Source organism: Enterobacter sp. BIDMC 26 (assembly GCF_000534435.1).
Classification (GTDB): domain Bacteria; phylum Pseudomonadota; class Gammaproteobacteria; order Enterobacterales; family Enterobacteriaceae; genus Enterobacter; species Enterobacter ludwigii.
In genome coordinates, this window is record NZ_KI973182.1 from 1485007 (window position 1) to 1599656 (window position 114650).

114 protein-coding genes (2 of these 114 only partly in view) are annotated in these 114650 nt (G+C 54.8%); 43 read left to right on the forward strand and 71 right to left on the reverse strand.

Annotated elements, in window-relative coordinates:
• Window positions 1-558 carry the final stretch of an MFS transporter gene (locus L462_RS16270; RefSeq protein WP_032678170.1) on the forward strand. 852 nt of this gene lie to the left of the window's left edge, so the window shows 558 of its 1410 coding nt (coding positions 853-1410); its start codon lies beyond the left edge, outside the window; it ends in the stop codon at window positions 556-558.
• Between the two features lie 35 nt (window positions 559-593).
• On the opposite strand, the gene L462_RS16265 is transcribed toward L462_RS16270, so the two are convergent.
• From L462_RS16265 to L462_RS16255, 3 genes are read right to left on the reverse strand one after another with little or no spacing between them, the layout of a single operon-like run.
• A complete protein-coding gene (locus L462_RS16265) occupies window positions 594-1589 on the reverse strand; it encodes a DUF2891 domain-containing protein (protein WP_032678172.1) in 996 nt (331 codons plus the stop codon).
• A gap of 26 nt (window positions 1590-1615) precedes the next feature.
• Window positions 1616-2602, reverse strand: coding sequence for a DUF979 domain-containing protein (locus tag L462_RS16260; protein WP_014170090.1), 987 nt, complete (start codon window positions 2600-2602; stop codon window positions 1616-1618).
• Window positions 2599-3321: a DUF969 domain-containing protein gene (locus L462_RS16255; RefSeq protein ID WP_014170091.1), complete on the reverse strand. Its 723-nt coding sequence runs from the start codon at window positions 3319-3321 to the stop codon at window positions 2599-2601. The genes L462_RS16260 and L462_RS16255 overlap by 4 nt, the downstream gene beginning before the upstream one ends.
• A gap of 245 nt (window positions 3322-3566) precedes the next feature.
• On the opposite strand from L462_RS16255, the gene L462_RS16250 reads away from it, so the two are divergent.
• Window positions 3567-4115 (forward strand): winged helix DNA-binding protein, encoded by a 549-nt coding sequence (locus L462_RS16250; RefSeq protein WP_014170092.1) that lies wholly within the window; start codon window positions 3567-3569, stop codon window positions 4113-4115.
• Here L462_RS16250 and glgX read toward each other — a convergent pair whose 3' ends face one another.
• Genes glgX through treZ form a run of 3 tightly spaced genes read right to left on the reverse strand, consistent with a single transcriptional unit; the run spans window position 4116 to window position 10460 of the window.
• Complete coding sequence (gene glgX, locus L462_RS16245; RefSeq protein ID WP_032678173.1) at window positions 4116-6191, reverse strand: glycogen debranching protein GlgX; 2076 nt, start codon at window positions 6189-6191, stop codon at window positions 4116-4118. It abuts the gene before it with no gap.
• Between the two features lie 16 nt (window positions 6192-6207).
• Window positions 6208-8676 carry a malto-oligosyltrehalose synthase gene (gene treY / locus L462_RS16240; protein ID WP_032678174.1) on the reverse strand — a complete coding sequence of 823 codons (2469 nt, stop codon included), beginning with the start codon at window positions 8674-8676 and terminating at the stop codon, window positions 6208-6210.
• Window positions 8673-10460, reverse strand: a complete 1788-nt coding sequence (gene treZ / locus L462_RS16235) for a malto-oligosyltrehalose trehalohydrolase (RefSeq protein ID WP_032678175.1) — start codon at window positions 10458-10460, stop codon at window positions 8673-8675. Before treZ ends, treY begins: the two co-directional genes overlap by 4 nt.
• 132 nt (window positions 10461-10592) lie before the next feature.
• On the opposite strand from treZ, the gene L462_RS16230 reads away from it, so the two are divergent.
• From L462_RS16230 to L462_RS16215, 4 genes are all read left to right on the forward strand, one after another.
• A complete protein-coding gene (locus L462_RS16230) occupies window positions 10593-11120 on the forward strand; it encodes a GNAT family N-acetyltransferase (protein WP_020884118.1) in 528 nt (175 codons plus the stop codon).
• Between the two features lie 178 nt (window positions 11121-11298).
• A complete protein-coding gene (locus L462_RS16225) occupies window positions 11299-12042 on the forward strand; it encodes a 5'-nucleotidase, lipoprotein e(P4) family (RefSeq protein ID WP_020884117.1) in 744 nt (247 codons plus the stop codon).
• Window positions 12043-12184: 142 nt separating this feature from the next.
• A complete protein-coding gene (locus L462_RS16220; RefSeq protein WP_014170098.1) occupies window positions 12185-13171 on the forward strand; it encodes an MBL fold metallo-hydrolase in 987 nt (328 codons plus the stop codon).
• A gap of 13 nt (window positions 13172-13184) precedes the next feature.
• Window positions 13185-14096, forward strand: coding sequence for a LysR family transcriptional regulator (locus L462_RS16215; protein WP_032678176.1), 912 nt, complete (start codon window positions 13185-13187; stop codon window positions 14094-14096).
• Here the strand turns inward: L462_RS16215 and L462_RS16210 are convergent.
• Window positions 14087-14971, reverse strand: coding sequence for a LysR substrate-binding domain-containing protein (locus L462_RS16210; RefSeq protein ID WP_032678177.1), 885 nt, complete (start codon window positions 14969-14971; stop codon window positions 14087-14089). The genes L462_RS16215 and L462_RS16210 overlap by 10 nt on opposite strands.
• 115 nt (window positions 14972-15086) lie before the next feature.
• Here L462_RS16210 and L462_RS16205 point away from each other — a divergent pair, with 115 nt between their 5' ends.
• From L462_RS16205 to L462_RS16195, 3 genes are all read left to right on the forward strand, one after another.
• Window positions 15087-16577, forward strand: a complete 1491-nt coding sequence (locus L462_RS16205) for a UbiD family decarboxylase (protein ID WP_020884113.1) — start codon at window positions 15087-15089, stop codon at window positions 16575-16577.
• A 153-nt stretch (window positions 16578-16730) separates the two neighbouring features.
• Window positions 16731-17018 carry a VF530 family protein gene (locus tag L462_RS16200; RefSeq protein ID WP_014170105.1) on the forward strand — a complete coding sequence of 96 codons (288 nt, stop codon included), beginning with the start codon at window positions 16731-16733 and terminating at the stop codon, window positions 17016-17018.
• 7 nt (window positions 17019-17025) lie between these two features.
• Complete coding sequence (locus L462_RS16195; RefSeq protein WP_032678178.1) at window positions 17026-18318, forward strand: glycoside hydrolase family 10-like protein; 1293 nt, start codon at window positions 17026-17028, stop codon at window positions 18316-18318.
• Window positions 18319-18363: 45 nt separating this feature from the next.
• Here the strand turns inward: L462_RS16195 and dsbG are convergent, their stop codons facing one another.
• The 9 genes from dsbG to L462_RS16150 all read right to left on the reverse strand — a co-directional run bounded on the left by dsbG (window position 18364) and on the right by L462_RS16150 (window position 26194).
• Window positions 18364-19122, reverse strand: coding sequence for a thiol:disulfide interchange protein DsbG (gene dsbG, locus L462_RS16190; RefSeq protein ID WP_032678179.1), 759 nt, complete (start codon window positions 19120-19122; stop codon window positions 18364-18366).
• Between the two features lie 42 nt (window positions 19123-19164).
• Entirely contained in the window at window positions 19165-19776 is a 612-nt protein-coding gene (locus L462_RS16185) for a DsbA family protein (RefSeq protein ID WP_032678180.1), read from the reverse strand.
• Between the two features lie 7 nt (window positions 19777-19783).
• Window positions 19784-21817: a protein-disulfide reductase DsbD family protein gene (locus L462_RS16180; RefSeq protein ID WP_032678181.1), complete on the reverse strand. Its 2034-nt coding sequence runs from the start codon at window positions 21815-21817 to the stop codon at window positions 19784-19786.
• A gap of 47 nt (window positions 21818-21864) precedes the next feature.
• Window positions 21865-22236 carry a hypothetical protein gene (locus L462_RS16175; protein ID WP_020884108.1) on the reverse strand — a complete coding sequence of 124 codons (372 nt, stop codon included), beginning with the start codon at window positions 22234-22236 and terminating at the stop codon, window positions 21865-21867.
• 87 nt (window positions 22237-22323) lie between these two features.
• Window positions 22324-22881, reverse strand: a complete 558-nt coding sequence (locus L462_RS16170; protein ID WP_172425432.1) for an RNA polymerase sigma factor — start codon at window positions 22879-22881, stop codon at window positions 22324-22326.
• Window positions 22882-22886: 5 nt separating this feature from the next.
• Window positions 22887-23306 (reverse strand): hypothetical protein, encoded by a 420-nt coding sequence (locus L462_RS16165; RefSeq protein ID WP_014170113.1) that lies wholly within the window; start codon window positions 23304-23306, stop codon window positions 22887-22889.
• 479 nt (window positions 23307-23785) lie between these two features.
• The gene (locus L462_RS0123420) at window positions 23786-24214 is read right to left on the reverse strand and encodes a WapI family immunity protein (RefSeq protein WP_080964462.1); all 429 of its coding nucleotides are present in this window, start codon (window positions 24212-24214) and stop codon (window positions 23786-23788) included.
• A 418-nt stretch (window positions 24215-24632) separates the two neighbouring features.
• Window positions 24633-25358 (reverse strand): hypothetical protein, encoded by a 726-nt coding sequence (locus L462_RS16155; protein ID WP_032678184.1) that lies wholly within the window; start codon window positions 25356-25358, stop codon window positions 24633-24635.
• The gene (locus L462_RS16150; protein ID WP_032678185.1) at window positions 25355-26194 is read right to left on the reverse strand and encodes a hypothetical protein; all 840 of its coding nucleotides are present in this window, start codon (window positions 26192-26194) and stop codon (window positions 25355-25357) included. The genes L462_RS16155 and L462_RS16150 overlap by 4 nt, the downstream gene beginning before the upstream one ends.
• A 339-nt stretch (window positions 26195-26533) precedes the next feature.
• Here L462_RS16150 and L462_RS16145 point away from each other — a divergent pair, with 339 nt between their 5' ends.
• Entirely contained in the window at window positions 26534-26929 is a 396-nt protein-coding gene (locus L462_RS16145; protein WP_255358177.1) for a hypothetical protein, read from the forward strand.
• A 42-nt stretch (window positions 26930-26971) separates the two neighbouring features.
• Here the strand turns inward: L462_RS16145 and L462_RS24250 are convergent, their stop codons facing one another.
• From L462_RS24250 to L462_RS16095, 14 genes are all read right to left on the reverse strand, one after another.
• Entirely contained in the window at window positions 26972-27193 is a 222-nt protein-coding gene (locus L462_RS24250) for a DNA-binding transcriptional regulator (protein ID WP_032665565.1), read from the reverse strand.
• 76 nt (window positions 27194-27269) lie between these two features.
• On the reverse strand, window positions 27270-28439 hold the full coding sequence (locus L462_RS16140) for a phage late control D family protein (protein ID WP_032678186.1): 1170 nt from the start codon (window positions 28437-28439) through the stop codon (window positions 27270-27272).
• On the reverse strand, window positions 28436-28900 hold the full coding sequence (locus tag L462_RS16135) for a phage tail protein (protein ID WP_023333118.1): 465 nt from the start codon (window positions 28898-28900) through the stop codon (window positions 28436-28438). Before L462_RS16135 ends, L462_RS16140 begins: the two co-directional genes overlap by 4 nt.
• A 12-nt stretch (window positions 28901-28912) precedes the next feature.
• Complete coding sequence (locus L462_RS16130; RefSeq protein ID WP_032678187.1) at window positions 28913-31360, reverse strand: phage tail tape measure protein; 2448 nt, start codon at window positions 31358-31360, stop codon at window positions 28913-28915.
• Window positions 31350-31508: a GpE family phage tail protein gene (locus L462_RS0123425; RefSeq protein WP_240326290.1), complete on the reverse strand. Its 159-nt coding sequence runs from the start codon at window positions 31506-31508 to the stop codon at window positions 31350-31352. The genes L462_RS16130 and L462_RS0123425 overlap by 11 nt, the downstream gene beginning before the upstream one ends.
• Window positions 31505-31813 carry a phage tail assembly protein gene (locus L462_RS16125; protein ID WP_032678188.1) on the reverse strand — a complete coding sequence of 103 codons (309 nt, stop codon included), beginning with the start codon at window positions 31811-31813 and terminating at the stop codon, window positions 31505-31507. The genes L462_RS0123425 and L462_RS16125 overlap by 4 nt, the downstream gene beginning before the upstream one ends.
• 60 nt (window positions 31814-31873) lie before the next feature.
• The gene (locus tag L462_RS16120) at window positions 31874-32392 is read right to left on the reverse strand and encodes a phage major tail tube protein (RefSeq protein WP_032678189.1); all 519 of its coding nucleotides are present in this window, start codon (window positions 32390-32392) and stop codon (window positions 31874-31876) included.
• A gap of 12 nt (window positions 32393-32404) precedes the next feature.
• Window positions 32405-33598: a phage tail sheath protein gene (locus L462_RS16115; RefSeq protein WP_032678190.1), complete on the reverse strand. Its 1194-nt coding sequence runs from the start codon at window positions 33596-33598 to the stop codon at window positions 32405-32407.
• Between the two features lie 141 nt (window positions 33599-33739).
• Window positions 33740-34357, reverse strand: coding sequence for a tail fiber assembly protein (locus L462_RS0123430; RefSeq protein ID WP_050595738.1), 618 nt, complete (start codon window positions 34355-34357; stop codon window positions 33740-33742).
• Window positions 34357-36222, reverse strand: a complete 1866-nt coding sequence (locus L462_RS0123435; RefSeq protein WP_255358178.1) for a tail fiber protein — start codon at window positions 36220-36222, stop codon at window positions 34357-34359. Before L462_RS0123435 ends, L462_RS0123430 begins: the two co-directional genes overlap by 1 nt.
• A 7-nt stretch (window positions 36223-36229) precedes the next feature.
• The gene (locus tag L462_RS16110; RefSeq protein ID WP_032678191.1) at window positions 36230-36763 is read right to left on the reverse strand and encodes a phage tail protein I; all 534 of its coding nucleotides are present in this window, start codon (window positions 36761-36763) and stop codon (window positions 36230-36232) included.
• The gene (locus L462_RS16105) at window positions 36756-37664 is read right to left on the reverse strand and encodes a baseplate assembly protein (RefSeq protein ID WP_032678192.1); all 909 of its coding nucleotides are present in this window, start codon (window positions 37662-37664) and stop codon (window positions 36756-36758) included. Before L462_RS16105 ends, L462_RS16110 begins: the two co-directional genes overlap by 8 nt.
• 5 nt (window positions 37665-37669) lie before the next feature.
• A complete protein-coding gene (locus L462_RS16100; RefSeq protein ID WP_032678193.1) occupies window positions 37670-38020 on the reverse strand; it encodes a GPW/gp25 family protein in 351 nt (116 codons plus the stop codon).
• Window positions 38017-38658 carry a phage baseplate assembly protein V gene (locus tag L462_RS16095; RefSeq protein ID WP_032678194.1) on the reverse strand — a complete coding sequence of 214 codons (642 nt, stop codon included), beginning with the start codon at window positions 38656-38658 and terminating at the stop codon, window positions 38017-38019. The genes L462_RS16100 and L462_RS16095 overlap by 4 nt, the downstream gene beginning before the upstream one ends.
• 215 nt (window positions 38659-38873) lie before the next feature.
• Here L462_RS16095 and L462_RS16090 point away from each other — a divergent pair, with 215 nt between their 5' ends.
• Window positions 38874-40070, forward strand: coding sequence for a hypothetical protein (locus L462_RS16090; protein ID WP_032678195.1), 1197 nt, complete (start codon window positions 38874-38876; stop codon window positions 40068-40070).
• A 63-nt stretch (window positions 40071-40133) separates the two neighbouring features.
• On the opposite strand, the gene L462_RS16085 is transcribed toward L462_RS16090, so the two are convergent.
• The 11 genes from L462_RS16085 to L462_RS16035 form a co-directional block, all read right to left on the reverse strand.
• Entirely contained in the window at window positions 40134-40580 is a 447-nt protein-coding gene (locus tag L462_RS16085) for a phage virion morphogenesis protein (protein ID WP_032678196.1), read from the reverse strand.
• Window positions 40573-41040, reverse strand: a complete 468-nt coding sequence (locus L462_RS16080; protein WP_032678197.1) for a phage tail protein — start codon at window positions 41038-41040, stop codon at window positions 40573-40575. Before L462_RS16080 ends, L462_RS16085 begins: the two co-directional genes overlap by 8 nt.
• Window positions 41003-41248, reverse strand: a complete 246-nt coding sequence (lysC, locus tag L462_RS25380) for an Rz1-like lysis system protein LysC (protein WP_255358180.1) — start codon at window positions 41246-41248, stop codon at window positions 41003-41005. The genes L462_RS16080 and lysC overlap by 38 nt, the downstream gene beginning before the upstream one ends.
• Complete coding sequence (gene lysB / locus L462_RS25475; protein ID WP_032678199.1) at window positions 41136-41561, reverse strand: Rz-like lysis system protein LysB; 426 nt, start codon at window positions 41559-41561, stop codon at window positions 41136-41138. Before lysB ends, lysC begins: the two co-directional genes overlap by 113 nt.
• Window positions 41558-42067, reverse strand: a complete 510-nt coding sequence (locus L462_RS16065) for a lysozyme (protein ID WP_032678200.1) — start codon at window positions 42065-42067, stop codon at window positions 41558-41560. The genes lysB and L462_RS16065 overlap by 4 nt, the downstream gene beginning before the upstream one ends.
• The gene (locus L462_RS16060; RefSeq protein ID WP_001354073.1) at window positions 42051-42272 is read right to left on the reverse strand and encodes a hypothetical protein; all 222 of its coding nucleotides are present in this window, start codon (window positions 42270-42272) and stop codon (window positions 42051-42053) included. The genes L462_RS16065 and L462_RS16060 overlap by 17 nt, the downstream gene beginning before the upstream one ends.
• Window positions 42263-42466, reverse strand: coding sequence for a tail protein X (locus tag L462_RS16055; RefSeq protein ID WP_032678201.1), 204 nt, complete (start codon window positions 42464-42466; stop codon window positions 42263-42265). Before L462_RS16055 ends, L462_RS16060 begins: the two co-directional genes overlap by 10 nt.
• Entirely contained in the window at window positions 42466-42972 is a 507-nt protein-coding gene (locus tag L462_RS16050; RefSeq protein ID WP_032678202.1) for a head completion/stabilization protein, read from the reverse strand. Before L462_RS16050 ends, L462_RS16055 begins: the two co-directional genes overlap by 1 nt.
• 99 nt (window positions 42973-43071) lie before the next feature.
• On the reverse strand, window positions 43072-43827 hold the full coding sequence (locus tag L462_RS16045) for a phage terminase small subunit (RefSeq protein WP_032678203.1): 756 nt from the start codon (window positions 43825-43827) through the stop codon (window positions 43072-43074).
• Between the two features lie 3 nt (window positions 43828-43830).
• Window positions 43831-44925 (reverse strand): phage major capsid protein, P2 family, encoded by a 1095-nt coding sequence (locus L462_RS16040; protein WP_032678204.1) that lies wholly within the window; start codon window positions 44923-44925, stop codon window positions 43831-43833.
• Window positions 44926-44980: 55 nt separating this feature from the next.
• Window positions 44981-45835, reverse strand: coding sequence for a GPO family capsid scaffolding protein (locus tag L462_RS16035; protein ID WP_032678205.1), 855 nt, complete (start codon window positions 45833-45835; stop codon window positions 44981-44983).
• A 166-nt stretch (window positions 45836-46001) separates the two neighbouring features.
• Here L462_RS16035 and L462_RS16030 point away from each other — a divergent pair, with 166 nt between their 5' ends.
• On the forward strand, window positions 46002-47771 hold the full coding sequence (locus tag L462_RS16030; protein ID WP_032678206.1) for a terminase ATPase subunit family protein: 1770 nt from the start codon (window positions 46002-46004) through the stop codon (window positions 47769-47771).
• 1 nt (window position 47772) lies between these two features.
• A complete protein-coding gene (locus L462_RS16025; protein ID WP_032678207.1) occupies window positions 47773-48798 on the forward strand; it encodes a phage portal protein in 1026 nt (341 codons plus the stop codon).
• A gap of 335 nt (window positions 48799-49133) precedes the next feature.
• On the opposite strand, the gene L462_RS16020 is transcribed toward L462_RS16025, so the two are convergent.
• The 6 genes from L462_RS16020 to L462_RS15995 all read right to left on the reverse strand — a co-directional run bounded on the left by L462_RS16020 (window position 49134) and on the right by L462_RS15995 (window position 54321).
• Entirely contained in the window at window positions 49134-50444 is a 1311-nt protein-coding gene (locus tag L462_RS16020; protein ID WP_032678208.1) for a HEPN domain-containing protein, read from the reverse strand.
• Window positions 50445-50520: 76 nt separating this feature from the next.
• A complete protein-coding gene (locus tag L462_RS16015) occupies window positions 50521-52806 on the reverse strand; it encodes a replication endonuclease (RefSeq protein ID WP_032678209.1) in 2286 nt (761 codons plus the stop codon).
• Window position 52807: 1 nt separating this feature from the next.
• Window positions 52808-53071: a DUF5405 family protein gene (locus L462_RS16010; RefSeq protein WP_014884151.1), complete on the reverse strand. Its 264-nt coding sequence runs from the start codon at window positions 53069-53071 to the stop codon at window positions 52808-52810.
• A gap of 22 nt (window positions 53072-53093) precedes the next feature.
• Window positions 53094-53312, reverse strand: coding sequence for a DUF2732 family protein (locus L462_RS16005; RefSeq protein WP_050595739.1), 219 nt, complete (start codon window positions 53310-53312; stop codon window positions 53094-53096).
• Between the two features lie 66 nt (window positions 53313-53378).
• Window positions 53379-53879, reverse strand: a complete 501-nt coding sequence (locus L462_RS16000; protein WP_032678210.1) for a hypothetical protein — start codon at window positions 53877-53879, stop codon at window positions 53379-53381.
• A gap of 166 nt (window positions 53880-54045) precedes the next feature.
• Complete coding sequence (locus tag L462_RS15995) at window positions 54046-54321, reverse strand: regulatory phage cox family protein (protein WP_014884154.1); 276 nt, start codon at window positions 54319-54321, stop codon at window positions 54046-54048.
• 120 nt (window positions 54322-54441) lie between these two features.
• Here L462_RS15995 and L462_RS15990 point away from each other — a divergent pair, with 120 nt between their 5' ends.
• Window positions 54442-54741, forward strand: a complete 300-nt coding sequence (locus L462_RS15990; protein ID WP_032667448.1) for a helix-turn-helix domain-containing protein — start codon at window positions 54442-54444, stop codon at window positions 54739-54741.
• A gap of 96 nt (window positions 54742-54837) precedes the next feature.
• Window positions 54838-55848: a phage integrase gene (locus L462_RS15985; RefSeq protein WP_032678211.1), complete on the forward strand. Its 1011-nt coding sequence runs from the start codon at window positions 54838-54840 to the stop codon at window positions 55846-55848.
• A gap of 112 nt (window positions 55849-55960) precedes the next feature.
• Here L462_RS15985 and L462_RS15980 read toward each other — a convergent pair whose 3' ends face one another.
• From L462_RS15980 to L462_RS15945, 8 genes are all read right to left on the reverse strand, one after another.
• Entirely contained in the window at window positions 55961-57511 is a 1551-nt protein-coding gene (locus tag L462_RS15980; protein WP_032678212.1) for a methyl-accepting chemotaxis protein, read from the reverse strand.
• Window positions 57512-57608: 97 nt separating this feature from the next.
• Window positions 57609-58625, reverse strand: coding sequence for a LacI family DNA-binding transcriptional regulator (locus L462_RS15975; protein ID WP_014170151.1), 1017 nt, complete (start codon window positions 58623-58625; stop codon window positions 57609-57611).
• Window positions 58626-58653: 28 nt separating this feature from the next.
• A complete protein-coding gene (locus tag L462_RS15970) occupies window positions 58654-60060 on the reverse strand; it encodes a sucrose-6-phosphate hydrolase (protein WP_032678213.1) in 1407 nt (468 codons plus the stop codon).
• The gene (locus tag L462_RS15965) at window positions 60060-61430 is read right to left on the reverse strand and encodes a sucrose-specific PTS transporter subunit IIBC (RefSeq protein ID WP_032678214.1); all 1371 of its coding nucleotides are present in this window, start codon (window positions 61428-61430) and stop codon (window positions 60060-60062) included. The genes L462_RS15970 and L462_RS15965 overlap by 1 nt, the downstream gene beginning before the upstream one ends.
• Window positions 61431-61497: 67 nt before the next feature.
• Window positions 61498-63015 (reverse strand): carbohydrate porin, encoded by a 1518-nt coding sequence (locus L462_RS15960; RefSeq protein ID WP_014170154.1) that lies wholly within the window; start codon window positions 63013-63015, stop codon window positions 61498-61500.
• 173 nt (window positions 63016-63188) lie between these two features.
• Window positions 63189-64094, reverse strand: a complete 906-nt coding sequence (locus tag L462_RS15955; protein WP_032678215.1) for an aminoimidazole riboside kinase — start codon at window positions 64092-64094, stop codon at window positions 63189-63191.
• A gap of 89 nt (window positions 64095-64183) precedes the next feature.
• The gene (locus L462_RS15950) at window positions 64184-65395 is read right to left on the reverse strand and encodes a diguanylate phosphodiesterase (protein ID WP_025204149.1); all 1212 of its coding nucleotides are present in this window, start codon (window positions 65393-65395) and stop codon (window positions 64184-64186) included.
• Window positions 65396-65488: 93 nt separating this feature from the next.
• Window positions 65489-66970: an alpha/beta hydrolase gene (locus tag L462_RS15945; RefSeq protein WP_032678216.1), complete on the reverse strand. Its 1482-nt coding sequence runs from the start codon at window positions 66968-66970 to the stop codon at window positions 65489-65491.
• Between the two features lie 266 nt (window positions 66971-67236).
• Here L462_RS15945 and L462_RS15940 point away from each other — a divergent pair, with 266 nt between their 5' ends.
• From L462_RS15940 to L462_RS15910, 7 genes are read left to right on the forward strand one after another with little or no spacing between them, the layout of a single operon-like run.
• Window positions 67237-68091 carry a MurR/RpiR family transcriptional regulator gene (locus L462_RS15940; RefSeq protein WP_025204147.1) on the forward strand — a complete coding sequence of 285 codons (855 nt, stop codon included), beginning with the start codon at window positions 67237-67239 and terminating at the stop codon, window positions 68089-68091.
• A gap of 12 nt (window positions 68092-68103) precedes the next feature.
• A complete protein-coding gene (ddpX, locus tag L462_RS15935) occupies window positions 68104-68679 on the forward strand; it encodes a D-alanyl-D-alanine dipeptidase (protein WP_014170160.1) in 576 nt (191 codons plus the stop codon).
• 15 nt (window positions 68680-68694) lie between these two features.
• Entirely contained in the window at window positions 68695-70227 is a 1533-nt protein-coding gene (locus L462_RS15930; protein ID WP_032678217.1) for an ABC transporter substrate-binding protein, read from the forward strand.
• Window positions 70228-70250: 23 nt separating this feature from the next.
• Window positions 70251-71273, forward strand: a complete 1023-nt coding sequence (locus L462_RS15925; RefSeq protein WP_032678218.1) for an ABC transporter permease — start codon at window positions 70251-70253, stop codon at window positions 71271-71273.
• Window positions 71270-72166 (forward strand): D,D-dipeptide ABC transporter permease, encoded by an 897-nt coding sequence (ddpC, locus tag L462_RS15920; RefSeq protein ID WP_032678219.1) that lies wholly within the window; start codon window positions 71270-71272, stop codon window positions 72164-72166. Before L462_RS15925 ends, ddpC begins: the two co-directional genes overlap by 4 nt.
• On the forward strand, window positions 72163-73149 hold the full coding sequence (locus L462_RS15915; RefSeq protein WP_032678220.1) for an ABC transporter ATP-binding protein: 987 nt from the start codon (window positions 72163-72165) through the stop codon (window positions 73147-73149). The genes ddpC and L462_RS15915 overlap by 4 nt, the downstream gene beginning before the upstream one ends.
• Complete coding sequence (locus tag L462_RS15910) at window positions 73142-74074, forward strand: ABC transporter ATP-binding protein (protein WP_025204144.1); 933 nt, start codon at window positions 73142-73144, stop codon at window positions 74072-74074. The genes L462_RS15915 and L462_RS15910 overlap by 8 nt, the downstream gene beginning before the upstream one ends.
• A gap of 26 nt (window positions 74075-74100) precedes the next feature.
• Here the strand turns inward: L462_RS15910 and L462_RS15905 are convergent, their stop codons facing one another.
• Window positions 74101-74850 carry an SDR family NAD(P)-dependent oxidoreductase gene (locus L462_RS15905; RefSeq protein WP_020884087.1) on the reverse strand — a complete coding sequence of 250 codons (750 nt, stop codon included), beginning with the start codon at window positions 74848-74850 and terminating at the stop codon, window positions 74101-74103.
• A gap of 153 nt (window positions 74851-75003) precedes the next feature.
• Here L462_RS15905 and L462_RS15900 point away from each other — a divergent pair, with 153 nt between their 5' ends.
• Entirely contained in the window at window positions 75004-75909 is a 906-nt protein-coding gene (locus L462_RS15900; protein WP_032678221.1) for a LysR family transcriptional regulator, read from the forward strand.
• 23 nt (window positions 75910-75932) lie between these two features.
• Here the strand turns inward: L462_RS15900 and L462_RS15895 are convergent, their stop codons facing one another.
• Window positions 75933-76361 (reverse strand): OsmC family protein, encoded by a 429-nt coding sequence (locus L462_RS15895; RefSeq protein WP_014170171.1) that lies wholly within the window; start codon window positions 76359-76361, stop codon window positions 75933-75935.
• A gap of 127 nt (window positions 76362-76488) precedes the next feature.
• Here L462_RS15895 and L462_RS15890 point away from each other — a divergent pair, with 127 nt between their 5' ends.
• Complete coding sequence (locus tag L462_RS15890; protein ID WP_032678222.1) at window positions 76489-77448, forward strand: hypothetical protein; 960 nt, start codon at window positions 76489-76491, stop codon at window positions 77446-77448.
• Window positions 77449-77471: 23 nt separating this feature from the next.
• Here L462_RS15890 and L462_RS15885 read toward each other — a convergent pair whose 3' ends face one another.
• Entirely contained in the window at window positions 77472-78347 is an 876-nt protein-coding gene (locus L462_RS15885; protein ID WP_020884082.1) for a LysR family transcriptional regulator, read from the reverse strand.
• A gap of 111 nt (window positions 78348-78458) precedes the next feature.
• On the opposite strand from L462_RS15885, the gene L462_RS15880 reads away from it, so the two are divergent.
• The 6 genes from L462_RS15880 (at window position 78459) to adhP (ending at window position 85112) form a co-directional block, all read left to right on the forward strand.
• Window positions 78459-79310, forward strand: a complete 852-nt coding sequence (locus tag L462_RS15880; protein WP_025204138.1) for a Vmh family MBL fold metallo-hydrolase — start codon at window positions 78459-78461, stop codon at window positions 79308-79310.
• A 231-nt stretch (window positions 79311-79541) separates the two neighbouring features.
• Window positions 79542-79757: a biofilm-dependent modulation protein gene (bdm, locus tag L462_RS15875; RefSeq protein ID WP_020884080.1), complete on the forward strand. Its 216-nt coding sequence runs from the start codon at window positions 79542-79544 to the stop codon at window positions 79755-79757.
• 95 nt (window positions 79758-79852) lie between these two features.
• A complete protein-coding gene (gene sra / locus L462_RS15870; protein ID WP_013096533.1) occupies window positions 79853-79990 on the forward strand; it encodes a stationary-phase-induced ribosome-associated protein in 138 nt (45 codons plus the stop codon).
• 176 nt (window positions 79991-80166) lie between these two features.
• Window positions 80167-81864, forward strand: a complete 1698-nt coding sequence (locus L462_RS15865) for an NAD-dependent malic enzyme (protein ID WP_020884079.1) — start codon at window positions 80167-80169, stop codon at window positions 81862-81864.
• Between the two features lie 323 nt (window positions 81865-82187).
• Window positions 82188-83897 carry an ABC-F family ATP-binding cassette domain-containing protein gene (locus L462_RS15860; RefSeq protein ID WP_032678223.1) on the forward strand — a complete coding sequence of 570 codons (1710 nt, stop codon included), beginning with the start codon at window positions 82188-82190 and terminating at the stop codon, window positions 83895-83897.
• A gap of 204 nt (window positions 83898-84101) precedes the next feature.
• Window positions 84102-85112 carry an alcohol dehydrogenase AdhP gene (adhP, locus tag L462_RS15855; protein ID WP_020884077.1) on the forward strand — a complete coding sequence of 337 codons (1011 nt, stop codon included), beginning with the start codon at window positions 84102-84104 and terminating at the stop codon, window positions 85110-85112.
• Window positions 85113-85155: 43 nt separating this feature from the next.
• Here the strand turns inward: adhP and L462_RS15850 are convergent, their stop codons facing one another.
• A complete protein-coding gene (locus L462_RS15850) occupies window positions 85156-85662 on the reverse strand; it encodes an RrF2 family transcriptional regulator (RefSeq protein WP_014170178.1) in 507 nt (168 codons plus the stop codon).
• A gap of 199 nt (window positions 85663-85861) precedes the next feature.
• Here L462_RS15850 and L462_RS15845 point away from each other — a divergent pair, with 199 nt between their 5' ends.
• The gene (locus L462_RS15845; protein ID WP_032678224.1) at window positions 85862-87064 is read left to right on the forward strand and encodes an NAD(P)/FAD-dependent oxidoreductase; all 1203 of its coding nucleotides are present in this window, start codon (window positions 85862-85864) and stop codon (window positions 87062-87064) included.
• A gap of 30 nt (window positions 87065-87094) precedes the next feature.
• Here the strand turns inward: L462_RS15845 and araJ are convergent, their stop codons facing one another.
• Window positions 87095-88273: an MFS transporter AraJ gene (araJ, locus tag L462_RS15840; protein ID WP_032678225.1), complete on the reverse strand. Its 1179-nt coding sequence runs from the start codon at window positions 88271-88273 to the stop codon at window positions 87095-87097.
• Window positions 88274-88439: 166 nt separating this feature from the next.
• Here araJ and ppk2 point away from each other — a divergent pair, with 166 nt between their 5' ends.
• Window positions 88440-89258, forward strand: a complete 819-nt coding sequence (gene ppk2 / locus L462_RS15835) for a polyphosphate kinase 2 (RefSeq protein ID WP_032678226.1) — start codon at window positions 88440-88442, stop codon at window positions 89256-89258.
• Window positions 89259-89301: 43 nt separating this feature from the next.
• On the opposite strand, the gene fdnI is transcribed toward ppk2, so the two are convergent.
• From fdnI to fdnG, 3 genes are read right to left on the reverse strand one after another with little or no spacing between them, the layout of a single operon-like run.
• Complete coding sequence (fdnI, locus tag L462_RS15830; RefSeq protein ID WP_032678227.1) at window positions 89302-89955, reverse strand: formate dehydrogenase-N subunit gamma; 654 nt, start codon at window positions 89953-89955, stop codon at window positions 89302-89304.
• Window positions 89948-90832 (reverse strand): formate dehydrogenase subunit beta, encoded by an 885-nt coding sequence (gene fdxH / locus L462_RS15825; protein WP_032678228.1) that lies wholly within the window; start codon window positions 90830-90832, stop codon window positions 89948-89950. Before fdxH ends, fdnI begins: the two co-directional genes overlap by 8 nt.
• A gap of 11 nt (window positions 90833-90843) precedes the next feature.
• Window positions 90844-93891: a formate dehydrogenase-N subunit alpha gene (gene fdnG / locus L462_RS15820; RefSeq protein ID WP_155964479.1), complete on the reverse strand. Its 3048-nt coding sequence runs from the start codon at window positions 93889-93891 to the stop codon at window positions 90844-90846.
• 221 nt (window positions 93892-94112) lie between these two features.
• Here fdnG and yddG point away from each other — a divergent pair, with 221 nt between their 5' ends.
• The 3 genes from yddG to L462_RS15800 all read left to right on the forward strand — a co-directional run bounded on the left by yddG (window position 94113) and on the right by L462_RS15800 (window position 97233).
• Entirely contained in the window at window positions 94113-94991 is an 879-nt protein-coding gene (yddG, locus tag L462_RS15810) for an aromatic amino acid DMT transporter YddG (protein WP_014170222.1), read from the forward strand.
• 630 nt (window positions 94992-95621) lie between these two features.
• Window positions 95622-96695, forward strand: a complete 1074-nt coding sequence (gene ompC / locus L462_RS15805; RefSeq protein WP_032678230.1) for a porin OmpC — start codon at window positions 95622-95624, stop codon at window positions 96693-96695.
• 79 nt (window positions 96696-96774) lie between these two features.
• Complete coding sequence (locus L462_RS15800; RefSeq protein ID WP_020884055.1) at window positions 96775-97233, forward strand: GFA family protein; 459 nt, start codon at window positions 96775-96777, stop codon at window positions 97231-97233.
• 38 nt (window positions 97234-97271) lie between these two features.
• On the opposite strand, the gene L462_RS15795 is transcribed toward L462_RS15800, so the two are convergent.
• Window positions 97272-98759, reverse strand: a complete 1488-nt coding sequence (locus L462_RS15795) for an MFS transporter (protein WP_032678231.1) — start codon at window positions 98757-98759, stop codon at window positions 97272-97274.
• A gap of 116 nt (window positions 98760-98875) precedes the next feature.
• On the opposite strand from L462_RS15795, the gene L462_RS15790 reads away from it, so the two are divergent.
• The 6 genes from L462_RS15790 (at window position 98876) to narI (ending at window position 107763) form a co-directional block, all read left to right on the forward strand.
• Complete coding sequence (locus tag L462_RS15790) at window positions 98876-99451, forward strand: TetR family transcriptional regulator (protein WP_032678232.1); 576 nt, start codon at window positions 98876-98878, stop codon at window positions 99449-99451.
• 206 nt (window positions 99452-99657) lie between these two features.
• Window positions 99658-101043 (forward strand): NarK family nitrate/nitrite MFS transporter, encoded by a 1386-nt coding sequence (locus tag L462_RS15785; RefSeq protein ID WP_032678233.1) that lies wholly within the window; start codon window positions 99658-99660, stop codon window positions 101041-101043.
• Window positions 101044-101109: 66 nt separating this feature from the next.
• The gene (locus tag L462_RS15780; protein WP_025204127.1) at window positions 101110-104850 is read left to right on the forward strand and encodes a nitrate reductase subunit alpha; all 3741 of its coding nucleotides are present in this window, start codon (window positions 101110-101112) and stop codon (window positions 104848-104850) included.
• On the forward strand, window positions 104847-106391 hold the full coding sequence (narH, locus tag L462_RS15775; RefSeq protein WP_020884050.1) for a nitrate reductase subunit beta: 1545 nt from the start codon (window positions 104847-104849) through the stop codon (window positions 106389-106391). The genes L462_RS15780 and narH overlap by 4 nt, the downstream gene beginning before the upstream one ends.
• Entirely contained in the window at window positions 106391-107086 is a 696-nt protein-coding gene (gene narW / locus L462_RS15770; RefSeq protein ID WP_020884049.1) for a nitrate reductase molybdenum cofactor assembly chaperone, read from the forward strand. The genes narH and narW overlap by 1 nt, the downstream gene beginning before the upstream one ends.
• On the forward strand, window positions 107083-107763 hold the full coding sequence (gene narI, locus L462_RS15765) for a respiratory nitrate reductase subunit gamma (RefSeq protein ID WP_014170231.1): 681 nt from the start codon (window positions 107083-107085) through the stop codon (window positions 107761-107763). Before narW ends, narI begins: the two co-directional genes overlap by 4 nt.
• Before the next feature lie 42 nt (window positions 107764-107805).
• Here the strand turns inward: narI and nhoA are convergent, their stop codons facing one another.
• Window positions 107806-108651 (reverse strand): N-hydroxyarylamine O-acetyltransferase, encoded by an 846-nt coding sequence (nhoA, locus tag L462_RS15760; protein WP_032678234.1) that lies wholly within the window; start codon window positions 108649-108651, stop codon window positions 107806-107808.
• Between the two features lie 143 nt (window positions 108652-108794).
• Here nhoA and L462_RS15755 point away from each other — a divergent pair, with 143 nt between their 5' ends.
• A complete protein-coding gene (locus L462_RS15755; RefSeq protein ID WP_032678235.1) occupies window positions 108795-109370 on the forward strand; it encodes a flavin reductase family protein in 576 nt (191 codons plus the stop codon).
• A gap of 42 nt (window positions 109371-109412) precedes the next feature.
• Here L462_RS15755 and fusA read toward each other — a convergent pair whose 3' ends face one another.
• The gene (gene fusA, locus L462_RS15750; RefSeq protein WP_020884046.1) at window positions 109413-111512 is read right to left on the reverse strand and encodes an elongation factor G; all 2100 of its coding nucleotides are present in this window, start codon (window positions 111510-111512) and stop codon (window positions 109413-109415) included.
• A 160-nt stretch (window positions 111513-111672) separates the two neighbouring features.
• On the opposite strand from fusA, the gene L462_RS15745 reads away from it, so the two are divergent.
• Window positions 111673-111972, forward strand: a complete 300-nt coding sequence (locus L462_RS15745) for an ArsR/SmtB family transcription factor (protein WP_014170235.1) — start codon at window positions 111673-111675, stop codon at window positions 111970-111972.
• A gap of 43 nt (window positions 111973-112015) precedes the next feature.
• Here the strand turns inward: L462_RS15745 and pptA are convergent, their stop codons facing one another.
• The 5 genes in view from pptA to L462_RS15720 are tightly spaced (at most 40 nt apart) and all read right to left on the reverse strand, a layout consistent with a single transcriptional unit that may run on beyond the window.
• The gene (gene pptA, locus L462_RS15740) at window positions 112016-112246 is read right to left on the reverse strand and encodes a tautomerase PptA (RefSeq protein WP_020884045.1); all 231 of its coding nucleotides are present in this window, start codon (window positions 112244-112246) and stop codon (window positions 112016-112018) included.
• Between the two features lie 37 nt (window positions 112247-112283).
• Window positions 112284-112901 carry a glutathione S-transferase family protein gene (locus L462_RS15735; RefSeq protein WP_014170237.1) on the reverse strand — a complete coding sequence of 206 codons (618 nt, stop codon included), beginning with the start codon at window positions 112899-112901 and terminating at the stop codon, window positions 112284-112286.
• A 40-nt stretch (window positions 112902-112941) separates the two neighbouring features.
• A complete protein-coding gene (locus L462_RS15730; RefSeq protein WP_020884043.1) occupies window positions 112942-113829 on the reverse strand; it encodes a transporter substrate-binding domain-containing protein in 888 nt (295 codons plus the stop codon).
• A 9-nt stretch (window positions 113830-113838) separates the two neighbouring features.
• Window positions 113839-114612, reverse strand: a complete 774-nt coding sequence (locus L462_RS15725) for an amino acid ABC transporter ATP-binding protein (protein ID WP_014170239.1) — start codon at window positions 114610-114612, stop codon at window positions 113839-113841.
• Window positions 114596-114650: the 3' portion of an amino acid ABC transporter permease gene (locus L462_RS15720; RefSeq protein ID WP_020884042.1), read on the reverse strand. 872 nt of this gene lie beyond the right edge of the window; the window shows 55 of its 927 coding nt (coding positions 873-927); its start codon lies off the right edge, out of view; its stop codon occupies window positions 114596-114598. Before L462_RS15720 ends, L462_RS15725 begins: the two co-directional genes overlap by 17 nt.

Genomic DNA, 114650 nt, shown 5'->3' on the forward strand with positions numbered 1-114650 from the left:
TCGTTTGTGAGCCAGGGCATCACCTTTATCGCCCTGCCGTTCCTGTTTCAGAGCGTGTACGGCTACAGTCCGGTGGTCTCCGCGCTGCTGTTCACGCCCTGGCCGATAGGCATCGTACTGATTGCGCCGCATGCGGGCCGCTGGGCAGACACAATTTCAGCCCCGCTGATATCTACCCTTGGGCTATTCGTGTTTGTGGTGGGGTTGATCCTGCTCGCGACACTGCCCGCCAGCCCTTCCGCATGGAATATCTGCCTGCGAAGCCTGGTGTGCGGGATTGGTTTTGGCTGTTTTCAGAGTCCCAATAACCGGGAAATGCTCTCTAACGTGGTGCGGGAGTATGCCAGCTACGCATCCGGCGTACTGGCTATCGTGCGGACGTTTGGACAATGCCTGGGGGCTGCCGTGGTCGGCGTTCTGCTGGCCACAACGCAGAATCAGCCGGCTTTTGACGATCGGGCCGTTCATTATTCACTGTGGATTGCGGTCATTGCTTCGGCGGTTTCTGTCGTGTTTAGCGTGAGCCGGCTGCGCGCCACGCGTCAGGCTACGGCATAAACACGGTGCAGCGCATAACGCGCTGCACCTGTGATTTACTCCAGCGCCAGCAGCGCAAAACTCGCCAGCCAGTGTCCACCGCTGTAGTGGCTTCCCACCACATGCTCGACGCTTGCCGTCAGATGTCGGTTGACTGCCTCGCGCAGCGCCTGTTGTCCCGGATGGTTATCCGGCAGCGCGCGGGCAATATGCTTCATGCACCAGGCGCGGCTGAGGTTTAACCCATCCAGATGGGCAATTTTCGGGTCGGTACGATCGCTCACTTCTGCCGGGTGCATCAGGGCCAAAACAGACCCCACATCAGGAAGAAAGGCGTCAAACCACGCCGGGAAATGCTCCGCCACCTTACTCATCAACAGCGCTTCCGTCAGCGCGCCGGAAATGTACTCATCACCACCCGGTTCATAGTGAGCCGGGTAATGCGTGTCAGCCAGATAAAAGCGCGTCGCCGCCGTCAGAATAGCCTGTTCAAGGGTGTTATCCTGCACTGCACGGGCGTAATCAATCCCCAGCGCCAGCGCAAAAGCGGTGTTGTAATGCGTACCGACACGGATCGGATAGGTGAGCTTGCAGAGGTAATCCACCAGCCTGTCGCGAATGTCCTGCGTTAACGGCTGCAGTGTCTGATACCAGCTGGCGGCCTGAGGTAACGCGGATTGCTTCAGCTCCTGTGCCAGCGCCAGAAGCCAGCCGTAGCCATAAGGGCGCTCGAACGAGGCGCGAAACGGTGCATTGAAATAGGCCAGCTCTTTCGCCACCTTCTCCTGCGTGAAGTGTTCATCAAACAGGGCGACAATTTCATCCCGGCACGACAGTTCAGGGTAAAGCCGCACGCAGCGCAGCAGCAGCCAGTAGCCGTGCACCGCCGAGTGCCAGTCGAAGCAGCCATAAAAAATGGGATGCAGTTCGCGAGGTGGCAGGACATCACCGTCATCATTAAGCAGGTGCATAATGTGGTTCGGATATTCCTGGCGTAAATAGGTCAAAGGCATGCGGGCAAACGCGTCGGCCTGGTGTTGCGTTAATTCCATATCAGCTCCTTAGATCGTTGCCGCGCTTAGCGAAAAACGAGGAAATACATTAAGAACACGTTGACCACCAGCAGGGTTAACGCCGTTGGGATCTGGATCTTGATCACCTGGTACTTATCTTTAAGCTCCAGCAGCGCGGCCGGGACGATATTAAAGTTGGCCGCCATCGGCGTCATCAGCGTGCCGCAATAGCCCGCGTACATGCCAATCGCCAGCAGCGGTGCCGGGTTACCATGGTGAACGTTAATCAGGAACGGCAAGGCGATACCGGCGCTGAGCACCGGGAATGCCGCGAAGGCGTTGCCCATGATCATGGTGAAAAGCGCCATGCCCACGCAGTAAATCACCACCAGCATGAACCGGCTATCGGGGTTCACAAACAGGCTTACGACCTTCTGGACTGACTCGCCGGTGTTCGCCACCACAAATACCCCGCCCAGCATGGCCAGCATCTGTGGCAAAATCACCGCCCAGCCAATGGTGTCGACCAGGCGCCGGGACTGGCGAATAGCCTGCAAGGGCGTGCCTTTTGTCAGCCACCAGCCGGTCAGGATCGCCGCCACACAGGCGACGCACAGTGCCGCCAGCGTGAGCTGTTTCTGGTCAAGAAGGAATACGCCCCCTATCGACACCCCTTTCAGGAATAATGTCCCGATCACCGTAACCACCGGGATCATCAGCGCAGGCAGGAAAAGCCAGTTTTTCAGCCGCGTTGACGAGGCTTCGCGCTCGGCATCGGTAGCCATTTTATAGTGCCCTTTGCCGACCAGACCAAAGCCTGCCAGCAGAGCAATCACAATGACGCAGCCGCCGATGATTCGATAAGCAAGGGATTTGCCCAGCTCCTGCACCATCAGGTCGCCAAACAGGAAGATCCCGCCGAACAGGAACCAGAACAGCGCGGTGGTAAAACGTTTAGGATTCGCGCGATCGCGCAGGGTCATCACGACCAGCAGCATCACGACAAATCCGATCAGATAATACACGCGGTTAATGGTGATCAGGGTCATCATGGCGCGATCTCCTGAGTACCCTGCTCAGCGCGCCAGGACATAACGTCACGACGGATGCTGGCATCCAGACGCAACAGGCGCGTCATATGAATAATCAATGCCGCGATGGCGGTCGGAATGGCCCACAGACCGATATGCAACGGTTCAATGCCCTGTATCCCATTCTCTTTCAGGAAAGCGTCGATCAGCAGCACCGCGCCAAACGCGATAAAAATATCTTCGCCAAAGAAAACCGCGATGTTGTCGCACGCCGCGGCATGCGCTTTGATCTTGTCCCGGATATGTTGCGGCAGTTCGCCATACTCATTGAGCGCTGCGCCTTCGGCCATCGGTGCCAGCAGCGGACGAACGGTCTGAGCATGCCCACCCAGCGACATCAATCCCAGCGCGGCCGTCCCTTCACGCGCCACAAAATAGAGCATCAGAATACGTGCCGAGGTGGCGCTGGCAATCTTTGCCACCCACGCCTGCGCCCGCTCTTTCAACCCGTAATATTCCAGCAGGCCAATAACCGGCAGGATCAGAATAAAGGTCGCCAGGGAACGACTGTTGACGAACTTCTCGCCAAAGGTCTCCAGCAACATCCCAAAATCCATGCCAACCAGCAGTCCGGTAGCCAGCCCCGCCACCACAACCACCAGTAGCGGGTTGAAACGCAGAGCAAAACCAATAACCACCACCGGTATACCGATGAGCGGCAACAGTGTCGAACCGTCCATAAACGTTTACCCTATCCAAAGTGAGCGTTGCGCGCCGGCGGCTATTTTTTTAATACTTCGCATCATGGCGAAGCGGGATGCAGTGCGGCGCGCGATGTTGTGTTTTGCGTCAGGCTCCGCAGAACCTGCACTAAAAAGCTATATCTGAACCACAAAAACATGTAAACAATTTATCAATAAAATGTTCTTATTTTATCGATGAGTTTACATTTCCGGGCCAACGTCACCCCCCCGTAAGGAACGTTATGACTGCAAAGAAGAGTGCTGGATCATCAAATCACGACGATATAACCGATGGCCGTATCGTGTCCTCTCGCCATCTGGTATCGGAACGTTGCGCGGAATTATCAGAGCTGGAGTACGCGTTGATCATGACCAGCAACGCGTTTAACAAATGGATGGTGCGCTGCATGACCGCAGCCGGTGAGCCAGATATGGGCGCTTTTGATGTCTCGCTTCTGCATCACGTGAACCACCGCGATCGCAAGAAAAAGCTGGCCGACATCTGTTTTGTCCTGAACGTGGAAGATACCCATGTGGTGACGTATGCACTGAAGAAGCTGGTAAAGGCGGGCTACGTGACGAGTGAAAAAGCCGGAAAAGAGCTCTATTTCTCAACGACGGAGGAAGGGAAAGCGCTATGCATGAAATACCGCGACGTGCGGGAAGCGTGCCTGATCAATATCCATGCGGAGAGCGGGATTTCCGGAGCGTCTATTGGTGACACCGCGCAGCTGCTCCGGACCATATCTTCCCTGTATGACACCGCCGCGCGGGCGGCGGCATCACTGTAGTTAAGGGCGTCTGAAAAGCGAAATACTTCGTCCGGCCAGATTGTATTCCACGGCTTTGGTGATGACCGTCTCGGGGACAACGCCATCCGCCGTGGAGAGTTCCAGTACCCAGCCTCCTTCGCCAAACTGGGGGATCTGGAACGGCACGGTGCCTTCAAACGGGTTAAACAGCATCAGCACATCGTGCCAGAGGCCCGGCTCCTGTCTGAGGTCCGGTCTGCTGATGGATACGCCGAGGGTGGAACCTTCATCCCACTGCTCATCCTGCTGCGGGCCGCCGCCGGCGTTAAACCAGCGGATCTCAAGCCCGTCGCGCCAGCTTTCACGCCGCAGCAACGGCTGTTTCGCGCGAAGGGCAATCAGATGGCGGGTAAAGTCGCGCAGGGCGGTGTCGTTTTCCGATAACCCCTTCCAGTCGATCCAGGAGATCTCGCTGTCCTGGCAATACCCGTTATTGTTGCCCTTTTGCGTACGGCCAAACTCGTCCCCGGCCAGCAGCATTGGCGTGCCATGAGAGAACAACAGCGTGGTGAGGAAATTACGCTTTTGCCGCTCCCGGGTAGCGATAATATCCGGATTCTCTGTCGGCCCTTCCTCTCCGTAGTTATACGACCGGTTATCGTTATGCCCGTCGTTATTGTCTTCACCATTGTCGGCATTATGCTTTTCGTTGTAAGACACCAGGTCATTCAACGTAAAGCCGTCGTGAGCGGTGATAAAGTTGATGCTGGCCCACGGACGGCGTCCGCGCAGGTCGTACAAGTCACCGGAACCGAGCAGACGCGCGGCGAAGTCGTTAGACACGTTATCGCCCTTCCAGTACTCACGTACGGTATCGCGGTATTTGTCGTTCCACTCCCCCCAGCCCGGCGGGAAGCCGCCGACCTGATAACCGCCAGGGCCGATATCCCAGGGCTCACCAATCAGCTTCAGACGGGATAACACCGGATCCTGCGTGACGGCATCGAAAAAGCCACCGCGTGGATCAAAGCCTTCGGGCTCACGGCCCAGAATTGTCCCGAGGTCGAAACGGAAACCGTCAATATGCATCGATTCGGCCCAGTAGCGCAGCGAATCCATCACCATCTGCAGCACTCTCGGGTGGGAGGTATTCACCGTATTCCCCGTGCCGGTGTCGTTAATGTAATACCGGTGTTGATCGGGTAAGGTACGGTAATAGCTGAAGTTATCGATGCCCTTAAACGACAGCGTTGGGCCGAGCTCATTGCCTTCTGCCGTGTGGTTATAGACAACATCGAGGATCACCTCGATGCCTGCGTCATGGTAGGCGCGCACCATATCGCGAAAACCCTGGATCCCCGCCGGACCGTAATAGCGTGACGCCGGCGCAAAGAAGCCGAGCGTGTTGTAGCCCCAGAAGTTTTTCAGCCCCCTGTCGAGCAGGTGTTGATCGTCCGGGAACCAGTGAACCGGCAGCAGTTCAACCGAGGTGATGCCAAGGCTTTTGATGTAATCGACCGAGGCTTTGTGTCCCATCCCTTCAAATGTACCGCGCAGTTCAGGCGGGATCGCCGGGTTAAGCTGGGTAAAGCCCTTCACGTGGCTCTCATACACAACGGTATTCGGCCACGGAATGGTTGGCCGGTTATCGTCCTGCCAGTCAAAAGCATTGGGGTCGATGACCTTGCATTTTGGCGTGAACGGCGCGCTGTCGCGGGTATCAAAACTGAGGTCGAGATCGTCATGACCCAGCTCATAGCCGAAATGGGCGTCGTTCCAGTCGATATCGCCCACCAGTTCACGGGCATACGGATCGATAAGCAGTTTATTGGGGTTGAAGCGATGCCCGTTTTCCGGGTCATACGGGCCGTAAACACGATAGCCGTACAGCGCGCCAGGCTTCAGATCCGGCACATAGCCGTGCCACACTTCATGGGTATATTCCGGTAGCTCCAGCCGGGCGATTTCGGTTTTTCCTGAAGGGTCAAACAGACAGAGCTCAACCCGCTCCGCATGTGCTGAAAACAGCGCAAAGTTGACCCCCTTCCCGTCATAATTTGCGCCTTGCTGCTGGCCATGACCGGCCCGAATTTCAAACGTATTATCCTTTGGCATTTTTTGTTCTCCACGATCATTCGCAGGTAAGCAGAACCATTAAGCATCCCGTTTCAGACGTTACATCCAGCGTCTCTTGCAGAACCCGGCTTTCACCGGTGAACAGATCCCGGTAGCGTTTTCCTGCCAGCGCATCGGGTATAGCAATAGTGGTATTGGCCCACAGTGCTTCATGGGTCGTCACGTCGAAGACCAGCCGCGGCACGGCAACAATCAGCGCCTCCTCGTCTTTCACGCGTGCATAAACAATCAGGTTCTCCGCCCGCTCGCCGCTCACCTTCAGCGGCAGCCAGTCACCGTAATGGAATAGCGCGGCATAATGCGGACGAAGCCGTAACAGCGTGGCGGTGACATATTGCTTAACGCTCCCGTCTCGCCAGCATTCCGGGCGGGCAAACACCCCGGCATCCGCCGTGCTGAGGTGGCGCACCAGCGCGGGGAAATCCGGTTCCCGTCGGTTATCCGGGTCGACAAGGCTAAAGTTAAGCGCTTCGCAGCCCTGATAGATGTCCGGTACCCCGGGTGCGGTAAGTTTGATCACCGTTTGGCTGAGGCTGTTCATCAGCCCGGCACGGATAAAGGGCTGCATCGCCTCACTGAAATCCTTCAGGAACAGGGTGTTGTCCGGTGAAAGCAGATGCCGGGCATAGCTCAGCACCACGCTCTCATAGCTTTCGTTGCTGTCTATCCAGTCTGTGCGTTGTTTGGCTTCGCGCAGCGCTTTCTCCAGGAAGCCGAGGAAGCGCTCTTCGAGTGATTTCAGCCCGTCGACATCGTCAGGTGACAGCGTGGCGGGCCAGACGCCGGCCAGAGCCTGATAAATCATCCAGGTATCGGCAGCGTTCGGCGCGGTACCGTCGCTCAGAAAACGCACCTGGGTTTGATTCATCTGCCGCCAGCGGGCCAGATTTTCGCCCCACTGTTCCGGCGCTTCCGTCAGGGTATAGAGGCGTGCCCGGGCATCTTCACCGCGCTTCGTGTCATGGGTGGATGTCCCGAGTAAGGCGTCAGGCTGACGGGCAAGGCGGATGCGCATTTCCTGATGAAAACGCGATAGCGAAAAGGCGCGCGGCGTCGGGTCTGCCCCCACTTCGTTAAGCGCCAGCTCCAGGTTATGGCGAAAGAACAGCGTATCTTCCACGGATTTCGCCATCAGTGGCCCGGTGAGTTGCTGGAAGCGGGTTCTGAAACGTGCCGCGTCGTCGTGGCAATTTTCAGGAAGATCGCCGGTAAGAATGCATACGATCAGGCTCAGGGCCGCTTCAGAGGTGTTAACGCTTGCGACAACGCGATTGAGCAGCGCCACGTCAGAGGCGGTTAATCCTTCACGGGTGCCGTAGGTCCGATACACCGGAAACGCGATCAGCAGCTCGCGCAACGCATGGTGGATCTCATCGGGTTGCAGTTCAACCGCATTGCGTCGGGCAAGATCGGTGGCGATAGTTAACAGGGTAGTGAATTCGCCCTCGAAATTGCGATCGGTCATCAGCCCTTTGGCATCCCGTAACGCTGCAAACCGATCAACGGTTTCCCCGAGCGTGTCGTCATGGATTTTCTCCAGGCGGTCAAGGCGGCTGTCGTCCACCAGAACTTCCGCCAGCGAGGCAATAAACTCGTACCCCGTGGTGCCAGAGACTGGCCATTCGACGGGCAGCTGTTCCCCTTTGGCGAGAATTTTTTCAACCGTGATATAACAGGCCGGTCCGGTTGCCTGGCGCAGACGCTGCAGATAGCCCAGCGGATCGGCCAGACCGTCGATATGGTCAATGCGCAGACCGTCAACGACGCCAGAATGAACCAGTTCAAGGATCAATCGGTGTGTATCACTAAATACCGACGCGTCTTCAACCCGCACGCCCACCAGGCCGGTGATTTCAAAGAAACGCCGCCACGAGAGCTGTTTCGGGGCTTCACGCCAGGACATCAGCCTCCAGCTCTGGGCCTCATGCAGCGCCGCAATGCTTTTACCCTTCACAAAGGTCCCCGGGTTAAGAGGATAGGCGGTGTCGTAGTAGACCAGCGCTGCCTTGTCCGTGACAGGGTCACGTTTTACAGTGATGGCGCCCTTCTCAAGCTCCGCCTCAAAGGTGTCGCCCAGAAACGGCAGCGTAAGCGGCCGTGACCAGTCAATATCGAAATAGCGTGCGTAGCGGCTCTGTTTGCCATGCTCAATCACGTCTCGCCACCAGTGATTCTCCAGCGAGGTCGACATGTGGTTAGGCACAATATCCAGTATCAAGCCCATTCCCGCCTGCCTGAGCGCGGCCGCCATACGGTCGAATCCTTCTCGTCCGCCAATGGCGGGGTCAATTTCATTCGGGTCGGTCACGTCATAGCCGTGGGTAGAGTCGGTCGTGGCGGTGAACACAGGTGACGCGTAAAGATGGCTGATGCCGAGATCTTTCATATACGGCACCAGTTCCACGACACGGTCAAACGTCATGCCGTTGCGGAACTGAATACGGTAGGTCGCGGAAGGGATCATAACGATGCTTCTCCATCAGCAAAGCGAACAACAATACTGTTCGTCGGTAACACCTCGTTCACCTCCGGCCAGTTAAAGAGCGTTTCTCCTGCCAGTGCAGGCACATCAACAGCCTTATTGCCGGTATTGAACGCCAGAGACAACGTTCCGGTCGGGAATCGCCAGCTCACTGCAATCATGCCGGGTGCCGTCCTGATGACCTTGCCCTCCACCGTGACGCCCTTTCGCAGTAACGGAACGATATGACGATGGCGCAACGTCAGCAGCGTTCGCGTGAAGCGAAGCCACGTTTTACCGTCATCGGTGGCGACCTTATTCCAGTCAATTTTGGAGCGAATAAAGGTCTTCACGTCATTCGGATCGGGGACGGACGCATCGTGCCCGGCATGGCCGGTAAACTCTTTTGCGCGCCCTTCTCGCACTGCTTTGGCAAGCTCACCGTGAAAATCGGTAAAGAACAAAAACGGATTGGTTTCACCAAACTCTTCCCCCATAAACAGCAGCGGAATATGGGGCGAAAGCAGCAGTGCAGCAAGCAACACCCGTGTTTTATCGGCCCCCGCGAGGGCGATCAGTCTCTCTCCCTGAGCGCGGTTGCCGGTTTGATCGTGGTTTTGAATAAAATCGACAAAAAACTGTGGCGGCTGCGTGTGACATTCCACGCCGCGCGATTTGCCGGTCTGGAGAGAAACCTCGCCCTGATAGACAAAACCTTCTGTCAGCGCACGGGCGAGTTTTTTCTCCGGTTCAAAGGCAAAATCCTGGTAGTACGCATGCGTTTCGCCGGTGGCAAAGACATGCGCGGCATTGTGAAAGTCATCGTTCCACTCCGCGGTAAAAAGCGGGGTCGCACCGTGTGCGTCGCGCGGATGCAGGAAGATAACGTTACGGCTGTCTTCGGTGGTGAGATGGATCTGCCGCCCGGGGATAGCCTCGCGAATGCGTTCGGCAATCTCCTGCAGGATATGTTTATCCGATGCGTCTTCAATCTGGTCGATGGCATCAAACCGTAACCCATCAAGATGGTATTCCGTCAGCCAGAACAGCGGGGCTTCGGTAATGTATTGTCTGACCGGTTCAGCCTCGTAAGCAATCCCGTTGCCCCAGGGCGTCATCCGTTCCGCGTCGAAAAACGCGGGTGACAGCACAGGCAGATAATTCCCTTCCGGACCGAAGTGGTTAAGCACAATATCCAGCACGACAGAAAGCCCAAGCCCATGCGCAGCATCGATAAAGGCGTGGAAATCTTCTGGCGTGCCATAGGCAGAGTGCGGTGCATACAGCAATACCCCGTCATATCCCCAGCCGCGCGATCCGCCAAACTGTGAGACGGGCATGACTTCAATCTGGGTAATGCCAAGTTCAGCCAGGTAAGGCAGTTTTTCAATGGCGGCCCGGAAGGTGCCCTCCGGGGTAAAGGTGCCGATGTGCAACTCGTAAATCACCGTGTCTTCCCACGGTCGCCCTGCCCACTCCCGGTTGCCGGGCGGATACCGTCTGGCATCGATGACAACCGAGGGACCGTTAACATCCCCAGCCTGGGCGCGCGACGCCGGATCGGGTATGGCCATGCCGTCCTGCAAAACATACTGATATTCTGTGCCGTGCGTGACGCCGGGGACGTCAATCTGGAACCAGCCGCTGCCGACCGCCGTCATTGGCAAGTCGTTTTCTGCCAGACGTAGCGTAAGTTCTTTCTGTCCTTCTGCCCAGACGCGAAAACGTACAACGTCATTGGAAATAAACTCAGCACCCCAGTGTTTTTGAAATGTCCTGAATTCCATTCATTGTCCTCGAATGACCCACATTTTACGCGGAATGAAGTACAAGCTTAGTTCAGGATCAAAAGAGTGTTACGCCAGCGGTTTTAATGGCTTCATCTATTATTTATAAAAATATTCGCCACAAGGAATACCATGCAGATTCGAAAAGGATTAAATACCGACCTCGCACGTCTTGAATGCTGTGACTTTTCATTCACCGTCAGTCACGTTGCGCGGGAGCCTTTTATACATTGTGATTTGCATATCGACGCTGTCGCCGTGCCTTATCGTAAAACGTATGAGCTCGATATGCAGACCCTTGAAAATCATTGCGTTAATCCGGATGCCATATTTCTTGTGGCCGAAACAGATGAGGGAGAAATTGCCGGTTTTATCACCGCGTCAATGAGCTGGAATAAATTTATCGCCGTTGACTATATTGCCGTTGAGCGCACGAAACGCAGAGCTGGCGCGGCGCAAAAATTGATGGCGGCCGCACACGTGTGGGCGCGAAGCGTCAACGCGGCTGGATTAAGGCTCGAAACCCAGAATGTGAATGTTTCTGCCTGCCTGTTCTACCGTCATTATGGCTTTACGTTAGGCGGATACGATCGTTTCCTCTACAACGCATTACCGGAAAAAGACGAAATCGCCCTGTTCTGGTATTACATGCTGATCTGACCCTGGCTCTAACGGATATTGGCGGACGAAAGCGATTAGTCTGAAAATTATCCACCCGGCGCGCAAGGGAATGTGCGTCAGAATATGACTCACCTGCCTCCCTTCATTTTTCTGTCACTTAATTTCAATACGCTTACATGATTTTGACAATGACGTTAAGGAAAGAAGAGTGAATTCAATGGCTAAGGCATTACTGCTGGCATTACCTGTTTTGAGCGCGACCGCCACGGCAGCCGACCACGAAATCTGTGAGCCGAAAGCGTATGAGATGGCGCTGCGCTACCAACAGAAATCGGCAGAAATTATGGCACTACAGCTGCAGACCTATCGTTTCGCCACCGAGCGTTTTAACGAAAAAATAAAAGGGCTGACTGCGCCTGAGAACTATGCCGTTGTGATGGATCTTGATGAAACGGTGCTGGATAACACTCCGTTACTGGCGCGTGATGCCGAACAGTGCCACGACTACACGAAATGGGACACCTGGAGTGACTGGGAAAAACAGGGAAAACCGGGATTAATTCCTGGCGCGAAGGCGTTTCTTGATCGCGTGAATCAAAGTAAGGTCCGTATTTATTATGTATCTGACCGCATGCAGGAAAACAAAGCAGATACGCTCAATACGTTAAAATCCCTTGGCTTACCGCAGGTTTCAGAGGATAGCGTTCTGCTCGATACGGTCAGTAAAGAAGCCCGCCGCCAGAGCATCCTGAAGAAACAGCAGATAATCATGCTCTTCGGTGACAGCCTGCCTGATTTCGCCGCGCAATTTAAAAACAAAAAGCCGAGCGAAGCGCAGCGTGAACTCGTTGAGGCCAGCGCCGATCGCTTTGGCAGTGACTGGATCGTACTCCCCAATGCCGCGTATGGCTCGTGGTCAAAAGCCACGCTTGAAGGCTGGAAAGCCCCGCTGAAGCAATAACGTCTGGCTTGCCGGGTGGCACATTGCTGCCACCCGACATTTGACCCGACCTATCCATCCCGTTTATAGGTCCTATCATTATCAGGCGGGTTCATATAATTTTACGGAGAAGTAAGATGAGCTCTTTCTGAAGGAGACCCTTATGCTGACCGTAAAAAAACTTGCCCTGACAACGCTGATTTCCAGTTCGTTATTGTTCTACCCTGCGCTTCAGGCTTCGGCAGAAACGCCCCAGCACGTGGTTAAACAGCCTGCCGGGGGGTACAGTGTGCAGGTTGGCGATATTATGGTGACCTCGTTTACCGACGGTACCGTGGCGCAAGACCTGCACAAATTACTTCGTCGGACGACCCCGCAGAAAACCGATGCGTTGCTCACACAAAATTTCCAGACCAACCCGGTAGAGGCGTCCATTAACGCTTTTCTGATTGCGCTACCCGGCCACAAGATTCTGGTGGATACCGGCTCAGGCCAGCTTTTTGGCCCCGGTAACGGCGGGCGACTGATTGAGAGTCTGGCAACGCAGGGGATCGCGCCGCAGGACATCACCGAGATTTTACTGACCCATGCACACTCCGACCATGCCGGTGGCCTGGTCAAAGATGGCAAGGCGGTGTTTACCAATGCGCGCGTTTTTGTCGGCAAACCTGACATCGACTTTTTCTTTAACAACGATAATCAGAAAAAAACCGGCTATGACCAGAACTACTTCGATGTCGCGCAGAAAACCTTAAAACCGTATCGTGATGCCGGCAAGGTGGTTCCTTTTTCCGGAACCTCGCAGCTTCTGCCCGGGATAACCGGCACGGTTCATCCGGGCCATACGCCTGGCTCGGCCTTCTATACGCTGGAAAGTAAAGGCGAGAAAATCACCTTTGTCGGCGATATTATCCACGTCGCGGCGGTACAGTTCCCGCAGCCCGCCGTGACCATCGCCTACGACCAGGATCAGGACGGTGCGGCACGTGTCCGCCAGGATGCTTTTGCTGATTTTGTGAAAAACAGAGACCTTGTCGCAGCACCCCACCTGCCGTTCCCGGGTATCGGTTACGTCACAAAAGGCGAGCACGGCGGTTACGCCTGGGTGCCCGTCACCTACACCAATCGCGACAGCCACAGCGCAAAGTAAAACGGATAACACGATGACGCCCGTTGCTGAGATGGATATCGACCTGATCCTGACGCTGGATGCATTGCTCCAGGATCAGAACATCACCCATGCGGCCGCGCGGCTCGGCATCAGCCAGCCCGCGATGTCCTCCCGTCTGGCGCGCCTGCGTTCGCTCTTTGGCGAACCGTTGTTTATCCCTTCCCCACATGGACGTGGGGTGTTGCCCACGCCCAGAGCGGAGGCGCTAAGGCCGCAGGTCGTGACCGTATTGCAGGGCATTAACGCGATGTTTGCCCCCACCACCTTTGATGCGCAAACCAGCCAGCGGACATTTGTGATTGCCCTGCATGAAAATCCGGCCCTGATGCTGGGTGCCGAACTGCTTAATCAGTTCCGGGCCCATGCCCCGGGGATCCGCTTGCGATTCGCGCTGCCAGAAATGGCAACCCTGCCACAGCAGCTGGAAAAGGGTGATGTGGATGTCTATATCGGTGTGAGCGCCGGCGCGCACGACGGCTGGGTAAGACGTAAACTTTTCGATGACCAGTTTGCAACAGCCCAGCGAAAAGGCCACCCCCGCGGTGTCGGGCCACTGGATCTGGAGCACTATTGCGCACTCTCTCATCTGGTGGTCTCTTCAGAGGGTGACCCGTTTACCGGCTTTGTGGATCAAACCCTGGGCGGACTGGGGTATCAGCGCAACGTGGTGATGTCCACGCAGAGCTACGCCATGGCACCTCCGCTTGTCGCCAGCACGGACCTGCTCTGCACCTTACCGGAACGTATGCTGCAACGCTTTGCCTCGACGCTGGATATCTTTCCCCCGCCGCTGCCGCTGCAGCCGATTACCATCAGCATGTACTGGCACCCGAAAAACAGTCAGGATCCGGCAAGCCTCTGGCTGCGCGAGCAACTGCTGCTGGCCGCGGGACGTCAGATGTGATCGAGGGTATGCAGGAATTTCTTTAACACCTCTGAGCGAATGATCCTGTGGCACACCAGCTTCAGCTCGCTTTCCCTGAGCCTGTCAATGATGTCGACGTACACGACATTCTCCACGCTGACTGCCCTGGCGGAGACCGGCAGTAGCGCCATGCCAAACCCCGCAGAGACCAGGCTGATGACAGTAGGTACGTCGGTGGCGTTTTGTACCACCTCAGGCTGGAAACCTGCACCGTAACAAACGTCATAGAAGTACTGTTCGAGGCCCATTCCCTTCGGGTCGCGCAGGGAGATCCATTTTTCGTCTTTCACCGAGGCGAGCGTAAGCGCGGACGATTTTGCCAGAGGATGCTGTGAAGAGAGCGCCAGCACCGTTTTCTCGGACGTAAACGGGCGGCTTTGCAGGTCGTCAGGCAGAGACGGCAGCGGCGCCCGGATGATGGCCACATCCAGCTGGTTGCTTTGCACGGCGCTATAGAGCGTCTGCACATTCCCCGTCATTAGCGACATGGTGATGGCAGGCCACCGACTGTGCATCTGGCGCAGCGCGGCAGGCAGCCTGGTGTCAAACATGGCGCTCGATACGCACCCGAGATTCAACACCCCTTGCTCCCCCCTCGCCGTTTGTCTGGCGTCCAGTACCGCCTGTTCCGTCAGGGCGATGGCCAGCCTGGCTTTCTCCAGGAAAGCTTCACCGGCCGGCGTCAGGGTTAAACGGCGGTTCGCCCGGCTAAAGAGCGTAACGCCTAACCGTTCCTCTAACGTTTTAATCTGCTGACTCAGCGCGGGTTGTGCCATGTTCAGGCGCTCCGCAGCCCGGTGCATGTGAAGCTCTTCCGCAACGACAATGAAATTACGCATCTGACGAAATTGCATAACGCTTCCCCGAATTTTCGATAATAAATTTATTATCAAAATAGCAGTAATGATGCAATTGATGCTATGGGCTATTGCCATAAAAATGGAGGCATGCAAACACGGGAGGAAAAAAATGGAAAGCCCAGTCAACGATCTCAGAAGTGCCATCGCGTTACTGCAACGCCACGAAGGACAGTATATTGAAACGGATCATCCGGTGGATCCCAACGCGGAGCTGGCGGGTGTTTATCGACACATTGGTGCGGGCGGCACGGTGAAACGCCCTACCCGAACGGGCCCGGCCATGATGTTCAATAACGTTAAAGGCTATCCGGATTCGCGTATCCTGGTGGGCATGCACGCCAGCCGGGAAAGAGCGGCACTCCTTCTGGGATGTGAACCCTCGACGCTCGCGCAGCACGTCGGTCAGGCCGTGAAAAACCCGATCGCGCCGGTTGTTGTTCCGGCATCGCAGGCCCCTTGCCAGGAGCAGGTATTCTACGCTGACGATCCTGATTTTGATCTGCGTAAACTGCTTCCGGCCCCGACCAACACGCCGATTGATGCTGGCCCGTTCTTCTGTCTGGGGCTGGTACTGGCAAGCGATCCGGAAGACAGTTCGCTGACTGACGTCACGATTCACCGTCTCTGCGTTCAGGAGCGCGATGAGCTTTCCATGTTCCTGGCCGCGGGGCGCCACATTGAGGTCTTTCGTAAAAAGGCTGAAGCAGCCGGAAAACCGCTGCCGGTGACGATCAACATGGGGCTCGACCCGGCGATTTATATCGGCGCCTGCTTTGAAGCGCCCACGACGCCGTTTGGTTATAACGAACTGGGCGTTGCCGGGGCGCTGCGTCAGAAACCGGTCGAACTGGTGCAGGGCGTGGCGGTAAAAGAGAAAGCGATCGCGCGGGCTGAAATCATTATCGAAGGCGAACTGCTGCCAGGCGTGCGCGTTAGAGAAGACCAGCATACCAACAGTGGCCATGCGATGCCGGAGTTTCCGGGCTACTGCGGCGAGGCAAACCCTTCTTTGCCCGTCATCAAAGTGAAAGCCGTCACCCTGCGTCACCAGGCAATCCTGCAAACGCTGGTGGGGCCAGGTGAAGAGCACACCACGCTCGCAGGCCTGCCAACGGAGGCCAGCATCCGCAATGCCGTTGAAGAGGCCATTCCGGGCTTCCTGCAAAATGTCTATGCGCATACCGCGGGCGGCGGTAAGTTCCTCGGCATTCTGCAGGTGAAAAAACGCCAGCCATCCGATGAAGGACGTCAGGGACAGGCGGCGCTTATCGCACTCGCGACCTATTCCGAGCTGAAAAACATCATTCTTGTCGACGAAGACGTGGATATTTTCGACAGCGACGACATCCTGTGGGCGATGACCACCCGCATGCAGGGAGATGTCAGCATCACCACTATTCCAGGGATCCGCGGCCACCAGCTGGATCCGTCGCAGTCGCCGGATTACAGCACGTCGATTCGCGGAAACGGCATTTCCTGTAAGACCATCTTCGACTGCACGGTACCGTGGGCGCTGAAGGACCGCTTCGAACGCGCGCCGTTTATGGAGGTTGACCCACGTCCGTGGGCACCAGATTTGTTTGACACAAAACACGACTAGCGCGTTCGCGATACAAAAGAGCGTATGGCTTTCGGGTCATACGCTCTTCTGTTTTTCATCGCAGGCAAAAAGGGAAATTGCCGCTTCCCCTGCTTTCTTGTACCCTTTCGTCGTTAACCCCAACCCCACAAGAACTGAGACATCCGGACGCTTATGACTGCACACCTTTCTAAAGACCCTTTACATGGCGTAACGCTGGAGATGCAGGTCAATGCCCTGGTTGCACGATATGGCTGGAGTGAGTTGGGCGATCGAATCAAAATTAACTGTTTCAGAAAAGACCCAAGCGTTAAATCGAGCCTGAAATTTCTGCGCCGCACGCCCTGGGCTCGCGCAGAAGTTGAAGCCCTGTATCTTGATTCCCTGAATGATGAGGGGATCGCAGAACCGGACGAACCCGCCTTTAACCCCTGGGCTAACAGTCGGATAACCAAGAGCTAAAACGCAAATGACGCGACATGTAAAACGGATTGGTGCGCTGACTGCCTGCGCACTTTTACTTGTTAGTTGCTCCTCAAAACCACCAAAATCACTGGTAACGCCTCTCCCGACCGCGAGCAAACCGACCCAGCAGGCTAACGAGCCGATGCGTGGGATCTGGCTGGCAACCGTCTCACGCCTGGACTGGCCCCCGGTGGCCTCAGTGAATGGCCGCGATGCGCAAGACCGTATCGCGATGCAAAAACAGGCCCTGACGAACAAGCTCGACAAGCTTAGGCACCTCGGTATCAATACCGTGTTTTTCCAGGTCAAACCGGACAGCACGGCGCTCTGGTCGTCTAAAATTCTGCCGTGGTCAGATATGCTCACCGGCAATATCGGCGAGTACCCGGGCTACGATCCGCTGCAGTTTATGCTCGATGAAGCGCACAAACGCGGCATGAAAGTCCATGCCTGGTTCAACCCTTACCGTGTTTCAACCAATACCAAACCGTCGACCATTGCCGCGCTGAACCGCACGTCGTCATTGCAGCCTTCCAGCGTTTATGTCCAGCACCCGGAATGGATTCGTATTGCCGGCGATCGTTTTGTGCTCGACCCCGGCATTCCGCAAGTGCGTGACTGGATAACGCAGGTGGTCACCGAAGTGGTTGCGCACTATCCCATTGATGGCGTGCAGTTTGACGACTATTTCTATACCGAATCACCGGGATCCGCGCTCAATGACGCGCAGACTTTCAGACAATACGGTCAGGGATTTGCCTCTAAAGCAGACTGGCGCCGCCACAATACACAGCAGCTGATTGTGCAGGTCTCCCGGGCCATTAAGCAGACGAAACCGGGCGTGGAGTTTGGTGTCAGCCCGGCTGGCGTATGGCGTAACCGCTCATTCGACCCGGCAGGCTCAGACACGCGCGGTGCCGCAGCCTACGATGAATCCTATGCCGACACGCGTCAGTGGGTGCAGCAGGGTCTGCTGGACTATATCGCGCCACAAATTTACTGGCCTTTCTCCCGGGATGCGGCGCGCTATGACGTGCTGACGAAATGGTGGGCAGAGGTGGTGAAACCGACGCATACCCGCCTGTATATCGGCATTGCGTTCTACAAGGTAGGTGAACCGTCGAAAAATGAACCGGACTGGACGGTTCAGGGCGGCGTGCCGGAGCTGAAAAAACAGCTCGATCTGAACGATTCACTGCCCAACGTGAATGGCACGATCCTGTTCCGCGAAGATTATCTTAACCAGCCGCAGACGCAGGAAGCCGTCAGCTACTTGCGCGGACGCTGGGGTAGCTGACCGGTCAACATCAGGCAGAAACACCCTGTTTCTGCCTGTTTTTGACTACGGCTTCGGCCCAAACATCGCCTCAAGCTGTTTTTCATCCGGCATGCCGACCACCTGCTGAAGCTCATTATCGGCATTCAGATAATAAATGGCGGGCGTAGCGTTCGCGCCCAGGTTGTCCATTAACGTCTGGTGTTTTTGCAGTATGTCGACGGTTTCACGGGATGCAGTGCCCTGCGGTTTTGGCAATTTTTTCCCGCCAGAAAGCTCGTAATCACGCCATGCCGAAACGGGATCTTTCGCATTCAGGATAGCGGAGGCATTACGCCCACTGTTGGGGTTGAGAAACGCCACCAGCAGCGTATTAAGCTGCACCTTGCCCGCCTTCACCCACGGCTGCGCCTCGGACCAGAATTGCTTGCAGTACGGGCAGAACGGATCGGCAAAGACGAAGACTTTGCGCGGAGCGTTATCCGCCCCCTCTTTCAGGGGATGCGCCGCATTCAGTTGCTTCCACATTTCGCGTCCCATCGGGGCGTAGATCTCTTTCTGGAAATAGCCTTCACTCAGGTTTTTTCCTTTTTCATCGTACAGATAGCCAGAAATTACGTGCTTGCCGTCAGGGGTTAAAAACAGCGTAACGCCCATATCCTGATACTGCCCCAGCCAGGCCGGCGCGCCCCCTGGCGCATCAATTTTCTTAATGATTTTGATATTCTGCTGCTCGCTGAAGAGCTTCACCACATCCGGTATCGCTTCAGCGGCCTGTGCCAGCCCTGACGTTGCCAGCACCGACAGTAACAGTAATTTTTTCATTTTCCGCTCCGGGATCATTGGGGGCGAACCGCCCCCTTCACGTTAACGATTTTTCAGTGCGTCACTGACCATTTCATCGAACTGTTCAAAAGGAACCCAGCCCGGGAGTAACCCGTCGCCAATCAGCGTGGCCGGTGTTCCCTGGATACCCATCTTTTCGGCGATGATCAGGCTGCGTTTGATCGTCACCAGGCTCTCATCATCAGGCGTTGTGACGTTCACCCCGGCCCGTTTTTGCGCCTCCTGAATGCTGGCGTCATCGTGATATCCCTTTTTGGCCATCAGGGTATGGTTAAATTTCATAAACTGCTCAGGATGCGAGCGCCAGACGGTTAAGGCATCGCGTGCTGAGGTCAGTGAACTTTCCGACCGGAAAGGCAAAAACTTAAATACCACCGCCACATCCGGGTGTTTTTCGACGATCTTTTCCAGGTAAGGATCGAATTTCTTGCAGTACGGGCAGTTGTAATCCGTAAAGACCACCAGGGTGAGCTTCGGATCCTTAGCGCCAATGCGCGGCGAGTCCGGGTCGTTAAACAGAAAGTCATAAACCATCTTCTGTGCACGTTGCTCCTGTTCCGGCGTCATGGTCTGCGCCGCCATCACCTGCGCTGAGGTCAACAGTAGCAGAAGCGTAATAAGGATTCTTTTCATAATACATTTAGCCTTTAGCGTTGTTCAGGGTGGCAATAAGCGTGTCTTTATCCAGCAGCGGCGAAAGCATCTCCCCCTCAGGGAAGCCCGGGCCGTACACCTCATTAAACGGGATGGCGTAACGGTTTCGCTTTTCAAGGAATTCGGCGATAAACGCTGAAGGCTTGCTCCAGTCGCCACGCAGCGCCACCACGTCCGGCTGGCTAAGCGCGGCAATAACGTCAGGCTGATTCAACACCCGATGCTCGTTCACCTTGCAGGTAACACACCAGTCCGCGGAGATATCCACGAAGACCCGTTTGCCCTGCGCAAGGGCACCCTGAATAGCATCTTCACTTAGCGGTTGCCACGGGATTGCCTGAGCGACGCTTGCGGTGTTTGTTACAGGCGGTGAGGTAAGCAACCCGCGCAGCTGGTACCCGCCAAAGGCTGACAGCGCGATCACCACGCACCAGAACAGTGGCGAGGTTTTATGCCCGGTCATCGCAAGCAGTGCGATAGCGACGACGATAAGCACTAACATCACGCTCTGGCTCACCGCCTCACCCAGATGAGGGCTAAGCAACGTCACCAGCCACAGGCTGGAAGCCAGCATCATCAGGCCAAGAATAATCTTCAGGCCGTTCATCCAGCGACCGGGTTTTGGCAGCAGCATGGCGGTTTTTGGAACCAGTGCAACGAACAACCAAGGCAAACTCATCCCCACGCCGAGCATCAGGAAGATAAGCCACAGGGAATGCAGCGGTGCGCCAAGGGCAAAGGCCACCGCCGTGCCGAGGAACGGCGCAGAACATGGTGTGGCCAGCAGCGTTGCAAACATCCCTTCGCAGAAACTGCCGGCAAGCCCCGTTCCCCCTGCCGTTGCCAGCCGTCCTGCGGCGGCAGAAGGCAGCAGCATCTCAAACGCCCCGAACAGATTGAGTGCGAAGAGGAAGGTCACCGCAACCATCAGGCCAATAAACCACGGATTCTGGAACTGAATACCCCAGCCCAGCGAGGCACCGGTCAGCTTAAGCGCGGTGACCATTGCGGCCAGAAGCATAAAGGAGACCAGGATCCCGGCACTGGTTGCCAGAAAACGGAGCCTGATCATCCGTCTGTCTGAGCCCGCATGGAGCACGCTGTTGAGCTTCATGCCCATCACCGGCAGCACGCAAGGCATCAGGTTCAGAATCAACCCGCCCAGTAGCGCAAAGAGCACCATTTTGCCGGTTCCCTCAGACACGCCCGCCGCTGACGGTTCCGCGGGCGTTGCCCCGACGGTCATCACGGTTTGCTGCGCTTTATCGCCATTGGTGAGCACAAACGACAGCGCTTTTCCCTGCAGCGAAGTGGGTTTATCTCCCCACTCATCGGTCACGGGCACCGTTACCCGAAGCTGATTGCCGTCGGCTTCGAGGGTCGGTTCACCGGGAAGAATGTCGCCTTCCAGCGGGTCAAAATAGATCCCCGGCTTGTCCCATTGCCCTTGCGTGGTTCCCGTAATGATCAGCTTGTCGTCTGATAACCAGGCTGACAGGTCTGCGGACACGCCAGATGTCGCGGGAATGGCCTGCATCGCGCGTTCAAACGCGTGGCTGAATCCCTCATCCACCGGCTGGTTAAAATCAAGGTGCAGCTTATAGTCCGTCAGCAGACAGACATTACTGCACGTGGAAAGGGTAAGCGTCCCGTCGAGCGCATCCCCCGCCGCACCGTCGAGAGTGATGGGGATGATGACCTTATCGTGATAGCCCTGGGTGGTCATCCCGGAGATATCAAAGCGCGAAGGCACCGGCCAGTGCCAGTCATCCGTTACGCCAGCCGGCCAGGTGATTTTCGGGGCTACGCCGCCCTCGCCGGGTGAACGCCAGTAGGTTTTCCAGCCTGGCTGCAGCTCAACGGTGAGCAGCGCGAGGATGCGGTTTTGCTCCCTTTCCGCCTGAACGCGGATCCGGGCATGATCGTTTTGCGGGGAAACCAGCCAGCCTGTATCCGCCGCATGGACAATGCCGATGCAGGACAGCCACAGGAAGACGAATCCCCTGAAGAGGTTAAACATGTTTTACTCCGTGAATAGTGAAAATTATCGTGTGGTGACGATGCTTTTCATTCACGGAAAACGCAGTTTTTGAGGTGTATTCGGGGAGGCGGTGCATGAACGGGCTGTTCTCTCGGAACGCATGCCCGCCCTTGCGTAAGCAACTGAAGTAGCGCGAAGAAGATGATAATCGCCGGTAGCGCACCATCAAAGAACAGTGGCTGAGCACAAAGCAGCGAGTGTGCGCCTAACTGACACGGCGATGGCCCGGACGGCTCAGCGTCGTTGGTTTGAACCGGGGCATCAGCAATCAGGGTCGTTTGCGGATCCAGTCCCTGCAAAAAATGGTTGAGATAAACCGCACGCTGCACCAGGCAAATAGCCATCGCCAGACATGTGATTATCAAAAGCCATTTTCCCAGAAGCTGACGGTTGCGCATAACGTTCCAAATTTACCAGACGCCCCGATCATAAACGATAGTGATGAATCTACAAGTCCTGACAATGTAAGGTTTTGTCTGTCGGCGTTAGTCACCGGTCAGCGCATCATAGACGTCCCGCAGTCGCGTGCGCAGGAAAAGCACCGCCTTGTGCTTACGCGATAACAGCGCCTGCTCGCTGGCCCCGGTTTCCTCTGCCAGCATTTTAATGCTGTAGCCCTGGAGCTCCGTTTTTTCAAAAACCTCGCGCTGAGGGGGCGGAAGTTCAGACAGCGCCTGACCCAGCTCTTCCCACAGCAGCGTTTTGAGGTACTCCTCCTCCGGCGTATGCGGGACACCGAACAGGGTTTCCGCCAGTTCATCTTCGGGGAAGTCCTCATCATCCCCGGTAAAATATCCTGAAAGAGAGACCTCACGTTTTTTTCGTGCCCGGTCGGTCATCTCATTACGCGCCGCGCGAAACAGCCAGGCGGCGACGTTTTCGACCGGCTGCTCCACTTTCATCAGCTGATAGGTGACTTCCTGCAAAATATCGTCGGCATCATCGCGCACGGACGTTCGTCCGCGGATAAAGGCTTTCAGCCGGGCGCGGCAGGCATTGAGCGCCGACATCAGCAATGACTCTCCCGCCAGCCCGGTTTTCATCTCGCTCACTCTGCTTCCGGCGTTTTTGGCGCGCTGTCGTCGCGTTTATCTTCACGATGACCGTGCCAGCCGCAATGCCCGCGACCATGGCGACCAAAACCTTCGCGACGCTGCTGAATAAACGCCTCACGCTGTTCGGGGGTCATGTTCATCCAGCGTTCGTGCATACGACGGTGCGCGCCGAACATCCCCGGGCGGAAACCCAGCCCGCCGAACAGGATCCGGCTTAATACCAGAATTCCCAGCGCCTGCCAGAAACCGATGGCTTTCACGCCAAGAATGGCCGGGAGTAAGGCATTCCACAGGGTCATGACCACCAGTCCCAGCACAAGGACGATTACCGCACCTATCACCAGCCCTTTACCCATACGGTGGCGACCAAACCCGCGTCCGTGCCCTCTTCCGTGCATATCGAAATCTCTCATGGTGTTTACCTCATTTACAGTGATTGATTATGGCTTGTGATGAGGTAGACGGATGAGGCGGGGAAATATTGCTGGGGAGAATATAAAATTTTTTGTGCTTATGGATTTTAACGCATATCACTCACGACGGGTGGGCGCTATGCGTCGCCTCCCGACACATCATCTCGTACGAAAAATTCGTTTAACTAATGCGGTGGCGATAACGGCCAGGATGATTGCCAACAACGCAAGGAAAATGAGTGAGGATAATAGCGGGTTTAGCATGCCACCTAAACGGGTGAAGTCGCTGGTCGTTAAAAGGCTTAAAGTCACTCATACCATATGCTTACCAGTTCGCCGTTGGTATAGCGCTCTTTTTGCCGGGTGACGGGCTCCGGCAACTGAGGCTCCAGGCATAACTGAAATGTGATGCGCCGTTTTCCTCTTAAGAAATAAAACGACCTGCATTTTAAGTGTCGGTCTTTTGCTTAATCCAGGCATCAGTTTTGCCATGAAATGATGTCATCCAGACCTGAGAGCATGTCGGGAAAGTAACTCTCATCAATCTCGAAGGAATCGTCAAGGGTAATACTGTCAGCATGGTTTTCAGGTTTCAGTACCATACTAACGGCAACAGCACCGGCAAAATGCGCCTGATGAAACTTAAGCATAACCTGCTCGAATGCCGAGGTTAAACTAATATCTTTACACTTTATCCCTGTCTTTAAAGCCTGGTGGAGAGCATGTGTATCATTCCTGAACTGCTCTAGCTGACCGACAAAAAACTCTGCAGCAAACTCAGTTTTTAAGACAGGGACCGAGAATTCAACCCATACCATAATACGGCTATAGGCAGGTACCTCCTCTTCAGTCAGCCTTTCATAGGGCGTTAATTTAAGGTGCCTGTCACCACTTGTGATATCTATCATGATCCCCTCTTCACGGCATGTACTGAAAATACATGATTGTTCAGTTAGTCTCCCTGAACAGAACCTCAAAACGATAAGACTTGTAAATATAATTGCCTTTGTTTTTCCTGTCTTCCACAAGCTGCAACCTGGGTGCTGTCGCGATTTTCCAGTTACGCCAGACATTAAAAAGGCTCCCTCAGGAGCTTTTGGAAACTTCTCAACACAATGAAATAAAAGGATTTATTTCAGGAAATGTCCACATATTGACCACATCAAAACTTGAGCCCCTCAATTTAGGGGCTTTTATTTTGGAATTATTGAAGCGGCTACCAAATTGCTAAGTCACGCTTATACTCAATAAAATTAACAATATAATATAGTAAATATTGTATAAAAGACTTGTCATTTGGAGGAACATGCATGAGCATAACAAGCTTTAACTTTGCATAGATTTATACTTAATGATTGCTTCGATATATTTTTCGAATCCCAACCTCTTAACCTCATCAATAAACCTTTTGTTTCCGACAATAAACTTAGAAGCTTGTATAGTATCATAATAATAAGAACTTAAAATTACAAACCTCAATATATCATAATCTGTGGAGTTTATTAACCATAGATTATACTCTAAAATGGACTCATCACTAATATCGCCCCTTGCATATTCAGTTTCTAACATCTTCAACAGAAGATAAAACTGCCTTACCACGGGGAATATATTCTCCTTGAAACCATTAGCATTCAGAAATTCAGTTTGGTTATTTGAAAATATTGCATCTTCCATGATTTTTAGGATTTTTTTTCCGTCTATTCTCTCTTCACCATTCAGGTTAATCGTTAATTTATCAAAATTATTCTTAACCTGTCCAATCATGCCGTAGAATCGATCTTCAAATCTTTTAATTCTTTCTCTTTGCTCCAAAAGTGAATTGTGTTTTTCCTGATAAATTGAAGTTTTTATTAAAATACAAATAGTGATGAAACTAAGGATGGGATTCAGCACTCCACCAAAGAAATCCCCAAACTGCCCCCATTGCTCACCACTTGGTGAAAGACTTCTACTTAAATGAACAAAGAACCATCCTACATATGACGAAATCAACAGCAGTATAAAACCTGCAGTAACAAAGATTATGTACAGCCAAAACCCCCGTTTCATGAAGGTTCAACCTCATACACCACATATTTCACTATTTCATTTGACTTATTTCTTTTAGGTTTTACCGATAGTGTTATGTTTACCCGTTCTTCATCAGCGACTGCTGTGTTTGCTGACAGGTTTCGAGAAATCTTCTGCTTATCAGCACCTTTTACTTTACTGTACGCACCAGCAAAGCCGAATGGAATTGTCGAATTGTCCCCATTAACTAATAACCTTCCATTACCCGTAAAAATATTAAATCGTGATATTACAGCTTCAATTTCTGTTATATCAGCATCCTCGGTCAATTCAAAAGCATTTCCATACGTTGTTTTATTGACTTCAAATAAAACAAATTTCTTCGCATCGGTCAATCGATACAACTTTACTGAATAGTCTTTCCTTATTGAAAGCGTATGCATATCTTCTACCCAAGAAGATATTCTTGTAATTATTTTGCTTTCGATAGGCTCAAGTTTTTTTATATGCTTATCCGCTTTTTTTGAAAGTTCAGGTTGTTTTGCGTAAAGCACCTCATTAACATAATATGTAATCAACTCTGCTAATACAGAATTACTCATTCTCTTGAGCTTCAATTCTTTGACAGGGTCATTAATTTTCAAGCGAAATTTTTGTACATACGAACCTAAAAAACCCTCTAACAACTCGGTACGTATATCGTCTGCAATACTACTTTTAGATTTAAATTCCTCAGGTTCTGATAATGCCCCCTCAGAAACAGCACTAATAGTCGAAGAAAAACCTTTCATGGTGTCGAGGGCGTAGTTCATATCGACCAAACTCTTACCAGACTCAACTCGTAACAAAAAATCTATCTCATTTGGTAGCGTCATGTGATTTATCCTTAAAAATTTCCTTAAGAATAATCCTTAAATGCAAATAAATGAAACACAAAGTTACAAAGTCACGTCAAACACGAAAAAAACCATTATAATCAATGGCATTCAATGCAGCCGCCTACTTAATTTTAAGGTTTTCCAGAGCCCCGAGCAAAGTATCTCTTACGCGGGCTTATTTTTTTGAATTAACGCACTGAAATAAAAGGATTTATTTCTGGTCACGTCCACACATTGACCACATCGTGAAAAAGCCCTGCCATGTCCGGGGCTTTACTTATTTAGTATTTGAATGACACAATGAATTTCAAGCATTTGTTTAATATGGAAATTATTTTGAAAGTTCTGAAAACTACACTCCTACTCTCCCTCGTCCTTACGTCCTTTACCTCGCAGGCAGATGACGTCTCTACTCTCAAAAAATCACTCAAACCGTGGCAGCCGATCGAGGTTTCGAAAAGCAGTGAAACGCTGACAGTGACGCTCAACGAGAACCAAATTACCCCTACCGTTTACGATGCAATTATCAGCGCAGGTGCCTGCATGGCTATCTGGACTAAGGATGTTCCGGCTAATTACCTTAAGACTGTTAAAGAGTTGCACATTCTAAACAAGCAGAAGGCACAAGGTTATGTGATGGAAAACCCGCTCGATACCTGTAATGAAATGGGGAAAGAAACAGAAGTAAAAGCAAAAGGGATCATGCTTTCACATACGCGGCTTTTTAAGTAATCAGCATACAAAAAGCCCCGCATATGCGGGGCTTTCTTTTGGTCACTGCCAGTGCATTTGTTGCTGGCCTGATGATGTCGGGTGCGGTGCCGCTGGTACTACTACCCCCGGCGATACGATGAAACGCTCGACCGTCTCAGTGGTCACAAACGTCGCGCTGCAGTTGATGTTTGTGCACTGGTGATACCGCTCTTTGGTCGTGTCAGTAAAATAGCGACTTGTGCGGGCGTGAGCGGCAAAATGGCATTTTGGACAGTGAAACATGGCGAGCACCTCATTTAATTTCCGATGAGTTAATTTTACTCGCTTTATCTTTATATAACAAACACTTAAAAACAAATCACTGCGTTAATTCTTCGCTTTCGTACTCCACGTCCGCAACCTTAACCTCAAGCTCTAAGCCCGTCGTGTAGCCGCTCCCGTTAAGGTTATGCACCACCCGGCTGATTATCCAAGCCTGCTCGTCTATGACGCGCTTAAACCCTTTCACCGCGATGGGCGTTTCAGGAAATAAATCTGCCCGGCCAATCGCCAGCGAGATTGAAAACTCCGCGACGCCTCTCTGCAGCTTGTCCCACTTCGCCTGAGCGGCGCGCATGGCCTGCGCCTTTGTCGCGTAGATGGTTGTAAGCTCCAGCACGTTGTCAGCCTCACCGGCCATGTACTCGCCCTCGCGCGCTTCCTGCTCTTTTTTGGCTTTAGTCTTTGCCGGGGCTTTGCTCGCTTTCGGGTGCTGCAGCGCTCGGAGGTGCTTCTCTTTGGGCTTACGCTTGAGCTTCACCTTTTGCTTTTGCGGCTTCGGGTCTTTGGTGTGCAGCCATTTTGCCGACACGCCTGTGTAGGCTTCCCGGTCAGCAATGGCAAACTGATGACGATCGCCGTCGCCGCGCTCAAGCGTCATCTGCGGAATGGGCTTTCCGCTGGCCGTCTTACCGCTCCCCGCTTTCAGGAATAACAGTTTCCCCGCTTTTACCGAAACCGCCGCCCCGTTCCGGTCAGCCATGCGGGACAGAAACACCGCGTCGGATTCCTGCGACTGGTCAATGTGAGGCACGGCGACGGCTTTCAGCGTGTCGGCCACGCTGGCCTCCAGCTTATTGCGTGCCGCAATCGCCTCCACAATTTGCCCGAGCGTGGTGTCATGCCATGACTGTTCCCGGCGCGAGTTCAGCGTCCCACGAAAATCGGCGCTTCGCCCCCGGATGGTCAGCGTATCAGGTGCGCCCCTGTGCTCGATTTCGTCGACCGTGAACGTCCCTTTTTTTATCAGCGCGGATCCCTGCCAGCCTAACCACAGCGTCAACGTTGCGCCGCGCGGTGGCAAAGCTATCTGGCCGTCAGTGTCATCGAGCTCGATATCGAGCTGGTCGGCCTCGAATCCGCGATTATCGGTCATGGTCAGGCTGATAAGGCGGTCACTAAAATCCTGGGTGATATCGTCGTTATCGAGCTTGAGCATAAACGCCGGGGCAATCTTCGCCCCGGCCTGAATATCCATTCCTGTAATCATCCTGCCAGCCCTCCCAGCCAGTCACCGGCAGACGTGACCAGATTGTCGGCCTGCGTTTTCAGGTCGCCATAAATGGCCGCCAGCGATTTATCGACCCGCTTAAGGGAAAGGCTAAACTCGATTTTTCTCGCCGCTCCGTCGCTGAATAGCTCGGTGTGGGTGTGCGTCACTTTGTCGATGACATACATGCCGTGGATCATGCCCGTTCCGTCAATCAGCGGCCACGCACGCCCCTCGTCGGCCATCAGCTCGATGGCGGTCAGTGACAGGCGTCCGCCGGTAATTTCGGGATAGAGCACACCCGACAGCGTGCGCGTGGTTTCCCCCTCCCCGAGATACTGGTAAGCAGGTGGCTTGCCGATACGGTCGTTTGACGCCCAGCGGTAATCCTTCGAATACTGCATGGACTGATAGGGCAGCGTGCGGCGCTCAAACACAAACAAACCCAAAACCATTAACATGCTTTATCCCCCTCAGTCATGACGCATACTTGAGCGCTGACGCGCGCGGTTTTCCCGGTCGAATTTATCGACAGCCTCACGCAGCCGACGGTCGAGGTCGCTGCCCGGCGCGATGCCACCATTCAGGTTGATGTTATATTCTGGCTTGCTCTGGTCGACGTAAGTCTTACCAGTAGGCGCGGTAACTGGCTGATATGCCTGATAACCGCCATATATTGAGGTTGTCGGAATATAAGATTTATTTTGCGAGCCGGTGGCGGCATTGGCTTTTACGGCCTTCTGGTCAAGGTCGCTCGATTCTTTATTGATAACCCCGAGCTTTTCCAGTAACCAGTTAACGCCGGTACGCAATGTATTAAAGCTTTTGAGCGGTAACATCAGCGCTTCGGCCAGCATCTTACCGAACATCACACCCGCATTTTTGCAGCTGTTGAGCGTCTCCTGCGTCGATTTAACCGGTGCGATCAGGTCTTTAAACCACTGCCACGCCGCTTTAAGTTTGTCACCCAGCCAGTCAAAAACCGGCTTTAACGGTTCGAATAACTCCACTACAGGGGCAAAAGCCTGCTTTATCCCCTCCATTACGCCTGAGAAAAATGCGCTTATTGGCTCCCAGTATTTGCGGATGAGCAGCGCACCGGCGATGATGGCAACGCCAATAGCCACAATCGGCCAGGTAAGCGCCCCGAGCACAGAGACAATGGCCGCCCCCATTGCGGCCAGATTTGCACCGAGAACACCGGCAGCGGCCATAATCACATTGAAACCCGTTATCACCGGCCACGCTATCAGGCCAATCCCGCCCAGCACGCCAATCAGCGCCAGCCCACCACCAACAATTAACCCGATGGTTGACGCAAGTGTTTTGTTATTGGTGATCCAGCCGTCGAGCTTTAATACATATTTCGTGGCGGTTTTAGTGAGCTCACGCAGTGAGCCCTCCTGCTGGTCAAACAGGTCAGTACCAACGGCCTCATAAGCTGACTGAAATTCTTTGAAATCGCCGCCGAGGTTGTCCTGCATGATTTTGACCAGCTCAGCGGTTTTCCCGTCCGAGGCTTTAAACGCCGCCGTGAGCTGGTCGAGCTTGCCGCTTGAGGCAGCGGTCATCAGCACTGCCGCCGCCGAGCTGGCTTCCTCACCAAAGATGGTTTTCATGTACTCGCCTTTCTGGCTGGTTCCGAGATTGTTTTTCTCAAAACTGCGCTGCATTTCTTTCAGAATGGCAAATATCGGGCGCGTGTTGCCCTTGCTGTCAGACGTTTTAACGCCGAGCTCTTTGATGGCCTCGTATGCCTTACCGGTCGGAGCCTGCAGGCGACTCAGGACGGCACGGCTGCCCGTTCCCGCCATCGAGCCGGTGATTTTGGCGTCATGTAGCGCGCCGACCATTGCGGCGGTCTGCTCGATACTGACCCCGGCATTTTTTGCCACCGGCGCAGCATACGTCAGCGCGTCGCTCAGCCCGTCAAAGTCAGCGGCCGTTTTGTTCATCGTCATCGACAGCACGTCGCCGATGTGTGCGATCTGGTCGTTTGACATCTGAAACGCGGATTTCATACCCGTCAGCAGCGCGGCGTTTTCTTCCATCGAGCGCCGGTTAGACAGCGCCATATTCAGCGTGACCGGCGTCGCCGCCTGAATCGCTGCGGCATCCCCGCCGCTTTTCGCAATGATAATCTGCGCGCTCGCCGCATCATCTGCAGACGCGGCAGTATTGTCCCCGAGCTGGCGCGCCTGTTTGCGCAGCGCCTCCATTTCGGGTGATTGTTTTTCTACCCCGAGCACGGCCTGCAGCTCAGAGTTTTTCTGTGCAAACGAATAGCCAGGCATCAGCAGTTTCACCCCGGCCATTGTTCCCGCCGTGGCAATACCGACGCCCGCCGCGCCTGCCCCTGCAGCGCCTCCGGCAAGGGATTTACCGGCCTGATAACGCTCTTTAACGCGACTCAGTCGCGCCTGCTGCTGGCTGACCCGAGCCAGTGCCTCGCGCTGCCGGTTAAGCTGAGCGGTCGTCTCACTGATGCTGGTTTTCAGGCGGCGCTCATCCGCCGAGAGAGTACGGGTGTTAATCCCTGCCTGCGCGAGCTCGGTGCGCTGGCGCTGTACCGACTGCCTGAGGCTGTTGTATTTGAGCTGCAGGTCAGCGGCGGATTTCTTTGCCGCCTCCATCGCCCGCGCCTGCGCTATAGTGGGGTTTTCCGTGTTTTTAAACTGGACGGCCAGCGCGGCGGCTTCCTGTTTCGCCTTGTTAAGCGACTGGCCGGTCACGGCAAGCTGTGCGCTCGCTTTCCTGAATCCGTCAATCCGGGACGCCTGCGCATTCAGATCGCGCAGGCTGTTCTGAGAAGTGCGGATGTCGCCGGCAAGGGTCTTGCTGGCAGTCTGGATAGCTTTAAGCGGTCGGCTTGCCCGGTCTACTGCATTCAGCAGTACCTCAATCCTGACGTTATTGCTCATGGTGGTGTCCGCTTCGCTGCAGCGCCTTTTCGCGCCATGTGATGAGCTCGGTCACGCTCAGGGAATTCAGCTCTGATGGCGGCCAGTGAAATATCACCGCGATATCCGCCATCAGGTCATCGACCGAAAGGTTATCCGGGAAGGTCAGCGAGCCGAAGATGGCGACAAAAAACCGACCACCTTACCGGCGAACAAAATCAGGTCTGACGCTTCCAGACGCATGACCTCATGCTCGGTCAGCGCCGGGTACGTCATACGCGGCAGCACCTTAATCAGCGCATCGACGTCCGAGTTTGCCAGCGAGGCCAGACTCACACCGCGCAGGGTTCCTGCGTTGGGTTTAGTCACGGTCACCTGTTCGATTTTCTGCTCACCGCGCATGACGGGATTATCGAGGATCACAATGTTCGGATTTTCGTTTTCGGTGGTGGCGGTTTCGTTGATGTTTTCCATGATGTTGCTCTCTTTGAGTATGAGTAAGTGACCGGCCAGCCTGGCTGACCGGTAAACGGGTTACAGGCCAATCGCCCGGCGATGCTCTGCGAGACGGTCGACGCCGTCGACTTTCATCACCATGTTGACGACGTCAATCTCGATGACCTCCTTGCCGTCGATCGTGAGCTGGTAGTACGAGCATTCGGTCGCGATTTTGGTCGTGCCGCTTTCGCCCTGTTTGTTTTCGCCGCCGTCGTACTCCTTGTGACGGCCACGCATGACCACCTCAACGGCAGAAATTTCGCCGGTGTCGTCGCGCTGGAATGAGCCGGTGAAGCGCAGCGGCACGCTGTCGGCACCCGGTGACGCGTACTGCGCCCACAGAGCGACGTCAGGCAGGCCGCCCAGCGTCCACTCAAGCGACAGCGCGTCGTCGTCGAGGCCGAGGTCAACCGACACCGAGCCCGGCATCCCGCCGCCGCGATATTTTTCAAGCTTGCGGGTCAGCTTTGGCAGGGTGACGGATTCAACGACGCCCATGTAGCTGAGACCGTCGTTAAACATATTCAGGTATTTCAGTTTGCGTGGTAACGCCATGCTCTGAGCTCCTTAGCTGTTGACCGAGTCTGACAGGTCTGCCAGATAGGTATCGGTGATGCGCTGGCGCAGGGTCAGGTTTTCCAGCGGCGGGACGGGGGTGTAGTCGTAATCGATATACAGCTTCCCGGCTTTCAGTGTTTCCACGGTGTTTGACTCCGGGTCGTACCAGCAGGAGCCGTCAACGATGTAGCCGTTGTTTTTCAGCTCGCGGAATTTGGCATTGATACCGGCGACGATGTCGCGGATGAGCGTTGCGGAAACGGGCTTATCCATCGCCCACGCGTGCGCCTCCGCCATCGTGTCGGCCAGCACCTGCGCCGTGCGGGTGTAGTTTTCAAACACGAATAACGGATCGTCCGAGCAGGTGCGGTTGCCCCAAAACTTAAAGCCGTCGTTGCGGATGAGCGTTGTCACCCCGGCCTGATTAAGCAGGTTGGCGTCGGTGGCCTGCTCCTGCAAATCCCATGACACCGAGGCACTGACGCCGGTGACGCCATTAACGCCGACGTTGGACAGCGTTTTGTGCCAGCCGGTTTCCTGGTCGATTTTGGCGCGCAGGCCGAGCGCGCGGGCGGTCGCCCATGCAATATCGGTTTCGTTCGCCGTGGTGTCCCATGCCAGAAAATCAGGGTGAATGACCATCAGCTCGCGCTGGCTGAAGTTTTCACGGTATTTGATGGCGTCGGAAATGGTCTTGCAGCCCCACGCGCTCACGTAGCCGAACGCGCGCAGGCTCTGGCAGGTCGACGCAAGCGCGGTCGCCACTTCCTGAGAATCCAGCCCCGGCACGCCGAGAATACGCGGCTTAACGCCGGTGACGGTTTTCGCCGTTAACAGCGCTTTCAGCCCGGTGTATTTGCCGTTTTCGTCGGTCGTGCCGATGATGTTGGAAATAGTTTCTTTCTGCGCCGCTTCCGGGTCTTCCGGGTCGTCGATACCTTCGGGAACGCGCACCACCACAATGACCGGCTTGCACTGGTCGGCGATGGCCTGCAGGGATTTTGACAACGTGCCTTTTTTACCGGCCTTACCGATCGCCGTTTGCACGCTGGTAATCAGTACCGGCTCGTTTAAGGGGAATGTCTTTGCGTCAGCATCGCTGGCCGTGCAGACCATGCCGATGATGGCCGTCGAGACGGTGGAAATGGTGCGCGTGCCATCATTAATCTCGATGACCTCGACGCCGTGATGATAGTCGCCCATCTGTTTAACTCCGTGGTTAGGGGGTGCGACTATTTTCTGTTGTGTGTTCTGCGGGTGCGATGAAATGGCGTTGGTGGAGGGATAAAACAACAAACAAAAGCCCTCCGGGTGGAGGGCTTCGGTAAATCATTTAAAACACGGCTAACTGACTAAAATCGCAGTCTCAGGCAATGGCGGCCAGACCGGTTTTTTAACATCGACCCGACTCAGAAGCACGCGGTACTTTTTCCACCCCTGCAAATTTGCTGTTTCTTCGTCTGTCGCCATGTTCAGCTCTACCGCATCCTGCAGCGTGGCGATGACGTTATTTGCCTGAGTCAGCAGCTCCAGTTTTTTGCGTTGTGTCTCTGCCTCATAATCCACCGGCGCGGCAGTAATTGCGCCATCAACACAATGAAACGCGCCGCCTAATGCTTTTTCTCCCGCTGCGGTAAAATCATCCGGCACATTCTCAGGCGCGACTTCAACGACAATCTGATTAACCGGAAAAATCGTGCTCGCGTCATATGAAAAATGAATGATTTCTTTCGAGTCAGGATTGAAAGAGACTTTCAACGTTTCCTTTGAAAGTGTCTTAAGCCACTGATACCAGTCATTGCCGTTTTCGTCTTTCAGAAAAACAATATTCATTTCCGGTGATTTGGCAATGTAATATAATTCGAGTTCCTCCGCCGAAAGTTTAGCCACCTTCGCCGCAGTATATTTCCCCCATTTTTCTAATGGGTCATATTGTTTAAACACTCCAGATTGCATTGTCATTAGGCCACCCAAGCTGTGTACCAGTTTCCGCCGATGTTATATTGGACATAACGATATTGAACCGCCGTATAGTTTGTTTTTTGTTGCACAGCGGTAACAACCGCACCATTTGGTGCATAAGCAAAAGCATTATCGTTATTCCCGTTATCTGCCGTTCCCAGTGAAGCAAGCCTTATTCCGCCTTGCAGAAAGTTAGCGACTGTCCAGGCTTGCGTTGCAAAGTTCCCGTTAACCCATGCAGTTGTTGCATAAGGACTCAAATCCTGCTGTGGTGGCTGATTATTGGGTGAATAGACCCTCACGCCCGGAGTATCGTAAACACCTGCACCAGCTACTACTTTGTCACCTGCGGAAATTGCACCTGATGATATTAAATTTCCATCTTTATCTATTCTTAGTCGTGTATACCCGTTGTGCTGAAATACTAAACCGTTTGTACCCTCTCCATTGTCGCGGGTGATGCCAATTGAGAATTTATGACCGTACCAGTTAAACTCAACACCTGACACAACCCCGCCATTGGCAGCCTGCATATTATAGAGAGCAGACATGTTCGATTCTGTTGGTATGGTTTCGACTCTTCCGAGTCCGAAGGTGGCGTTATAATTACCACCATTTACAGCAACCGCACCAATATCCGAAGGGGCGGGTTTGTTTGCAGTGTCATACTGCTTTGCCCATGGTGTCCATGTTCCGTTATAAAAAATTCGGATATATGAACGTGAATCTACATATATCCGGTAAACCTGCGTGATTCCGGCGTGTTTATATACCTCTAGCGATCCGGCAACTGACTCAGGATAGTTTCGCCCGGTTTGCGCCTGCGCATTTGAGATCTGATAATACAGACCTGCCGTAGTGATGCTATTCAAATCCACAGCATTCCCAATTTCCACCGCCTGACCGTTGAAAATATCCTGAGCAGTGATTGAGATATCCTGAGACAGCTCACGCCCGTTAATCTTGCGCGTGGATGGTACGCGGCCATTCGCATTTTCATTCGCCGCTTTGACCGCTTTAGGCGTGGCCGCCAGCGTCTCAGACGTGCTGTCGGTGGCGCTACTGAGCTGGACGATACCCTTTTGCGCCGTGGTCGCGTCCTGAGCCGTGTATTTGCCGTTAGCAAGGTCATACGCCGTCTTGACCGCTTTCGGCGTCGCAGCGAGCGTCTCAGACGTGCTGTCGGTCGCGCTACTGAGCTGGACGATACCCTTTTGCGCCGTGGTTGCGTCCTGAGCCGTATATTTACCGTTAGCAAGGTCATACGCCGTCTTAACCGCTTTCGGCGTCGCGGCGAGCGTCTCAGACGTGCTGTCGGTCGCACTGCTGAGCTGCGTAAACCCTTTTTCCTTAAGCGTGGCGTCAGGATGACGGCGGGACTGCTCATGCTCTGCGAGTTTACCTTCGACATAGTCCTGCGTTGCCATCACCGTTGAGGTGTCAATCGTCAGCTCGACTGACTCGATATCGCTTACCATGATGACCATACGCACGGTCTGCGCGCGGCCTGACCCCTCAGCCAGCTCCGGCTTGTAGCTTTCCGCCATGTTGCCGACGGCAATCAGCGTGCCGGTGTCGTCATAAAGCCCCATTTCGCGCATCCAGAAACCGCCGGTTTCTGGCGGAATGAGCAGCTCCGCGATCACATAGTTTTGATTCTTGTTGTCCTGGCTGATTTTGTTCAGCGTATGGCGCCAGACTTCATTGACGAGCTTTGTCTGGCTGGCGTCAGGCACCGGCAATGTGCCGCCACCGTCGCCGATGGCCATCGCCGTAAAATTCACTTTTTTCCCGTTCGGGACGGTCGCTGCAGCAAGCTTAATCGCACCGGCTTTGGTGATGACCGTTTTATATTTTACCGTCATGGTGTTCTCACTTATCCGGGTAAACCGTGATGATGTCGCCGTCATACGTCAGCGCGCCGGTGTAGAGATAGCCCGGCACATCCTGAATAATGTTGAGGCCGATAAGATGGCGGCTGGCTGGCTTTGCATCCGCAATGAGCCGCTCCATCTCGTAATACATTTCCTCGGTGATGCCGGTCTCTAACACACCGATATCGAGGCGAAACGTGCCGGGCGGGTCGTTCGTTTCCCACCACTCGGACACGTTAATCAGGTAGCCGAGCGGCTCCACCACGCGACGCACCGCCCCAATCGTTCCTTTGTGCGCATGAATAAACCACGCCGCGCGGATCACATCCCGCTTTGTGGCCTCCGGCCAGTTCTCATCCCAGCGGTCAACGGAAAACGCCCACGCCAGCCACGGCAGCAGATTTGCCGGGCAGTCGTCAGGACTCCAGAGGCGACGCAGCGGAACGGGGGTATTTTCAATCTCAGCGCAGGCGCGCGCCGCCGCCACCTCAAGCGGTGACGAGCCCACCGGCAGCAGGCGGGTATCATTCATCGTTGCCCCCGATAGTCACGCTGTAATCGCTGCACCATGACGCCTGCGTGTCATCGAGCACGATGTCGGCCACCGGTTCGGCCAGCTCGACGCGCTGCACGCCCTCGACGTGGAGCGCGGCATAAATCGCTGATTTGCGGATATCGCGCCCGAGCCGGTGCTGCGCGGTGATATACGCCTGCAGCTTAGTTTTCGCCGCACTGAGCACCGGCTCGCTTTCGGGTCCGGGATAAAGGTAAAGGGATGCGGTGATTTTATAGTCGACAATGTTCGCCGACTGCACGGTCACGCGGTCAGCGACCGGCCTGACGTCCTCATCGTTCAGCGCGGTGCGCACGATGGCGAGCAGCTCGTCAGACGCCACGCCGTTATTTTCGCGTGACAGCACCGTGACCGTGACACACGCTGGCGCGGGACTGATGACCGAAATATCGGCGACCCGCCCGTCAGCGCTGCGACCGTGAAACTGATAGGAGCCGGTAGAGCCTGCGGTACTTAGCCCCTCGAATGCCTGTTGAATGCGCAGACGGTAGTCGGTGTCCGACTCCATCACGGCAGGCGTCGGCGGTAACGTCGTGTCGTCTGCAGGGGTGATGACAAGGCGCTCGACGTTGTAATTTCCGCCTATCTGGTCGAGGTCAGCGCCGGTGGCGTAGGCCAGCATGACCGCACGCGCGGCCTCGTTGACGCGCTGTCGCCAGATAACTTCCCGGTAGGCGTTTTCCTGCAGCAGCTTCACCAGCGGCTCGGACTCAAGCGACAGCGTGCGCGCGACGGCGTCCTGCTGGTCTTCCGGGTACAGCGAGACGAGCGTCGCCTTTCGTTCGCTCAGGATGGTTTCATAGTCCAGTTCTTCCACGACGTCTGGCGCGGCGAGCTGGTTAAGGTCAACAATTGCCATAGCGTTTAACTCAGTGGAATGGTGAGTGAAAAAGGCTGGCCGCCGGTGGAGCGCGTGCCGGTGATATCGACATACAGCCCGCCGTCGGTCTCCGACCGTTCAAAGGTGATGGTCGAGAGATTTACGCGGGGCTCCCACTTCTGGATCGCGGAATAGCACGCGGCCATAATCTGCAGGCGCAGCGCCGGGGTCTGCGGCTGGTCAATCATGTGCGACAGGAGCGAACCGTATTCACGGCGCATCACGCGCGACCCAACCGGCGTGACCAGAATGTCGCGTACGCTTTGCCTGATGTGCTCAACCTCAGAGATACTGAGGCCGGTCCGGCTGTTCATTCCCAGATAACGCACCGTCATTGCGTCCCCTTAGTCCAGCTTCCGCCGCTCTGAACGTTGCCGTGCGCGTGGTTATCCACCTGCACGCCGTTTGATTTCAGTGTCCCGCCGGTGTGCTCGATGTTCCCGGACATAGTCCCGCCTTTCTTCACTTCGAGCGTGCCGGTCGTCAGCTTGTTGGTACACACCACCTCCGGCGTATCGAGCGTGATACGGCTCGACGCTTTCACCAGCACCACCGGCACGGTGGCCGTAATGGACTCAGACGCGGTGACGTCGGCGGTTTTAATGCCTGACACGGTGAGCGCGCCGTTTTCGGGTTCGTACTCGATAACCGCCCCGTCAGGAAAGGAAACATGAAGCGCATCAGGGGAGGCAGACGGCGCGGGATGGTCATCCGAGAAAATGCCCGGCAGCACAAAGGCCGTATCGAGCTCGCCGCCGATCGCCAGCAAAAGCACCTGCTCGCCAACGGACGGAGCCCACCATACGCGCGCGCGACCTGCGCGACAGGTAAGCCAGTTCAGCCATGTGGTTTCCATGCCGCCGGTCTGGACGCGACAAAGCCCCTCGTCGTGGTCGACGTCGGTCACGATGCCGGTGCGAATAAGGTTGCGGATCGCGCGTGCGATTTCCTGCAGAGAATTTAGATTTTTCATGGGGAAAGGATGCCGCCGGGCGAGTCCAGCGGCAATTAAGAGTGGTTTGATGATGTCTGAGACAACGGCTCTTAGCTCAACAAAATTGAGAAAATTTGGACACTACCATGGGAGCATCCTAAGTTGACTTTAGGATTTTAAAATCAGTCTTCTACAGTAGAACTACGGGTTGTCAAAATGTTATATTTGAAAAAAAAGCAACAAGGAAAACCTGAATGTTTGACTCAATAGTTTTAAACCGTTCAATTGATGGTCCAACATTAACAATTGGCGAAATTGCGGAAGCCTTAATATTCTATCAAAACGTTCACATTGTAATTGACACATCAACCCTTCTTGGCCTAATCAGAGAAATCGGCAACCACAACGTAATAAAACTCCTATCTTTACCAGACATTAAAACCACCTTTATAGAAGAGTTTGTCGGAGTATACGCCGGAGACTCATATAATGGGCGAGAATACGCCCTAATAAGCGCATATTTCTCTGGAAATGAAATCGAGGGAGAAATCAAAAGCTGGAAAAAAAGATTAGCGAACATGGTGTCAAGGCAAGGTTACAGTAAAATTGAATCAGAAAATTTTGTTGAAAGATTCAAAAACCACGTAACTTTAAAAAAACTTGCCAGCGACCACTTTATTAAAGGTGGGATAATAGCCGCTGCGCGTAGTGATTTGGATGACAGTGATTTTGTCTCGTCCGCAGCACGTATTATAATAGAAAATCTTTTACCTAAAGAAGAGATTCCATCCGATATTTTCTACAAGATTCATCCAACTCGTGAAACCTTCCAAATATCAACAAATATCGACTTTGAAAAAATAAATCAATTCAATGCTGAAAAAATCCCTACACTTGGTGAAACAACCCCTTCCAGCATCGCTGCAGGTATACTTAGCTCCTCATACGGGCTTGTTTTGGCCGCACATTACGGCGGTGACTTCCATACATCATTGACTGATTCAAAAATAATTCAGTATAAAAACAAACAGCTGCTATCCAGGACAAACACTAATCGTAATAACCTCAACCTTTTCCATGAGATAACCTTAAAAGACTGCCCAAATATATCATCCATAATAAACAAAAAAGAACGATCTTTTGAAGAGTTCTTAGAACTACTAGCAAAGGCCAAAAAATTTAAAAACTGGTTAAAAAACAAATCCCCTGATAGAAACCTTCTTTCTGACTATATTGATGATATTTCAAAAACAGGATGGCTAGGAAATGGTTATGGTAAAGCAATACGTTATATAGTAAGCACAGGCGCAGGACTTATTGACCCAATTAGTGGGCTTGCAATATCCGCAATCGACACCTTTTTATTAGACAAACTTAGTGCGGGCTGGAAACCAAATCAGTTCATCTCAGCGAGATTAAAACCTTTTGTAGATGTAAATGATGAATTTTAAGGAGATCATGAGGCTTTATTTTACAAAGCCTCTTAAAGTTTTGAGCACCAGACCACTAATAATCTAAGAAAGATGTTTTATAAGTACACTTTCAATCAATATTTGATCTGTTGGGTTAAATCCGAGTAACTGGCGCTCTGCATACTGCACGTCGCGGCTATGGGAGTTAGGGCGGTCTTTTAGCCCGAGCTGATGGACACGCGCGATGCGCTGTACCTTGCCGGTAAATTCCACCACGGCGGTGTTTTCACGGCCAGTGGCTTTCATGTACCGGCTTGTGCGTAGCTTCTGGAACATCGCCCGCTTAATCCGCCCGGTCTTAGACCTGAGCGGCTGACGCTTTCGCGCCTGATACGGCGAGCCGTCAGGGGCTTTTTGCTTTTTGATGCGTTGCTGTTGCGATTTACGCAGCTCCTTTGCTATCTCTCCGGCCAGCTTACGGCGTGCAGCCGGTGACAGGGCAGCAATCAGACCATTGAGCCGGTCGTCAAAAGGCTTAAATTCACTCATCCCATTTGCTCACCAGTTCGCCGTTGATATAGAGCTCTTTAGGCCGGGTGACGGGCTCCGGCAGCGGAGGCTCAGGGGAATAGCTCACGTGCAGCGCACCGTTTTCCTCTTTGATAAGGGTTCGCTCGGTGAGCTGCAGGCTGATGCTGATATCGACGCTGTCCCCGTCGTTCAAATCCATCTGGAAACGGTAGCCCTTTTTGCGGCCGTCATCGAGCGTGCAGATATCCGGCTGGTTTTCCCTGAGCCATGCGGCCACCGGCACGAAAATCAGGTCAGGGTCGCCCACAAAGTCACACACGATCACATTCAGGGTGTAAATTTTCTCATGTGAGAGCGAGGCCGCGAGCCGCGCATCGATATTCCCCTCATCGGCAAAGATGCGCATCATTTCGGGGTTTGTTTCAAGCTGCGGAACGGCTTTAATCAGCGATTCGCGCAGGCTGCGTGCTTTCTTCATCGAGTTTATCCTGACAGTCTTTGACGGTTTCAACCTGCAGCGCGCAGGCGGCCAGCGCGTGCTCAAGCCTGCGAATATCGGCGCTCAGGTCGCCATTAGTGGCCGGGTCGCTTTCCGGCATCGGGCAATAGCTCACCTTCGGGCAGGCGCTGTAAACAATGACCGGCGGAGGCGCAACCGGCGCGGGTGTGCAGCCGACGCACAACATCAGGCAGCTCAGCGCTGTACCAGCGGCGTAGGGTTTCATTCTCATTTATCAGCCTCGTAATGGTTTCTTCACGCCGCACGGCCATCGCACCGGCGGCCAGCAGTTCACCGCGTAGACTGACCTGCGCGGTTTCATTTCGCCTGGCTATTCCCTGCGAAACTGAAAGCTGATTTTTCAGCATGCCGATCGCGGTTTTTTGTTCGGTCGCGACCCTGTTTGCCCGTTCAAACGAGCGCGTCAGGTTGCCGTTTTCATGACGCTGCCAGAGCACAACCGCCATCAGCGCGACCAGTAATAAAAACATCACTTTCATTCAATCCCCCTGAGGCAGTAAGCACGCTCGCGCGCGCGGCGGTTTTCAAGCCCCTTGTTAATTTCGCCATTCACGTAAACCCAGCGGGTGAGCTGGTCGCACGCCTGCGGCCATTGCTGGCGTTTGATATACGAGACCAGCGTCGACCGGCAGGCCGCGCCGGTTCCCACGTTGAATGAGAAGCTGACCAGCGCGTCGTAAACCTGCGGCGGCATTTTCACCGGTGCGCAGACCGCCAGACGTTTCTCGACGTTCAGCACATCCGCGACGAGATTCGCCGCCGCCTGCCGCTCGGTGATTTCGCCCTTTGGCACGACGCCTGCAGTGTGGCCGATGCCCGACGTCCACACTCCCGCGCTGCACTGGTAAGGCGTCAGGCGACAACCTTCGAGGTCGGCAATCAGCGCCAGCCCCCCGGGCGAGGTGTTAAGCAGACGAAAGTCAGGCACCAGTGCTGCCAGCGCCAGCACGGCGGCCACACTGCACTTTTTAACGATTGATTTCACGAATAGCCCCTTTATCGAGTCCGAGAGACGTCAGATAGAGATAGGTTTTGCGCTTAAACCAGTAGTTCGTCAGCGCGGTAAAAATGGCGCATCCGCCGCCCACGTAAAGCGCCATCTTTTCGGGCGACATTGCCCCGACATACGCCAGCCCCACGGCCAGCCAGTAGGCGATAAACGTGGTGATTTTTTCCATACTCAGTCCCATAGATTCACCGTTTCGGTTCTGGCCGCGCTGTCGGTCTCGGGCAGCTCAACTGCCGTGCCGTGCGGCAGGATCACGCCGAGCTCAGACAGGCCGGGATTTGCCTCTAAGACGGTTTCGACCACGCCCTCGGTGCGCCCGTAGTACCGGGCGCAAATCGCGTCGAGGGTGTCGCCCTGCAGCGCATAGGCTTTCATCAGATTTGCCCCACAATGCAGCGCGCTTTGTCCTGGATGCGCGCCACAGACCAGCGCATATCCCGCCACATTTCATCGATAGTGCTGTCGATGCTGTCGGCCTTTTTGTCCCCTTTGGCGGTCGCATCCACGCCGCGAAAACGCTCATACAGCGTGGCCGTCGTCATCGAGCACACGGCGTTGAAGTAGTGGAAAACGCGCACGCTTTCGCCGTCGAGCTCGTCGGTCGGGACATCAGCCAGCGTGGCGTAACCGGCATCGAGCTGACTTTCGCGCCAGTCGCTCAGCTCCGCGTTAGTCTCCGCAATGGCGGTCTTAATTGCCCGGCGCAGGCGCACGGGGGAAACGGTCTGCTCTAAACGCATTTCTTCCCGCACGCGCTTCGGATCCACGTCAGGAAAAAACGGGGTGTTTTTGATTACCGGCTCGCTCACGCCCGGTGGCGGTATCACCACGCCCGGCACATCCTGCGGCTCTTTTTTTTGCTCAATAATCAGCGTCGTCATGACAACCTCGGGTAATGGGTGGGCGGTGGACGCCGGTCGCAGTCAGGGCAATTGATACCCGCATTGACCGGCGTGCCGCCCGGCTCGGGGAGCGCTCGGTTAACCAGCGGCTTTTGCCGCCTTTGGTGGACGCCCGCGCCGTGCCGCCGGTTTAGCGGCGACTTTGCGCGTGCGCGGTTGAGTCGTTTTGGTTTTCGGTGCCGGTTCAGGCTTTGGCCTGAGCTGACGCTCTAACTGCTCAATGTCTTTTCGCACGCCGATAGTGCTTTCTAACTGGATCGCACGCTGCAGGTGCGCCAGCGCTTCGGGCAGTTGCTTTGCATCACGCAGCACGTAGCCGGTGATTTTGTGCAGCTTCGCGCGCACGATATCAGGCATATCCGCGCGCTCAGTCAGCGCGAGGGTGTCGAGCAGGTTTTCGAGCTCGACCGGCTGTTTTGCCATGAGCAGGCGCTGCGCGGCGAGCGCGACCTCTTCGGCCAGCAGGTAAGGCGTTGGACGTCGCCCGGTCGGCATGGTCAGGCCGTAGGTCATGGCATATCGGGCAATCTCCAGCGCCCCGGCGATATCGTCAGCATCGAGACGCCACAGCATGACAGTCATGACAATGTCATCCTGCGCACCCTTGCCGTTTGCGAGGACGCCAGCGACCCACGGCAGATAGAACGGCAGCAGCTCACGCTTTTTGTCTGCCTTTCGCTCATTGGATCGGATTTGTTTCAGCGTGCGGTTGTCTGCGGCCAGCTTAACCAGCATCTGCTCATAGGCAGTTGCATTGCGCAGCGGCTTAGCAGCCCGCTGCGCTGTTTCAGAGGCCGAGACCCGCATCATGTGACGTGCTGCGGGACTCTTCATGGTTTACTCTCCACCTTCCTGTGCTGCAGGCGCGGAAGCGCTTTCCGGCGCTGCCGGTGGTGTGAAGTCACCGAGTTTGATGTTTTCAATCAGGCAACCGGCGGCGTAAGCCTCGACCACATAGTCAACATTCATTGACTCGTAGTTTTCCACGCGGTCTTTTTTCGGTTCTTCGATGATGGCGCGGCGGTGCGCGTCATCCATGAAGTAGATAGACAGGTTGTCGAGACGCGTGACCATCAGTCCATCTGCCGGGAAATACGGCACGCGCACGGCTGGCAGGTTGCCGATTCGCTTCTGGCTGATGATGATGTCAGCGGCCAGCGATTCGGTGTTTGCCTGCTCCTGATTGACGATAGGGAAATATTTATCCGCCATCAGCTTACGCCCGGTGATGACGACGAGCTCCGGGTCATCCTGATAAATCTCGTCAATCAGGTTACTGGTGGCATCCATGACCAGCGCGTCGAGGTTCGCATAGTCGCCGTTTTTACCCACGCGGATCACGTCAGAAATGACCGCTCCGTCCTCGTCGGTGATTTTGGACATCACACGCGCTGGCGCTTCATTGCGGTACTTCTGCAGCCAGCCGATCGCCACGTCCTGCAGCATCGGGTTTTTTACACGGTCTGACGTGTCGGCGCGCTTAATACCGTTGAAACCGGCCATGATGAAATCGAGGGACTGGCGCTTGATAATGGCGTCACGGATACGGGTCTGGAAGTCCTGGAATCGCGCCCACAGGTCGAGCTGTTTGTAGCGGATATGGAAGTCAAAGTTAATCTGCGCGCACTCGTATTTGTTGGACTCCAGCGCGGTAAAGTCAGCGGTCTTACGCTCATCATCACCGGCGGTGTCGGCGGTGCTGGCAATTGTGCCGTTAACACCGACCCCGACCTTTTCGCCTTTCAGCTCGTCGACCGGCACGATGTTGATTTTGGTCAGAAACGCGGATGACATCTGCAGGGTGGTCATCAGGGTTTGCGTGACCGACGGCTCGACGGTGAATTTCTTCGCCACGTCATCGGTGGAAACGCCGTTCAGCTCCGCGACGCGGGACAGGTAGGCATTGAATTTGAAGCGGGTATCTTTACGCATGGTTTTTCCTGTTCGGGTAAAAGGGTTCAGGCCGGGCAGCACGCCCGGCGTGTTATCAGCAGTTGGTCAGCAGCTCGTCGCCCGTACCGCCTTTTGAAAGCTCGCGGCGCGGCTGGCGCTGGCTTTCGGTGTTATCGAGGGAGCTTTTGAGGGCGTTAAAAGCCTGCGCGCTTTCTTCGGCCTTGCTGGTCACCTCATGCTTAAGCTGCGCCAGTTCGGTCTCCAGCTCGGTGACGCGCTGGTCGGTGGCGGTGAGGTTGGTCTGCACCAGCTCGGTGACGGTAGTCACAGCCTCATGCACATCCGCGAGACGCGCGTCATCGCTGACCTGCTTCCGGCTGAAAATGGCTTTAACCATATCGGTAAGGCTGTTGAACATGGTGTCGGGAACGTCCTCAAACTCCAGCTCAGCCAGTGAGGCGACAGAGAAAACGTCGTCCGGCTGGTCTTTTTTACCGGCGAGCGGGTTCTGCGCGGCGCGGCTGCAGAATTCGAGGTATTCGGTGCCGAGGCTTGCCGGGTCATCGGTGACGGCCAGCCCTATTAGGTAGCACTTGCCGCTGTTCGAGAAGTTCGGGCGGATCTCCATGGAGGTGTAAACCTTCTGCCCGGCACGCACCATGCTGACCAGCTCGTCAAGCGGGGCAATTTTGGCAAACAACGCCTTTTTGCCGTTGAGGACAGAGTCATCACTGATAATCTCCGCCTTGAGCTCGGTTACATCGCCATAGCGTTTAAATGGACTGTCAGGCATCAGCCCCCGGATATGTTCGAGGTTAATGCGGCAGCCGTAGACGCGGGGGTCGAACGTGTCGGCCATATCCTGAATGTCATCGCCGCTGATGACGCGGCCATCGCAGGTGTCACCCTCGACGCCGATGCGAAACCATTTAGAAACTTTCTTTGCCATTGTTCAGGTGTCCTGATGTTGGGTTTTCGGGTCGGGTTTAGTTTCCCGACTCTGACCCATATCAGCCACCGCTTGCGCTCCTGTTAGATTTGATACAACAGGCACTTAGCGCGAATACCCCCCTATTTCCTTAGCCTTGCCACGTCACACCAAAAACGAGGCAAGCATGACCATTTCAACTGACCTTTCTCTGTTAAATGACCCGCGACGACAGGCGCGGCTTTTGTACTGGCAAGGGTTCGCCGTGCCGCAAATCTGCGACATGCTGCAGCTCAAGCGCCCTACCGTGCAGAGCTGGAAACAGCGCGATGGATGGGAAGAAACCGCGCCGATTAACCGCGTGGAATCGACGTTAGAGGCGCGACTTATCCAGCTCTACGCTAAGCCAGACCTGACCGCGCATGACTTCAAAGTCGCTGATTTTCTGTCGCGCCAGATGGAGCGGCTCGCACGCGTGAATCGGTACGGCCAGACCGGAAACGAGGTGGATTTAAACCCCAATATCGCCAGCCGCAACAAAGGCGATCGCAAAAAGCCGAAACGCAATTACTTCAGCGAGGAGGCCATAGAGAAGCTGGAAGAGATTTTCTTCGACCAGTCGTTTGACTATCAGCTCCGCTGGCATAAAGCGGGGTTAGAGCACCGCATCCGCCACATCCTGAAATCGCGACAGATTGGCGCGACGTTCTACTTTGCGCGCGAGTCACTCCTGCGCGCACTTAAGACCGGGCAAAACCAGATATTTTTGTCAGCCAGTAAGACGCAGGCCTACGTGTTCCGTAAGTACATCATCGCCTTTGCCCGTCTGGTTGACGTCGACCTGTCAGGCGACCCGATCGTCATCGGCAACAATGGCGCTGAGCTGATTTTTCTCGGTACCAATTCAAACACCGCGCAGAGCCACAACGGCGACCTGTACGTCGATGAAATTTTCTGGATCCCCAATTTTCAGAAGCTGCGCAAAGTCGCATCGGGCATGGCCTCGCAGTCCCACCTACGCACCACCTATTTTTCGACCCCGTCGACGCTGGCGCATGGCGCTTACCCGTTCTGGTCAGGCGAGCTGTTTAACCGTGGCCGCAGCAACCGCGACGAGCGTGTCGACATCGACATCAGTCATCAGGCGCTTGCCGGTGGCATGTTATGCGGGGACGGCCAGTGGCGGCAGATAGTCACCATTGAGGACGCGCTCGCCGGTGGCTGCACCCTGTTTAACCTCGACCAGCTTAAGCAGGAAAACAGCGCGGATGACTTCCGTAACCTGTTTATGTGCGAGTTCGTCGACGATAAAGCGTCTGTATTCCCGTTCGAGGAGCTGCAGCGCTGCATGGTTGATGCGATGGAAGAATGGGAGGACTTCGAGCCGTTCGCCGACCGTCCGTTTAACTGGCGACCGGTCTGGATTGGCTACGACCCGTCACACACCGGCGACAGCGCCGGGTGCGCGGTACTGGCTCCGCCGCTGGTTGCCGGTGGCAAGTTCCGCATCCTTGAGCGTCACCAGTGGAAGGGCATGGACTTTGCCGCACAGGCCGAGGCCATTCGCGCGCTGACCGAGAAATACACCGTCGACTATATCGGCATCGATGCGACCGGCATCGGCCAGGGTGTTTACCAGCTCGTGCGCTCATTCTTCCCGGCTGCGCGCGCCATCCGCTACACGCCGGAAATGAAAACCGCAATGGTGCTGAAAGCAAAAGACACCATTCGACGCGGGTGTCTGGAATATGACGCTGGGGCGACCGACATCACGCAGTCATTTATGGCTATCCGCAAAACCATGACCAGCAGCGGCCGCAGCGCGACCTATGAAGCCAGCCGCAGCGAGGAAGCCAGCCACGCGGATATCGCGTGGGCGACCATGCACGCCCTGTTAAACGAGCCGCTTTCCGCCGGAAGCGGTATGCAATCAAGTTCAATTCTGGATATTAACTAAGATGAAAAAACGCCAAAACAAACAGCCAAAACAGACCAGCATTACCGCCAGCGCGCCGCAGAAAATGGAGGCGTTCACCTTTGGTGAGCCGTCACCCGTTCTGGATCGCCGCGACATCCTTGACTATGTCGAGTGCATCAATAACGGCAAATGGTACGAGCCGCCGGTCAACTTCTCGGGACTGGCAAAAAGCCTGCGCGCAGCTGTGCACCACAGCTCCCCGATTTACGTCAAGCGCAACATTCTGACCAGCACCTTTATCCCGCACCCGTTGCTGTCCCGTCAGGACTTCAGCCGCCTTGTGCTTGATTATCTGGTGTTTGCCAACGGCTATCTCGAAAAGCGCATGAGCGTGACCGGCCAGCTCTTTAAACTGGAAACCTCCCCGGCCAAATACACCCGCCGTGGCGTTGAGGATGGCGTTTACTGGTATGTGTCGAGCTTTACCCACCCGCACCAGTTCGCCCCCGGCTCGGTGTTTCATCTGCTTGAGCCTGATATCAATCAGGAGCTCTACGGGATGCCGGAATACCTGAGCGCGCTCAATTCTGCCTGGCTGAATGAATCCGCCACGCTGTTTCGTCGCAAGTATTACCAGAACGGTGCGCACGCGGGCTACATCATGTACGTAACCGACGCGGCACAGAGCAGCACCGACGTCGAGGCGCTGCGCTCCGCGATGCGCGACTCGAAAGGACTCGGGAATTTTAAAAACCTGTTTTTCTATGCCCCGAACGGGAAACCGGATGGCATTAAGATCGTGCCGTTGAGTGAGGTCGCCACGAAGGATGATTTTTTTAACATCAAGAAGGTGAGCGCCGCTGACCTGCTCGATGCGCACCGCGTGCCGTTCCAGCTCATGGGCGGCAAGCCTGAAAATATCGGCTCGATGGGGGATATCGAGAAGGTGGCGCGGGTGTTTGTGCGCAACGAGCTGACGCCGCTGCAGGAGCGTTTCAAAGAGATAAACGACTGGCTCGGAATGGAGGTGATCCGCTTTAAGGATTACAACATCGAGACCGAGTAACCCCGCATAAAATGCCGCCTCCGGGCGGCACATCCTCAGAGCTCGTCAGACGCCGCACACGCCACGCAACCCCGCCACCACCTACGATTTAATCTCATCACTCAGCGCGCCACCACAACGCGCACAGACGCGCAAAATAAATCCTGTCACCACGTCTGGCGCGCAGTGCTATCCCCGCCTCGCCTGCCCGCTTAATGGGTCGCTTTTAATGCATGTGCATCAGGAGTTCCGAGCCACGCGAACACTGGAGCTAACTCACAAAAAACGAACTAAAAAACTGATGCAAATAGATGCACCTGATAGATGCATAGCTAAAACTAAGCTTCGCTATCACTTCACTTGCCACTTTTGAAGCTCTCAATCATCTTTTTTACATCCTCAGCAAGCTCAACGGGTACAACCATTGTCCGAGAGTTACTATATTCTTTTGGAGCTTCATACACACCTTGATAATTGAGAACGCACTCTTTAAGTATTTCAAAAAGAGACTCAACAGGATCGCTCCCGTGGCAATCTACAAATTTTAGATATTTCACATGCGCCGATAAAGTGGAAATATCGCCATGAACAAACTTGCATCTGAGTTCGTAGATTATTTCTATTTTAGATCTCACATCAAAGATATTTATCGCATCACGACAGACGCCACCAATAATCGATATTTTGTTACCTGCATTATTACCATACATTGCATCAAGAGCTATAAATTGATTTAAAAACCTCTCACGGCGATCACTCCCCCAACCATGAGCAATGAACGAAAGAGCAGATAAAACACGCCTATCAGATCTAGATAATATTTTTAATAACCGTTCGCAAGCCAAATCATCAATATTTAAAACTAACAGTGATGGAATGTTTACACGAAAATTAGAAATATGATACTTCCCCTCAGAGAAACTCTCAATTTTATTATTAACATCACAGGAGTTAATAGCGAATGGATTATTCACAGTAACACATAACCCACCGAATAGCAGATTCAACATCTCAACTGCATCCTGTTGGGATGATGCATAGATAAGTATAGCTGTCGAGTATGAATGATTGAAATATCTCCCAATAGGTTCATCTCGTATATCTGTCTCATCAAAAAAGGATTCATAAACGTCAATGCCAGCTTTAGATTTAATATTAGACAATAAAGCCGTACCCTGCCCTGGGCCATAGAGATAAAGATTATCCTGTAACTTTAATTGCCCATCAAACCTAACACACCCAAGATTGTATATATAAGGGTAAAGTTTCATTTGTGAGGTTATAAAATAAGCAAACATTTCACAGAGATTTGCCCTATGCACTTTTGATATTATACTATCAACAGATCTTTGCTCTAGGTTAAGCGATAAGAAATCGGCATCTATACAGTTGAAGGCTTCAGAGCAAAAGCTTAACAACAACTGTTTAGCACTATGAAGGTCACTTATCCCTAATTTTTGCCCATAATTCCTTAACAGTGCGCTAGCGCATTTTGCCACTTCCTCATCATTGTATTTGAGCCAAAAAATTATATCTTGAAGTGGTTTACCTACTTGAATACAAGGTATCTCTTTATCATGCCTATAAAAAAAACACCTGCATAGACTATTTATCATACCTCTCGCGAAAGCAATCTTCACTGAAACATCATCCTTTAATTTAACCATCGATGGTCACCCCATTAAATTTGAGTGTTACCTTAAGTTACAGCGTTTTCCTTCGAGCTTGCTAATTTACATGTTCTCACCAGTTTAAGGGAAACACCATCCAGTTTTCCTGTACAGCAAAACAAAACCGTTTATCCCCATAAATTACTGTTGCCCCTCTCGCCAGAGCTTCAATCTCCCATCGTTCAGGGGGAATACCCTCCTGAGCTAACTCGAAACGAATTTTTGCGATTCGATCCCTCTCGGGCTTCGTCATCCTGGCTGATGGTGCTTGTTCGCTCGTTTTAAGCGGCGCATTGCTTCTTTGCTGGCGATTTTTGCGCGGTGCACCAGCTTTTAACGCGCCGTTAAGCGCTTTCACGACGTCTGGCTCATTCCAGCCAATAACCCCGCGCTCAATCAGATCTAACACCGCTGCAGCTTGCTCAGACGGCGTGGGGGTCATAACTGGATCGCCACCGCCGGTAGGCTTTCCACAGTTATTGACAGGACTCCGAGGCGCGGCAGAGCCGCTTTTTAAGGTCAAAGGCTCAACGGCCAAAACCTTTGGAACGATTCGCCATTCGGCTGTACGGGTTACATGGACACGGTGAGCCCCGAGGTGAGGGGCATAAATCCCGATAACTCTCTCGATATCTTCCTCGTATTCGTTGACCTCATCCGTCAGCTTTCGGGCGACCCTGACGGCCTGAGCATCACGCGGCATATTTGCCCCGCCCTGCGCGATGATATACAGGTCAAAATCGCCCTTATCTGCAGCCGCTCGCGCAGCCTCGACACGGTCGTCAAACTCGCTGGCGATACTCACGCCGCGCGGCAGCTTGCGCAGTTCGCGGTAAGCGCCCATTGTCGGGAGGCCAATCGGTTTAAACTGAGGGATGCGCCATGTAGACGCCCAAGCGGTGACGGCTGCGGCCGTGTCTTTCAGGGGCTTGCCGGTGTCGTGGTCGAGCTGGCCGTCGAGCGCGTAGCCGTCGATATTTTTGGCAATGTATTTAGCGATGTAACCCGCCGCACCGCCCTGATTAAGATGACGGGACTCAAAGCGCTGTTTTGCCGCGCCCTTTTCGTGCCCGTCCTCTTTAAGGGCATAACGACGCATAATTTCGTTAATGGCTTTACGTTGACCGGGTTTGCAAAAAAGCATCATGTGCCAGTGTGGCGTGCCGTCGTGGTGCGGCTCGACAACACGCATCCCGTAAACTTCTAAATCGTTATCTTTGAACGCAGTGCGCATGAGGCTCCAGATTCGGCAAAGATAGCGCTGGCCGTCTTTGGGCGTGAATGCGGTTTCGTTCCAGCCGTGATTGAGCTGTACCGTTTTGCTTTCACCTTTGCCGACCTGACGAGTCGGGTGATACTTCGACGGCGTGGTCAGCGTGATAAACATTCCCACATCACCAACGCTGGCCGCGTAACGTTCAATCCCGGCGATGGTATTCATCAGCTCCATACGACGTATTTCAGGGTTTGAGATACTCCCCATGACCTTACTGATGAGGTCGATACGTTCGCCGGTGACTTTGTTTTCCAGCTCGCATGATTTGAGGTATTCAAGATTAGCCAGGCGGCGCGCGTGAACATCGCGGATCGCCCTTTTGCTGGCGTAAGGTGAGCGGTCTTTATTGACCTCACCGGCAGCGATGAGCAGCGCCTCGCACCAGCGCATACGCTGCGCCTTGAGCTGGTTAACCCACCACTCATCCTTAATCAGTCGGGAAATAGCGGAAAATGCCATGCGGATCGTCATCTGACCCTTACGGTATTTTTTCCAGTACATCGGGGTGATGTTAAATGCGCGAGCAATACCGGCCACTTGCCCGTATAGGTGCGACTGAGCTTCATCAGTGAAAAGTGTCTCTTTCCCGCCGTGAGCCTCCGCCCATGCGTCGCTTAACTCCTCGTATTTGCTCCAGAGCTGAGAGGCAATCCTGGCCGCAAATTTCCTGAGCTCTTTGTCATTCATATCTGGTAAGCGCGCATACTGGTCGCGCTCGGACAGAAACCCAATCGACGCGGTTTCATTCATCCCGCACAACTCATTAACACGCTCAAGACGCGGCAGCAGCTTGCGCTCAAACGTGTTTTTAAGGAAATACAGCCCACCTAAAGGGCTCTTTTTACGGCGGATGAAGTTATAACGCGATGTAAACAGCGTTTGCAGGAAAAACGGCAGACGGTCAATCCGGTTTAAAACACCTTGCACCTGACGGAGTTCGGCACGTGTAAGGGGTCTGTCGCGGCCAATGGCCTCTTTGGTGACGTTATTCCAGGGATAAGCACCAACGAATGAATCACTGGCGCCCTTCAAAAAAGGTGGTGGTGGCGAGGGGGCAACACGCCCCCGAGGTTCGTTGGACATACTATTTAAAGGCGTCCAGACATTGCTTCCCCATGCGTTCAATCCGAGCTTCCAAAGCTGAGAAGCCGGTAAGATCGCTGGTCAAAAGATCATGCAAAACCAAGCCTGAGATAAGCTTAGGGATAGTTGGGTAGTAACCCACAACGTCCAACCATTCCTTACCTTCATTCTTCCCGGAAGTAGCGGTCTTTTTTTCCTGCAATATGAATTGATAGCGGTCACTGGTGATGACGTACTGGTTATTAATCTCGATGTGTATGCTCATTTTTGCTTCCTGTTAAAAGTGGTTAGCCAGATCTACCGAAAATTGCGTTGTGTAACTTTTCCGACTCCTGACCTAATAACTCGATAATCTCGGTGCGATTAAGTTCTGACTTACTGATGTGCGCGATAAGCCCGTCAAACTGAGAAGATAAACGGGTCGCCGTGTCGCGCTGTGCCTCGCTTGCTGCCTGCGCCAGATGTGCCGAGGACATCCCCCGCTGCGCTGTATTTTGTTTTTGCATTTGCCTATCTCCGGACAAAAGGAGTCCCCACGCTGTAAGGCGCGTAATTAGTCGAATCCAGATTAATTAATGTAAATACTGCTCAGGTTTTACCGAGGTTAAAATGGTTGGTGCGTACTCAAAAAGGCTAAACAGCTCTCGCAGCGCGCGGAAAAGTTTGTCACGCCAATAACAGCCCTCTTCATTCAAATGCCAGTGCGGCATCATAAATTCCTGCTCTGTCAGTCCCGCATGAAGAAACAGTGATCGCCTTTGGCTAACGGTCAGGCGGCTGATGAAAGTTGCTTTCGACACGCCAAGTTGGCGGTGCCGGGCGAATGCATTTCTCAATTCATCAAGCGCGCAAACAAGACGCTCACGATCGGCTTCGGTCATTTCCTCTAAGCGCATGACAGAGTGACGCTGTTTTAATTGAGCGTGGAAACAAACCGTAAGACGCTCCCGCTCCATCATCTGATTGTAAAAATCGCAAGTGTCCTGCCAGCGAGGCTGAGCCAGATACTTGCAGACCAGACCGCGAAGCGCTGTTGGTTGTTTCTGGATCACGTCCAGTGTCATTACCGTCATAACCACAGTCCTCTCTTTTTGACCAGACGGCGAACCTTCTCGATAACTCCCGGCTTACGGGTTCGGATGATTATGCCCTTGCGGCCGCGACCGTGAGTGATGGTGAAGTTGATAGGATTAGGGCTTTCTCTTCGAAGCAACTGTGCAATACAGCGAGGTTCACTATTCATACTGGCTCCCCTAATCCGAGCCACATCAGCCAACCATCACGAATTTCCTTCGGGCGGCTGTCATATGCCATCTTCATACCCTTGTTCCAGGCAGGCAGATAAACCCAATATTCCCCTGCGCGCCCACTCGTTGACTGCGGATCGGTCATCTCAACAACAGGCAACTTGCCCTTCTCAATCATCCCTTTAACCGCTGCGGGAGTTTTTCCAATAAGACGGGCAAATTCCTGATATGGAACCGCATCTGTTCTGCTTACAAGCTGGTTACTCATCTGCTACGATTCTCCTTTAGTGTGATTAATTGCTCTTAATGGGCTTTAATTGCTCTCACTAGATAACCCAATAAGAGCAAAACATCCCGATAGGGTCAATATTCTTCCATAGGAGTAACTATGTCAACCCCGGTATTTGAGAAGATAAAGCTGATTAGAGAATCAGAGAGATTAAACAAGAGGCAATTCAGTGAGTTAACAGGCATAGCCTATAGCTCTCTTGCTGGTTATGAGTCCGGAGACAAAAAGCCCGGAGTTGAGCAAATCATGAAAATCCTGCAACACCCACGGTTCACAAAGTACACGTTGTGGTTCATGGCCGATCAAATAACACCTGAAGCTGGGCAAATTGCACCGGCTCTCGCGCACTTTGGGCAGCAGACAACAACGTCACCCCACTCAGACCAGAAAACTGGCTAACCATCTACGGGGCTTATTTGTGCAGAAAATGCACTGTGAGTTTTTGTTATCTAAATCAGGAAATTGAAGTACGCAGTAACATCATCGGGAGGCTTTATGTCTGTTAAAAAGCTCGATGATGGTCGATATGAAGTGGACATTAGACCGGCTGGGCGTAACGGAAAACGCATCCGTCGGAAGTTCGACAAGAAAAGCGAGGCGATGGCTTTTGAAAAGCATACTCAATATAACCATCACTCAAAGGAATGGCTTTCAAAACCCACGGACAAACGCCAACTGTCAGAACTGAAAGAGTTATGGTGGAAGCTGAAAGGTAAACACGAGGAACACGGTCAATCGTATCTCAGGAAAATTGAGCGTTTCGAAACGATGACCGGTAACCCATGCGCTTTCCAGATCACCAAGAGCCTGATAACGCAATATTGTGCTCAACGCCGGGCTGAAGGTATTAAGCCAACTACCATCAACCGCGACCTGATTACATTAGGTGGAATGTTTACTACCCTAATTGAGTCAGAAATGTATAACGGCGAGCATCCGTTTAGGGGGTTCAAAAAACTGAAAGAGCAGACTGCCGAAACGGGCTATCTCACTCTTGAGGAAATTGACGCCTTACTGGCAGCGCTATCAGGAGATAATCGTAAAATTGCCGTCTTGTGTCTGAGTACCGGGGCAAGATGGGGTGAGGCTGCAAGGCTGAAAGCGGAGAACGTGATTCATAACCGGGTGTCTTTCGTTAAGACGAAAACCAACACACCGCGCACGGTCCCGATCTCTGATGACGTTGCGGCTTACGTAGTCGGCAAAGCACGAGGCTTTCTGTTTCCTGATGCCAGTTATGCTGAATTCAGGCGAATCCTCAAAGAAGTTAAGCCCGACTTACCGGCGGGGCAAGCAACACATGCGCTACGACACTCTTTCGCCACGCACTTTATGATTAACGGGGGCAATATCATCACACTGCAGAGGATCTTAGGTCATACGAAAATTGCGCAAACGATGGTCTATGCGCACTTCGCTCCTCAGTACCTGCAGGACGCGATTTCACTTAACCCATTGAAAGGTGCAAATGGTTGTCAGAGTGTCCACAATGTGTCCACACCCTAGCCGCTTTTTATGGCTTTTGACTGCTAGTAGTAAAACGTGAAGCCTTGTCTGGCGCGGCTTTCCAGTTACGCCAGACATTAAAAAGGCTCCCTCAGGAGCCTCTCATTATCAATCAAGCCTGCACCGGCAAACTAAAGCTCGAAATACTCCTTGAGAGCTGCTGCGCCTGCTCTTCCAGGGAAGCGGCGGCTGCGGCGGATTGCTGAACCAGTGCGGCGTTCTGCTGGGTCACGCCATCCATCTCAGTCACCGCCTGACCGACCTGGCTGATCCCACGGCTCTGCTCTTCAGAGGCCACGGAGATCTGCTCCATCAACGTATTCACTTTATTCACGGAGCTGATAATTGAATCAATGACCTCGCCTGAACGGTTCACCAGCTCTGCGCCGTTTTTGACGCTGGAAACCGACTGGGCAATCAGGCTTTCAATGTCTTTCGCGGCAACCGCGCTTTTCTGCGCAAGGGTGCGCACTTCACTGGCCACCACGGCGAAGCCGCGTCCTTGTGTGCCGGCGCGTGCTGCTTCAACCGCGGCGTTGAGTGCCAGAATGTTGGTCTGGAAAGCAATGCTGTTGATGACGCTGGTGATGTCCTCGATGCGCTTAGAGTTCGCCGCGATGGTATTCATCGTTTCGATCACTTCGCGGGTCACGGCCTCACCGGTGTGCGCATTGTTCACCGCGTCCTGCACCAGCTTTCCTGCCTGGTGAACGTTATCGGTGTTATTCGCCACGGTCGCGCTCAGCTCTTCCATGCTGGCCGCCGTCTGGGTTAACGCGGAGGCCTGCTGCTCGGTGCGTGAAGCCAGATCGATATTCCCGGAAGCAATTTCCTGCGCGGCATGGGTGACGGTATGGCTCGCGTCACGCACCTGGGCGATAGTCGACAGAAGCGCCTGGCGCATCTGCTCCATTGAGCCCATCAGGTGATCGATTTCATTGCCGGAGGTGCCTTTTACCGGCACTGGAATGTCCAGTTTACCGGCGGCAATCTGGCTGCAGTGCTCGCGTGCCAGGTTGACCGGTGCGAAAACACAGCGCTTCATCAGCAGGCTGACGGCAACAATCACGATTACAAACAACAAAGCAATCGCCGCAATGATCGCCAGACCGGAGATGAAATTACTGCTCGCATCCTCGTTCAGGGTTTTGGCATATTTCTGGTGAACGGCAAGGACCTGATCGAGAACGATTTCATACTGACGGTCGAGGCGGGACACCTCCGGGATAAGCGCATTAAACTTCGCGACATCGTGCGCAGCGGCGGCATCAATCAGCGGTGCCAGCCCCTGGTTACGGTAGTTTTGCCAGGCATCCTGATACGCGCTCACCAGCGGCGCTTCATCCGACAGGCGCGGAGACGCCATAAACGCCGCAAAGGCATGATCCGCTTTTGTGAGGGCCTCTTTAACCGCGGAAAGTTTCGCTGACTCGTCAGCCGAGTTCCCCGCTTCTACCATCTTCACGTACTCCATCACCCTGACGCGCAAGGTACGGCTGTGGTTGATGGGATCAATGATCGACAGCACAACCTGGATTTCTTTGTTCACATTATCCAGGGAATTATTACTTTTAATGATGAGGCCAACGCTGGTAATGGTGCTGACGACAAAGAAGAAAAGCAGAGCAAAAAGGACAATCAGGGATGATTTTTTTAACGACATGGACCGATACCTCAAGAATAAACATTCCCTATCGTTATCGGCCGATCCAAAACTTAAATTAATTAAAGTTATTAACGTTTCCCTTCAGCAGCCAGGGCTATGCCTTCGCTTTATAGCGCCGCTGCAGGGTGGCATCCAGTTTTCGCTGTAACGGTTGTGGCGTTTCGCCGTCGATCAATTTGCCAATCAGATCAAAGCAGTGCCACGCCAGCTGGCGGTTATCCTGGCGAATGGTATCAACCGGAATGGTGAGCGAGTCGTAAAGGTAGTGATCGTCAAAGCTGGCTAACCGGATATCACTTTGCATCAGGTTATGCTGCCCCATATAGCGCAATACCCCTTCCAGCAGACCACAGGCGGCAGTGAACAAGGCTTTTGGCGGGCGTCCCAGGCGGGCGCACAGCTCGGCGAACATCTCGTAGCCGGAGCTCGGGTGATAGTTGCCGTGAATGATCCACTCCGGGCGCAGCGCCACATTGGCCTCTTGCAGCCCTTGCTTAAACCCTTCCAGGCGATCGCGCGTCGGGGAAAGCCGCGGCTGCCCGCCAAGGAAGTAAATTTCATCAGGATGCTGACGCGCAATGTCGGCCACCAGTTCCGCCGTCGGGGTAATGGAATCGGTGATCACCAGCGGCAATGTGCTGTCGTTCATATGGCGGTCAAAAAGGACGACCGGCAGCTGTTCGCTCAGCTTCTGGTAGTCGGCATCATTGAGCATACTGGAGGCCACGATCAGCCCGTCCACCTGACGCGCCACCATGTTATTAACCACCACCGTCTCCTGCCCCGGGTTTTCATCACTGCAGGAGATGAGCAGTTGAACACCCGCCTCACGGCACAGCGTCTCCAGTTCGTGAGAAAACACCGCAAAGCCGTAGTTAGTGATCTCCGGCACCACCAGGCCGATGGTGTGGCTACGGTTATCACGCAGCGAGCGCGCGTGAATGCTGGGCTGGTAATGATGCTCTTTCGCAATCGCCAGAACGCGCTCACGCGTCTCTTCCGCCACGCGAAGCTCTTTGCTGCGCCCGTTCAGTACCAGGCTGGCGGTGGCTTTTGAAACCCCCGCCAGTTCCGCGATGTCTTTAATTGTGACGCGTTTTGTTTTTCTCACAACGACTTAGATCCGGCTGCCAAAACCCTTATTCTACCATGCAGCCGCGCAGCGACCAGTAGCGTAATGTGATGTCGGACCCACCTTCGAATCGCACCCGTGTCGGATGGTCAGGAAAATAGCGGCTGCTCATCACCCCTTCGCCATGATTGATGAAAATTTCAACGCTGGAGCTGTCACACAGAACGCGTAAATGATGAACGTCGCCTCGCCAGTAACGGGTCAATGCCTCCCCGGTTTTCAGGCTGGCGCGTTCCAGACGCAACCCGCTGTCCTCGACGATAAGGCGCAATGCACCGGCGAAATCCACGGTTACTGAAGATGAGGTGAGCTCGAACTCAAGGCGCGTCGCATCAAGAGCCGGGGCATCGCTGGCGTTACCCTGCCAGCGACATTCCTCTTCGCGCAGTGCGTGCAGTTCGCGCACCGGCGTCTGCCACAGTTTGCCGTCACGGAAGTGTAATTCTCGCGGACAGGTCATCTGATGGATCCACCCTTGCGCCCGTGTGGGCTGAAGCATCTCTTCTCCGTCCGGCACGCCCATCCAGCCGATCAGGATCCGCCGTCCGTCTTCCGCCACCGTGGTTTGGGGAGCGTAGAACTCGAAACCGGCGTCCAGCTCGTGCAACACGCCATGTTCAAACGTAGCGCGGGTATGGTCGAACGCCCCGCTCATCCACGTGGCCGGATAAGTATTGAGATAGCGATGCGGTTCGCGCGCCAGCCCTTGCGGGCAGCAGATCAGTACGTGTGTCCCGTCGAGGGCAAACAGGTCCGGGCACTCCCACATGTATCCCGCCTCGGTCAGGCCGTTCACGCCATGACCGGCAATCTCTCCGCAAGACGCCCAGTGGTGCAAATCGGCAGATGTGAACAGCAGCACCTTGCCGCGTTTTTGCAGATCCTGCGCCCCCAGTACCATGTACCACACCCCGTCGTGCTGCCACACTTTCGGGTCACGCACGTGCCCGGTGTAGCCTTCCGGCAGCGCAAGAACCGGACCGAGTTTTTTGAACGTACCGTCAGCCTGTTGCGTGGCAAGGCACTGCCAGGCGGTGCGGCTGCCATCATCAAATTTCACGTTGCCGGTATAACACAGCGTCAGGACACCGTTGTTATCGACGGCGCTGCCGGAATAGCAGCCGTTGCGGTCATACTCCTCATCGGGCATCAGCGCCATCGGTTCATGCTGCCAGTGCACCAGGTCTGCGGAGCTCCAGTGTCCCCAGCACTTATAGCGATGGTCGCAATCCAGCGGATTCCACTGATAGAACAGGTGGTAGCGCCCGGCAAACCAGATAAACCCGTTAGGATCGTTCATCAGCCCCGTCACCGGTGCCGGATGCCATTGCGGATAATGGCTGTCGGCGTACGCACGCGGCTGGCCTTTCATGACGGCCTGCAGGATTGCAGGCCAGCGGGAAGGTAACGTCATTATTCAGAATCCGTTTTATATTTCAGCAGCAGCGAGACGGTAAACGCCACGCCGAAGGCAATCACCATGCCGATAATATAGTTGAGCAGCGAGCTTGCCTGCACGATCGCCATGCCCGGGATGGCAGTCAGCCCGACGGCGGTCATATAAACATGCACCGAGACCACCCACGCCCCGCCTGCCGCACCGCCAATCAGCGCGGCGATAAACGGTTTCACGAAACGCAGGTTGATACCAAATATTGCCGCTTCGGTAATGCCCAGCATGGCCGAAAACGCAGACGGTAACGTAATGGCTTTAATTTTTGCATCTTTGGTTTTAAACCAGACCGCCAGACAGGCTCCCCCCTGCGCCACGTTAGCCATCGCCCAGATAGGCAGCAGGAAGTTAACGCCAATCGACGGATTCCCCAGTAACCCGGCTTCAATGGCATGGAAACTGTGGTGAATACCGGTGATAACGATAACCGAGTAAAGCCCGCCAAATAACAGCCCGGCCAGCCAGCCCGCATGGGCGATCAGGGTGCTCAGAACAAAGGAGATACCATCCCCTAACGCACGCCCGGCCGGGCCAATGATCAGCAAGGCAATAAAGCCGGAGAGAATAACGGTGAGGAACGGCGTCAGGATCAGATCTAACGCATCCGGAATAATACGGCGCAGGTTTTTCTCCACGATACTCATAAACCAGACGGCCAGCAGCACCGGGAATACCGTTCCCTGATAGCCAATCATGGCAATCTCAAGGCCGAAGAAGTTCATGGTGTGGAAGCCAGACGCCACGCCCCAGGCGTTTGTCAGCGCCGGGTGCGTCAGAATGCCGCCGAGGGTCGCCCCCAGATATGGGTTACCGCCAAATTCACGCGCGGCCGTGAAGCCAATCAGGATCGGCAGAATGATAAACGCCGCTGAGCTGCACATATCCAGCATGATATAGAGCGCGTTATCGGCATTGACCCAGCCGTAGGTTTTGACCATCCCGAGCAGGCCCATCAGTAAACCGGAGGCCACAATCGCAGGAATGATCGGCACAAAGATGTTTGAGAGCAGTCGGGCAATGCGCTGGAACGGGTTCAGCTTGCGTGCCGCCATGTCGGCCGCTTCGGACTTGCTGGATTCGTTAATCCCTGCCGCCTGGATAAACGCGGCGTAGACCTTGTTAACCACCCCCGTACCAAAAATCACCTGCATCTGCCCGGCGTTGCGAAAACAGCCTTTTACGCCGTCAACCTTGCCGATGGCCTGCTGATCGGCAAGCGTGTCGTCGACCAGCACCAGTCGAAGACGCGTTGCGCAGTGCGCCGCACTGGCGATGTTCTCTTTGCCACCGAGCAGCGGAATGAGCGCGCGGGCGATATTATCAAAATCCATAGATACCTCTGCCTGACTGTATTTTTATGATGTGAAAAACGCTCCCGCACTGCGGGAGCGTAAAAGGTTAAAACCAGGTTTCCATCTGTACCCCAAAGTTCCATTCCCCGCCGGCGTTGAAACCGCTGCTGCCAAAGGCATCATCGCTGGCGTAATTATCCAGTTTGCTGCTCCAGTCCATCCAGGTGGCGAACAGACGTAACTCAGGACGGCTGAAGAAATCGCCGATCTTGCCCGCTTTTAACGTTGGGGCAAAGGTCAGCTTGTAGAAACTTCCGTTGACGGCGTTTCGGTCTTTATACCCTTCCGGGTTTAAATCCATGTACTGATAGCTGCCCTCAAACGCCAGGGCGAAATTCTGCGTGACCTCTTTAATCAGGCGGGTATTGAGCGTGACCCACTCATAGCTGTCGCCTTTGACATAGCGGTCTTTACTGCTCTGGGCCAGTACGGCAGGCGCGATATGCCAGCCGCCACCTAGAGGCGTGACACCGTAACTTGCAAATCGCCAGGTATCGGCTTCAGAGAGCAATGCGCCATCGGAACCGATGCTCTTCACCTCTGCCCCCAACCCGTGGCCGTACAGCAGCGCCGTTTTGGCTGAGCCTTCACGCAGGCCGTAGAAACTTTCATTGTGCAATCCGACCAGGGCATGAACGCCATTGTTGGCGGCGTCGGTTTTTATCAGATCGCCATTGCTGTCTTTGCGGTCGTCGTTGTCTTTTGCCCGCAGGCCGCTCACCATCAGCTGGAACGGCCCGGCGAAGTGGTTCATGCTGAGGATGTAGTTTTGAACGTTATTGTCGATTTGCTCTTCGCTGCCGAAGTTACGCCCGTAAAGAGAGAAGTTGCTGCGCAGCGATTCATTCCATTTCACGTCATACACGCCACCACCGGTACCGGCCAGGAACACCACATCGGAGTCCAGCCAGTGAATATCAAAGTTATCGCGGTCGAAGCGTTTACCGGCCCAGAAGGTACTGCCCTTCAGCGCGCCGGTAAAATCAGGCAGATTGCCCAGTTCAGCAAACGCCTGACGAATATTGAGATCGCTGGTGTCAGCGGACCAGTCGTTATAGGTTTTCTGACCATCCGCCAGCATGGCCTTGAAGCGCGTGGTCGCCCCGTTATCCAGGGTCTGTTTGTGTTCCACATTCAGCTCAACGTAGGTATCGGCTTCATTCCCCAGACGCCCGACCGCGCCACCGGTTTCCCCGGCTGGCGTCAGATAAGGGCCGCTTTTACTGCTCGACGCCGCATCGTTCATCAGCAGGCCAGAACGGGCATAGCCATGAAACTCAAACCCACTGCTCTGATCGGCTTTCTTCTCCAGTGCGGCGGTACGCTGCGCCACTTGCTGGGTTGTTGTTTGCGCCTGCTGCTGGGCAGTCACCAACTGCTGCGTTTTTTGTTCTGCGTCGGTGGCGCGTTTCTCCGCAACCTGCGCGCGGGTTTCCGCAGCCTGAAGACGCTGCTCCAGGGCAGCAAGACGCGCTTCGATACTCGTCATATCCGTTTGGGCAAAAACAGAGGTACTCCCGGCCAGCATGCCTATCATCACGGCAAGTCTGCGTTTTTTATACATTTTGTCGCATCCCTAAAAGAAGTCATTGAAAGTGCTAAATTGCTAAACCGGTTTAGGTTGATGATACTAAACCTGCCAATTTTGGATCGGCAATCTTTTTTGCTAAACCGATTTAGTAAGTGTGATCGAGGCGACAATTCAGGCCGTCGACAGACGGCCCGTTGCGGGAAGAATTACAGTTGCGGGTGATAAGGCAGCGCGGTCATCGCCCCTTTAGCCGTGGTGGCTAACGCGCCGCAGCGCTGGGCTAATGCGATCACGCGTGGAAGATCGTGGCTGTCAATGCTCCCAGCGCAAGCCAGTCCATAAAGCAGTCCCGCCACGAAGGCATCACCTGCGCCGGTGGTGTCCACGCATTCAACGGGGGTTGCCGGATAATGCTTCATCGTTCCGTCATGCCAGGCGATGACCCCATCTTTGCCCTGAGTGACCAGCACCAGCCGGGCCGGACAGCGGCGCATCAGCGCGGTCAGCCCTTTCGTGACCCCAAGGTCGGCGGTTAAAAAAGCCAGTTCTTCGACGGAGAGTTTGACGACGTCAGCGCATTGCAACGCCTGTTCGAGGCAGCGGCGCAGGTCGTCCTCATCCGGCCAGAGATCCGGGCGGATATTGGGGTCGAAACTGACATAACCCCCCGCTTCCCTGACTGCGTTCATAGCCTGAAACGTTGCAGAACGGCTCGGTTCAGCGCTCAGGGCAATGGAACAAACATGCAGCCACTCTCCTGCGCTAAAGGGCGGCAGGTCGGCTGATGCCAGAAACAGATCGGCGCTCGGGCGAACCATAAAGGTGAACGAACGTTCGCCCTGTTCGTCAAGATCCACGACCACGGTTGACGTGCGGTGTGCCGGGTCGAGGCGCATCCAGTTTACGTCAACCTCCTCGTCAGCCAGCGTTTTATGCATAAAGCGACCGAAAGGATCGTCGCCGACCCTGCCGATAAAGGCGCTTTTCCCGCCCAGACGGGCAATACCGACCGCCACGTTAGCCGGCGCGCCGCCGGGGCATTGCAGCAACCGGCCTTCTCCCTCCGGTAATAAATCCACTACCGCATCGCCAAGTACCCAGATTTTTTGCATGTGATCCTCTCAGCTAAACAATGTTAAACCGTTTTAGCTATTTAAGCACAGGCAGGACGAAGGGGAAATAATACGGAAGGAAAATTGGCTTAACGCACCAGGTGTGGCCAGCTAATATCGCCTACGCCATTCAGCGCTGGACGGGCAAACAGAAAGCCCTGAAAACGTCGGATCCCGGCAGATTCAAGCCAGCACCACTCTTCCAGCTTCTCGATGCCTTCCGCCACCAGGGTGATTTCAAGGTCGGTGCAGCAGCTGACTATCGAGCGCACAATCGCCTGTTTTGGCCCACTGAGATGAATATTGCTGACAATTTCGCGGTCAATTTTAATTTTATCCGGCTGGAATCGGGTCAGCAGTGAAAGCCCGGCGTAACCGGAACCGAAATCATCGATCGCCAGGCCAATACCTTCAGCGCGCAGGTGTTTAATGGCGCTATTGAACTTATTGAACCCGGAAATCATCTCGTTTTCGGTCACTTCAATGACCACCTGCTCCGGCTGAAGCCCATGTTGTTTAATCTGTTCAACCAGAAACTCCACGGCGCCAGGCACTTTCACCAGCGACATAGGGAGAAGATTCACCGCGATTTTATGGCTCCCGATCCCCAGTTTATCGGCCAGCGCAAAAGCCCAGGCCTTGGTCTGGAGATCAACTTCATAGATTTTGTCCTGATCGAGGCGGCTGAAAAAATGCTCCGGGCTTCCCCCGTCATTACCGCGGATAAGGGCCTCAAGCGAACTGATTTTCCCTTCCAGCGGTTCGACGATGGGCTGGAGGGCGAACTGGCAGGTTTGTTTGTCCAGCAGACCCAGACTCTCGCCAAACGGCGATTTCTCACGCGAGAGCGTCCATTTCTCCGGGGCAAAACGCGCCCCCGACGGGGCCGGACGTTTGCCGGTAATAAACGTCTGAATAAATTTGAACACCCGATCATCAGATGTCAGATAACTGTCCAGTTTGCTGTAATGCAGCACCGACTGCAGAACGTCTTTCGGCGACTGGTTCTGCAGGTCAAACAGCAGCATACCGACATTCTCAAAACGTCTGCGGGGGCCGTAATCCCGCATAAGCTCAACCACGCCGCTGTGCCGCTTATCCTCACGGATCTTCTGAAACAGCCTTACCACACTCTCTTCCGAGCCTTCGAGGAGTTGCAGGACATCATCTCCTTTTGAAAGAAGAACGCCGGTAATATTCAACCCGGCATTGCGCGTCCTGGCCTGTTCAACCAGCGCCTGGAGTTCGGCGGATCGGCAGGATAAATTCAACTGGCTGCGGTAGATAAGAGTAGTCAGCACAAAAACGTGTTCCGATAAGAGGTATGCGTTGGACATTACTGTTTAACATACTTCATCTGCGCGACCTAACAGATTAACCCCTTGCGGGAGAGGCTACTTTTTCTCATCCCCGATGCGTCTGTCAATCCTCTCCTGCATGTAGGCATAAAACGGGTTCGAGGTCACCCGCATTAACGCGTCTTTGCCTACGCTCAGCACGGAGGTTTCCCCCCACAGCGCAATCGTGCCGAGGCTAATGCCATACCGGTTTTTCTCCGCAGGATGTCGGCCATAGAGATCGTCATCAGGCGGGAACGGCACGGCGACATGCGACAGTGAATAGACCTCCTGCGGCCAGGACATCGCCAGCGGTACCGCGGTCTCATCGGTGCGTCCCGCAGGGGTTATTTTCGCCACCGCGGCAAAACTGTCCGCGCTGGCATTGGTAATAATCGTGACACCGTAACGCCTTTTCGCCACAGGCAGTAACTCAGAGGTCGCCGCCCACGACGACGGTTTAAAGAGAGGACGGAAGCTGGCGGCCTGATTGATATCAAATACAACCAGCTCGCTGCCGTTCGCCGGAAGCTGGTCAAATAATCCGGTGACCACGGCGCGGGTGCTGACCGTTGAATCCATCACCGACTGGAATGCGAGTACCGGCGGCAGCTGGTCCAGTCTGTGCTCCCGGGCATCCCGCCCCATCTGCTCCTGCAGGGCCTGGGTCAAGAGCCATGACTGGCGCGCCGCATTGACCGGGAAGGAGTTGTATTTATACGGGTTATATTCCGGCGAGATGTTTAACCATGCCGCTTTGGCAAACGGCGGTAACATCGCCGGCAATCCGGCCAATCCTGCAAACCGGGCGAACGCCGTAACGCCAATCATTGGCGAGAGCAGAATGAGCTGTTGCGGTTTGCGAAGCACAGGCGTGTCCAGCGCATCAAGGGCATATTTCATCGCCAGCGCCCCACCGTTGGAGTAACCCACCAGATGCAGGGGAACATTGTCTCCCGCCAGCCGCGTGGCTTCGCGCACGGCGAGGCGCGTCGCCGCCAGCCACCTCTCCCAGTCAACGTCGGTCAGCGCGCCGGGCGCGGTGCCGTGACCGGGCAGGCGTGGAACCACCGCCACAAAACCGTGCTGCTGATAATCACGGGCAAGATGCCGGACACTGTAAGGCGAATCTGTTAGCCCGTGCAGCAACACCACCGCGCCGCGTGGCGTTCCGGCAGGCATCAGCACAAAGGAGCGGTTGGCATCGGGTGAAAATTTACCGGGCCAAACCAGGCTCTGACGGTAGTAGCGGTTTAACGGCGTGCGCTCCTCACCCTGGGTTTTGCGCGTTACCGCGTTATCCAGATCGGTGAAAATGGCGTTTTCCCGGGCGACATACTGGGCAAAATTCGCCTTATCTATCTCGCGTACGGACATCTCATCTGCCCGCCAGGTATGCCAGAGATGCAGTTCCGGCCCCTGCTGCGAGAGATAAACCCGAACCGCGAGCAGGACGATCAGTACCACTCCTGCGAGCATCGCCATTTTCTTTGCGAGCGCCATCAGGCGCACGCTGATACGCCAGGGCAAGTTCGCCATGCCGGGATCCCTTTCATATTTACGTTGTCTCTATCTTATCAAAAATGTGAAGACGCTGACGTATTCACGAAATTCATACCTCCACGCTCAGCCAGTGCACCAAAAGTGAACTACGCTGCACAAATGTTGATCATTGGTTAACTAAATATTGCATGAAGTTTGCAGCACAGCGGCGTCCCGTCGCGATGTGGACATGGCACGCGTCATGCATTGTTAATCAAATAACACAAACCTGATGACTGACAGCCTGTTAACAGCGAGGCGGTATGACGACGAAACCCGAGGTGTTGAGCCGTATTGAAGCCACGTTCAGCCAGCTGACCCCCAGCGAGAAGCGGGTGGCGAGCTGGCTGCTGGCGCATGCCGCACAGATCCCGTTTGAAACGGCTGAAAGCGTGGGTCTGGCGACCGGCACCAGCGGCATTACCGTGGGACGCTTTCTGCGAAAACTCGGCTATCGCAATCTGGAAGATGCCAAAAAGAGCCTGCGCGACCCGCATCAGCCCTGGGGTATGAACGAGCGGCTGGACTCCTGGCAGCAGCAGTCCCCTCTGCCCAACCGCCTTCAGCACTCTCTGTCGCTGGAGGTGGATGCCATCACTCAGGTTTATCAGCTGGCGCACACCGACGCATTCCGCCAGGTGGTTCATCAGCTTGCCCACGCGGATGCGGTTTTTGTGCTGGGGATCCAGTCGACACGTGGGATAGCCAACGCCTTCTTCAGTCATCTTGAGTACCTCCGCCCGCGCGTCAGCTACGCCGAAGGCGCGTCCGGCAGTTGGGTTGAATCCCTGAACTCCGGTTTCGCCCACCCCTACGTGGTACTGACCGATACCCGCACCTATTCCACCATTGCGCGGCAGTACTGTCGGGTCGCCAGCGAAAAAGGTATTTCGCTGGCCCTGATCACCGATATCTGGTGCCCGTGGGCGCGGGATTACCCGCTTGATTTACTGCAGGTGAAAACCGAAACCGGCCATTTCTGGGATTCGCTGGCACCTGTGAGCTGTCTGTTCAACCTGCTGCTGTCAGGTGTCGTGGAAGCGCTGGGTGATGCCCTTCCACAGCGGCTGGCGGTAAACCGGCAATTACAACAAGAGTTTGGTCAATTCGAACGCTAAAGGAGCGGAGCTATGCCCCCAGAGAGTGAACTGATTGATGTGGCGAAGACCTTCCCTGCGCTGCATATCGATCTGAAATACGCCACAGCCGACAACATCACGGGTCGTCCGATTTATCAGGAGGCGCTGTGCCTGCTGCATACCGATGCGGCCACCGCGCTGGCGAAAGCCATCAGCATCGCCGCACTGGCCGGGCTGAAGCTGGTGGTCTACGACGCTTATCGCCCGCAGGAAGCGCAGGCTCAGTTGTGGGATGCCTGCCCGAACCCGGAATACGTGGTTGATGTGGCGATTGGTTCCAATCACAGCCGCGGGACGGCCATCGACGTTACGCTGATGGACGAACAGAATACCGTGCTGGATATGGGGGCCGGTTTTGACGAAATGCACGATCGCTCGCACGCCTGGCACCCGTCCGTGCCGCCGCACGCGCAGCGCAATCGCCTGCTGCTTAACGCCATCATGTCCGGTGGCGGCTTTGTGGGGATCAGCAGCGAATGGTGGCACTTCGAGCTGCCGAACGCGGCCAGCTATCCCCTGCTTGACGATCGTTTTGCCTGTTTCCCGTTGACGCACACCCCTCTTTAAAACTGGAGCACTGCCATGAAAACAACGCTTCTTAGTACCCTGATCGCCGCCTCGCTGGCACTCAGCGCCCCGGTTGCGCTGGCTGCCGTCCCGAAAGATATGCTGGTGATCGGGAAAGCGGCCGACCCGCAAACGCTCGACCCGGCGGTGACCATTGATAACAACGACTGGACGGTGACTTACCCCGCCTATCAGCGTCTGGTGAAGTACAAGCCAGGCTCCACCGAGGTGGAGGGCGACCTGTCAACGGGCTGGAAAGCGTCAGAGGATCAGAAAGAGTGGACCTTTACCCTTACCGATAACGCAAAATTCGCCGATGGCACGCCGGTTACTGCCGAGGCGGTAAAACTCTCCTTTGAACGTCTGCTGAAGCTTAGCCAGGGGCCGTCTGAAGCGTTCCCGAAAGATCTCAAAATTGATGCGGTCGATCCGCACACGGTGAAATTCACCCTCAGCCAGCCGTTTGCCCCGTTCCTCTACACCCTGGCCAACGACGGTGCGTCGATCGTTAACCCGGCGGTGTTAAAGGCGAACGCTGCTGATGATGCACGCGGCTATTTAGCGCAAAACACCGCCGGCTCCGGGCCTTTCATGCTGAAAAGCTGGCAGAAAGGTCAGCAGCTGGTGCTCGTTCCGAACCCACACTGGGCGGGTGAGAAGCCGCACTTCAAGCGCGTTTCGGTGAAAATTATTGGTGAAAGCGCTTCACGCCGGCTGCAGCTTTCCCGTGGCGATCTGGATATCGCCGACTCACTGCCCGTCGATCAGCTTTCAGCCCTTAAGCAAGAAGGCAAAGTGGCGGTGGCGGAATATCCGTCCCTGCGCGTGACCTATCTTTATCTGAATAACAGCAAAGCCCCGCTCAATCAGGTGGATTTACGTCGGGCCGTCTCCTGGGCAACAGATTATCAGGGGATGGTGAAAGGCATCCTGAGCGGCAATGGTAAACAGATGCGCGGCCCGATACCGGACGGCATGTGGGGGTTTGACGCCACGGCAATGCAGTACAGCTTTGACGAGGCCAAAGCCAAAGCCGCGCTGGAGAAAGTCAAAGACAAGCCGACAAGCCTGACATTCCTCTATTCAGACAACGACCCCAACTGGGAGCCGATCGCCCTGTCCACGCAGGCGAGCCTCGGCAAGATCGGCATCAACGTGAAGCTGGAAAAACTGGCTAACGCCACCATGCGCGATCGTGTCGGGAAAGGTGACTATGACATCGCCATTGGCAACTGGAGCCCGGACTTTGCCGACCCGTACATGTTCATGAACTACTGGTTTGAGTCGGACAAAAAAGGGTTGCCGGGTAACCGCTCGTTTTACGAGAACAAAGAGGTTGACGCCCTGCTGAAGGCGGCCCTGAAAACCACCGATCAAGCGGAGCGTACCCACGATTACCAGCAGGCGCAGAAGGTGGTGATCGACGAGGCGGCCTACGTGTATCTGTTCCAGAAGAACTACCAGCTGGCGATGAACAAAGAGGTGAAAGGCTTCACCTTTAATCCAATGCTGGAGCAGGTCTTTAACATCGCCACCATGAGTAAATAACGGTTCTCGCCGGGGGAAAGTGTATGACGTTCTGGAGCATTGTGCGCCAGCGCTGCTGGGGGTTAATCCTTGTGGTGGCCGGTGTCTGTATCATCACCTTTATTATTTCACACCTGATCCCCGGCGATCCGGCCCGCCTGTTGGCCGGAGACCGCGCCAGCGACGACATTGTGCAAGGCATCCGCCAGCAGCTGGGGCTGGATCAATCGCTGTATATCCAGTTTGGTCGCTATGTGGATGCGCTGGCCCATGGCGATTTAGGCACCTCTATCCGCACCGGACGTCCGGTCGCGGAAGATTTGAAGGCCTTTTTCCCGGCCACCCTGGAGCTGGCTTTTTGTTCCCTGCTGCTGGCGCTTGTTATCGGCGTGCCGCTGGGGATTTTATCGGCGGTCTACCGTGACCGCTGGCTGGATCATCTGGTGCGCTTAATGGCGATGACGGGCATTTCAACGCCCGCATTCTGGCTTGGGTTGGGAGTGATTGTCCTCTTCTACGGGCATCTGCAACTTCTGCCGGGCGGCGGAAGGCTTGACGACTGGCTCGATCCGCCGACGCGCGTTACCGGCTTTTATCTGGTGGATGCGCTGCTGGAAGGCAACGGGGAGGTCTTTTTCAATGCCCTGCAGCATCTGATTTTACCTTCGATGACGCTGGCATTTGTTCATCTCGGCATTGTGGCGCGTCAGGTCCGCTCGGCCATGCTGGAGCAGCTCAGTGAAGATTACATACGAACCGCACGCGCCAGCGGATTGCCCGGCTGGTACATCGTGCTGCGCTATGCCCTGCCCAATGCGATGATCCCGTCGATTACCGTGCTTGGACTGGCGCTGGGCGATCTGCTGTATGGCGCAGTCCTCACCGAAACCGTCTTTGCCTGGCCGGGAATGGGCGCCTGGGTCGTCACCTCTATTCAGGCGCTCGATTTCCCTGCCGTCATGGGCTTCGCGGTAGTAGTCTCACTGGCCTATGTGCTGGTTAATCTGGTGGTCGATCTGCTCTATCTGTGGGTTGACCCGCGAATCGGGCGCGGAGGTGCCGAATGATGTTGACTCAGGAAACGCCCGTCCCGGTTAAAACAGCGAAAGCAGGCATCAACTGGGCAAAACTGTTCTGGATGCTGCGTAAAAGTCCCCTCACGCTGATTGGCGCCGCGATCATGATCCTGATGCTCCTGCTGATGGTGACATCACCGTGGATTGTACCGCATGACCCCAATGCGCTGGATTTGACCGCGCGTCTGCAGGCTCCGTCTGCCGAACACTGGTTTGGCACCGATGAGGTCGGCCGCGATCTGTTCAGCCGGGTGCTCGCCGGCAGCCAGCAGTCGATCAGCGCGGGGCTGGCCGTCGTGGTGATTGCGGGCGGTATTGGCTCGCTTCTGGGCTGTTTGTCTGGCGTAATGGGCGGGCGCGGCGACGCCATTATTATGCGCATTATGGACGTGATGCTCTCCATTCCCTCGCTGGTGCTGACCATGGCACTGGCAGCGGCGCTGGGGCCGAGCCTGTTTAACGCAATGCTCGCCATCGCGATTGTACGTATTCCGTTTTACGTGCGTCTGGCACGCGGGCAAACCCTTGTCGTGCGCCAGTTTACCTATGTTCAGGCGGCCCGCACCTTCGGCGCATCACGCTGGCATTTAATCAGCTGGCATATTCTGCGCAACGCCCTCCCGCCGCTGATTGTGCAGGCTTCGCTGGATATTGGCAGCGCCATTCTGATGGCCGCCACGCTGGGCTTTATCGGTCTGGGCGCACAGCAACCCACCGCCGAATGGGGCGCGATGGTTGCCGTAGGGCGCAACTATGTACTCGACCAGTGGTGGTATTGCGCTTTTCCTGGCGCGGCCATTTTGATTACCGCCGTGGGCTTTAATCTTTTTGGTGACGGCATCCGCGACCTGCTGGATCCGAAATCAGGAGGGAAACAGTCATGACCGACTCGGTTTTAACCATCGAGGATTTACATCTGAGTTTCCCGATATACTGCGGTGAGGTTCATGCGCTGAACCACGTCTCGCTGGAGATTAAACGGGGCGAAATTGTCGGCGTAGTGGGCGAGTCGGGGTCGGGGAAGTCGGTTACCGCCATGCTCGCTATGCGCCTGTTGCCGGAAGGCAGCTACCGAATTCATCACGGTCAGGTGACATTGCTGGGAGAAGATGTTCTGACCGCATCGGAAAAACAGCTTCGCCAGTGGCGCGGGGCAAAAGTGGCGATGATTTTTCAGGAGCCCATGACCGCCCTGAACCCAACGCGGCGGATTGGTAAGCAAATGGTGGAGGTGATCCGCCAGCATCAGCCGCTCGACCGTCGCGCGGCGCAGCAAAAAGCGATTGCCCTGCTGGAGGAGATGCAAATCCCGGACGCGAAAGCGGTGATGGCGCGTTATCCGTTTGAACTCTCCGGCGGCATGCGTCAGCGGGTGATGATCGCCCTTGCCTTCTCCTGCGAGCCTGAACTTATCATCGCCGACGAGCCGACCACGGCGCTGGATGTGACCGTGCAGCTGCAGGTCCTGCGTCTGCTGAAGCACAAGGCGCGGGCCAGCGGAACCTCGGTGCTGTTTATCAGCCACGATATGGCCGTGGTTTCCCAGCTCTGTGACCGGATGTATGTGATGTACGCGGGAAGCGTAATTGAGAGCGGTGCCACACAAACGCTGATCCACCATCCCGTTCATCCCTACTCCATCGGCCTGTTGCAATGTGCACCTGAAAACGGTGCGCCGCGCGAGTTGCTTCCGGCCATTCCCGGCACGGTGCCTAATCTCAGCCAGCTTCCACAAGGCTGCGCGTTCCGCGAGCGCTGCTTTGCCGCCGGGACGAAATGCGGTGAGGCACCGCGCTTGCTTCCTAATGGTGCAGAGGGCCAGATGGCTGCCTGCTGGTACCCGCAACGGGAGAAACACCATGTCTGACATTTTGCTTGAACTGGATAGCGTGCATGTCAACTTTCCCGCGCGCAAAAACTGGCTGGGCCGCGTTACGGAACAGGTGCATGCCCTCAATGGGCTGGACCTGCAGATCCGTCGCGGCGAAACGCTGGGCATTGTTGGGGAATCCGGCTGCGGGAAAAGCACGCTGGCACAGCTATTGATGGGCATGCTCAGGCCCAGCACCGGCGACTATCAGCGGACGCATCACGCGGGCGGCATGCAGATGGTTTTTCAGGACCCGCTCTCCTCCCTCGACCCGCGTCTGCCGGTGTGGCGCATCATCACCGAGCCGGTGTGGGTGCAAAAACGCAGCAGTGAACGCGAACGGCGCCAGCTGGCAGAGACGCTGGCGATGCAGGTGGGTATTCGTGCGGAATATCTTGACCGGTTACCGCATGCCTTTTCAGGCGGGCAGCGCCAGCGCATTGCTATCGCCCGGGCGCTGTCGTCCAATCCAGACATCATCGTGCTCGACGAACCCACCAGCGCGCTGGATATTTCCGTGCAGGCGCAAATCCTCAACCTGCTGGTAAAACTGCAGCAGGAACGGAACCTCACCTATGTGTTGATCTCACATAACGTCTCGGTAGTCAGACACATGAGCGATCGTGTGGCGGTGATGTATCTGGGCCAGATCGTGGAACTGGGAACTACCGATCAGGTGCTTGTCAGGCCGCGCCATCCCTACACCCGGCTGCTGCTTGATTCCGTTCCCAGAACCGGTGAACCGCTGGATGAAAACCTGGCGCTGCGTAAAACAGAGCTTCCTGGCAATCGCCACCTTCCCACCGGCTGTTATTTCCGGGACCGCTGTCCGCAGGCAGCGCAAGGATGCGAACATCCGCAGTCGCTACAGCCTTCAGTTGAGGGCTGTAGCGTGCGTTGCTGGCGCAATCTGAGCGAGTAGCCACGCAGGGTTGCGCTGTTTCACGTTTAAATTTGCGCCATTCCACCGTCGACAAACAGTTCGGTGGCGTTGATAAAGCTTGCTGCATCTGAGGCCAGAAACGCCACCGCTTTCCCCACTTCCCCCGGCGCGCCTAAGCGTCCCAGCGGCACCTGGGCGGCCAGCGCGTCATACAGCCCCTGACGATGTTCTTCCGGCACCAGGTCACCCAGCCCTGGGGTTTTGATGGGCCCCGGGCTCACCACGTTGACGCGAATACCGCGCCCCTGCAAATCCAGCGCCCACGAACGGGCAAAGTTGCGCACGGCGGCTTTACTGGCGCTGTATACGCTAAAGTTTGCGGTTCCTTTAATGGACACCGTGGATCCGGTCAGAATGATCGACGATCCGGCTGATAACAGCGGTAACGCTTTTTGCACGGTGAACAGTACACCGCGAACGTTGGTTGCAAAGATGCGGTCAAACTGCTCTTCAGTGATAGCGCCTAACGGCAGCATGTCGCCACCACCCGCATTGGCGAACAGAATATCCAGACGCCCTTCGTCTTTTGCAATCTGCGCATAGACTTTATCGAGGTCGGAAAGTTGAGAGACGTCCGCACGGATGCCGACCGCCGCGGTGGCAATTTGTGCAACGGCAGCGTCCAGCTCCGCCTGACGACGTCCGGTGATATAAACCTTCGCGCCCTGGGCCGCCAGTTCCTGCGCGGTGGCGAGACCGATACCTGTGCTACCGCCCGTAACCAGGGCAATTTTACCTGCGAGAGACGTATTCATGTTATTCACCTTTAATCATGTTTTCAGGATGCCCGCAAAAACGGTTGAAGAGGTTTTCGCTTGCGTTGAATAAACTCTATCGGTTGCAGGATTAATGAAAAACGGGCAAAAATGAAAATCACTATTCACAGGTGGAAATAATCCGGAGTACGAATGGACCAGCTCATGGCAATGCGCGCATTTACGCGGGTGGTGGAAACCGGAAGTTTTACGCGTGCGGCTGATTCTCTGAATATGCCTATCGCCACCCTGAGCAAGCTGGTGAAATCGCTCGAAGCGCACCTGGAGATCCGGCTTTTACACCGCACGACACGACGGGTAGTCACCACACCGGAAGGTGCCGGGTACTATGAAAAAGCGCTCAGGGTGCTGATTGATATTGAAGATATCGATACGTCGTTTCGCGTTTCTCGCGCGACGCCGAAAGGCCATCTGCGCGTGGATGTGGGCGGTTCAACCGCGCGCGACGTGCTGATCCCCCTGCTCCCGGATTTTATGCAGCGTTATCCGGAAATACGCATCGATCTTGGCGTGGCCGACCGGCCCGTAGATTTGATCAGCGGTAACGTTGACTGCGTGATCCGCGGCGGCCCTCTGGACGACTCCTCCCTTATTGCCCGTCATCTGGGTGACGCTGAAATGGTCACCTGCGCGACGTCTGATTATTTAAAATATCATGGCGTACCAGCCTATCCGCGGGAACTGTGCAATGGCCATAAGCTGATTAGCTACCTTTCTCCCGTCACCGGTCGGGCGTTCCCGTTTCGCTTCAGGGAAAAGGGAGAAAGGCTGGAGATAAGTATTCCGCACTTCCTTGGGGTCAATGAAAGCAATGCTCATCTGGCGGCGGCGGTGGCAGGTTTAGGCATTATTCAGACGTTTCAGTATTCGACAAAAAGGCATTTACAGGCGGGGACGTTAACTGAAATTCTTAGTGACTGGCGACCTGACGCTTATCCGTTTCATGTGGTTTATCCGCAGAACCGGCATCTGACACATCGACTGAGAGTGTTTATCGCCTGGCTGGCAGAGGTGTTTCCTGCCACGCTGAAGGGATAGCCGGGTGTTAACCCGGCTGGGGTTTAATTGAGCGTGTAATCCAGCGTGATTTCCGCGTTCAACAGCTGGGAAACCGGGCAGCCAGCTTTCGCTTTTTGAATAACGCCATCGAACTGCTGAGGGTCAATGCCAGGGACAGTAACCTTGCTCTGCAGTGCGACCTTCGTAATGGCGAAACCGCCCTCTTTTTTATCCAGTGACACGTCGGCGGTGGTATCAATGGAATCGGCGGTGTAGCCTGCTTCACCCAGCATCAGCGACAGTGCCATCGAAAAACAGGCTGCGTGTGCGGCACCAATCAGTTCTTCCGGGTTGGTCCCTTTTTCGCCTTCAAAACGGGTGTTGAAGCCGTAAGGCTGTTGATTGAGAACGCCGCTCTCGGTAGAAACAGTTCCTTTTCCGCGTTTAATATCGCCAGACCAGTGTGCTGAACCGTGCTTATGAATTGTCATTCTTGCTCTCCTTTTGGCTTACAAAGGGTTAAGTATAGACCAGAGATCTGACGCGTCCTGGAACACAGAGTATTCTGGTTGGCGTTGATGCGATACATCACTTCGAACCATCAAAAGGGAAAGGCCTATGATGCTAAACACCAGGATTGTCGTGGCGCTGACCACGCTCGCCGTGACGTTCCCCCTCTTTGCCAGCACGCCGGAGAATTTTATCTATACCAGCTCGGGCGACCTTGATGCCGCCGCCGCGCTTATCGCCCGTCGTGATATCGGTGGCGCGCAGATCGTTTATAACTGGCGTGCACTGGAGCCTGAGAAAAACAGATATGACTTCTCATCCATAGAGCGAGACCTGGCACGCCTGAAGGCCAGCAATAAAAAGCTGTTTATTCAAATTCAGGATCGCTTCTTCGAAAAAGATGCCCGGTATGTCCCTGATTATCTGATGGCAGACACAAAGTACAGCGGTGGTATTTCTCCGCAGTTTGACAATCCTGGTGAAGGGAAACCTACAGGTTCAGGCTGGGTAGCCCGTCAGTGGGATCCTGCCGTGCGTGAGCGGTATCAGGCCTTACTGGCAGCGCTGGCGAAGCGTTTTGATGGCCAGGTTTACGGTGTGAACTTACCTGAAACCGCGATTGACCTTGATGAGAAAAAGCCGCCGACAGGATTTTCGTGCGACAACTATTTTGCCGGAGAAATGGAAAACCTCGCCTTTGCGCGAAAGGTTTTCACGCAATCCCATGTCGTACAATATGTGAACTTCTGGCCGTGTGAATGGAACAATGACCATAATTACATGGGGCGGCTGTTTGAATACGCCAGTGCCCATAATATCGGGCTTGGCGGACCGGATATTGTTCCCAACCGCAAGGCGCAAATGAAAAACGCCTATCCGTTCTTTAACCAGTATAAAAACAAACTGCCGCTGGTCGCCATGGCCGTTCAGGAGCCCACGCTTACCTACAGAAACCCGGCTACCGGCAAGCCCTTCACCAAAGATGAGTTTGTTCAGTTCGCAGAAGCGTATCTCGGCGCAGATATTATTTTCTGGAGCACGACGTCGCCCTGGCTGACGACGAAATAAGCCACAGGCTCACTGCGCGGGCATCAGTTCAGATGCCCTGCAATTTCATCAAGAAAGACGCGCAGGGCCGCAGGCTGATATTCCCGCGACTGGTAAATCCCGTGAATGGCGAGCGGCTTAGGCACTAAGTCTGTGAGCACCGGTACCAGCAGTCCTTGCTCGAGCGCCCCTTGCGCTTCGTGTTCGGGCAGCATTGCAATACCGCAATGTTTAACCGCCGCGTCCATCAACAACGACGAGATACTGGCGCTAAGATTGCCGCTCACCGCGACGCTCACGCTTTCGCCTTCCAGCGTCACAAAATGCCACGACTGACCCGCAAAGAAGCTGTAATGCAGGCAATTGTGCTGCGCCAAATCCTCAGGCGTCACGGGCGTACCGTGCTGCGCAAGATAGTCCGGCGAGGCGCAAAGCACCGAACGGCACTCGCCCAGCCTGCGGGCAATCATCCCCGGCTCCGGGTTATCGGTGATACGCACGGCTACGTCAATACGCTCGCCCACCAGACTCACGGGATGGTTATTCACATCCAGTTCAATTCTGAGCTGCGGATAACGCGCCAGCAGCCCGGGCAGTACCGGCGCAATCATGTGCATGGCGGTAAAGTGCGCGCAGGCTACCCGTAAGGTGCCGGAAGGTAAATCTTTCTCCGACTGGCCTTCAATCTCCTGCGACAGTTGCGAAAGGGTACGCGTTTTCTGCAGTACCTTTTCCCCTGCTGCGGTCAGCGTCAGCTTACGCGTTGAGCGGTTCACCAGGCGGGTCCCCGCCCACTTCTCCATCTGCTCAAGATAACGGCTTACCATGGGCCGGGAAATGCCCAGCGCACGGGCTGCGGCACTCAAACTTCCCAGCTCGCAAATCCGGTTATAGACCTGTGCGGCAATAACGCGATCCATATAACGCTCCATTTGCTCGATTTATGAAACTAAGCATGTCTTGTTTCAGGAATTCTGGCAAATGGAGAGTTCGGTACAATAGGGTCTTTCCTGATAAAAAGAGACATGATGATGAAGCTCACTCGCCTTGCACTGCTATGCACCCTCTTCACGCCGGCGGTCTTCGCCGCACCGTTGACCATTGATACCTGGAACCCGCAGGAGAAAGGCATCTTTGCGGTCTCGTCGACGCTGGTGTCTGGCCCGAAAGAGGCCGTCCTGTTTGACGCGCAGTTTAGCGTGAAAGACGGTGAAGCACTGGTGGAGAAAATTCGCCGCAGCGGTAAAACCCTGAACAAGATTGTGATCACCTCCGGCGATCCGGACTTCTACTTTGGTCTGCAACCGCTGGTTAAAGCATTCCCGAATGCGAAAGTCGTGGCGACTCAGCAGGTGGTTGACCATATCAAGGCCACCAAAGATGCCAAGCTGGCCTTCTGGGGCCCACAGATGAAAGACGGCGCGCCAACAACGCTGATCGTTCCCCAGGTGCTGACCTCCACCACGTTTATGGTTGATGGTGAGAAAATCGATATTGAACAGCCAGACAGCTACGCGGCCTATGTCTGGATCCCGTCGGCGAAGACGATTCTTGGCGGCACGGGCGTTTCATGGGGCATCCATCTGTGGACGGCCGATACCCAGACCAGGGCGCGTCGCCAGCAGTGGCAGGATACGCTGGAAAACATGGCGGCGCACAAACCTGAGCGCGTGATCCCGGGTCACTATCTGGGGACGCCACCGTCAGGTACCGGCGCTATCGATTTTACCCGTGAATATCTGCAGCGGTTCGAGCAGACGCTGGCTAATCACAAAGATTCTGCTGGCGTCATTAGCGCCATGAAAAAAGCGTATCCGGGCCTGGCCGAAGAGAGCTCGCTGGAATTAAGTGCGAAAGTGAATACCGGCGAAATGAAATGGTAAATTAATCTCTGCTCCTGCTATTTTCTCGGATAGCAGGAGCAGCATCAAAATATCCCCCCTCGTCCCCTGTCATTATTCCTCCATTTCTAAAAGTGTCTAAAAGCATGCACTTATGTCATTTTTATTTCTAAGATGAATCTTAGACACAGCAAGGAAAATATTTGCCATTCTGTTTGTGAATTACATTTTTTGCGAGCCGTACCATTACACAGACAACGACACGGAGGCAGCATGTTTACTTATTACCCGGCAAATACTGCAGCAGCACAACCTGAACTCGTTAACGCGATCGCACAGGGTCTTCACGCCGAACACGGTGCTGTGACTGAAGATGACATTTTGATGGAACTGACCAAATGGGTGGAATCCACAGACAATGACATCCTCAGTGACATCTACCAACAGACCATTAACTACGTGGTCAGTGGACAGAATGCCTCTTTGTAAAAACCTGCTAAGCTGGATCTGCAACCTAAGGGGTTACATTTCGTTTGCGTAAGCAAACTTGTCCTTAAAACTATCAACAGGATTGAGGAGTAAAGATGAAATCGAACCGTCAGGCACGCCATATTCTGGGACTGAACTACAAGCTTTCTAACCAACGTAAAGTGGTGATTGAGGGCGACAGTGAAACGCAAGTCACCCATGCCACCGGCAGAAAACGCCACGCTGGCAAGTAAGTTCCAGTAAGAGATCCTGAACACCATCGGCAAAACCGATGGTGTTTTTGTTTATGTGTTGCGGTAATTAACATTTAGCTCCTTTATAATACCGCCTGACCGCACCCCACCGCACAGGCCAGAAAGATGACAAACAGCAGTGTCAGGGACGGATCTTCAAAAAAAGAGTGAGTGACATGGACAACAAACTGAAAAAACATCGTTCCTTATATATCCCTTATGCCGGTCCGGTTTTACTGGAATTCCCCCTGCTCAACAAAGGCAGCGCCTTCAGCATGGAAGAGCGCAGCAGCTTCAACCTGCTTGGTCTGCTGCCCGAAGTGGTGGAAACCATTGAAGAACAGGCTGAACGTGCGTGGATCCAGTATCAGGGTTTCAAGACCGAAATCGACAAGCACATCTACCTGCGTAACATTCAGGACACCAATGAAACCCTCTTCTATCGCCTGGTTCAGAACCACCTCGAAGAGATGATGCCGGTGATCTACACCCCAACGGTGGGTGCGGCGTGTGAACGTTTCTCTGAGATCTACCGTCGCTCCCGCGGCGTATTCATCTCTTATCAGAACCGTCACAATATGGACGATATTCTGCAGAACGTGCCGAACCACAACATCAAGGTCATTGTTGTGACTGACGGGGAACGTATTCTCGGCCTCGGGGATCAGGGTATTGGCGGAATGGGGATCCCAATCGGTAAGCTCTCCCTGTACACCGCTTGTGGAGGTATCAGCCCGGCGTACACCCTGCCGGTAGTGCTGGATGTGGGTACCAACAACCAGCAGCTGCTCAACGATCCGCTGTACATGGGCTGGCGTCATCCGCGCATTACCGACGATGAGTATTATCAGTTTGTTGATGATTTTATCCAGGCCGTTAAGGCACGCTGGCCGAACGTGCTGCTGCAGTTTGAAGACTTTGCGCAGAAGAACGCCATGCCGCTGCTGAACCGCTACCGCGATGACATCTGTTCATTCAACGACGACATTCAGGGCACCGCCGCCGTGACCGTTGGGACGCTGATCGCCGCCAGCCGTGCGGCAGGCAGCCAGTTGAGCTACCAGAAAATCGTCTTCCTGGGCGCAGGCTCTGCGGGCTGCGGTATTGCCGAGCAGATTATTGCTCAGACGCAGCGCGAGGGCTTGAGTGAAGAACTGGCCCGTTCCCGTGTCTATATGGTTGACCGTTTCGGCCTGCTGACCGACGGTATGCCTAACCTCCTGCCGTTCCAGACCCGACTGGTTCAGAAACGTGAGAACCTGAAAAACTGGGATACCGACAACGAGGTGCTCTCCCTGCTGGACGTGGTGCGCAACGTGAAGCCGGACATTCTTATCGGCGTTTCCGGGCAAACCGGTCTCTTCACCGAAGAGATTATTCGCGAAATGCACAAACACTGTGAACGCCCTATCGTGATGCCGCTCTCTAACCCGACTTCCCGTGTAGAAGCAACGCCGCAGGACATCATCGCCTGGACCGAAGGTAACGCACTGGTGGCAACCGGCAGTCCGTTCGACCCGGTGGTGTGGAAGGATAAAACCTATCCGATCGCGCAGTGCAACAACTCCTACATCTTCCCGGGGATTGGTCTGGGGGTTATCGCGTCCGGTGCGTCACGCATTACCGATGAAATGCTGATGTCAGCCAGCGAAACCCTGGCGAAACACTCACCGCTGGTGAATAACGGTGAAGGCCTGGTGTTGCCAGAGCTGAAAGACATTCATAAGGTGTCCCGCGCGATCGCTTTCGCAGTAGGAAAAATGGCACAGCAGCAAGGCGTGGCGGTGAAAACCTCCGCCGATGCGCTGCAGCAGGCCATTGACGACAACTTCTGGATGCCGGAATACCGCAGCTATCGCAGAACGTCTATCTAAAGAACAGGCCGGGTCAGGCAATCATGCCTCCCGGCCTGCCATTCTGCCCGCGCTTGCCGGGCCGTAAAATCCCCGCTACACTGCCTTCATCCATTAACCTACTGAATATATAAGGAGGCCAATTATGCTGTACTGTGAAATTTTCAATGTTTCACATACATTTGGTGATCGCACCAGCTCAAGCGTTATCGGTATCGTGCTGCGATAACTTCTGCTTGAGCGAAGACACCAACCCCTGAAATCCCTTCTCTCGGGCTTACTGAGTTATCGTCAGCGATGTTTGACGAGGCATAAACATGCCTGTAACTCTTGGGTAAGCAACAATGAGCACTTTACTCACTGCACAATCTCTACGTGTTGATACGGCGTTTGGTACGCTCTTCGACTCTCTCTCCTTTACGCTGAAAAAAGGCGATCGCATCGGTCTGCTGGGCGACAACGGCTGCGGTAAAAGTACGTTGCTGAAGGTGCTGGACGGTACGGACACGCCTGCCGCCGGAACGGTCGCGCTGGCCGGGCACTGCATCATGGCGCGCGTAGAACAACATCTGCCGGACGGGATTTATCCCCTGAGCATGCTGGATGCCGTGCTGGCACAACTGCCTGCGGCTGAACGCGAGAGCCTGCGCTGGAAAGCGGAAACGCTGCTGGCGAGTATGGGCTTTACGCCGCAGAACTGGACATTAACCTCGGCAACGTTGAGCGGCGGGCAACATACGCGTCTGCTGCTGGCGCGGGCTTTGATTAATGCGCCGGACCTGCTGCTGCTGGATGAACCGAGTAACCACCTCGATTTACCCACCATGCTCTGGCTGGAGCAATTTTTACAGGCCTGGTCAGGCAGCTTTGTGCTGGTTTCACATGACAGGCAGCTGCTGGATGCCGTGACCAACGGCAGTTGGATCCTGCGCGATAAGATGCTGCATTACTTTGCCCTTCCCTGCACCGCCGCACGCAAAGCGCTGGATGCGAAAGACGAAAGTGATGCGCAGCGCCACAAGGCAGAACAAAAGGAGATCGACCGCGTCGCGGCCAGCGCAAAAAGACTGGCGACCTGGGGCAAAGTCTACGACAACGAAGACCTGGCCCGCAAAGCGAAACAGATGGAAAAGCAGGTTGAACGGCTGAAAGAGAGCCAGACGGAGGTCACGGCGGGAAGTCAGTGGACATTAACCCTGCGCGGCGACGCGCTACGGGCCGACCGTCTGCTGGAGCTGGAAAACCTCGCAGTGCCGCCGACGCCCGGGCTGCCTGCGCTGTTTAACATTGACATCGCGCGTATCAAAAGCGGCGACCGCGTGGCCATCGTTGGACGTAACGGCTGCGGTAAATCATCCCTGATGAAGCTGATCTGGCGGAATTTTCGCGGCGAGCAGGCTGACGATGGGCTGAAACTCCATCCACGCGTATCGCCTGGCTATTATGACCAGACGCTGAACCAACTCCCGGACGATGCATCGCTGTTTGACGCACTGGAGCCGTTTGCACCCGATCCGCAGAATCGCAAGATGGCCCTGATCGGTGCCGGCTTTGCGTGGCCACGTCACGGTCAGAAAGTCAGTACGCTCAGCGGTGGAGAACGCTCTCGCCTGCTGTTTGTTGGCCTGACGTTAGCGCGCTATAGCCTGCTGATGCTGGATGAACCGACCAACCATCTGGACATGGAAGGCAAAGAGGCGCTGACGGAAACCCTGCAGCAATTTGAAGGTGGCGTGCTGCTGGTCAGCCATGACCGTCAATTAATCAGCCAAAGCTGCAACCGTTTCTGGCTGATTGAGGACGGCAGGTTGAGTGAATGGCATGACGCCGAAGCGGTCTTTGAACGGCTGCGTGAAAGTGCAGGCCTGATAACATCGCCGTGTTCACCGAAACAACAGCACGATCGCCCTTCGCAGTTTGACGACCTGCTTGAACGGCTGATCGCGCTGGAGACATTGCTGGAGGAAGACCTGGCCCGCAAACCGAAGCACCAGAAGCCGCAGTTGCAGGCGCAATGGCGCCAGGAGATTGAGGCGATAGAAGCAAAACTGTAAGTCCGCGCCCGGCGAGCGTCTCGCCGGGCCGCTCTGCCCCTGAACGCCCCCCTGATTATTAGAGGATCGCTGTATTCTTAATCCGAAATCGAATCAAATGATGACATTATGTTGCTGCCACCTTGCATTAACGCGCCTAAGTATTAATCCTTAAGAAGTAGTACACCTGCTATGCAGAATCTCATCATGAACAAGGAGAAACATATGAAGGCTGCTGTTGTCACTCAGGATCATCAGGTCAATGTCACCGAAAAATCATTACGCCCGCTTAAGCATGGAGAAGCCCTGCTGAAGATGGAATGCTGCGGCGTATGTCATACCGATCTTCACGTGAAGAACGGTGATTTCGGCGATAAGACCGGGGTGATACTGGGTCACGAAGGAATAGGGATCGTTAAAGAGATTGGCCCAGGCGTCAACTCGCTGAAAATTGGCGACCGTGCGAGCGTGGCATGGTTTTTTGAAGGCTGTGGACACTGCGAATACTGTAATACCGGCAACGAAACCCTGTGCCGGGATGTGAAAAACGCGGGTTATTCCGTTGACGGTGGGATGGCTGAAGAGTGCATCGTGACCGCCGATTATGCGGTAAAAGTGCCGGACGGTCTGGATTCCGCAGCGGCGAGCAGCATCACCTGCGCGGGGGTCACCACCTACAAAGCGGTAAAAGTGTCCCACATTAAGCCGGGCCAGTGGATTGCGATTTACGGTCTTGGTGGTCTGGGTAACCTTGCGCTGCAGTACGCTAAAAACGTATTCAACGCCAAGGTCATCGCCATTGATGTGAACGATGAACAGCTGAAACTGGCCGCCAGCATGGGGGCAGATTTAACCATTAACTCTCGCAGCGAAGATGCAGCGAAAATTGTTCAGGAGAAAACCGGAGGCGCACATGCCGCGGTGGTAACTGCCGTGGCAAAAGCAGCCTTCAACTCAGCGGTGGATGCCGTGCGTGCCGGTGGCCGCGTGGTCGCCGTGGGCCTGCCGCCGGAAGCGATGAGCCTGGATATTCCACGCCTGGTTCTGGACGGCATTCAGGTCGTCGGTTCGCTGGTGGGAACCCGTCAGGACCTGATGGAGGCATTCCAGTTTGCGGCAGAGGGCAAAGTGGTGCCAAAAGTGACAATGCGTCCGCTGGAAGATATCAATGCCATCTTTAAAGAGATGGAGCAGGGTCAAATCCGCGGTCGTATGGTGATTGATTTACGCTCTTAATCGCCGGTTGCCGGGGGGCGGTTTTGCCTTACCCGGCATTTCACTACGACGATCGCCGGTCAGAAATCCACTCCTGAACCTCAATCTGAAAGGTATCCGGCGCTTTGCGGTACATCTTGCGCGCCAGATCGAGAATGGTATGTCGCGCTAACTCCTCTTCCATCCGTTGCTGTGCGCTGTCCATGACCGAACGTACGCCACACGGGCCATTGCACACCCAGGCAGGAGGCGTTTCATTAAACACCGCCAGCCGCTGACGCACCTCGCGACACTCAAACATGTTCTTCTCACCGTCAATGGCGTGCGCCACATCCAGTACGGTGATCAACTCCGCCGGACGCGCCAGTTTAAACCCGCCGCCCTTACCTTCCGTGCTGCTCACCAGCCCGGCACGTGACAAACGGGTGAATATTTTTCCCAGGTAATCATACGGCACACCCTGCAGGGCGGCCATTTCCCGGACGCTCATCTCACGCTCATTGCCTTTTGCATCCACCATGCACATCAGGCTGTGAATGCCGTATTCCACACCGGAACTGTAAAACGCCATGGTTAACTCCGAAGTTATTTATCTGGGTCATTATAACGGCGTTATTGCCCACAATCACAACTACCCTCCCCTTTTTCATTAACATGCTGATTTTATGCAGCATTAAAATTTAACTCAGAAAGAAGTTGTCGCAGTTAACTGCGACAAGTATAGTTGCAGTTATGTCAGGTATACAGCGTGATGATCAAAAGGATCGAAGATGAAGAAGCAGATTTTAATTGTGGGCAGTGGTTTTTCCGGCATGTGGGCTGCAGTCAGTGCCGCGCGTCTGAATGCGCTGGAGGGCAATAACAGCCTGAAGATCGCCGTGCTGGCACCCGCCCCCGAGTTGCGTGTTCGCCCGCGCTTCTATGAAGAGAACGTGACGTCGCTGGTCTCTCCGCTGACCGGACTGTTCGCTGAACTGGGTATTGATTTTATCGCAGGGAAAGCAGAATCCATTGATACAAAAGGGAAAATCGTTTCCTGTCGTGATGCGAATGGCGTGGCTGCCGCAGTGAGTTACGAACGGTTAGTGCTGGCCACCGGCAGCCAGAGCAAACGTCCACCGATTGTCGGGCTGGCTGAGTACGCCTTTGATATCGATCAGCTTGAATCCGCACAGACCTTTGAGCAGCATCTTGACTCCCTGGTCTCGCGCCCTTCCACCGCTGCGCGCAATACCGTGGTTGTCTGTGGCGGCGGTTTTACCGGCATTGAACTGGCAACCGAGCTTCCTGCTCGCCTGCGCGCTCGCTTCGGTGATGATACAGCGATAAAAGTTATCGTAGTTGAAAGGGGTCATGTCATTGGCGGACGATACAGTGAAGCATTGCGTAACACCATTGAAGACGCGAGCCAGGAACTGGGGATTGAGTGGCGTCTGAACAGTGAAATTGAGGCCATCGATGCGAACGGCGTAACGCTGAAAAACGGCGAACGTATCCCCGCTGCAACCGTAGTCTGGACGGCAGGCGTTGAAGCAAACCCGCTTGGACAACAGATTAACGGCGAACGCGATAACCAAGGGCGTCTAAAAGTGACAGAAACGCTGCAGGTTCCGGCTCATCCGGACGTGTACGCGACGGGAGATATGGCCTACGCCAGAACGGACGAGATGGGGAACACGGCGCTAATGACCTGCCAGCACGCGATCCAGTTGGGTAAATTTGCCGGCCACAACGCGGCAGCCAGCCTGTTGAATCGCACGCCTTATCCTTACCGCCAGGTTAACTACGTGACCTGTCTGGACCTGGGTGCCTGGGGTGCCGTTTACACTGAAGGGTGGGACCAGGCCGTCAAATCGGTGCGTGATGACGCAAAGAAAATCAAAATCGCCATCACCAATGAACTTATCTACCCGCCAGCAGCGGACAAAGCCGTGGCGTTTGCCGCTGCCGATCCGTTGGCGAAATTTGTCTAGTGCCCTTCTACCGCGCCTTACCGGCGCGGTTCAACGTGCGGAAGCGAGCGAACCGGCGTCTGCCTTTCTGGCCCGAAGGTGCGCGTAGATCAGCAGTGAACTCATGGCTGAGAAAGAGAGCACAGCCGCTGGCAGCGTGACATAGCTCCAGCTAAAGCCAAGCGTGATCATCATCCCGCCAAAATACGCCCCTATCGCACTGCCGAGATTAAATGCCATCTGCCCGCCAGCGGCACCCAGCATCTCACCGCCCCTGGCATTTTGCAGGAGCAGAATTTGCAGCGGCGCAGAGAGTGCAAACAGCCCGGCGCAGCAGATAAAGCCCATCACCAGCGACGCCGTTTTATGTTCCCCAAAGGCGAATAGCAACAGCAGTGACGCGACAATGACCATGTCGGTGGTGGCGGCAATACGCAGCGGACTGAAGCGGCCCGATAACTTCCCGCTCAGGAGATTACCTAACACCATACCCAGCCCCATCAGCATCATGATGACCGTCATGACGCCTTCGGAGAAGCCAGAGACGTTGACCATAAACGGTTTGACGAAGCTGAACCACGCAAACACGCCAGCATTGCCAAACATGGTGGCGGCAAAAATCAGCCACGGCTCCGGTTTTTTCAGAAAGGAAAATTGCGCGGTCAATTTGATTTCGGAGCGATCATGGATGTGCGGCACCCAGACCAGTACCGAGATGATCACCAGAGCATCAAACAGGGCAATCAGGAAAAAGGTATAGCGCCAGCTGAATTCATGACCCAGCCAGGTGCCCAGCGGTACGCCCACCAGATTGGCAACCGTCATGCCGGCTATCATGCCCGCCACGGCGACCGTCACCTTCCCCGGAGGCGCAATTCTCGAGAGAATAATCGCCCCGACGCCAAAAATGGCGCCGTGCGGAAAACCGGAAATCAGCCGCCCTATCGCCAGCCAGGCATACGACGTTGAAAAGGTAAAAATCGCATTTCCGACGGCACACAGCACCACCAGAAACAACAGCGTGGATTTTAACGAAAATTTGCCTGAGAACAGCGCCACAATCGGGGCACCAATCACCACACCAAAGGCGTAAAACGAAATCATATTCCCGGCGGCGGGAATTGAAATTCCGGTGTCATGGGCCAGCTCAGTTAATACGCCCATAATGCTAAATTCAGCCATTCCCAGGCCAAACGTGCCAAGTGCCAACGAAAAAATTGTCTTTTTCATACCACAACCACTGGTTAACAACGCGCGACGGGCATTATTGAACAATCTTGTATGGTGAGCCAGTTCAAATCAGCTGGCTGACACGTTAATCCATTAATTCAGGTGGATTACACTTCATAGTGCGGCCCCGCTTTTTCCCGCGCCGGACAACCTGAGGATGACAATCATGGGAAGCAAGAAGAAAACCAGTGTCGCAGTTGATGTCATAAAGCATGAGCCGTTAAAAACGAAAGAGTATGAAAAAGAGCTTCGTCGCCTCCACGTTGAACTGGTTAAGCTCCAGCAGTGGGTCGTCGCAAAGGGTTTAAAGGTCTGTATTGTCTTTGAAGGGCGCGACGGTGCCGGTAAAGGCGGAACCATTAAAGCCATCACTGAACGCGTTAGCCCACGCGTCTTCCGGGTTGTTGCGCTCCCCGCCCCGACGGAAAAAGAGAAGACCCAGCTCTATTTCCAGCGTTATGTCCCCCACCTGCCAGCCGCCGGCGAAATCGTCATTTTTGACCGCAGCTGGTACAACCGCGCGGGCGTTGAACGGGTGATGGGATTCTGCACACCGGAGCAGGTCGATAAGTTTCTTGATGGCACGCCGGTGATGGAAAAAGCAATGGTGGATGCCGGGATCATCCTGCTCAAATACTGGCTGGAGGTCACGCCGAAAGAACAGGAGCGTCGTCTGCGCGATCGTATTAACGACGGGCGAAAGACCTGGAAATTATCTCCAATGGACATTAAGTCTTTCAATTTGTGGGATGAATATACCGTGGCGCGAGATGCGATGTTTGCTGCCACCGACACCGCCTGGGCACCGTGGTTTGTCGCCCGTTCGGAAGATAAAAAACGCGTGCGCCTGAACATTATTTCGCACCTGCTGGCGCAAATCCCGTACAAAGCCATTCACATCGAAGCGGTGAGTTTGCCGAAGCGTAAGATTGGTAAAGTGAAGCCGACCCAATACCCGTTCCGGTATGTTGAAGAGCGTTTTTGACTGAAGCGTTCGCGGGTCATTCGCTGACCCGCGAACGCGGGACTTACTGCATCCCTTTCGTACTGTCCTGTTTCGCTTCCAGCCGCTCAACGTCACGGTACCAGCGCGGGTGGTGTTTCTGCGCCCAGCGGCGGCTCACCTTCCCTTCAATCATACCTTTAATCGACCCTTTGACCCAGAAGGCCATATACATGTGGATCAGGATGGCGTGGATCAGAATGATGGCTGACGTCGCGTGAATGAGCAGCGCGTAGCGAATCACCTGAATGGGGAAGTAGTGCGCAAAGTACGGCCGCCAGATAATGACGCCGGTGACCAGCAGCACAAAAATCATGCTCATGATGGTCCAGAACATCATCTTCTGCCCGGCGTTGTATTTGCCGACCTTCGCAACCTTATGCTCATTGCCCTTCAGAACCTCAATAATCCCCTTCAGCCATGGAATGTCATGCTTGTCCGGAATATTGTGATGTACGAAGCGCGCAAACATAAACATCAGCACCACAAAAATCAGCACGCCGAAGAACGGATGCAAGATACGCCCCATCTGTGGCGTCCCGAAGGTTTCCGTCAGCCACTGCAGCGTCGGGAAGAAAAAGGAGATCCCCGAGACCGCGACCAGGAAGAAGCAGATCACTACCGTCCAGTGACAGGCACGGTCGACAAACTTCGTGCGCACAATCCATGACTTACTCATGAGGTTCCTCCTCGTCGTCATCCACCGCTTTGTTGGGTCCGATACCGATGTAGTGATAAATCAACCCGGCGAAAGTAGCGATAAAGCCCGCCGCAGAGAGCGGTTTAAGCGCCCCTTTCCACAGGTTGATCGAGGTATCGATCGCAGGATCTTTCGGCAGATTGTGGTACAGCTCCGGCTGGTCGTTATGGTGCAGAACATACATCACGTGCGTTCCCCCCACACCCTGCGGGTTATAAATGCCCGCACTGGCGTAACCGCGCGCTTTCAGTTTGTCCACGCGCTGCTGGGCTACCTCCAGCATCTCTCTTTTTGTCCCGAAGTGGATAGCCCCGGTCGGACAGGTTTTCACGCAGGCAGGCTCCTGCCCGACGCTCACGCGATCGACACACAGGGTGCATTTGTAGACCCGGTTATCCTCTTTACTGAGGCGCGGAATATTAAACGGACAGCCCGCAATGCAGTAGCCGCAGCCGATGCAGTTATCCTGCTGGAAATCGACAATCCCGTTGGCGTACTGGACGATGGCCCCGGCTGACGGACAGGCCTTCAGGCACCCCGGATCTTCGCAGTGCATACAGCCGTCTTTACGGATCAGCCACTCCAGCTTGCCGTTCTGATCGGTTTCGCTAAAACGCATCACCGTCCAGGATTTGGCACTCAGGTCCGCCGGATTATCGTAAACCCCGACGCAGTGTCCCACTTCATCGCGGATATCGTTCCACTCCGAGCAGGCCACCTGGCAGGCTTTACAACCCACGCAGGAAGTGACATCGATAAGCTTGGCGACTTCTGCCTTATCATCCCGCGCACGAGGCGCGGGGGTGATGGAGTTGGTCGCGGAGCGTTTAATAATGTCCTGTGTTTCCATTGCCATGTATTCGCTCCTTACGCTTTCTCGATGTTGACCAGAAACGCTTTGTACTCCGGCGTTTGCGAGTTGGAATCGCCGACGTTTGGCGTCAGGGTATTGGCGAGGTAGCCTTTTTGCGCCACCCCTTCAAAGCCCCAGTGCAGCGGAATACCGACGGTTTCCACCTGCTGACCATGCACGTTCAGTGCCTGCAGACGACGCGTAACCACCGCAACCGCGCGAATAAAGCCGCGCTTGCTGCTCACCTTCACGCGGTCACCGTTGGCAATACCCTTCGCTTTCGCCAGCGTTTCGCTGATCTCCACAAACTGTTCCGGCTGGGCAATGGCGTTAAGCCGTGCATGCTTGGTCCAGGTATGGAAATGCTCGGTCAGGCGGTAGGTAGTCCCGACATACGGGAACCTGTCCTTCTTGCCTAAACGCAGGACGTCCTCTTCATAGATACGCACCACCGGACTGGATATGACGTTCGGGTGCAGCGGGTTGGTACCGAGCGGCGTTTCCATTGGCTCGTAGTGTTCCGGGAATGGCCCCTCCGCCAGCTTATCGAGGGCAAACAGGCGTCCCAGCCCTTCCGGCTGCATGATAAACGGCCCGGTCTCACTGCCCGGTGCGGCGGTGCTGAAGTCCGGAATATCGTTACCCGTCCATTTGCTGCCGTTCCATTCGATCAGCATCCGTTTCGGGTCCCACGGTTTGCCGTTGATATCCGCAGAAGCACGGTTGTACAGCACGCGACGGTTCAGTGGCCATGCCCACGCCCAGCCCAGCGTATTGCCCAGCCCTGACGGGTCAGCGTTATCGCGGTTCGCCATCTGGTTACCCTGTTCCGTCCAGCAACCGGTGTAGATCCAGCATGACGACGCGGTCGTGCCGTCATCCCGCAGCAGCGCGAAGCTGTTGAGCAACTGACCTTTCTTCGCCAGCAGCGTGCCGTTCGCGTCATACAGATCCGCCAGCGCAACACCGTTATTCTCTTTGGCGACCTCTTCGGATTCAGGATGGTCCGGCTGTTTGTAATTCCAGCTCATCCTCAGCAGCGGTTCAGCGCCTTTCCCCCCTTCGGTGCGATACATTTCACGCAGACGATGGTAAATCCCGGCCAGGATTTCGCCGTCGTTACGCGCTTCACCCGGTGCATCCTGGCCTTTCCAGTGCCACTGCAGCCACCGGCCGGAGTTGGCAATCGACCCGTCTTCTTCTGCAAAACAGGTGGACGGCAGGCGGAACACTTCGGTCTGAATCGATGCAGGATCGACGTCGTTCATCTCCCCGTGGTTCTGCCAGAAGTTGGAGGTCTCGGTCACCAGCGGATCGATAACCACCATGTATTTCAGTTTGCTCAGGCTGCGAACGACCTTGTTTTTGTCCGGGAAAGACGCCACCGGGTTAAAGCCCTGGCAGATGTAGCCCGTAACGTTGCCCTTATCCATCATGTTGAAATACTTAATGACGTCGTAGGCCTGGTCCCATTTCGGCAACCACTCGAAGCCCCAGTCGTTTTCCTTCTGCGCGGCATCGCCATAGAACGACTTCATCAGGCTGACGAAGAACTTCGGATAGTTACTCCAGTAGTTCACCTGATCGGCACGCGTCGCTTTTGGCGTGTTGGCCGCCAGATAGCTGTGCAAATCAGTCTGCTTTTCAGACGGCAACGTCAGATAGCCTGACAGGCTGGTCGACAGCAGGCCCAGATCGGTCAAGCCCTGAATGTTGGAGTGTCCGCGCAGGGCGTTCACGCCGCCGCCGGCCATCCCCATGTTTCCGAGCAACAGCTGAATCATTGCCATGGTGCGGATGTTTTGCGCACCGACGGTATGCTGCGTCCAGCCGAGCGCATACAGGAACGTCGTGGTTCTGTCGGCGGCGCTGGTAGAGGCCAGTACATCACACACCTTGAGGAAATCTGCTTTTGGCGTACCGCAGATATTCTCCACGACGTCCGGCGTATAGCGGGAAACATGCTGTTTCAGCAAATTCCATACGCAGCGTGGATGGCTCAGGGTCTCATCGCGTCTGGCGTAGCCGTTTTCATCGAACTGGTAGTTCCAGGACCATTTATCGTACTGCCGTTTTTCCGCGTCATAACCGCTGAACAACCCCTCTTCAAAGGCAAAATCATCCCGTACCAGGAGGCTGGCGTTGGTGTAATGCTTAACGTATTCAGCGTTAATTTTGTTGTTTTCAATCAGATACAGCAGAACGCCCGAGAGGAACGTAATGTCCGTACCGGAGCGAATAGGCGCATAGATATCCGCCACCGATGCCGTACGCGTAAAGCGCGGATCGACAACGATCAGCGTCGCATCGTTATTGTTTTTCGCTTCCATCGCCCAGCGGAAACCCACCGGATGGGCTTCAGCGGCATTACCGCCCATCACCATCACGACGTTGGCGTTTTTAATATCAACCCAGTGGTTGGTCATCGCACCGCGACCAAATGTTGGAGCAAGACTTGCTACCGTTGGTCCGTGTCAGACGCGCGCCTGGTTATCTACCGCCAGCATGCCGAGGGAGCGCACAAATTTTTGCGTCAGCATGCCGGTTTCATTACTTGCCGCGGACGCGCACAGCATGCCGGTCGACAGCCAGCGGTTCACCGTAACGCCCTGCGCGTTCTTTTCGATAAAGTTGGCGTCGCGGTCAGCTTTCATCAGTTTTGCGATTCGGGAAAACGCCTCATCCCAGGAGATGCGCTGCCATTTGTCAGATCCTGGCGCACGGTATTCCGGATAGCGTAGACGGTTTTCGCTGTGGACATAATCCAGCAGACCCGCCCCTTTCGGACAAAGTGCGCCACGGCTCACCGGATGATCCGGGTCCCCTTCAATATGATAAATCGCTTCTTTGGCGTTCTTCGCGCCATCGCCCAGGCTATACATTAAAAGCCCACAACCTACGGAACAGTATGTGCAGGTGTTACGGATCTCTTTCGCGCGCAGCAGTTTATAGTTGCGTGCCTGAGCCAGCGCCATTTTGGGTGCAAATCCCAGCATTGCGGCTGTTGTTCCGGCCATACCGCCCGCGCAGATTTTAAAAAATTGTCTGCGGCTGACGTCCATTGTTGTCCTCGTTTTCATTTAAGACTTCGCGCCGCAAACTAGCAGTAAAGCCCCTGTTTTTTTTGCGTCAAATCAAGGTCACTTGTCTTCACCCCCTTAATAGTCACCCCCACGGAGTTTAAATACCTCTTTTTGATTAAAGACTTAAGAGAATAATTCGCGATGGCAGGAGGATTAATGCTATAAATTTTTCCTTTGATTTTTATAGCGATGGCAGGGTTATGGACAGAAAGAGAGCAACGCTCACGGGACTGGCGGCGATACTGTTGTGGAGCACCATGGTTGGCCTCATTCGTAGCGTCAGTGAGGGGCTGGGACCGGTGGGAGGCGCAGCAATGATATACACCCTCAGCGGATTACTGTGCCTGGTGACGGTAGGATTTCCTGATATCAGACGGTTTTCACCCCGGTATCTTATTGCCGGCAGCGTGCTGTTTGTCAGCTATGAAATTTGCCTCGCCCTGTCGTTAGGCTATGCCGCAACGCGCTCCCAGGCTATCGAAGTGGGAATGGTCAATTATCTCTGGCCAAGCCTGACGATTGTGTTTGCCATTTTATTTAACGGCCAACGGTCCACCCTGTGGGTGATCCCGGGCTTAGCCGTCTCATTGCTGGGCGTCTGTTGGGTATTAGGCGGAGAACAAGGGCTACATCTTGATGACATCATGCGTAATGTCATCTCAAGCCCGCTCAGCTACGCGCTGGCGTTCGCCGGGGCTTTTATCTGGGCGGCTTACTGCACCGTCACCAGTAAGTTTGCCAACGGGCAAAACGGGATAACGCTTTTCGTGCTGCTCACCGCGCTCAGTCTGTGGGTGAAATATGCGTTCAGCGAACAGCCGCAAATGGTGTTTACTCTCCCGGTGGTCGTGAAGCTCATCATGTGCAGCGTCGCACTGGGGTTTGGCTATGCGGCATGGAATATCGGTATTCTTCATGGCAACGTCACGGTACTCGCAGCGGTATCCTATTTCACGCCTGTACTCTCAGCAGCACTTGCTGCCGTATTGCTGAATTCCCCCCTCTCGTTTTCTTTCTGGCAAGGCGCATTAATGGTTTGTGCCGGGTCATTGTTGTGCTGGTACGCCACGCGAAAATAATATCGCTATCTTCTGCCGGGTCCATAATCGCCCGGCGGGAATTAACATAAATTTAATATGTGATCGCGCGTCAAAATAATGATCGGCGCGTTAGAAAAGCCGTTTAGATTCTGTTTATATTACCGCCCTTTCGTAAATCTCCGTCGTCTTTTATTGACATAACTTGACACCGTTACGTTATTAATCCCTTGCGAATATTAACAATGTATATAGCACAAAGTGCAATAGTGTGTTTCTGTGTGTTTCATGTCCAACAACGATTATCCCGTACAATGGAATAGTTAACCAATTGATTTTAAACAACTGACATTTATATCAAACGAGCAAAAAGACAGAAAATACCGACAATTAACAAAAGAAACTAAAACGGCCGAAAACTATATTGCGGCCAATGGTTTTGTTGAATAATTCATCAAAAAATGCACAAATCCCCACCATCTCATTCGTTACAGCCGCAATTTATCCGATCCGGATCACACTAATTGAAATTATTGCTAATATTTTGAAACTTATTATTGAAACCCTACTACAAGATTCTTAAAAATAGCATGCCATTGATGATTAGCCTCGTTTAGAAATCGTTCAAAGTGGCTCAGGAAATACTGAAGAAAATTATAAGGAATATTTAAGATGAAACTTAAATTAGTTGCAGTGGCAGTGACTTCCATGTTGGCAGCAGGCGTTGTAAACGCGGCTGAAGTTTTTAACAAAGACGGTAACAAACTGGATCTGTACGGCAAAGTAACAGGTCTGCACTATTTCTCTGATGACGCTGGCAACGACGGCGACAAAACCTATGTTCGTCTGGGCTTCAAAGGTGAAACTCAGATCAACGACCAGATGACCGGTTACGGCCAGTGGGAATACGAGTTCAAAGGCAACCGCTCTGAATCTCAGGGTTCTGACGGCAACAAAACCCGTCTGGCATTCGCGGGCCTGAAATTCAACGAATTCGGTTCTTTCGACTACGGTCGTAACTACGGTGTTGCTTACGACATCGGCGCATGGACTGACGTTCTGCCAGAATTCGGTGGTGATACCTGGACTCAGACTGATGGCTTTATGACTGGCCGTACGACTGGCGTTGCAACTTACCGTAACACCGACTTCTTCGGTCTGGTTGACGGCCTGAACGTGGCTGCTCAGTACCAGGGTAAAAACGACCGTAACGACATCACCGAAGCGAACGGTGACGGCTGGGGTCTGTCTTCTACTTATGAATTCGAAGGCTTCGGTGTAGGTGCTACCTACGCGAAATCTGACCGTACTGACCGTCAGGTTGCTGCTGCAAGCAATCTGAATGCAGGCGGCGAAAACGCGGAAGTATGGGCTGCGGGTCTGAAGTACGATGCCAACAACATCTACCTGGCAACCACCTACTCTGAAACCCGTAACATGACCAACTTCGGTAGCGGTTTCATCGCTAACAAAGCGCAGAACTTCGAAGTGGTTGCTCAGTACCAGTTCGACTTCGGTCTGCGTCCATCCATTGCTTACCTGAAATCCAAAGGTAAAGACATTGGTACTTACGGCGACCAGGATCTGGTTGAATACGTTGACGTTGGCGCGAGCTACTACTTCAACAAAAACATGTCTACCTACGTTGATTACAAAATCAACCTGGTTGACGACAGCAGCTTCACTAAAGCAGCTGGCGTTGCTACCGACAACATCGTTGCTGTTGGTCTGACCTACCAGTTCTAAGATTTGTTAGTATAAAAAAGCCAGCCTTCGTGGCTGGCTTTTTTTATTCGGTTTGACTGGCGTAATAAAGGAGCACGCCATGCATATTTTCAAAGGACGCTGCCTGTGTGGGATGAGCCAATTCAGCGTTTCCCTCAACAACTTCGACGTCTATGCCTGCCACTGTACCCAGTGCCAGAAATGGTCGGGGGGAATGGCCATGTATCTGGAAGCGCAGGGTCAACCGCTTGTGGAAGAAGAGTCGATAGCCCCTTCTCATTTCACGTCATCTGCGCGCGGCGAACGCTGGTTTTGTCCCGGATGCGGTTGCCCGCTGTGGTTCACACTAACCGCACGCTCAACGACGCGCTATTTCATTCCCTGGACGCAGCTTGAGATGAGCGAAGACGAACGTCGCCGTCTGATACTTGCCGCTGAAATCTATACAGAAACGCAACCCGCATTCTTTGGCCTGACCGGGCAATACGCGCGCTTTAGCGGCACCGAAATTGAAGCACACGACAAGCGCTGCCTGCTGACTCCCCATGACGCACACTGAGGGTTGCCCGGTAAGCATCGCGCCACCGGGCCTGTTTTTTACTGTTTCGGTACGTTTGCCAGGCTAAACCAAATCCCGACCGCCAGCACCAGTAACATTGCGCCGGCACTGCCTAACGCCACGCTGTGTGACGTGATAAAGGCCGTTTTTGCCGCCGCAATTAACGACTCCGCCAGCCCTGGAGTCAGGCTCTGCGCCACGTTCACCGCTTCGCCAATCGATGACGAGGCCTTATCGGCCAGCGTCGCGCTCAGTCCCTGCGGCAGAACAATTGACGCCGAGAAGCTGCGGGTTAACAGCAGACCAAAAATGGCAATGCCTAACCCTGCACCCAGCTCATAGGACATGGTTTCAATCGCCCCTGCGGCAGCCGCTTTCTCTTTTGGCGCAGCCGCCATAATTGCCGAGGTTGAGGCCAGCAGCGCACTGGCGGCACTGAAGCCCAGCAGCACCATCAGACTCCATGCCTGCCAGTGCTGCGTGCTGAAGTCGAGCAGCGACAGACCGATAAAGCTGACGGCACTCAGCCCCATTCCGCCTGCCGCCACCAGCCGCAGCCCCAGACGACCGACCAGCACACCGGCAATCGGCCCGCTAAACCCGCTGGCGACCATCAGCGGCAGCATAAACATCCCCGCTTCGAACGGCGTAAAGCCATGCACAAACTGCAGCTCCTGGGCCATCAACAGCTCAAACCCCACGAGCGCGATCATGGCGGTCATCGCCATCACGACACCGCTTAAAATAATGCGATGACAGAACAGACGCATGTCGATCATCGGCACGCGGGCGCGAAGCTGGATCCGCACAAAGATCATCAGCATCACCGCTCCGGTGAGCAGCGTCATTGCCACCAGCCACGGAGAAAGCACCCCTTTGAGCGCGGTTTTCGCGCTGTAGACCAGCAGTAATATCGCCACAATCAGCATGATTGCATGGGCAATATTCAGCGGCTGTTCCGGGCGTCCCTGTTGACGAGGCACCAGACGCACGGCAAGGGAAACAACGATGACCACGATCGGCACGTTGATCAAAAAGACCGATCCCCAGTAAAAATGCTCCAGCAACATACCGCCAATCAACGGACCAAACGCCGCACCGCCTGAACCGACGGCGGCCCAGACCCCAAGCGCGATGTTGCGATCGCGCGCATTAACGAATAACGTGCGGATCCCCGCAAGCGTGGCCGGGATGATCATCGCCGCCCCAATCGCCAGCGAGGCGCGGGCAGCAATCAGCCATCCTGCTGAAGGCGCAAATGCAGCTGCCAGCGATGACAAGCCAAACAGCGTACTGCCAATTATCAACAACCGTTTAAAACCAATGCGGTCACCCAGCGCGCCCATCGGCAGCACCATCCCCGCCATCACCAGCGAGTATATATCGATGATCCACAATAATTCGTTACCGCTGGCACCCAGCGTCATACTCAACGTCGGCGCCGCTACGTGCAGTACCGTCGCGTCGATCGCCACCGGGATATACACCAGCACGATAATGACTAACGCTAACCACTGACGAAACATAAATTTCCTTTTCTTTTAAATCATGGACACATGTCCAGCTTGCGATCCTACGTAAAGTTGAACGAGTGTCCAGCTTTTTGTTACACTTGTTTCAGTCCCATTAAGAGTGAGTGAAAATGCGATATCTGAGCAAGGATGAAAGGCGGGAAGAGATTTTACAGGCTGCTATGCGCGTGGCGCTCTCTGACGGACTTTCCGCAATGACGGTACGGCGAATTGCCGCCGAAGCCGGCGTCGCCACCGGACAGGTCCACCACCATTTCACCTCTGGCGGGGAGCTAAAATCGCTGGCTTTTGTGCGGTTAATCCGTGAACTGCTGGATGCGGATGTGGTCGGCAAGCAGGCCAGCTGGCGACAGCAGCTGCATGCCATGCTCGGCAGCGATGATGGCCGGTTTGAGCCCTATATTCGCCTGTGGCGTGAGGCGCAGATCCTGGCAAGCCGGGATACGGACATCAGGGGCACATATGTACTGACCATGGAGATGTGGCACCAGGAGACCGTCGCCCTTATCAAAGCAGGCACTGACGCGGGAGATTTTACCCCGGGCGATCGGCCAGAAAATATTGCCTGGCGTTTAATTGGTCTGGTGTGTGGCCTGGACGGCATTTATATATTAGATATCCCAGAGATGGACGACGCTGCCTTTAATAACCATCTTGATAAATTAATCTCTCTGGAATTGTGTTAATACTCACTTATGAGTATTAACAGCCCGCACTTACAATTCGTAACACATTAAGCGAACCCTTATTTCCCCTCCCGGCTCAGGGATTCGCTTTTTTATCTATCCTTTCAGATGTATCCCAAACCATCCAATAATTCCAGAAACACACTGTCAGACATCCACCTGTTTTTACTCCATTTTTTCTTTTTATGGTTAAGCAAGAGGGCGACATGTCACAACAAAGCGAGAAGAATAATCCTTATCTGCTGAGCAACTGGAAACCCGAAAACGCGCAATTCTGGGAAAATAAAGGAAAACATATTGCCCGAAGAAATCTTTTAATTTCTGTGGCTTGCCTGTTATTAGCGTTTTGCGTATGGATGTTATTTAGTGCCATTGCGGTCAATCTGAATAAAGTTGGATTTAATTTTTCCACCGACCAGCTTTTTATGCTAACAGCCTTACCCTCCCTGTCCGGTGCGATATTGCGCGTCCCCTATTCGTTTATGGTTCCTCTCTTTGGTGGACGCTACTGGACGGTGTTAAGCACGGTGATCCTGATTGTTCCCTGCGTCTGGTTGGGGATCGCGATTCAGGACACTGCCACTCCCTACTGGATCTTTATCGTCATCGCGCTGCTGTGTGGTTTTGCCGGCGCTAACTTCGCCTCCAGCATGGGCAATATCAGCTTCTTCTTCCCGAAAACGAAACAGGGTAGCGCCCTGGGGATTAACGGCGGGCTCGGGAACCTGGGCGTGAGCGTAATGCAGCTGGTCGCGCCGCTGGTGATCTTCCTGCCCATGTTCACCTTTCTCGGCGTAAACGGCGTGCCGCAGGATGACGGCTCAACGATGTGGCTGGCCAATGCCGCGTGGATTTGGGCGCCCCTTCTCCTGCTGGCCACAATTGCGGCGTTTTTCGGCATGAATGACATCGCGAGCTCTAAGGCCACGATTGCCAGCCAGCTACCGGTGTTAAAACGTTTTCACCTGTGGCTCCTGAGCCTCCTCTACCTGGCAACCTTCGGTTCGTTTATCGGTTTTTCAGCAGGCTTCGCCATGCTGTCGAAAACCCAGTTTCCTGACGTCAATATCCTCCATCTGGCTTTCTTTGGTCCACTGATTGGCGCGCTGGCCCGTTCTGCGGGCGGGATGATCTCAGACAAACTCGGCGGCGTACGCGTCACCCTGATTAACTTCGTCTTTATGGCGCTTTTCAGCGCCCTGCTTTTCCTGACGCTTCCCGGTTCCGGGTCGGGCAGTTTTCTCGCCTTCTATCTGGTCTTTATGGGCCTGTTCCTCACCGCCGGACTGGGCAGCGGGTCAACGTTTCAGATGATTGCCATCATTTTCCGCCAAATCACCCTCATCCGCGTGAAGCAACAAGGGGGAAGTGACGAGCAGGCGCAGCATGAAGCAGTGACCGAAACCGCGGCAGCGCTGGGCTTTATCTCCGCCATCGGTGCCGTCGGCGGGTTCTTCATTCCGAAAGCCTTCGGCACGTCGCTGGCCATGACCGGCTCGCCTGTGGGTGCCATGAAAGTTTTCCTCGTGTTTTACATCGTCTGCGTCCTGGTGACCTGGCTGGTTTATGGCCGCAAATCTTCACAACAATAACAATTACACATTCGCCTGAGAGTGGGCAGCCCTCTCCGAAAAGGCTATCGAAGCAGGAGAAATGTCATGAGCAAACTGTTGGATCGCTTTCGCTATTTCAAACAAAAAGGCGACAGCTTCGCCAATGGACACGGGCAGGTGTACAACACCAACCGTGACTGGGAGGACAGCTACCGACAGCGATGGCAGTTCGACAAGATTGTGCGGTCCACCCATGGCGTGAACTGCACGGGCTCCTGTAGCTGGAAAATCTACGTCAAAAACGGCCTGGTTACCTGGGAAACCCAGCAGACCGACTACCCGCGTACCCGCCCCGACCTGCCTAACCACGAGCCGCGCGGCTGCCCGCGTGGTGCAAGTTATTCCTGGTACCTATACAGCGCCAACCGGCTGAAATACCCGCTGGTGCGCCGCACGCTGATCGAACTGTGGCGTGACGCGCTGGCACAACACAGCGATCCGGTGCTGGCCTGGGATGCCATTCAGAACGATCCGCAGAAGAGCCGGAGCTACAAGCAGGCACGCGGACACGGCGGATTTATCCGCTCCAGCTGGAAAGAGCTAAACCAGCTGATTGCTGCCGCCAACGTCTGGACCATTAAACATTACGGCCCCGATCGCGTGGCCGGTTTTTCACCGATTCCGGCGATGTCGATGGTCTCGTATGCCGCCGGGACGCGTTATCTCTCTCTGCTGGGCGGCACCTGTCTCAGCTTTTATGACTGGTATTGTGATTTACCGCCCGCCTCGCCCATGACGTGGGGCGAGCAGACCGACGTGCCGGAATCCGCAGACTGGTACAACTCCAGCTACATCATTGCCTGGGGGTCTAACGTTCCGCAGACGCGTACGCCAGATGCCCACTTCTTTACCGAGGTCCGCTACAAAGGCACCAAAACCGTGGCCATCACCCCGGACTTCTCCGAGGTCGCCAAACTGAGCGATCAGTGGCTGGCACCCAAGCAAGGCACCGACAGCGCGCTGGCGATGGCAATGGGCCACGTGATCCTCAAAGAGTTCCATCTCGACAACCCCAGCGAGTACTTCCTCAACTACTGCCGCCGCTACACCGACATGCCGATGCTGGTGCTGCTGGATGAACAGGCCGATGGCCGCGTGGTGCCGGGGCGGATGCTGCGGGCCTCTGATCTCACGGACGGGCTGGGAGAAGCCAATAATGCTGAGTGGAAAACCGTCGCCTTTGATATCGCCGGCGATCTGGTGGTGCCGAACGGATCCATTGGTTTCCGCTGGGGCGAAAAAGGCAAATGGAACCTGGCGCCGCTGGCGGCAGATCATGAAACGGAGCTCACCCTCTCGCTGCTGATTACCCACGACAGCGTGGCAGAGGTGGCATTCCCCTATTTTGGCGGCAATGAAAATCCACACTTCCGTAGCGTCAAGCAGGAGCCGGTCCTGACGCGCCGTGTACCGAGTAAAACCCTGACGCTGGCCGATGGCAGCCAGAAACGGGTGGTCAGCGTCTACGATCTGATTCTCGCTAACTACGGCCTCGATCGTGGTCTGGAAGACAGCAACGCGGCGGGCAGCTATGACCAGATCAAAGCTTACACTCCCGCCTGGGGCGAGCAGATCACCGGCGTCCCTGCTTACCTGATAGAGAAAATTGCCCGTGAGTTTGCCGACACGGCGCACAAAACGCACGGCCGGTCGATGATTATCCTCGGTGCCGGGGTGAACCACTGGTACCACATGGACATGAACTACCGCGGGATGATCAACATGCTGGTGTTCTGCGGCTGCGTGGGTCAAAGCGGCGGCGGCTGGTCACACTATGTGGGTCAGGAGAAGTTGCGTCCGCAAACCGGCTGGCTGCCGCTGGCGTTTGCGCTGGACTGGAACCGTCCCCCGCGCCAGATGAACAGTACGTCGTACTTCTACAACCACGCCTGCCAGTGGCGTTATGAGAAACTGACCGCGCAGGAGTTACTCTCTCCGCTGGCGGACGCGACAAAATTCACCGGTCACCTGATCGATTTTAACGTCCGGGCAGAGCGTATGGGCTGGCTGCCCTCGGCGCCGCAGCTAAACCTCAATCCGTTGCACATTAAAGCCCGGGCCGACGCCGCCGGCATGACCCCGCAGGAGTACACCGTGCAGGCATTAAAATCGGGCGATATACGTTTCGCCTGCGAACAGCCTGACAACGGTAAAAACCACCCGCGCAATCTGTTTGTCTGGCGGTCTAACCTGCTCGGCTCTTCGGGGAAAGGTCACGAGTACATGCTCAAATACCTGCTCGGTACCGAAAGCGGCATCCAGGGCGAGGATTTAGGGTCGACGGATGACGTGAAGCCCGAAGAGGTGGAGTGGCAAACTCAGGCCATCGAGGGCAAGCTTGACCTGCTGGTGACGCTCGATTTCCGCATGTCCAGCACCTGCTTGTTCTCCGATATCGTGCTGCCCACCGCGACATGGTATGAAAAAGACGACATGAATACGTCGGATATGCATCCGTTTATTCATCCGCTTTCAGCTGCCGTCGACCCGGCCTGGGAATCCCGCAGCGACTGGGAGATTTACAAAGGTATTGCCAGCGTTTTCTCAGAGGTGTGCGTCGGCCATCTTGGCACCGAAACGGACGTGGTACTGCAGCCGCTGCAGCACGACTCCCCGGGGGAACTTTCACAGCCGTTTGATATTCAGGACTGGCGCAAAGGCGAATGCGATCTCATTCCGGGTAAAACGGCGCCGACGATTGCGGTGGTCGAACGGCATTATCCGGAAACCTACGAGCGCTTTACATCACTCGGCCCGCTGATGGACAAACTCGGCAACGGCGGGAAAGGCATTTCATGGAATACTCAGAGCGAGGTCGATTTCCTCGGCAAGCTGAATTACGTCAAGCTCGATGGCCCGGCAAAAGGACGCCCGCGTATTGAAACGGCGATTGACGCCTCGGAAGTGATCCTCGCCCTCGCCCCTGAAACGAATGGCCAGGTGGCAGTACGAGCCTGGCAAGCGCTGGGCGAACTGACCGGTCGCGATCACACCCATCTGGCGCTGAACAAAGAAGATGAGAAAATCCGCTTCCGCGATATTCAGGCCCAGCCGCGGAAAATTATCTCCAGCCCCACCTGGTCGGGCCTTGAAAGTGAGCATGTCTCCTATAACGCCGGTTATACCAACGTTCACGAGCTTATTCCCTGGCGCACCCTTTCCGGTCGTCAGCAGCTGTATCAGGACCATCCGTGGATGCGCGCGTTCGGGGAGAGTCTGGTGGCCTATCGCCCACCGATTGATACCCGAAGCGTTAGCCATATGCGCGAAATCCCGCCGAACGGCTTTCCTGAGAAGGCGCTGAACTTCCTGACGCCACACCAGAAATGGGGCATTCACTCGACCTACAGTGAAAACCTGCTGATGCAAACGCTGTCACGCGGGGGGCCTATCGTCTGGATCAGCGAAACCGATGCCAGAGAGTTAGGCATTGAGGATAACGACTGGATCGAAGCCTTCAACGCCAACGGGGCCCTGACCGCCCGGGCAGTGGTGAGCCAGCGCGTCCCGCCGGGCATGACCATGATGTACCACGCGCAGGAACGTATCCTGAATATTCCGGGTTCAGAAGTCACCGGTCGTCGCGGCGGGATCCATAACTCGGTGACGCGCGTCTGTCCCAAACCGACACACATGATTGGCGGCTACGCCCAGCTGGCGTACAGCTTCAACTATTACGGCACCGTCGGCTCTAACCGCGACGAGTTCATCATGATCCGCAAAATGAAAAACATTAACTGGCTGGATGGCGAAGGTCGGGATCAGGTACAGGAGGCGAAAAAATGAAAATACGCTCACAGGTTGGAATGGTGCTGAATCTCGACAAATGCATTGGCTGTCACACCTGCTCGGTCACTTGTAAAAACGTCTGGACCGGGCGTGAAGGTATGGAATATGCGTGGTTCAACAACGTCGAAACCAAACCGGGGATTGGCTACCCGAAAAACTGGGAAGATCAGGAGGAGTGGCAAGGCGGCTGGGTACGCGGGATCACCGGCAAGCTGACGCCGCGTCTCGGCGGGCGCGTGGGCGTGCTGTCAAAAATTTTTGCCAACCCGTCCCTGCCCGGCATTGATGATTACTACGAGCCCTTCACGTTTGATTACCAGGATCTGCACCGTGCTCCACAAGGCGATCACCTCCCGACGGCCCGCCCGCGCTCGCTGATTAGCGGCAAACGGATGGACAAAATTGTTGGCGGCCCGAACTGGGAAGAACTGCTTGGCGGCGAGTTCGAAAAACGCGCCCGCGACCGCAACTTCGACAAGATCCAGAAGGAGATGTACGGCCAGTTTGAAAACACCTTCATGATGTACCTGCCGCGCCTGTGTGAACACTGCCTGAACCCGAGCTGCGTGGCCACCTGCCCGAGCGGTGCCATCTACAAGCGTGAAGAAGACGGCATTGTGCTGATTGACCAGGACAAATGCCGTGGCTGGCGCATGTGCATCAGCGGTTGCCCGTACAAGAAAATCTACTTCAACTGGAAAAGCGGAAAGTCGGAGAAATGCATCTTCTGCTACCCACGCATTGAGTCTGGCCAGCCAACCGTCTGTTCGGAGACCTGCGTCGGGCGTATTCGCTATCTGGGCGTGCTGCTGTATGACGCGGATCGCATTGAAGAAGCGGCCAGCACCGAACATGAAACCGACCTCTATGAACGCCAGTGTGACGTGTTCCTTGATCCGCACGACCCGGCGGTCATTGAAGAAGCCTTCAAGCAAGGTATTCCGCAGAACGTGATTGACGCCGCCCAGCGTTCCCCGGTTTACAAGATGGCGATGGACTGGAAGCTGGCCCTGCCGCTGCATCCGGAATACCGCACCCTGCCGATGGTCTGGTACGTTCCGCCGCTGTCACCGATCCAGTCTTACGCAGATGCGGGCGGCCTGCCGCTCAACGACGGCGTGTTACCGGCGGTCGAAAGCCTGCGCATACCGGTGCAGTATCTGGCCAACATGCTCAGTGCGGGCGATCCTGCTCCGGTGCTGCGCGCCCTCAAACGCATGATGGCCATGCGTCATTACAAACGCTCTCAGACCGTTGAAGGCGTGACCGATACCCGCGCCATCGAAGAAGTGGGCCTTAGCGTCGAGCAGGTCGAAGAGATGTACCGCTATCTGGCGATTGCCAACTACGAAGATCGTTTCGTGATCCCCACCAGCCACCGCGAAATGGCGCGCGACGCCTTCCCGGAACGCAACGGCTGCGGCTTCTCCTTTGGCGACGGGTGCCACGGTTCCGACACCAAATTCAACCTCTTTAACAGCAGCCGGATTGATGCCATCAATATCACCGAAGTGCGCGACCACGGGGAGGGAGAGTGATGCAGATCCTTAAAATCATCGCCCTGCTGATTGAGTATCCCGATGAAACATTATGGGAAAATCGCGAGGAAGCACTTTCCCTGATAGAACAGGATCTCCCTGCGTTACTGCCCTTTGCCCGCCAGCATCTGGATGCCGCGCTGCTGGATAAGCAGGCCGAATGGTGCGAGGTGTTTGAGCGGGGTCGTGCGACCTCGCTGCTGCTGTTTGAGCACGTTCATGCTGAATCCCGCGATCGCGGCCAGGCGATGGTCGACCTGATGAGCCAGTACGAAAAAGCCGGCCTGCAGCTGGACTGTCGTGAACTGCCGGACTATCTGCCGCTCTACCTGGAGTATCTCAGTCTCGTCACCGACGACGAGGCCCGAGAAGGGCTACAAAACGTTGCGCCGATCCTGGCGCTGATTGGCGGTCGCCTGAAGCAGCGCGGCGTGGCGCATTATCAGCTGTTCGATGCGCTCCTGACGCTCGCAGGCACGCGTCTGACCAGCGACAGCGTGGCGAAACAGGTTTCCACCGAGAAACGGGATGATACCCGCCAGGCGCTGGACGCCGTTTGGGAAGAGGAACAGGTCAAGTTTATCGAGGACAACGCCACATCGTGTGATACCTCACCGATGCAGCAATATCAACGACGCTTTAGCCAGGACGTTGCCCCGCAGTATGTCGACGTCAGTGCGGGAGGCCCAAAATGATCCAGTTTCTGAACGTCTTTTTCTACGATATTTACCCCTACCTGTGCGGCACGGTTTTTCTGGTGGGAAGCTGGCTGCGTTACGACTACGGGCAGTATACCTGGCGCGCCTCCTCCAGCCAGATGCTGGATAAGCGCGGCATGGTGCTGTGGTCGAATCTGTTCCATATCGGGATCCTGGGGATCTTCTTCGGACATCTTTTCGGGATGCTGACGCCGCACTGGGTTTATTCGTGGTTTCTGCCGATGTCGCAGAAACAGCTGATGGCGATGATTCTGGGCGGCGTTTGCGGCGTGCTCACGTTGGTAGGCGGTGCGGGATTATTGATTCGCCGGCTGACGAACCCGCGTATCCGGGCGACCTCCTCCACGGCAGATATCCTGATCCTCTGCATTTTGCTGGTGCAGTGTATTCTTGGGCTCACCACCATTCCGTTCTCCGCGAAATATCCCGACGGCAGCGAGATGCTCAAGCTGGTGGACTGGGCGCAGTCGGTAGTGACCTTCCGCGGTGGCTCGTCCGAACATCTGGCGGGCGTGGCGTTTATCTTCCGTGTTCATCTGGTGCTGGGCATGACCATTTTCCTGATCTTCCCCTTCACCCGACTGGTGCACGTCTGGAGCGCGCCGGTGGAGTATTTAACACGCAGGTATCAGGTGGTGAGATCGCGCCGCTGAGTGTTGCCGGGTGGCGCTACGCCTGAGCGCAGCGCCACCGGTCTATTTCCCGGCCTGAGGATGTGTATCAAACCCGGCCATCACCGCCGTCAGCGCGTCCAGCGAAAACCCGTGTTTGGGATCGTCAACGCCCAGTCCAAACCGTGACTGCATCACCTGATACAGCGCGTTCGCGTCGGGAAGATGGACCTGCTCTTCCGCATGCCCCTTCTGCCAGTGGGTAAAGTTAAAGTTGGTCAGGGTCAGCTTTCCGCCGTCAGGCATATGGCGACACATCAACAGATGGTGGCGAAAATGGGATTGCGGCCAGTGCGCCGACCAGAAGTTGCCCATCACGTAATCGCTGAAATACTGTGTTGTCAGATCAAAATGGTACATCGACTGCCAGTGATCGTGGTGGCTGAACTGCAGGATCCAGTCGTTGCCCTCGCTCAGCAAACGGTACAGCCCGTGGGGTGTCTCCTGCTCCTCGTTGGCGAGCAAACGAATCGGCGCCGTCAGCGTCTGTCCGCCAAAACCGACGTCGGCAATCCAGCGCTCGCCGTTGAGTTCAACCAGCAGCAGACGATGCGTACGCGGCGGCATCTGTGGCGGACTGGCTAAGACCACGCGGCCCAGCACGCTGCGAACCGTAAAGCCCACTTCACGCAAAACGCGTTCAAAGAGGCCGTTCTGCTCAAAACAATAGCCTCCACGACGCGCCGTCACCAGTTTGTCGACCAGGCACTGATCTTCCAGATGGATTTCGCGCGGCATCACGACGTCAATATTCTCGAAGGGGATCGCGCAGTTGTGGTGTAGATGCAGCGCCCGCAGGGTGTCGATGTCAACCTGAACAGGCTGTTGCCAGCCCGTACGGGCAAAATAAGCACTCAGAAATGGGGACATGATTCGCTTCCATGATGTGATGTTCCCTGTTTATAAACTATTTTCCGGCCTCCATATGCGCAAAAGTGCTTTTTGCGGATGCATCTTGATTTCGGCTCCCCATCAGACGTTTAATGCCAGCATACCTGCTGAGAGGAATGTTCATGAGCGCGTTTCGTCCCGTTGAATTAAAGCATGCCAGCCGTCTGCTGAACCATGGCCCTACGGTACTGATTACCAGCCGCGATGAGTCTATCGACCGTCGTAACGTCATGGCTGCGGCCTGGTCGATGCCGGTGGAGTTTGAGCCACCGCGTATCGCAATTGTGGTGGACAAAAGCACCTGGTCGCGCGAACTGATTGAGCGCAGCGGGAAGTTCGGCATCGTCATCCCCGCCGTGGCAGCGGCTAACTGGACTTACGCCGTCGGCAGCGTGAGCGGGCGCGACGAAGACAAGTTCAACTGCTACGGGATCCCGGTTGTGCAAGGTCCGGTACTCGGCCTGCCGGTAATTGAAGAGAAATGCCTGGCGTGGATGGAGTGTCGTTTACTCCCGGTTACCGCAGCTGCAGAAAAATACGATACGCTGTTTGGTGAGGTTGTTTCGGCAGCCGCAGATGAACGCGCGTTTGTCGCCGGACGCTGGCAGTTTGACGGCGATAAGCTGAACACCCTGCATCATCTGGGGGCCGGGACGTTTGTGACCAGTGGGAAAATGGTAAAGGCGCTGGAAAAATAGCCTATAAAAAAAGCCCTCTCCGCGAGGGAAAGGGCTTTTAAATTACTTCGCGCGCCGTGCAATAATTTCATCCGCAACATTACGCGGTGCTTCCGCGAAATGATGGAATTCCATCGTGTAGGTCGCGCGGCCTTGCGACATCGAACGCAGCGTCGTGGCATAGCCAAACATCTCCGCCAGCGGCACATCCGCGCGAATAATCTGACTACCGTACTGCTCTTCCATTCCCTGCACCATGCCGCGGCGGGAAGAGAGATCGCCCATGATGTTGCCGGCGTACTCTTCCGGTGTTTCCACCTCGACATGCATGACCGGTTCAAGAATCACCGGGTCCGCTTTGCGAGCGCCCTCTTTAAAGCCGAGGATCGCCGCCATGCGGAACGCCATTTCCGAGGAGTCGACCTCGTGATAGGAGCCAAACGTCAGGGTCGCTTTCACATCGACAACCGGATACCCCGCCAGGACACCGCTGTTCATGGCTTCGCGCAGGCCTTTCTCCACAGACGGAATATACTCGCGCGGGACAACGCCGCCCTTGGTGGCATCTTCAAACACAAAACCACTGCCGGGCTCTAACGGCGCCAGACTGAGCACCACATGGCCGTACTGCCCTTTACCGCCGGACTGTCGGACAAATTTCCCTTCGATATCCTTCACCGCTTTACGCAGGGTTTCACGGTACGTGACCTGTGGGCGACCAATGTTCGCCTCAACGCCGAACTCACGCCGCATGCGGTCAACGATAATCTCAAGATGTAACTCACCCATCCCGGAGATAATTGTCTGGCCGGACTCTTCATCGGTGTGCAGACGAAACGAAGGGTCTTCCGCTGCCAGGCGCTGCAATGCAATGCCCATTTTCTCCTGATCGCCTTTGGTTTTCGGCTCGATCGCAAGCGAGATAACCGGGTCCGGAAACTCCATCCGCTCCAGCGTGATGACGGCATTCGGGTCGGTGAGCGTGTCACCGGTTGTCACATCTTTCAACCCAACGCAGGCCGCGATATCGCCCGCGCGCAGTTCATCCACTTCGTGGCGATCGTTAGCATGCATCAGCACGATGCGCCCAATGCGCTCTTTCTTCCCTTTCACCGGGTTGTACACCGCGTCGCCTTTGCGCAGCACGCCAGAGTAAACGCGGATAAAGGTCAGCTGTCCGACGTACGGGTCGCTCATCAGTTTAAAGGCCAGCGCAGAGAACGGCTCGTTGTCGTCTGGATGACGCTCGGCATGCTGCCCATTCTCATCCACACCATCAATGGCGGGCACGTCCAAAGGCGACGGCATCAGTTCAATGACCGCATCGAGCATGCGTTGCACGCCTTTATTTTTAAACGCACTGCCGCACAGCATCGGCTGGATTTCACCGGAGATGGTCCGCATACGCAGCCCCCTGATGATTTCCGCTTCCTCTAAATCACCCGTTTCCAGGTATTTATCCATCAGCTCATCGCTGGCTTCCGCCGCCGCAGAGACCATTTTTTCCCGCCATTCCTGCGCAGTACTCACTACGTCATCCGGCACAGGAGCATAGGTAAACACCATGCCCTGGGTAGCATCGTCCCACAAAATGGTACGCATTTTGATGAGATCCACCACGCCGGTGAAGTGTTCTTCTGCCCCCACCGGAATAACAATCGGGACCGGATTCGCTTTCAGACGCTCCTGCATCATTCGCACGACGCGGAAGAAGTCCGCACCCGGGCGGTCCATTTTGTTGACGAAGGCCAGCCGCGGGACATGATATTTGTTCGCCTGACGCCAGACGGTTTCCGACTGCGGCTGCACGCCACCGACGGAGTCATACACCATGACAGCGCCGTCGAGTACACGCATGGAACGTTCCACCTCAATGGTGAAATCTACGTGGCCCGGGGTGTCAATAATGTTGATCCGGTGCGGTTCAAAGCCCCGGTCCATACCTGGCCAGAAACAGCTGACTGCCGCAGAGGTAATGGTTATCCCGCGCTCTTGCTCCTGTGCCATCCAGTCGGTAGTTGCCGCGCCATCGTGTACTTCACCCAGTTTGTGGCTCATACCGGTATAAAACAGGATGCGCTCGGTGGTGGTCGTTTTACCGGCATCGATATGCGCGGAGATACCGATGTTGCGATAACGTTCGAGAGGGATGGGTCGGGGCATAATATTTCCTTAGTCATTAAGACTGCGTTGTGACGACCGGGATGGTCGCGTGTTCGTTCGTTTGCTATAATAGTCCCATTGTACGAGTATTATCGAACTATTTTTTTACGGTTGACCTATTGTTGATATAGCTCAATCTGACACCAGACGCAGGAAAACGATGATCCCGAACCACCCTGAAACTGAACAAATACTGCTGGAAAATGTGCTTTTTGCCCTCGGTAACCCGCTACGGCTGTCGATTATCCGCAGGCTGGCCGATGGCAGCGAACTGAGCTGTAACGCGCTGCGCCCGGACGAGGTGGTGAAATCGACGATGACCCATCACTGGCGCGTGCTGCGCGACAGCGGCGTGATTTGGCAGCGCCCGCAGGGACGAGAAAATATGATTTCACTGCGCAGAGACGATCTTGATGCCCGCTTTCCGGGGCTGATGGCAATATTGCTGCAGACGAAGTAACGCGTGTGTCGTGTCGGGCGACTCCGCGCCGCCCGACCCTCTCTCACATTGAATAGCCGGGTTTCTTAATTAAGTGATCCAGGTTGGGTTCAATTTCGGTATCCCAGACCTGCGCTTTCCAGTCGGCTTCCTGCACTTCATTCAGGGCGACCGAAATAGAGCGATCTTTACTGTTCAGATGACGGGTAATCACCTCAGCAATATCCGCCGCCAGCGCGGTTTTTTGGTCGTCGTTCAAATCACGGGGAAAACATTTGATATCTACGTGTGGCATATGCAGGCTTCCAGTTATGAATGTGAGTTCCACGTTATCAGATTATCTCGTTTGCCTTTAACACCTTGTGCAGTTCCGGCAGCTGGCACACGGTATCCGCAATCGCCGTTATCTTCGGCGTATTCGCCGCAAACCATGCATGGCGAGGCCCCCAGGTGCGTGCAACCGTGATGTAGACGTCAAGCAGCGTCAGCCGTTCCCCGAGTGCAAAAGGGGTGGCACTGAGCTGGCTGTCGAACCACAGATAGAGTGATTTTCGGTATTCAATACAGCTGTTTTTCAACTGCTCCGGCGCGTCCGGCACCCAGCGTTCAGGGTAGTCGGCGTAGGTAAAGGTGGGATAAACGTTCGCAACAAACCAGATGAGCAACCGCTGAAACTGCTGCCGCTCAGCCTGCCCGACGGCAGGCGCAAGATCGGGACATCTGTCCAGCACCATCAGGGCAATCGCCGCCGTTTCGGTCATGATCGCCCCGTTTTCCAGTTCCAGCGTGGGTACCTGACACAGCGGATTGCGTGCTTTCAGCAACTCACGTTGCGGGCCGGGCTGGTCAAACCCGTCCACGTTAATAAATTGATAAGGGATGTCTGCCAGAGTCAGCATCACTTCACTGATTGCCGATCCCCAGCCGGGTACGCCATAGAGTTTAATCATGTTGCCCCCTCCGGGATGAAAACCCTAAGTGTAGACACGACTAATAGGTTATCCCAGGCGGGTTCACGTCGGATTGCGTCACCGCTTCGCCCTCTTCTCCCCAGCGTGCCAGCACCCGCTGGTACTCTCCACGCGTAATAGCGCCCTCCAGCGCAGCCTGCAAAGCATAAACCAGCCCATTGCCCTTTTTGGTCGTCGTGGCGACATAGGCTCTCTTCGGCCCGAGCCCCACTACGCGCGTTTTGCCGGTCAACGCCGCTTTATAGGCTGATACGGATTGAGGCCCGAAGAACACATCCGCCCTGCCGGACTGAATATAGAGGTTGCCGGAAGCATCATCGGTCAGATAGACCGGCAGCGCAGGCGCACGACCGGCTTTTTTGTTCTCTTCATTCCAGCCCAGCAGAATGCGCTCCTGATTGGTCCCGGAACCGACAATCACCTTTTTGCCTGCCAGATCTTTTGCGCTGTTAATCGCCTGGACCGCGCTGGTGGATTTCACGGAAAACGCCAGTGAGTCGACGCGATAGGTCGCAAAATCAAATTTCTCTTTTCGCTGTTCGGTCACCGCAATATTCACCAGCGCCACGTCATAGCGTCCGGAGCTGATCCCCAGCGGCCAGTCTTCCCAGGCCGTGGGAACCAGCTTCAGCTTTAACCCCAGACTGCCCGCCAGCAAGCGGGCAATATCCGGATCGCTGCCAATCCGCGTCCGGTTATCGCTGGCAAGCAGCGCCAGCGGTGGAGAGTTGAGCGCTGAGATCGCTACCGTGAGCGTGCCCGGCTCAACAAATTTATAGTTCGCGGGGATCTTCGCGACGGCCTGCCGATCTACCGTCACCGGCAGCGGCTGCTCGTTGGCGTGTAAATCGATACCCGCATGGCTCGCGGTCGTAAAAGCCAGACCGGCCAGAAAAGCATATTTCATCTGCGCTCCTTACAGCACTTTTGACAGGAACTGGCGCGTTCGCGGGTGCGACGGACGGGTTAATACGTCGTCACTGCTGCCCTGCTCCACAATTTTGCCGTCGACCATAAAGACCACCTGATCCGCCACTTCCCGGGCAAAGCCGATCTCGTGGGTGACGACCACCAGCGTGGTACCCGAGCGGGCGAGCTTTTTAATCACGTCCAGCACTTCGCCAACCAGTTCCGGGTCGAGCGCTGAAGTGGGCTCATCAAACAGCATTACCCGGGGACGTAACGCCAGTGCGCGGGCAATGGCAATACGCTGCTGTTGGCCACCGGAGAGATGGCGCGACCAGGCGTCGGCTTTATCGCGCAGCCCGACCACATCCAGCAGGCTGTATGCCCTTTCAACGGCTTCTTTCTTACTCAGTTTTTTATGGGCGATGGGCGCTTCAATCAGGTTTTCCAGCACCGTGAGATGCGGAAAGAGATTAAAGTTCTGGAAGACATAGCCCACATTGACGCGCTGTTTGAGGATCTCTTTCTCTTTCAGCTCGTAGAGTTTGTCACCCTGACGGCGGTAACCGATGTAATCACCGTCAATCTGGATAAACCCTTCGTCGACGCGTTCCAGATGGTTAATGGTGCGCAGAAGCGTCGATTTACCCGATCCGGAAGGCCCGAGGATCACCGTTACCGATCCGGGCGGGATCTCCAGCGAGACGTTATCAAGCGCTTTATGGCGGCCAAAAAACTTACTGACGCCGGTAATCGAAATATGCCCTTCAGGAGAGGTTTGCATGGACGGGCTCCTGTACTGATGCGGTGGATACGGAACGG

Excerpts from the sequence above, each read along its gene's own strand:
- L462_RS16265 (WP_032678172.1), bottom strand. The coding sequence starts at position 1,589 with ATGGAATTAACGCAACACCAGGCCGACGCGTTTGCCCGCATGCCTTTG.
- L462_RS16260 (WP_014170090.1), bottom strand. The coding sequence starts at position 2,602 with ATGATGACCCTGATCACCATTAACCGCGTGTATTATCTGATCGGATTT.
- L462_RS16255 (WP_014170091.1), bottom strand. The coding sequence starts at position 3,321 with ATGGACGGTTCGACACTGTTGCCGCTCATCGGTATACCGGTGGTGGTT.
- L462_RS16250 (WP_014170092.1), top strand. The coding sequence starts at position 3,567 with ATGACTGCAAAGAAGAGTGCTGGATCATCAAATCACGACGATATAACC.
- glgX (WP_032678173.1), bottom strand. The coding sequence starts at position 6,191 with ATGCCAAAGGATAATACGTTTGAAATTCGGGCCGGTCATGGCCAGCAG.
- treY (WP_032678174.1), bottom strand. The coding sequence starts at position 8,676 with ATGATCCCTTCCGCGACCTACCGTATTCAGTTCCGCAACGGCATGACG.
- treZ (WP_032678175.1), bottom strand. The coding sequence starts at position 10,460 with ATGGAATTCAGGACATTTCAAAAACACTGGGGTGCTGAGTTTATTTCC.
- L462_RS16230 (WP_020884118.1), top strand. The coding sequence starts at position 10,593 with ATGCAGATTCGAAAAGGATTAAATACCGACCTCGCACGTCTTGAATGC.
- L462_RS16225 (WP_020884117.1), top strand. The coding sequence starts at position 11,299 with ATGGCTAAGGCATTACTGCTGGCATTACCTGTTTTGAGCGCGACCGCC.
- L462_RS16220 (WP_014170098.1), top strand. The coding sequence starts at position 12,185 with ATGCTGACCGTAAAAAAACTTGCCCTGACAACGCTGATTTCCAGTTCG.
- L462_RS16215 (WP_032678176.1), top strand. The coding sequence starts at position 13,185 with ATGACGCCCGTTGCTGAGATGGATATCGACCTGATCCTGACGCTGGAT.
- L462_RS16210 (WP_032678177.1), bottom strand. The coding sequence starts at position 14,971 with ATGCAATTTCGTCAGATGCGTAATTTCATTGTCGTTGCGGAAGAGCTT.
- L462_RS16205 (WP_020884113.1), top strand. The coding sequence starts at position 15,087 with ATGGAAAGCCCAGTCAACGATCTCAGAAGTGCCATCGCGTTACTGCAA.
- L462_RS16200 (WP_014170105.1), top strand. The coding sequence starts at position 16,731 with ATGACTGCACACCTTTCTAAAGACCCTTTACATGGCGTAACGCTGGAG.
- L462_RS16195 (WP_032678178.1), top strand. The coding sequence starts at position 17,026 with ATGACGCGACATGTAAAACGGATTGGTGCGCTGACTGCCTGCGCACTT.
- dsbG (WP_032678179.1), bottom strand. The coding sequence starts at position 19,122 with ATGAAAAAATTACTGTTACTGTCGGTGCTGGCAACGTCAGGGCTGGCA.
- L462_RS16185 (WP_032678180.1), bottom strand. The coding sequence starts at position 19,776 with ATGAAAAGAATCCTTATTACGCTTCTGCTACTGTTGACCTCAGCGCAG.
- L462_RS16180 (WP_032678181.1), bottom strand. The coding sequence starts at position 21,817 with ATGTTTAACCTCTTCAGGGGATTCGTCTTCCTGTGGCTGTCCTGCATC.
- L462_RS16175 (WP_020884108.1), bottom strand. The coding sequence starts at position 22,236 with ATGCGCAACCGTCAGCTTCTGGGAAAATGGCTTTTGATAATCACATGT.
- L462_RS16170 (WP_172425432.1), bottom strand. The coding sequence starts at position 22,881 with ATGAAAACCGGGCTGGCGGGAGAGTCATTGCTGATGTCGGCGCTCAAT.
- L462_RS16165 (WP_014170113.1), bottom strand. The coding sequence starts at position 23,306 with ATGAGAGATTTCGATATGCACGGAAGAGGGCACGGACGCGGGTTTGGT.
- L462_RS0123420 (WP_080964462.1), bottom strand. The coding sequence starts at position 24,214 with ATGATAGATATCACAAGTGGTGACAGGCACCTTAAATTAACGCCCTAT.
- L462_RS16155 (WP_032678184.1), bottom strand. The coding sequence starts at position 25,358 with ATGAAACGGGGGTTTTGGCTGTACATAATCTTTGTTACTGCAGGTTTT.
- L462_RS16150 (WP_032678185.1), bottom strand. The coding sequence starts at position 26,194 with ATGACGCTACCAAATGAGATAGATTTTTTGTTACGAGTTGAGTCTGGT.
- L462_RS24250 (WP_032665565.1), bottom strand. The coding sequence starts at position 27,193 with ATGTTTCACTGTCCAAAATGCCATTTTGCCGCTCACGCCCGCACAAGT.
- L462_RS16140 (WP_032678186.1), bottom strand. The coding sequence starts at position 28,439 with ATGATTACAGGAATGGATATTCAGGCCGGGGCGAAGATTGCCCCGGCG.
- L462_RS16135 (WP_023333118.1), bottom strand. The coding sequence starts at position 28,900 with ATGTTAATGGTTTTGGGTTTGTTTGTGTTTGAGCGCCGCACGCTGCCC.
- L462_RS16130 (WP_032678187.1), bottom strand. The coding sequence starts at position 31,360 with ATGAGCAATAACGTCAGGATTGAGGTACTGCTGAATGCAGTAGACCGG.
- L462_RS16125 (WP_032678188.1), bottom strand. The coding sequence starts at position 31,813 with ATGGAAAACATCAACGAAACCGCCACCACCGAAAACGAAAATCCGAAC.
- L462_RS16120 (WP_032678189.1), bottom strand. The coding sequence starts at position 32,392 with ATGGCGTTACCACGCAAACTGAAATACCTGAATATGTTTAACGACGGT.
- L462_RS16115 (WP_032678190.1), bottom strand. The coding sequence starts at position 33,598 with ATGGGCGACTATCATCACGGCGTCGAGGTCATCGAGATTAATGATGGC.
- L462_RS0123430 (WP_050595738.1), bottom strand. The coding sequence starts at position 34,357 with ATGACAATGCAATCTGGAGTGTTTAAACAATATGACCCATTAGAAAAA.
- L462_RS0123435 (WP_255358178.1), bottom strand. The coding sequence starts at position 36,222 with ATGACGGTAAAATATAAAACGGTCATCACCAAAGCCGGTGCGATTAAG.
- L462_RS16110 (WP_032678191.1), bottom strand. The coding sequence starts at position 36,763 with ATGAATGATACCCGCCTGCTGCCGGTGGGCTCGTCACCGCTTGAGGTG.
- L462_RS16105 (WP_032678192.1), bottom strand. The coding sequence starts at position 37,664 with ATGGCAATTGTTGACCTTAACCAGCTCGCCGCGCCAGACGTCGTGGAA.
- L462_RS16100 (WP_032678193.1), bottom strand. The coding sequence starts at position 38,020 with ATGACGGTGCGTTATCTGGGAATGAACAGCCGGACCGGCCTCAGTATC.
- L462_RS16095 (WP_032678194.1), bottom strand. The coding sequence starts at position 38,658 with ATGAAAAATCTAAATTCTCTGCAGGAAATCGCACGCGCGATCCGCAAC.
- L462_RS16090 (WP_032678195.1), top strand. The coding sequence starts at position 38,874 with ATGTTTGACTCAATAGTTTTAAACCGTTCAATTGATGGTCCAACATTA.
- L462_RS16085 (WP_032678196.1), bottom strand. The coding sequence starts at position 40,580 with ATGAGTGAATTTAAGCCTTTTGACGACCGGCTCAATGGTCTGATTGCT.
- L462_RS16080 (WP_032678197.1), bottom strand. The coding sequence starts at position 41,040 with ATGAAGAAAGCACGCAGCCTGCGCGAATCGCTGATTAAAGCCGTTCCG.
- lysC (WP_255358180.1), bottom strand. The coding sequence starts at position 41,248 with ATGTTGTGCGTCGGCTGCACACCCGCGCCGGTTGCGCCTCCGCCGGTC.
- lysB (WP_032678199.1), bottom strand. The coding sequence starts at position 41,561 with ATGAAAGTGATGTTTTTATTACTGGTCGCGCTGATGGCGGTTGTGCTC.
- L462_RS16060 (WP_001354073.1), bottom strand. The coding sequence starts at position 42,272 with ATGGGACTGAGTATGGAAAAAATCACCACGTTTATCGCCTACTGGCTG.
- L462_RS16055 (WP_032678201.1), bottom strand. The coding sequence starts at position 42,466 with ATGAAAGCCTATGCGCTGCAGGGCGACACCCTCGACGCGATTTGCGCC.
- L462_RS16050 (WP_032678202.1), bottom strand. The coding sequence starts at position 42,972 with ATGACGACGCTGATTATTGAGCAAAAAAAAGAGCCGCAGGATGTGCCG.
- L462_RS16045 (WP_032678203.1), bottom strand. The coding sequence starts at position 43,827 with ATGAAGAGTCCCGCAGCACGTCACATGATGCGGGTCTCGGCCTCTGAA.
- L462_RS16040 (WP_032678204.1), bottom strand. The coding sequence starts at position 44,925 with ATGCGTAAAGATACCCGCTTCAAATTCAATGCCTACCTGTCCCGCGTC.
- L462_RS16035 (WP_032678205.1), bottom strand. The coding sequence starts at position 45,835 with ATGGCAAAGAAAGTTTCTAAATGGTTTCGCATCGGCGTCGAGGGTGAC.
- L462_RS16030 (WP_032678206.1), top strand. The coding sequence starts at position 46,002 with ATGACCATTTCAACTGACCTTTCTCTGTTAAATGACCCGCGACGACAG.
- L462_RS16025 (WP_032678207.1), top strand. The coding sequence starts at position 47,773 with ATGAAAAAACGCCAAAACAAACAGCCAAAACAGACCAGCATTACCGCC.
- L462_RS16020 (WP_032678208.1), bottom strand. The coding sequence starts at position 50,444 with ATGGTTAAATTAAAGGATGATGTTTCAGTGAAGATTGCTTTCGCGAGA.
- L462_RS16015 (WP_032678209.1), bottom strand. The coding sequence starts at position 52,806 with ATGTCCAACGAACCTCGGGGGCGTGTTGCCCCCTCGCCACCACCACCT.
- L462_RS16010 (WP_014884151.1), bottom strand. The coding sequence starts at position 53,071 with ATGAGCATACACATCGAGATTAATAACCAGTACGTCATCACCAGTGAC.
- L462_RS16005 (WP_050595739.1), bottom strand. The coding sequence starts at position 53,312 with ATGCAAAAACAAAATACAGCGCAGCGGGGGATGTCCTCGGCACATCTG.
- L462_RS16000 (WP_032678210.1), bottom strand. The coding sequence starts at position 53,879 with ATGACGGTAATGACACTGGACGTGATCCAGAAACAACCAACAGCGCTT.
- L462_RS15995 (WP_014884154.1), bottom strand. The coding sequence starts at position 54,321 with ATGAGTAACCAGCTTGTAAGCAGAACAGATGCGGTTCCATATCAGGAA.
- L462_RS15990 (WP_032667448.1), top strand. The coding sequence starts at position 54,442 with ATGTCAACCCCGGTATTTGAGAAGATAAAGCTGATTAGAGAATCAGAG.
- L462_RS15985 (WP_032678211.1), top strand. The coding sequence starts at position 54,838 with ATGTCTGTTAAAAAGCTCGATGATGGTCGATATGAAGTGGACATTAGA.
- L462_RS15980 (WP_032678212.1), bottom strand. The coding sequence starts at position 57,511 with ATGTCGTTAAAAAAATCATCCCTGATTGTCCTTTTTGCTCTGCTTTTC.
- L462_RS15970 (WP_032678213.1), bottom strand. The coding sequence starts at position 60,060 with ATGACGTTACCTTCCCGCTGGCCTGCAATCCTGCAGGCCGTCATGAAA.
- L462_RS15965 (WP_032678214.1), bottom strand. The coding sequence starts at position 61,430 with ATGGATTTTGATAATATCGCCCGCGCGCTCATTCCGCTGCTCGGTGGC.
- L462_RS15960 (WP_014170154.1), bottom strand. The coding sequence starts at position 63,015 with ATGTATAAAAAACGCAGACTTGCCGTGATGATAGGCATGCTGGCCGGG.
- L462_RS15955 (WP_032678215.1), bottom strand. The coding sequence starts at position 64,094 with ATGCAAAAAATCTGGGTACTTGGCGATGCGGTAGTGGATTTATTACCG.
- L462_RS15945 (WP_032678216.1), bottom strand. The coding sequence starts at position 66,970 with ATGGCGAACTTGCCCTGGCGTATCAGCGTGCGCCTGATGGCGCTCGCA.
- L462_RS15940 (WP_025204147.1), top strand. The coding sequence starts at position 67,237 with ATGACGACGAAACCCGAGGTGTTGAGCCGTATTGAAGCCACGTTCAGC.
- ddpX (WP_014170160.1), top strand. The coding sequence starts at position 68,104 with ATGCCCCCAGAGAGTGAACTGATTGATGTGGCGAAGACCTTCCCTGCG.
- L462_RS15930 (WP_032678217.1), top strand. The coding sequence starts at position 68,695 with ATGAAAACAACGCTTCTTAGTACCCTGATCGCCGCCTCGCTGGCACTC.
- L462_RS15925 (WP_032678218.1), top strand. The coding sequence starts at position 70,251 with ATGACGTTCTGGAGCATTGTGCGCCAGCGCTGCTGGGGGTTAATCCTT.
- ddpC (WP_032678219.1), top strand. The coding sequence starts at position 71,270 with ATGATGTTGACTCAGGAAACGCCCGTCCCGGTTAAAACAGCGAAAGCA.
- L462_RS15915 (WP_032678220.1), top strand. The coding sequence starts at position 72,163 with ATGACCGACTCGGTTTTAACCATCGAGGATTTACATCTGAGTTTCCCG.
- L462_RS15910 (WP_025204144.1), top strand. The coding sequence starts at position 73,142 with ATGTCTGACATTTTGCTTGAACTGGATAGCGTGCATGTCAACTTTCCC.
- L462_RS15905 (WP_020884087.1), bottom strand. The coding sequence starts at position 74,850 with ATGAATACGTCTCTCGCAGGTAAAATTGCCCTGGTTACGGGCGGTAGC.
- L462_RS15900 (WP_032678221.1), top strand. The coding sequence starts at position 75,004 with ATGGACCAGCTCATGGCAATGCGCGCATTTACGCGGGTGGTGGAAACC.
- L462_RS15895 (WP_014170171.1), bottom strand. The coding sequence starts at position 76,361 with ATGACAATTCATAAGCACGGTTCAGCACACTGGTCTGGCGATATTAAA.
- L462_RS15890 (WP_032678222.1), top strand. The coding sequence starts at position 76,489 with ATGATGCTAAACACCAGGATTGTCGTGGCGCTGACCACGCTCGCCGTG.
- L462_RS15885 (WP_020884082.1), bottom strand. The coding sequence starts at position 78,347 with ATGGATCGCGTTATTGCCGCACAGGTCTATAACCGGATTTGCGAGCTG.
- L462_RS15880 (WP_025204138.1), top strand. The coding sequence starts at position 78,459 with ATGAAGCTCACTCGCCTTGCACTGCTATGCACCCTCTTCACGCCGGCG.
- bdm (WP_020884080.1), top strand. The coding sequence starts at position 79,542 with ATGTTTACTTATTACCCGGCAAATACTGCAGCAGCACAACCTGAACTC.
- sra (WP_013096533.1), top strand. The coding sequence starts at position 79,853 with ATGAAATCGAACCGTCAGGCACGCCATATTCTGGGACTGAACTACAAG.
- L462_RS15865 (WP_020884079.1), top strand. The coding sequence starts at position 80,167 with ATGGACAACAAACTGAAAAAACATCGTTCCTTATATATCCCTTATGCC.
- L462_RS15860 (WP_032678223.1), top strand. The coding sequence starts at position 82,188 with ATGAGCACTTTACTCACTGCACAATCTCTACGTGTTGATACGGCGTTT.
- adhP (WP_020884077.1), top strand. The coding sequence starts at position 84,102 with ATGAAGGCTGCTGTTGTCACTCAGGATCATCAGGTCAATGTCACCGAA.
- L462_RS15850 (WP_014170178.1), bottom strand. The coding sequence starts at position 85,662 with ATGGCGTTTTACAGTTCCGGTGTGGAATACGGCATTCACAGCCTGATG.
- L462_RS15845 (WP_032678224.1), top strand. The coding sequence starts at position 85,862 with ATGAAGAAGCAGATTTTAATTGTGGGCAGTGGTTTTTCCGGCATGTGG.
- araJ (WP_032678225.1), bottom strand. The coding sequence starts at position 88,273 with ATGAAAAAGACAATTTTTTCGTTGGCACTTGGCACGTTTGGCCTGGGA.
- ppk2 (WP_032678226.1), top strand. The coding sequence starts at position 88,440 with ATGGGAAGCAAGAAGAAAACCAGTGTCGCAGTTGATGTCATAAAGCAT.
- fdnI (WP_032678227.1), bottom strand. The coding sequence starts at position 89,955 with ATGAGTAAGTCATGGATTGTGCGCACGAAGTTTGTCGACCGTGCCTGT.
- fdxH (WP_032678228.1), bottom strand. The coding sequence starts at position 90,832 with ATGGCAATGGAAACACAGGACATTATTAAACGCTCCGCGACCAACTCC.
- yddG (WP_014170222.1), top strand. The coding sequence starts at position 94,113 with ATGGACAGAAAGAGAGCAACGCTCACGGGACTGGCGGCGATACTGTTG.
- ompC (WP_032678230.1), top strand. The coding sequence starts at position 95,622 with ATGAAACTTAAATTAGTTGCAGTGGCAGTGACTTCCATGTTGGCAGCA.
- L462_RS15800 (WP_020884055.1), top strand. The coding sequence starts at position 96,775 with ATGCATATTTTCAAAGGACGCTGCCTGTGTGGGATGAGCCAATTCAGC.
- L462_RS15795 (WP_032678231.1), bottom strand. The coding sequence starts at position 98,759 with ATGTTTCGTCAGTGGTTAGCGTTAGTCATTATCGTGCTGGTGTATATC.
- L462_RS15790 (WP_032678232.1), top strand. The coding sequence starts at position 98,876 with ATGCGATATCTGAGCAAGGATGAAAGGCGGGAAGAGATTTTACAGGCT.
- L462_RS15785 (WP_032678233.1), top strand. The coding sequence starts at position 99,658 with ATGTCACAACAAAGCGAGAAGAATAATCCTTATCTGCTGAGCAACTGG.
- L462_RS15780 (WP_025204127.1), top strand. The coding sequence starts at position 101,110 with ATGAGCAAACTGTTGGATCGCTTTCGCTATTTCAAACAAAAAGGCGAC.
- narH (WP_020884050.1), top strand. The coding sequence starts at position 104,847 with ATGAAAATACGCTCACAGGTTGGAATGGTGCTGAATCTCGACAAATGC.
- narW (WP_020884049.1), top strand. The coding sequence starts at position 106,391 with ATGCAGATCCTTAAAATCATCGCCCTGCTGATTGAGTATCCCGATGAA.
- narI (WP_014170231.1), top strand. The coding sequence starts at position 107,083 with ATGATCCAGTTTCTGAACGTCTTTTTCTACGATATTTACCCCTACCTG.
- nhoA (WP_032678234.1), bottom strand. The coding sequence starts at position 108,651 with ATGTCCCCATTTCTGAGTGCTTATTTTGCCCGTACGGGCTGGCAACAG.
- L462_RS15755 (WP_032678235.1), top strand. The coding sequence starts at position 108,795 with ATGAGCGCGTTTCGTCCCGTTGAATTAAAGCATGCCAGCCGTCTGCTG.
- fusA (WP_020884046.1), bottom strand. The coding sequence starts at position 111,512 with ATGCCCCGACCCATCCCTCTCGAACGTTATCGCAACATCGGTATCTCC.
- L462_RS15745 (WP_014170235.1), top strand. The coding sequence starts at position 111,673 with ATGATCCCGAACCACCCTGAAACTGAACAAATACTGCTGGAAAATGTG.
- pptA (WP_020884045.1), bottom strand. The coding sequence starts at position 112,246 with ATGCCACACGTAGATATCAAATGTTTTCCCCGTGATTTGAACGACGAC.
- L462_RS15735 (WP_014170237.1), bottom strand. The coding sequence starts at position 112,901 with ATGATTAAACTCTATGGCGTACCCGGCTGGGGATCGGCAATCAGTGAA.
- L462_RS15730 (WP_020884043.1), bottom strand. The coding sequence starts at position 113,829 with ATGAAATATGCTTTTCTGGCCGGTCTGGCTTTTACGACCGCGAGCCAT.
- L462_RS15725 (WP_014170239.1), bottom strand. The coding sequence starts at position 114,612 with ATGCAAACCTCTCCTGAAGGGCATATTTCGATTACCGGCGTCAGTAAG.